Source organism: Agitococcus lubricus (assembly GCF_003051055.1).
GTDB lineage: Bacteria > Pseudomonadota > Gammaproteobacteria > Pseudomonadales > Moraxellaceae > Agitococcus > Agitococcus lubricus.
Genome location: NZ_QAON01000005.1, coordinates 115343 through 230685 on the forward strand (window position 1 = coordinate 115343; position 115343 = coordinate 230685).

118 protein-coding genes, 1 tRNA gene and 1 other RNA gene (2 of these 120 running past the window's edge) are annotated in these 115343 nt (G+C 42.8%); 35 read left to right on the top strand and 85 right to left on the bottom strand.

The window, feature by feature from the left end:
• The 5 genes from C8N29_RS06800 to C8N29_RS06820 all read left to right on the top strand — a co-directional run.
• A protein-coding gene (locus C8N29_RS06800; protein ID WP_420836651.1) for an enoyl-CoA hydratase/isomerase family protein crosses the window boundary here: on the top strand, positions 1 to 530 show its 3' portion. It extends 274 nt beyond the left edge of the window; only the last 530 of its 804 coding nucleotides appear in the window; its start codon lies beyond the left edge, outside the window; its stop codon occupies positions 528 to 530.
• Positions 531 to 542: 12 nt separating this feature from the next.
• A complete protein-coding gene (locus C8N29_RS06805; protein ID WP_107865300.1) occupies positions 543 to 2504 on the top strand; it encodes an acetyl/propionyl/methylcrotonyl-CoA carboxylase subunit alpha in 1962 nt (653 codons plus the stop codon).
• A 162-nt stretch (positions 2505 to 2666) separates the two neighbouring features.
• The gene (locus C8N29_RS06810; protein ID WP_107865301.1) at positions 2667 to 3485 is read left to right on the top strand and encodes an SDR family oxidoreductase; all 819 of its coding nucleotides are present in this window, start codon (positions 2667 to 2669) and stop codon (positions 3483 to 3485) included.
• Between the two features lie 726 nt (positions 3486 to 4211).
• Entirely contained in the window at positions 4212 to 6038 is a 1827-nt protein-coding gene (locus C8N29_RS06815; RefSeq protein ID WP_107865302.1) for a long-chain-acyl-CoA synthetase, read from the top strand.
• Positions 6039 to 6220: 182 nt separating this feature from the next.
• A tRNA-Lys gene (locus C8N29_RS06820) sits at positions 6221 to 6296 on the top strand.
• 104 nt (positions 6297 to 6400) lie between these two features.
• Here C8N29_RS06820 and C8N29_RS06825 read toward each other — a convergent pair.
• The 8 genes from C8N29_RS06825 to C8N29_RS06860 all read right to left on the bottom strand — a co-directional run bounded on the left by C8N29_RS06825 (position 6401) and on the right by C8N29_RS06860 (position 15531).
• Complete coding sequence (locus C8N29_RS06825; protein ID WP_107865303.1) at positions 6401 to 8041, bottom strand: hypothetical protein; 1641 nt, start codon at positions 8039 to 8041, stop codon at positions 6401 to 6403.
• Between the two features lie 43 nt (positions 8042 to 8084).
• Complete coding sequence (locus tag C8N29_RS06830) at positions 8085 to 8495, bottom strand: hypothetical protein (protein WP_107865304.1); 411 nt, start codon at positions 8493 to 8495, stop codon at positions 8085 to 8087.
• A gap of 55 nt (positions 8496 to 8550) precedes the next feature.
• Positions 8551 to 10971 carry a hypothetical protein gene (locus tag C8N29_RS06835; protein WP_146164427.1) on the bottom strand — a complete coding sequence of 807 codons (2421 nt, stop codon included), beginning with the start codon at positions 10969 to 10971 and terminating at the stop codon, positions 8551 to 8553.
• Positions 10971 to 11771: a discoidin domain-containing protein gene (locus tag C8N29_RS06840; protein WP_107865306.1), complete on the bottom strand. Its 801-nt coding sequence runs from the start codon at positions 11769 to 11771 to the stop codon at positions 10971 to 10973. Before C8N29_RS06840 ends, C8N29_RS06835 begins: the two co-directional genes overlap by 1 nt.
• Complete coding sequence (locus tag C8N29_RS06845; RefSeq protein WP_107865307.1) at positions 11768 to 13732, bottom strand: phage tail tape measure protein; 1965 nt, start codon at positions 13730 to 13732, stop codon at positions 11768 to 11770. The genes C8N29_RS06840 and C8N29_RS06845 overlap by 4 nt, the downstream gene beginning before the upstream one ends.
• Positions 13733 to 13784: 52 nt before the next feature.
• Positions 13785 to 14390 carry a hypothetical protein gene (locus C8N29_RS06850; RefSeq protein ID WP_107865308.1) on the bottom strand — a complete coding sequence of 202 codons (606 nt, stop codon included), beginning with the start codon at positions 14388 to 14390 and terminating at the stop codon, positions 13785 to 13787.
• Between the two features lie 58 nt (positions 14391 to 14448).
• Positions 14449 to 14655 (bottom strand): hypothetical protein, encoded by a 207-nt coding sequence (locus C8N29_RS06855; protein ID WP_107865309.1) that lies wholly within the window; start codon positions 14653 to 14655, stop codon positions 14449 to 14451.
• A gap of 204 nt (positions 14656 to 14859) precedes the next feature.
• Positions 14860 to 15531, bottom strand: a complete 672-nt coding sequence (locus C8N29_RS06860; protein WP_107865310.1) for an antA/AntB antirepressor family protein — start codon at positions 15529 to 15531, stop codon at positions 14860 to 14862.
• A gap of 311 nt (positions 15532 to 15842) precedes the next feature.
• On the opposite strand from C8N29_RS06860, the gene C8N29_RS06865 reads away from it, so the two are divergent.
• Positions 15843 to 16805: a hypothetical protein gene (locus C8N29_RS06865; protein ID WP_107865311.1), complete on the top strand. Its 963-nt coding sequence runs from the start codon at positions 15843 to 15845 to the stop codon at positions 16803 to 16805.
• Positions 16806 to 16819: 14 nt separating this feature from the next.
• Here the strand turns inward: C8N29_RS06865 and C8N29_RS06870 are convergent, their stop codons facing one another.
• The 20 genes from C8N29_RS06870 to C8N29_RS06965 form a co-directional block, all read right to left on the bottom strand.
• Positions 16820 to 17110, bottom strand: coding sequence for a phage tail assembly protein T (locus C8N29_RS06870; RefSeq protein ID WP_107865312.1), 291 nt, complete (start codon positions 17108 to 17110; stop codon positions 16820 to 16822).
• Between the two features lie 20 nt (positions 17111 to 17130).
• Positions 17131 to 17487, bottom strand: a complete 357-nt coding sequence (locus tag C8N29_RS06875; RefSeq protein ID WP_107865313.1) for a hypothetical protein — start codon at positions 17485 to 17487, stop codon at positions 17131 to 17133.
• A 14-nt stretch (positions 17488 to 17501) separates the two neighbouring features.
• Positions 17502 to 17942 carry a phage tail tube protein gene (locus tag C8N29_RS06880; RefSeq protein ID WP_107865314.1) on the bottom strand — a complete coding sequence of 147 codons (441 nt, stop codon included), beginning with the start codon at positions 17940 to 17942 and terminating at the stop codon, positions 17502 to 17504.
• A complete protein-coding gene (locus tag C8N29_RS06885) occupies positions 17943 to 18302 on the bottom strand; it encodes a tail completion protein gp17 (protein WP_107865315.1) in 360 nt (119 codons plus the stop codon).
• On the bottom strand, positions 18292 to 18768 hold the full coding sequence (locus C8N29_RS06890) for an HK97-gp10 family putative phage morphogenesis protein (RefSeq protein WP_107865316.1): 477 nt from the start codon (positions 18766 to 18768) through the stop codon (positions 18292 to 18294). The genes C8N29_RS06885 and C8N29_RS06890 overlap by 11 nt, the downstream gene beginning before the upstream one ends.
• A gap of 6 nt (positions 18769 to 18774) precedes the next feature.
• Complete coding sequence (locus C8N29_RS06895; protein WP_170106920.1) at positions 18775 to 19098, bottom strand: phage head closure protein; 324 nt, start codon at positions 19096 to 19098, stop codon at positions 18775 to 18777.
• Between the two features lies 1 nt (position 19099).
• Complete coding sequence (locus C8N29_RS06900; protein WP_107865318.1) at positions 19100 to 19411, bottom strand: head-tail connector protein; 312 nt, start codon at positions 19409 to 19411, stop codon at positions 19100 to 19102.
• A 55-nt stretch (positions 19412 to 19466) separates the two neighbouring features.
• Entirely contained in the window at positions 19467 to 20732 is a 1266-nt protein-coding gene (locus tag C8N29_RS06905) for a phage major capsid protein (RefSeq protein WP_107865319.1), read from the bottom strand.
• A gap of 62 nt (positions 20733 to 20794) precedes the next feature.
• Positions 20795 to 21505, bottom strand: coding sequence for an HK97 family phage prohead protease (locus tag C8N29_RS06910; RefSeq protein WP_107865320.1), 711 nt, complete (start codon positions 21503 to 21505; stop codon positions 20795 to 20797).
• On the bottom strand, positions 21498 to 22721 hold the full coding sequence (locus C8N29_RS06915; RefSeq protein WP_107865321.1) for a phage portal protein: 1224 nt from the start codon (positions 22719 to 22721) through the stop codon (positions 21498 to 21500). Before C8N29_RS06915 ends, C8N29_RS06910 begins: the two co-directional genes overlap by 8 nt.
• Positions 22718 to 24439 (bottom strand): terminase large subunit, encoded by a 1722-nt coding sequence (locus C8N29_RS06920; RefSeq protein WP_107865322.1) that lies wholly within the window; start codon positions 24437 to 24439, stop codon positions 22718 to 22720. The genes C8N29_RS06915 and C8N29_RS06920 overlap by 4 nt, the downstream gene beginning before the upstream one ends.
• Positions 24439 to 24921 carry a P27 family phage terminase small subunit gene (locus C8N29_RS06925; RefSeq protein ID WP_107865323.1) on the bottom strand — a complete coding sequence of 161 codons (483 nt, stop codon included), beginning with the start codon at positions 24919 to 24921 and terminating at the stop codon, positions 24439 to 24441. Before C8N29_RS06925 ends, C8N29_RS06920 begins: the two co-directional genes overlap by 1 nt.
• A gap of 121 nt (positions 24922 to 25042) precedes the next feature.
• The gene (locus tag C8N29_RS06930) at positions 25043 to 25423 is read right to left on the bottom strand and encodes an HNH endonuclease (RefSeq protein ID WP_107865324.1); all 381 of its coding nucleotides are present in this window, start codon (positions 25421 to 25423) and stop codon (positions 25043 to 25045) included.
• Complete coding sequence (locus tag C8N29_RS06935) at positions 25424 to 25864, bottom strand: hypothetical protein (RefSeq protein ID WP_146164428.1); 441 nt, start codon at positions 25862 to 25864, stop codon at positions 25424 to 25426.
• Positions 25865 to 25954: 90 nt separating this feature from the next.
• On the bottom strand, positions 25955 to 26464 hold the full coding sequence (locus C8N29_RS06940) for an N-acetylmuramoyl-L-alanine amidase (protein WP_107865326.1): 510 nt from the start codon (positions 26462 to 26464) through the stop codon (positions 25955 to 25957).
• A gap of 89 nt (positions 26465 to 26553) precedes the next feature.
• A complete protein-coding gene (locus C8N29_RS06945) occupies positions 26554 to 26784 on the bottom strand; it encodes a hypothetical protein (protein ID WP_107865327.1) in 231 nt (76 codons plus the stop codon).
• Between the two features lie 144 nt (positions 26785 to 26928).
• Positions 26929 to 27501 (bottom strand): hypothetical protein, encoded by a 573-nt coding sequence (locus tag C8N29_RS17165; RefSeq protein WP_239986977.1) that lies wholly within the window; start codon positions 27499 to 27501, stop codon positions 26929 to 26931.
• Positions 27502 to 27807: 306 nt separating this feature from the next.
• On the bottom strand, positions 27808 to 29487 hold the full coding sequence (locus C8N29_RS06955; RefSeq protein ID WP_107865329.1) for a DUF5906 domain-containing protein: 1680 nt from the start codon (positions 29485 to 29487) through the stop codon (positions 27808 to 27810).
• The gene (locus C8N29_RS06960) at positions 29484 to 30506 is read right to left on the bottom strand and encodes a PriCT-2 domain-containing protein (RefSeq protein ID WP_107865330.1); all 1023 of its coding nucleotides are present in this window, start codon (positions 30504 to 30506) and stop codon (positions 29484 to 29486) included. Before C8N29_RS06960 ends, C8N29_RS06955 begins: the two co-directional genes overlap by 4 nt.
• 51 nt (positions 30507 to 30557) lie before the next feature.
• Complete coding sequence (locus tag C8N29_RS06965) at positions 30558 to 30782, bottom strand: transcriptional regulator (RefSeq protein WP_107865331.1); 225 nt, start codon at positions 30780 to 30782, stop codon at positions 30558 to 30560.
• A gap of 126 nt (positions 30783 to 30908) precedes the next feature.
• Between C8N29_RS06965 and C8N29_RS06970 the strand changes: the two genes are divergently transcribed.
• Positions 30909 to 31568 carry a LexA family protein gene (locus C8N29_RS06970; RefSeq protein WP_107865332.1) on the top strand — a complete coding sequence of 220 codons (660 nt, stop codon included), beginning with the start codon at positions 30909 to 30911 and terminating at the stop codon, positions 31566 to 31568.
• 33 nt (positions 31569 to 31601) lie between these two features.
• Here C8N29_RS06970 and C8N29_RS06975 read toward each other — a convergent pair whose 3' ends face one another.
• Positions 31602 to 31991 carry a hypothetical protein gene (locus C8N29_RS06975; protein ID WP_107865333.1) on the bottom strand — a complete coding sequence of 130 codons (390 nt, stop codon included), beginning with the start codon at positions 31989 to 31991 and terminating at the stop codon, positions 31602 to 31604.
• Positions 31992 to 32103: 112 nt separating this feature from the next.
• Here C8N29_RS06975 and C8N29_RS06980 point away from each other — a divergent pair, with 112 nt between their 5' ends.
• From C8N29_RS06980 to C8N29_RS07030, 10 genes are all read left to right on the top strand, one after another.
• Positions 32104 to 32469 carry a hypothetical protein gene (locus C8N29_RS06980; RefSeq protein WP_107865334.1) on the top strand — a complete coding sequence of 122 codons (366 nt, stop codon included), beginning with the start codon at positions 32104 to 32106 and terminating at the stop codon, positions 32467 to 32469.
• Positions 32470 to 32540: 71 nt separating this feature from the next.
• Positions 32541 to 33089 (top strand): hypothetical protein, encoded by a 549-nt coding sequence (locus C8N29_RS06985; protein ID WP_107865335.1) that lies wholly within the window; start codon positions 32541 to 32543, stop codon positions 33087 to 33089.
• An 11-nt stretch (positions 33090 to 33100) separates the two neighbouring features.
• On the top strand, positions 33101 to 33325 hold the full coding sequence (locus C8N29_RS06990) for a hypothetical protein (RefSeq protein WP_107865336.1): 225 nt from the start codon (positions 33101 to 33103) through the stop codon (positions 33323 to 33325).
• Positions 33301 to 33519 carry a hypothetical protein gene (locus tag C8N29_RS17045; protein WP_107865337.1) on the top strand — a complete coding sequence of 73 codons (219 nt, stop codon included), beginning with the start codon at positions 33301 to 33303 and terminating at the stop codon, positions 33517 to 33519. The genes C8N29_RS06990 and C8N29_RS17045 overlap by 25 nt, the downstream gene beginning before the upstream one ends.
• Entirely contained in the window at positions 33516 to 33734 is a 219-nt protein-coding gene (locus C8N29_RS07000) for a hypothetical protein (RefSeq protein ID WP_107865338.1), read from the top strand. The genes C8N29_RS17045 and C8N29_RS07000 overlap by 4 nt, the downstream gene beginning before the upstream one ends.
• 2 nt (positions 33735 to 33736) lie before the next feature.
• Positions 33737 to 33973, top strand: coding sequence for a hypothetical protein (locus C8N29_RS07005; RefSeq protein WP_107865339.1), 237 nt, complete (start codon positions 33737 to 33739; stop codon positions 33971 to 33973).
• Between the two features lie 134 nt (positions 33974 to 34107).
• Positions 34108 to 34338 carry a hypothetical protein gene (locus C8N29_RS07010; protein ID WP_107865340.1) on the top strand — a complete coding sequence of 77 codons (231 nt, stop codon included), beginning with the start codon at positions 34108 to 34110 and terminating at the stop codon, positions 34336 to 34338.
• 5 nt (positions 34339 to 34343) lie between these two features.
• On the top strand, positions 34344 to 34580 hold the full coding sequence (locus C8N29_RS07015) for a DUF4224 domain-containing protein (protein ID WP_107865341.1): 237 nt from the start codon (positions 34344 to 34346) through the stop codon (positions 34578 to 34580).
• Positions 34570 to 35631, top strand: coding sequence for a tyrosine-type recombinase/integrase (locus tag C8N29_RS07020; RefSeq protein ID WP_107865342.1), 1062 nt, complete (start codon positions 34570 to 34572; stop codon positions 35629 to 35631). The genes C8N29_RS07015 and C8N29_RS07020 overlap by 11 nt, the downstream gene beginning before the upstream one ends.
• A 364-nt stretch (positions 35632 to 35995) precedes the next feature.
• Positions 35996 to 36655, top strand: a complete 660-nt coding sequence (locus C8N29_RS07030) for an START domain-containing protein (RefSeq protein WP_107865343.1) — start codon at positions 35996 to 35998, stop codon at positions 36653 to 36655.
• An 88-nt stretch (positions 36656 to 36743) separates the two neighbouring features.
• Here C8N29_RS07030 and C8N29_RS07035 read toward each other — a convergent pair whose 3' ends face one another.
• From C8N29_RS07035 to gstA, 5 genes are all read right to left on the bottom strand, one after another.
• On the bottom strand, positions 36744 to 37415 hold the full coding sequence (locus C8N29_RS07035) for a glutathione S-transferase (protein WP_107865344.1): 672 nt from the start codon (positions 37413 to 37415) through the stop codon (positions 36744 to 36746).
• A gap of 8 nt (positions 37416 to 37423) precedes the next feature.
• On the bottom strand, positions 37424 to 37789 hold the full coding sequence (locus tag C8N29_RS07040; protein ID WP_107865345.1) for a tautomerase family protein: 366 nt from the start codon (positions 37787 to 37789) through the stop codon (positions 37424 to 37426).
• A 110-nt stretch (positions 37790 to 37899) separates the two neighbouring features.
• Positions 37900 to 39069 carry a benzoate/H(+) symporter BenE family transporter gene (locus tag C8N29_RS07045; protein WP_107865346.1) on the bottom strand — a complete coding sequence of 390 codons (1170 nt, stop codon included), beginning with the start codon at positions 39067 to 39069 and terminating at the stop codon, positions 37900 to 37902.
• A 48-nt stretch (positions 39070 to 39117) separates the two neighbouring features.
• On the bottom strand, positions 39118 to 39324 hold the full coding sequence (locus C8N29_RS07050) for a tautomerase family protein (RefSeq protein ID WP_107865347.1): 207 nt from the start codon (positions 39322 to 39324) through the stop codon (positions 39118 to 39120).
• A 10-nt stretch (positions 39325 to 39334) separates the two neighbouring features.
• Positions 39335 to 39943 carry a glutathione transferase GstA gene (gstA, locus tag C8N29_RS07055; RefSeq protein WP_107865348.1) on the bottom strand — a complete coding sequence of 203 codons (609 nt, stop codon included), beginning with the start codon at positions 39941 to 39943 and terminating at the stop codon, positions 39335 to 39337.
• A 109-nt stretch (positions 39944 to 40052) separates the two neighbouring features.
• Here gstA and C8N29_RS07060 point away from each other — a divergent pair, with 109 nt between their 5' ends.
• Entirely contained in the window at positions 40053 to 40976 is a 924-nt protein-coding gene (locus C8N29_RS07060; protein ID WP_170106922.1) for a LysR family transcriptional regulator, read from the top strand.
• Positions 40977 to 41063: 87 nt separating this feature from the next.
• Here C8N29_RS07060 and C8N29_RS07065 read toward each other — a convergent pair whose 3' ends face one another.
• From C8N29_RS07065 to C8N29_RS07075, 3 genes are all read right to left on the bottom strand, one after another.
• Positions 41064 to 42518: an aldehyde dehydrogenase family protein gene (locus C8N29_RS07065; RefSeq protein WP_107865350.1), complete on the bottom strand. Its 1455-nt coding sequence runs from the start codon at positions 42516 to 42518 to the stop codon at positions 41064 to 41066.
• 45 nt (positions 42519 to 42563) lie between these two features.
• Complete coding sequence (locus C8N29_RS07070; protein WP_107865351.1) at positions 42564 to 42845, bottom strand: 4a-hydroxytetrahydrobiopterin dehydratase; 282 nt, start codon at positions 42843 to 42845, stop codon at positions 42564 to 42566.
• 118 nt (positions 42846 to 42963) lie between these two features.
• Positions 42964 to 43470 carry a DinB family protein gene (locus C8N29_RS07075; protein WP_107865352.1) on the bottom strand — a complete coding sequence of 169 codons (507 nt, stop codon included), beginning with the start codon at positions 43468 to 43470 and terminating at the stop codon, positions 42964 to 42966.
• A gap of 151 nt (positions 43471 to 43621) precedes the next feature.
• Between C8N29_RS07075 and C8N29_RS07080 the strand changes: the two genes are divergently transcribed.
• Positions 43622 to 46918 (top strand): FAD-binding protein, encoded by a 3297-nt coding sequence (locus tag C8N29_RS07080; RefSeq protein WP_107865353.1) that lies wholly within the window; start codon positions 43622 to 43624, stop codon positions 46916 to 46918.
• A gap of 90 nt (positions 46919 to 47008) precedes the next feature.
• Here C8N29_RS07080 and C8N29_RS07085 read toward each other — a convergent pair whose 3' ends face one another.
• The 8 genes from C8N29_RS07085 to C8N29_RS07120 all read right to left on the bottom strand — a co-directional run bounded on the left by C8N29_RS07085 (position 47009) and on the right by C8N29_RS07120 (position 53142).
• A complete protein-coding gene (locus C8N29_RS07085; protein WP_107865354.1) occupies positions 47009 to 47413 on the bottom strand; it encodes a DUF2721 domain-containing protein in 405 nt (134 codons plus the stop codon).
• Positions 47414 to 47415: 2 nt separating this feature from the next.
• Positions 47416 to 48117 (bottom strand): ABC transporter ATP-binding protein, encoded by a 702-nt coding sequence (locus C8N29_RS07090; RefSeq protein WP_107865355.1) that lies wholly within the window; start codon positions 48115 to 48117, stop codon positions 47416 to 47418.
• Positions 48114 to 48881 carry an ABC transporter ATP-binding protein gene (locus C8N29_RS07095; RefSeq protein ID WP_107865356.1) on the bottom strand — a complete coding sequence of 256 codons (768 nt, stop codon included), beginning with the start codon at positions 48879 to 48881 and terminating at the stop codon, positions 48114 to 48116. The genes C8N29_RS07090 and C8N29_RS07095 overlap by 4 nt, the downstream gene beginning before the upstream one ends.
• Positions 48878 to 49495 (bottom strand): Uma2 family endonuclease, encoded by a 618-nt coding sequence (locus C8N29_RS07100; RefSeq protein ID WP_107865357.1) that lies wholly within the window; start codon positions 49493 to 49495, stop codon positions 48878 to 48880. The genes C8N29_RS07095 and C8N29_RS07100 overlap by 4 nt, the downstream gene beginning before the upstream one ends.
• Positions 49488 to 50528, bottom strand: a complete 1041-nt coding sequence (locus C8N29_RS07105; RefSeq protein WP_107865358.1) for a branched-chain amino acid ABC transporter permease — start codon at positions 50526 to 50528, stop codon at positions 49488 to 49490. Before C8N29_RS07105 ends, C8N29_RS07100 begins: the two co-directional genes overlap by 8 nt.
• Positions 50528 to 51457: a branched-chain amino acid ABC transporter permease gene (locus C8N29_RS07110; protein WP_107865359.1), complete on the bottom strand. Its 930-nt coding sequence runs from the start codon at positions 51455 to 51457 to the stop codon at positions 50528 to 50530. The genes C8N29_RS07105 and C8N29_RS07110 overlap by 1 nt, the downstream gene beginning before the upstream one ends.
• 22 nt (positions 51458 to 51479) lie before the next feature.
• Positions 51480 to 51839 (bottom strand): hypothetical protein, encoded by a 360-nt coding sequence (locus C8N29_RS07115; protein WP_107865360.1) that lies wholly within the window; start codon positions 51837 to 51839, stop codon positions 51480 to 51482.
• A gap of 133 nt (positions 51840 to 51972) precedes the next feature.
• Positions 51973 to 53142: a branched-chain amino acid ABC transporter substrate-binding protein gene (locus C8N29_RS07120; RefSeq protein WP_239986978.1), complete on the bottom strand. Its 1170-nt coding sequence runs from the start codon at positions 53140 to 53142 to the stop codon at positions 51973 to 51975.
• A gap of 417 nt (positions 53143 to 53559) precedes the next feature.
• Here C8N29_RS07120 and dapE point away from each other — a divergent pair, with 417 nt between their 5' ends.
• Positions 53560 to 54690, top strand: a complete 1131-nt coding sequence (gene dapE, locus C8N29_RS07125; protein ID WP_107865362.1) for a succinyl-diaminopimelate desuccinylase — start codon at positions 53560 to 53562, stop codon at positions 54688 to 54690.
• A gap of 218 nt (positions 54691 to 54908) precedes the next feature.
• On the opposite strand, the gene C8N29_RS07130 is transcribed toward dapE, so the two are convergent.
• Positions 54909 to 56114 carry an oxygenase MpaB family protein gene (locus tag C8N29_RS07130; protein WP_170106923.1) on the bottom strand — a complete coding sequence of 402 codons (1206 nt, stop codon included), beginning with the start codon at positions 56112 to 56114 and terminating at the stop codon, positions 54909 to 54911.
• A 93-nt stretch (positions 56115 to 56207) separates the two neighbouring features.
• Here C8N29_RS07130 and C8N29_RS07135 point away from each other — a divergent pair, with 93 nt between their 5' ends.
• The gene (locus C8N29_RS07135; protein WP_107865364.1) at positions 56208 to 56834 is read left to right on the top strand and encodes a TetR/AcrR family transcriptional regulator; all 627 of its coding nucleotides are present in this window, start codon (positions 56208 to 56210) and stop codon (positions 56832 to 56834) included.
• A 128-nt stretch (positions 56835 to 56962) separates the two neighbouring features.
• Here the strand turns inward: C8N29_RS07135 and C8N29_RS07140 are convergent, their stop codons facing one another.
• Together C8N29_RS07140 and C8N29_RS07145 are read right to left on the bottom strand one after the other, a co-directional pair.
• Positions 56963 to 58903 carry a M48 family metalloprotease gene (locus C8N29_RS07140; protein ID WP_107865365.1) on the bottom strand — a complete coding sequence of 647 codons (1941 nt, stop codon included), beginning with the start codon at positions 58901 to 58903 and terminating at the stop codon, positions 56963 to 56965.
• 12 nt (positions 58904 to 58915) lie between these two features.
• Positions 58916 to 59503 carry a LemA family protein gene (locus C8N29_RS07145; protein ID WP_107865366.1) on the bottom strand — a complete coding sequence of 196 codons (588 nt, stop codon included), beginning with the start codon at positions 59501 to 59503 and terminating at the stop codon, positions 58916 to 58918.
• Positions 59504 to 59623: 120 nt separating this feature from the next.
• On the opposite strand from C8N29_RS07145, the gene rimO reads away from it, so the two are divergent.
• Positions 59624 to 60958, top strand: coding sequence for a 30S ribosomal protein S12 methylthiotransferase RimO (gene rimO / locus C8N29_RS07150; RefSeq protein ID WP_107865367.1), 1335 nt, complete (start codon positions 59624 to 59626; stop codon positions 60956 to 60958).
• A 51-nt stretch (positions 60959 to 61009) separates the two neighbouring features.
• Here rimO and C8N29_RS07155 read toward each other — a convergent pair whose 3' ends face one another.
• Positions 61010 to 61549 (bottom strand): cytochrome b, encoded by a 540-nt coding sequence (locus C8N29_RS07155; RefSeq protein ID WP_146164429.1) that lies wholly within the window; start codon positions 61547 to 61549, stop codon positions 61010 to 61012.
• Between the two features lie 218 nt (positions 61550 to 61767).
• Here C8N29_RS07155 and C8N29_RS07160 point away from each other — a divergent pair, with 218 nt between their 5' ends.
• A complete protein-coding gene (locus C8N29_RS07160; RefSeq protein WP_107865369.1) occupies positions 61768 to 62688 on the top strand; it encodes a DUF808 domain-containing protein in 921 nt (306 codons plus the stop codon).
• Between the two features lie 79 nt (positions 62689 to 62767).
• Here the strand turns inward: C8N29_RS07160 and C8N29_RS07165 are convergent, their stop codons facing one another.
• Positions 62768 to 64573, bottom strand: a complete 1806-nt coding sequence (locus tag C8N29_RS07165) for a calcium-binding protein (protein ID WP_107865370.1) — start codon at positions 64571 to 64573, stop codon at positions 62768 to 62770.
• A 279-nt stretch (positions 64574 to 64852) separates the two neighbouring features.
• On the opposite strand from C8N29_RS07165, the gene C8N29_RS07170 reads away from it, so the two are divergent.
• A complete protein-coding gene (locus C8N29_RS07170) occupies positions 64853 to 66175 on the top strand; it encodes a deoxyguanosinetriphosphate triphosphohydrolase (protein WP_107865434.1) in 1323 nt (440 codons plus the stop codon).
• Between the two features lie 183 nt (positions 66176 to 66358).
• On the top strand, positions 66359 to 66724 hold the full coding sequence (locus tag C8N29_RS07175; RefSeq protein WP_107865371.1) for a response regulator: 366 nt from the start codon (positions 66359 to 66361) through the stop codon (positions 66722 to 66724).
• Here C8N29_RS07175 and C8N29_RS07180 read toward each other — a convergent pair.
• Positions 66713 to 67654, bottom strand: coding sequence for a Nudix family hydrolase (locus C8N29_RS07180; protein ID WP_107865372.1), 942 nt, complete (start codon positions 67652 to 67654; stop codon positions 66713 to 66715). The genes C8N29_RS07175 and C8N29_RS07180 overlap by 12 nt on opposite strands.
• A 175-nt stretch (positions 67655 to 67829) precedes the next feature.
• Between C8N29_RS07180 and C8N29_RS07185 the strand changes: the two genes are divergently transcribed.
• Positions 67830 to 68618 carry an outer membrane lipoprotein gene (locus C8N29_RS07185; RefSeq protein ID WP_107865373.1) on the top strand — a complete coding sequence of 263 codons (789 nt, stop codon included), beginning with the start codon at positions 67830 to 67832 and terminating at the stop codon, positions 68616 to 68618.
• A gap of 149 nt (positions 68619 to 68767) precedes the next feature.
• Positions 68768 to 70963: a catalase/peroxidase HPI gene (katG, locus tag C8N29_RS07190; protein WP_107865374.1), complete on the top strand. Its 2196-nt coding sequence runs from the start codon at positions 68768 to 68770 to the stop codon at positions 70961 to 70963.
• A 188-nt stretch (positions 70964 to 71151) separates the two neighbouring features.
• Here the strand turns inward: katG and argJ are convergent, their stop codons facing one another.
• The 3 genes from argJ to C8N29_RS07205 all read right to left on the bottom strand — a co-directional run bounded on the left by argJ (position 71152) and on the right by C8N29_RS07205 (position 76600).
• A complete protein-coding gene (gene argJ, locus C8N29_RS07195) occupies positions 71152 to 72372 on the bottom strand; it encodes a bifunctional glutamate N-acetyltransferase/amino-acid acetyltransferase ArgJ (protein WP_107865375.1) in 1221 nt (406 codons plus the stop codon).
• 118 nt (positions 72373 to 72490) lie between these two features.
• Positions 72491 to 75220, bottom strand: a complete 2730-nt coding sequence (gene secA, locus C8N29_RS07200) for a preprotein translocase subunit SecA (protein ID WP_107865376.1) — start codon at positions 75218 to 75220, stop codon at positions 72491 to 72493.
• Positions 75221 to 75697: 477 nt separating this feature from the next.
• Positions 75698 to 76600: a M23 family metallopeptidase gene (locus tag C8N29_RS07205; protein ID WP_107865377.1), complete on the bottom strand. Its 903-nt coding sequence runs from the start codon at positions 76598 to 76600 to the stop codon at positions 75698 to 75700.
• 332 nt (positions 76601 to 76932) lie between these two features.
• Between C8N29_RS07205 and C8N29_RS07210 the strand changes: the two genes are divergently transcribed.
• Positions 76933 to 77358 carry a DciA family protein gene (locus C8N29_RS07210; RefSeq protein ID WP_107865378.1) on the top strand — a complete coding sequence of 142 codons (426 nt, stop codon included), beginning with the start codon at positions 76933 to 76935 and terminating at the stop codon, positions 77356 to 77358.
• A gap of 66 nt (positions 77359 to 77424) precedes the next feature.
• Here the strand turns inward: C8N29_RS07210 and lpxC are convergent, their stop codons facing one another.
• From lpxC to rsmI, 18 genes are all read right to left on the bottom strand, one after another.
• Positions 77425 to 78345, bottom strand: a complete 921-nt coding sequence (gene lpxC, locus C8N29_RS07215; protein WP_107865379.1) for a UDP-3-O-acyl-N-acetylglucosamine deacetylase — start codon at positions 78343 to 78345, stop codon at positions 77425 to 77427.
• Positions 78346 to 78486: 141 nt separating this feature from the next.
• Positions 78487 to 79029: an outer membrane protein gene (locus tag C8N29_RS07220; RefSeq protein ID WP_170106924.1), complete on the bottom strand. Its 543-nt coding sequence runs from the start codon at positions 79027 to 79029 to the stop codon at positions 78487 to 78489.
• A gap of 277 nt (positions 79030 to 79306) precedes the next feature.
• Entirely contained in the window at positions 79307 to 80503 is a 1197-nt protein-coding gene (ftsZ, locus tag C8N29_RS07225) for a cell division protein FtsZ (RefSeq protein ID WP_107865381.1), read from the bottom strand.
• A gap of 226 nt (positions 80504 to 80729) precedes the next feature.
• The gene (gene ftsA, locus C8N29_RS07230; protein ID WP_204509293.1) at positions 80730 to 81986 is read right to left on the bottom strand and encodes a cell division protein FtsA; all 1257 of its coding nucleotides are present in this window, start codon (positions 81984 to 81986) and stop codon (positions 80730 to 80732) included.
• Positions 81987 to 82128: 142 nt separating this feature from the next.
• On the bottom strand, positions 82129 to 82938 hold the full coding sequence (locus C8N29_RS07235; protein WP_107865382.1) for a cell division protein FtsQ/DivIB: 810 nt from the start codon (positions 82936 to 82938) through the stop codon (positions 82129 to 82131).
• 181 nt (positions 82939 to 83119) lie between these two features.
• Entirely contained in the window at positions 83120 to 84040 is a 921-nt protein-coding gene (locus C8N29_RS07240) for a D-alanine--D-alanine ligase (RefSeq protein ID WP_107865383.1), read from the bottom strand.
• 286 nt (positions 84041 to 84326) lie between these two features.
• A complete protein-coding gene (murC, locus tag C8N29_RS07245) occupies positions 84327 to 85772 on the bottom strand; it encodes a UDP-N-acetylmuramate--L-alanine ligase (protein ID WP_107865384.1) in 1446 nt (481 codons plus the stop codon).
• A 4-nt stretch (positions 85773 to 85776) separates the two neighbouring features.
• Positions 85777 to 86850: an undecaprenyldiphospho-muramoylpentapeptide beta-N-acetylglucosaminyltransferase gene (gene murG / locus C8N29_RS07250; RefSeq protein WP_107865385.1), complete on the bottom strand. Its 1074-nt coding sequence runs from the start codon at positions 86848 to 86850 to the stop codon at positions 85777 to 85779.
• Positions 86847 to 88040, bottom strand: a complete 1194-nt coding sequence (ftsW, locus tag C8N29_RS07255) for a putative lipid II flippase FtsW (RefSeq protein WP_107865386.1) — start codon at positions 88038 to 88040, stop codon at positions 86847 to 86849. The genes murG and ftsW overlap by 4 nt, the downstream gene beginning before the upstream one ends.
• A gap of 11 nt (positions 88041 to 88051) precedes the next feature.
• The gene (gene murD / locus C8N29_RS07260; RefSeq protein ID WP_107865387.1) at positions 88052 to 89407 is read right to left on the bottom strand and encodes a UDP-N-acetylmuramoyl-L-alanine--D-glutamate ligase; all 1356 of its coding nucleotides are present in this window, start codon (positions 89405 to 89407) and stop codon (positions 88052 to 88054) included.
• Between the two features lie 27 nt (positions 89408 to 89434).
• Positions 89435 to 90517: a phospho-N-acetylmuramoyl-pentapeptide-transferase gene (gene mraY / locus C8N29_RS07265; RefSeq protein ID WP_107865388.1), complete on the bottom strand. Its 1083-nt coding sequence runs from the start codon at positions 90515 to 90517 to the stop codon at positions 89435 to 89437.
• A gap of 85 nt (positions 90518 to 90602) precedes the next feature.
• Positions 90603 to 91940, bottom strand: a complete 1338-nt coding sequence (locus C8N29_RS07270) for a UDP-N-acetylmuramoyl-tripeptide--D-alanyl-D-alanine ligase (RefSeq protein ID WP_107865389.1) — start codon at positions 91938 to 91940, stop codon at positions 90603 to 90605.
• Positions 91941 to 91976: 36 nt separating this feature from the next.
• Positions 91977 to 93437, bottom strand: coding sequence for a UDP-N-acetylmuramoyl-L-alanyl-D-glutamate--2,6-diaminopimelate ligase (locus C8N29_RS07275; RefSeq protein WP_107865390.1), 1461 nt, complete (start codon positions 93435 to 93437; stop codon positions 91977 to 91979).
• Entirely contained in the window at positions 93437 to 95275 is a 1839-nt protein-coding gene (locus C8N29_RS07280; RefSeq protein WP_107865391.1) for a peptidoglycan D,D-transpeptidase FtsI family protein, read from the bottom strand. Before C8N29_RS07280 ends, C8N29_RS07275 begins: the two co-directional genes overlap by 1 nt.
• Positions 95272 to 95574, bottom strand: coding sequence for a cell division protein FtsL (ftsL, locus tag C8N29_RS07285; RefSeq protein ID WP_107865392.1), 303 nt, complete (start codon positions 95572 to 95574; stop codon positions 95272 to 95274). The genes C8N29_RS07280 and ftsL overlap by 4 nt, the downstream gene beginning before the upstream one ends.
• Complete coding sequence (rsmH, locus tag C8N29_RS07290) at positions 95571 to 96515, bottom strand: 16S rRNA (cytosine(1402)-N(4))-methyltransferase RsmH (RefSeq protein ID WP_107865393.1); 945 nt, start codon at positions 96513 to 96515, stop codon at positions 95571 to 95573. Before rsmH ends, ftsL begins: the two co-directional genes overlap by 4 nt.
• Positions 96516 to 96675: 160 nt before the next feature.
• Positions 96676 to 97030, bottom strand: an RNA gene (rnpB, locus tag C8N29_RS07295) — RNase P RNA component class A.
• Between the two features lie 61 nt (positions 97031 to 97091).
• Positions 97092 to 97937, bottom strand: coding sequence for a 16S rRNA (cytidine(1402)-2'-O)-methyltransferase (gene rsmI / locus C8N29_RS07300; protein ID WP_107865394.1), 846 nt, complete (start codon positions 97935 to 97937; stop codon positions 97092 to 97094).
• A gap of 16 nt (positions 97938 to 97953) precedes the next feature.
• Between rsmI and C8N29_RS07305 the strand changes: the two genes are divergently transcribed.
• Genes C8N29_RS07305 through C8N29_RS07315 form a run of 3 tightly spaced genes read left to right on the top strand, consistent with a single transcriptional unit; the run spans position 97954 to position 99947 of the window.
• Positions 97954 to 99009 (top strand): penicillin-binding protein activator, encoded by a 1056-nt coding sequence (locus C8N29_RS07305; RefSeq protein ID WP_170106925.1) that lies wholly within the window; start codon positions 97954 to 97956, stop codon positions 99007 to 99009.
• Positions 98963 to 99337, top strand: a complete 375-nt coding sequence (locus C8N29_RS07310) for a YraN family protein (protein WP_107865396.1) — start codon at positions 98963 to 98965, stop codon at positions 99335 to 99337. Before C8N29_RS07305 ends, C8N29_RS07310 begins: the two co-directional genes overlap by 47 nt.
• Before the next feature lie 37 nt (positions 99338 to 99374).
• Entirely contained in the window at positions 99375 to 99947 is a 573-nt protein-coding gene (locus C8N29_RS07315) for a BON domain-containing protein (protein ID WP_170106926.1), read from the top strand.
• 52 nt (positions 99948 to 99999) lie between these two features.
• Here the strand turns inward: C8N29_RS07315 and C8N29_RS07320 are convergent, their stop codons facing one another.
• The 10 genes from C8N29_RS07320 to C8N29_RS07365 all read right to left on the bottom strand — a co-directional run bounded on the left by C8N29_RS07320 (position 100000) and on the right by C8N29_RS07365 (position 107992).
• Positions 100000 to 100458, bottom strand: a complete 459-nt coding sequence (locus tag C8N29_RS07320) for a ClpXP protease specificity-enhancing factor (RefSeq protein ID WP_107865398.1) — start codon at positions 100456 to 100458, stop codon at positions 100000 to 100002.
• Positions 100459 to 100506: 48 nt separating this feature from the next.
• Positions 100507 to 101136: a glutathione S-transferase N-terminal domain-containing protein gene (locus tag C8N29_RS07325; protein ID WP_107865399.1), complete on the bottom strand. Its 630-nt coding sequence runs from the start codon at positions 101134 to 101136 to the stop codon at positions 100507 to 100509.
• Between the two features lie 323 nt (positions 101137 to 101459).
• The gene (locus tag C8N29_RS07330) at positions 101460 to 102128 is read right to left on the bottom strand and encodes a cytochrome c1 (RefSeq protein WP_107865400.1); all 669 of its coding nucleotides are present in this window, start codon (positions 102126 to 102128) and stop codon (positions 101460 to 101462) included.
• The gene (locus tag C8N29_RS07335) at positions 102128 to 103336 is read right to left on the bottom strand and encodes a cytochrome b (protein WP_107865436.1); all 1209 of its coding nucleotides are present in this window, start codon (positions 103334 to 103336) and stop codon (positions 102128 to 102130) included. The genes C8N29_RS07330 and C8N29_RS07335 overlap by 1 nt, the downstream gene beginning before the upstream one ends.
• A 23-nt stretch (positions 103337 to 103359) precedes the next feature.
• Positions 103360 to 103941 carry a ubiquinol-cytochrome c reductase iron-sulfur subunit gene (gene petA, locus C8N29_RS07340; RefSeq protein WP_107865401.1) on the bottom strand — a complete coding sequence of 194 codons (582 nt, stop codon included), beginning with the start codon at positions 103939 to 103941 and terminating at the stop codon, positions 103360 to 103362.
• Positions 103942 to 104162: 221 nt separating this feature from the next.
• Complete coding sequence (gene rpsI / locus C8N29_RS07345; protein ID WP_107865402.1) at positions 104163 to 104555, bottom strand: 30S ribosomal protein S9; 393 nt, start codon at positions 104553 to 104555, stop codon at positions 104163 to 104165.
• A 10-nt stretch (positions 104556 to 104565) separates the two neighbouring features.
• Positions 104566 to 104994 (bottom strand): 50S ribosomal protein L13, encoded by a 429-nt coding sequence (rplM, locus tag C8N29_RS07350; RefSeq protein ID WP_107865403.1) that lies wholly within the window; start codon positions 104992 to 104994, stop codon positions 104566 to 104568.
• Positions 104995 to 105269: 275 nt separating this feature from the next.
• On the bottom strand, positions 105270 to 106091 hold the full coding sequence (locus C8N29_RS07355; protein WP_107865404.1) for an EcsC family protein: 822 nt from the start codon (positions 106089 to 106091) through the stop codon (positions 105270 to 105272).
• Positions 106092 to 106175: 84 nt separating this feature from the next.
• The gene (zapE, locus tag C8N29_RS07360; protein ID WP_107865405.1) at positions 106176 to 107297 is read right to left on the bottom strand and encodes a cell division protein ZapE; all 1122 of its coding nucleotides are present in this window, start codon (positions 107295 to 107297) and stop codon (positions 106176 to 106178) included.
• Between the two features lie 74 nt (positions 107298 to 107371).
• Positions 107372 to 107992, bottom strand: a complete 621-nt coding sequence (locus tag C8N29_RS07365; protein WP_107865406.1) for an alpha/beta hydrolase — start codon at positions 107990 to 107992, stop codon at positions 107372 to 107374.
• 304 nt (positions 107993 to 108296) lie between these two features.
• Here C8N29_RS07365 and C8N29_RS07370 point away from each other — a divergent pair, with 304 nt between their 5' ends.
• Positions 108297 to 108743, top strand: coding sequence for a Z-ring associated ZapG family protein (locus tag C8N29_RS07370; RefSeq protein WP_107865407.1), 447 nt, complete (start codon positions 108297 to 108299; stop codon positions 108741 to 108743).
• A 65-nt stretch (positions 108744 to 108808) separates the two neighbouring features.
• Here the strand turns inward: C8N29_RS07370 and sat are convergent, their stop codons facing one another.
• A complete protein-coding gene (gene sat / locus C8N29_RS07375; protein WP_107865408.1) occupies positions 108809 to 110023 on the bottom strand; it encodes a sulfate adenylyltransferase in 1215 nt (404 codons plus the stop codon).
• Between the two features lie 136 nt (positions 110024 to 110159).
• Here sat and rlmM point away from each other — a divergent pair, with 136 nt between their 5' ends.
• A complete protein-coding gene (gene rlmM, locus C8N29_RS07380; protein WP_107865409.1) occupies positions 110160 to 111209 on the top strand; it encodes a 23S rRNA (cytidine(2498)-2'-O)-methyltransferase RlmM in 1050 nt (349 codons plus the stop codon).
• 99 nt (positions 111210 to 111308) lie between these two features.
• A complete protein-coding gene (locus C8N29_RS07385; protein ID WP_107865410.1) occupies positions 111309 to 112862 on the top strand; it encodes a phosphoethanolamine transferase in 1554 nt (517 codons plus the stop codon).
• Positions 112863 to 112888: 26 nt separating this feature from the next.
• Here C8N29_RS07385 and C8N29_RS07390 read toward each other — a convergent pair whose 3' ends face one another.
• A complete protein-coding gene (locus tag C8N29_RS07390; protein ID WP_107865411.1) occupies positions 112889 to 113647 on the bottom strand; it encodes a Nif3-like dinuclear metal center hexameric protein in 759 nt (252 codons plus the stop codon).
• A 169-nt stretch (positions 113648 to 113816) separates the two neighbouring features.
• On the opposite strand from C8N29_RS07390, the gene C8N29_RS07395 reads away from it, so the two are divergent.
• A complete protein-coding gene (locus C8N29_RS07395; RefSeq protein ID WP_107865412.1) occupies positions 113817 to 114986 on the top strand; it encodes a trypsin-like peptidase domain-containing protein in 1170 nt (389 codons plus the stop codon).
• Between the two features lie 102 nt (positions 114987 to 115088).
• On the opposite strand, the gene hisC is transcribed toward C8N29_RS07395, so the two are convergent.
• Positions 115089 to 115343, bottom strand: partial view of a histidinol-phosphate transaminase gene (gene hisC, locus C8N29_RS07400; RefSeq protein ID WP_239986982.1) — the end only. It continues 807 nt past the right edge of the window; 255 of the gene's 1062 nt are visible here — the last part of the coding sequence; its start codon lies beyond the right edge, outside the window — the gene reads right to left on this strand; the stop codon is at positions 115089 to 115091.

The window sequence follows — 115343 nt, forward strand, 5'->3', positions numbered from 1 at the left end:
GCACCTTTGGTCATTTATTGACACAAGTCAATAGCGCGCCATTCTTAGTCATCACGGTCATTGAAGGTGCAGTCTTAGGTGGTGGTTTTGGTTTGACCTGTGTTAGTGATGTTGCCTTAGCCAAAGCCGATGCACAGTTTGGTATGCCAGAAACACGCTTAGGCATTATTCCTGCTCAAATTGCACCGTTTATTGTTCAACGTTTGGGGCTAACCCAGGCACGACGTTTGGCGTTATTGGGCATGCGTATCAATGGTCAACAAGCCCAAGCGATTGGTTTGGTGCATGAAGTCTATGCCGATAATGACAGCTTAGAAACCGCCCTTGCTCGCACTATTAATGATTTACGTCAGTGTGCACCCAATGCCACACAAGTGACCAAAGCCTTATTACACCAAGTTGGCGAACAGCCTTTAAACCAAGTATTAGACGATGCCGCAGAAGCCTTTGCTTGTGCCATTCAAAGTGCCGAAGGGTTGGAAGGTGGCATGGCTTTTGTGCAAAAACGTGCTGCTAGCTGGGCGCAATAGAGAGAAAACATTATGTCTTTTACCAAAGTATTAATTGCTAACCGTGGCGAAATTGCTTGCCGCGTGATTAGAACCGCCAAACAACTCGGCTATCACACTGTTGCCGTTTACTCGGATGCCGATTGCAACGCCCCTCACACCCAATTAGCTGATGAAGCAATTCATATTGGTGAATCGAACGTCTCTGCATCTTATTTATCTATAGACAAAATTATTGCGGCCGCCAAAACAACAGGGGCAGATGCGATTCACCCTGGTTATGGTTTTTTGTCTGAAAATGAAGACTTTGCTGCCGCTTGCGCCAATAACCAAATTACCTTTATTGGCCCACCTGCTAATGCTATTTATGCGATGGGCAGCAAACGTCAAGCCAAAATCATGATGCTCAAAGCAGGCGTGCCTTGTGTACCAGGTTATGAAGGCGACAATCAAGATGAGCAATTTTTAGCCGCACAAGCCGAAAAAATTGGCTTACCCGTGATGATTAAAGCCTCCGCAGGGGGTGGTGGTCGTGGGATGCGCTGTGTTACCCAAGCCAGCGAATTATTGGCCTCGATTCGTACCGCTCGCTCTGAGGCACAAAATGCTTTTGGTAGTGGTGAGTTAATTTTAGAAAAAGCCGTTATCAACCCACGCCACGTTGAAATACAAGTGTTTGCCGACCAACACGGCAACTGTGTGTATTTGGGTGAACGTGATTGTTCGATTCAACGCCGCCACCAAAAAGTGGTTGAAGAAGCCCCTTGTCCTGTCATGACACCAGAATTACGTCAAGCGATGGGCGAAGCTGCTGTTGCTGCTGCCAAAGCGGTGAATTATGTGGGTGCAGGCACGGTTGAGTTTTTATTAGATAATCAAGGCGAGTTTTATTTCTTAGAAATGAATACCCGCTTACAGGTTGAACATCCTGTCACCGAATTGATTACAGGCCAAGATTTAGTCGCTTGGCAATTACGTGTTGCTGCTGGTGAACCTTTACCGCTTCGCCAAGAACAAATTCTACTCAATGGCCATGCTATTGAAGTGCGTTTGTATGCTGAAGACCCACAATTTAACTACTTGCCACAAACAGGCAAAATCTTACGCTGGCAAGCGGCAACAGGTGCACAAGTAAGGATTGATGATGGTGTGCAAACAGGTGGTGAAGTCAGTCCCTTTTATGACCCAATGATTGCCAAAGTCATTGCATGGGGATCAACACGCCAAGAAGCAGCACGCGTATTGGCTAAAGCAGTTGAAGACAGCGTGTTATTGGGTTTAAGTAACAACAAAGCCTATTTAGCCCAATTATTACGTCATCCTGCTTTTATTGCTGGCGACACCCATACGGGCTTTTTAACCCAACATGAAGCGGATTTAACCACCCTACGCCCTTATCAACCTCAAGCTTTAGATTTTGCCTTAGCTGGTTTAGTGTTGGCACTCAATAGCACGCCTAATCAACGTCTACAAACGGCAACTTTGCCTGCTAAATTTTTGTTATTAACCATTGGTGAACAAAAACAACCTGTGCAAGTCACTGCCCCACTGCATAGCCAACAGCCTTGGTTATTGCAAGTGAATGAGCAACAGTTTGCGATTGATATTTATCAAAATACCGATGGTTTATTGCGTTATGTGATCAATGGTCATCGTCGCCAACTCAACTATGCCTTAGCCAATAACAGCGTTTATTTAGATGTAGGGCAAGGGCAATTAATTGCTCGTGATGACACCCACAGCCCACCACAAACGGCTGATGCGGCAAGTCAAAATAAAATTGCGGCACCCATGGATGGCTTATTGGTTAACAGTTTAGCCAAGGTGGGCGACACAGTCACCGCAGGTCAAACTTTATTGTTACTCGAAGCGATGAAAATTGAACATCCACTCAAAGCACCTTGTGCGGGGGTAGTGAAAGAAATTTTAGTCCACGAAAAACAACAGGTGAAAAAACGTCAATTGTTGTTGGTGATTGAACCGAATGGTGTCTAATTAAATTGCCCTTCGACTCCGCTCAGGGTGCGCCTTTTTCGACTCAGCTCAGAGCGCACTCTTTAATCGCCTAATGAAGCCGTGATAGCTGAGTGTAATCGCGGTGGTTGCGCAAAGTGATGGTTGAGCGAAGTCGAAACCAAACCAAACTTGGAGAATCCTATGTCTTTAAAAAATCAAACCGTCTTTATTACGGGTGCTAGCCGTGGTATTGGTCGCGCCATTGCCTTACGTTGTGCTCGTGAAGGTGCTAATGTGGTAATTGCGGCCAAATCAAACGAGCCACATCCAAAACTGGGTGGTAGCATTCATAGTGTGGCTGATGAAGTGATTGCCGCAGGTGGCAAAGCTTTGGCTATTTTGTTAGATGTTCGTGATGAAGTCGCGGTACAAAAAGCCATGCAACAAGCGGCCGAGCATTTTGGTGGCATTGATATTTTAATTAACAATGCAGGCGCAATTGCCCTAAGCAATGTTGAAAACACACCGTTAAAAAAATACGATTTAATTCAATCCATCAATCATCGTGCAGTGTTTGTTTGTAGCCAAGCGGCTTTGCCCTATCTAAAAAAATCCAGTAACGGCCATATTTTGAGTTTATCGCCACCTATTAACCTCAATCCAAAATGGTTAACGGTGTTTGCACCTTATACCTTATCCAAATATGGCATGACGTTATTATCGATTGGCATGGCACAAGAATTTAAAGACTATGGCATTTGTGTCAACACTTTGTGGCCAGAAACCTATATTGCCACAGCCGCCGTCACTAACAATATTGCCAATGATGAAGCCGTCGATATTTGCCGTAAACCTGACATTATGGCTGATGCCGCCTTTGCCATTATTAGCCACCGCGAAACAGGCCAACATTATTTAGATGAAGGAGTATTGCGTGCTTATGGCGTGACTGACTTTGACCACTATGCCTGCAATCCTGCAACCAAAGACCAAATTCAACGTGATTTCTTTTTAGACTAAATACATGCTTCTCTAGTGCTGTTGCCCGATGATTCGACTTATCTCAAAACAGGCAGCAGCTTTTAATTACTATCCTTTTATTTGTTATTTTAGGCCATATTAGCAGTGATTTTAGGCATTTTTGGGCTATTTTTGCTAAATATGCCTTATAAATTACGTCAAGTCTTGCATGCAATCCAAGTTGCGGTTAAGTTAGGCGCGGCCTATGATGGCAGGCTAATGCTAAGTACTGCGTTTTGTGTCATAACACGGTTATGTTACCCGCAAAACAGCAAACACACGCTGTATGCAGTTGTTTACTCGACTCATCAGACGAACAACTCACAACCGACATCTTTAATGTCAGATTGCAGCATGTGTCTCAGACCTCATGTCGTTAGCTCTACGCCATCAATGGTAATAAATCACCGTGTTAATACTTAGAATTTGGTACGTTAATCCCAATTAGAGTCTTAGCGCGATTGCCGATAAATATCTCTTCTAATTGTTCGTCACAGTTTTCAGAGTATCATTCACTCGGCTATCGGTTAAGTATACAAATACTGAATGTTAATACGGTCAATCTAGCATTTTAGGACTATCACGACTATCGCTAATGGCAGGGTACTCTAGAGACGCATATAACACCGTCTAGAGTAAACCTAATGTCCTGCGATATATCCAAACGTCCCGACTTCATTCGCCCCGTTTTTCGGTTGCGCCGCACGCCAGAGGATTTGTTTTCCCATGAGTACACAAGATATTATTAAACCGATTGATGTCTTACGCAAAGCACCAGCAGTTCTAAAAAAACTCCCTAAAATGGCTTATGGATTAGCCCTTGGCTCAAGTACTAATCCGACCAAAGTAGGCGGCTTAGGTTGGGCTCTAGAAAAAGCAACCAAAGCCAATCCTTATGGCAGTGCACTACTATACAAAGATACTCAGTTAAATTATTTGCAGTTTAATCAATGGGTTAACCGTATTGCCCATTATTTCCTAGCGCAAGGACTGAAAAAAGGGGACGTCGTTGCGATTTTTATAGAAAATCGCCCCGAATTATTGGCCGCCGTGGGTGGTTTAGCCAAAATTGGCGTCACTTGTGCATTATTAAATACCTCACAGACCGGTAAAGTGTTAACGCACAGTTTTAACCTCGTTAAACCGAAAATGGCTATTGTCGGTGATGAATTAGTCAATGCATTTAATGATGTTCGTGCCGACTTAGTCGTAGGTGCAGATAAAACCTATTGGTTTGCTGACACAGATACCTTAAAAGACGCAGGTGCTGCGCCTGCAAATTTTAGAAATTTGGCGCTTGAAATCCAAAACTCTCCCAGCTATAACCCACCTACCACGAGTCAAGTATATTATAGCGATGGCCTATTTTATATTTACACCTCTGGCACCACAGGCATGCCTAAAGCGGCCATTTTCAGTCATGGTCGTTGGATGAAAGCCTACGGGATTTTTGGCTCAGTCATGGACTTAAATCACAGTGACATCATGTATGTCACCCTACCCTTTTACCATGCTACCGCAATGGCCGTTTGTTATGGCGCAATTTTATACGGCGGTGCAGGGGTAGCGATGCGTCGTAAGTTTTCTGCGCGTGAATTTTGGGATGATATTCGTAAATACAATGCTTCCGCGATTGGTTACGTGGGCGAATTATGCCGTTATTTGATGGAAGTCCCTGCCAAACCCGAAGACAAAGCACACCGTGTACGTAAAATGGTGGGGAATGGTATGCGTGCCAATATTTGGACACCATTCAAACAGCGTTTTGGTGTAGAAGAAGTATACGAGCTCTATGGCTCTTCTGAAGGGAATATTGGTTTTAACAACATTTTTAACTTTGATAATACGGTGGGTTTTTGTCCTTTACCCTATGCGATTGTTAAATATGACAAAGAAAACGATAAGCCTGTACGCGATGCCAATGGCTTTATGGTTAAAGCAGCCAAAGGTGAAGCAGGTCTCTTGATTGGCAAAATTACCGAACGTACACCGTTTGATGGTTATACCGACCCTGCCAAAAATGAATCATGTATCTTAAAAGATGTATTCGAAAAAGGTGACCGCTACTTTAATACGGGCGACCTCGTGCGTGACATTGGCTTCCGTCATGCGCAATTTGTTGACCGTTTAGGTGATACTTTCCGCTGGAAAGGCGAAAATGTGTCCACCACCGAAGTGGAAAATCTCATGTGCAGTTATCCTGCCTTGGCAGAAGCGGTGGTTTATGGGGTAGAAATTCCCAATACCAATGGCCGCGCGGGGATGGCTGCGATTACCCCGCACGAAGGCATGACCATTGACTATAGTGGCTTATTAGAACATTTACGCAAAGAAATGCCCGCGTATGCCATTCCCGTCTTTTTGCGCTTACAGCAAAAAATGGAAACGACAGGCACATTCAAATATCAAAAAAACAATCTGAAAAAAGATAGTTTTGATATTAATGCCACACATGGCGAGCCTTTGTTTGTCTGGTTGCCTGGTACTAACAGTTACCAAGCCATCACCCCCGAAATTTGGGAAAACATTCATAAAGGCACGTATCGTTTCTAATCGCTGCTTTGTTTTAAAAGGGCTGGTTCTCCAGCCCTTTTTGTTTAGCAAATAAGCAAAGATACTGATTTTGTTTATTTTATAGTCTTTTGAATGATTTTTTTTGGTAAAAACTATTGCATAGTTTTCAAAAACATTTAATATACGCGGCCTCAGCGATGCTAACGCTGAAACGCAAAGATGGGTTGGTAGCTCAGTCGGTAGAGCAGTTGGCTTTTAACCAATTGGTCGTGGGTTCGAATCCCGCCCAACCCACCATCTTAAATATAAAAAAGCCTGTAATATCAATAATTACAGGCTTTTTTGTTTTTTGTGCTTTTTTATGATTGTCTGATATTTTTTTTAGTGTCTGATAAAACTCTTTAAGAGCTTATAAAATACTCAGACTCCAAAGTCGCAACAACATAATTAGTTTGATTAGAATTAAATCCTAATGGCGGAGTAACAGTTAATACGAGGGGTGTTAGAGCACCTGTAGTTCCTGATGCTGCTACCCCATAGGTAGTACTAACATAATCACTACCGATTGTCGAAGTCCCAATAACCGCCACTGTATCCCCATTTCTTACTTTACGAGTCTTGAATACACGCTCCCCCGACATCATCCAATCACGCCGATTGGGTTGCCCAGAATTGTCAGGTGTTTGATATACTTGAAAAGCTAAACGATGAATAGCTAACGAGTCTTTATCAACAGAAGTCGTTAATGCTAATGGCACCATATTTGCTGTTGTTGCGTTATTACCATCTTGTGTTATCTGAAAAGTATTTGAGGCAGTGTTAGAACCACGTAGGTTAGTCCGAACGCGATAATGCCCTAAAACACTTAAACTACCCTCAATAACGGTGTCACTGAATGTAATAGTTAAGTTACGTGCATTTTTAATATGTACGTTAGAGCCGCTCACTACACAACCTATACAGTTTTCTAAAATAACATTATTCCCTGTAATGTCGTTGCCTGAACCACCGATGTTAATGCTGTCTGCACCCGAAATTGTGATATTTTGCCCGCCTACAGTTCGAGAGCGTAGACCAGTGACGTTGTTGCCATCATTTTGTCCATCAATCGTTTTAAGCGCATTTTCGCGAGCAAGTGTAAAAAAACGATTATCAGCACCTTCATCAATATGATCGGTGTCACTTGCAGTCGCAACAGCCCCTAACCCTAGATTAGCCCGAGCTTGAGCTTTATAAGCTATACTTAGACTTTGAACAATTGAGCCTAAGACAGCTTCTTCAGCGAGTGATTCTGTAGTCGGATAATCGTCTGTGTTTGGTGACACCAAAGTATTAACTTTGTTGTTGGTGTTCTCAGGCGTGAAGCCTAAGTTACCTTCTTGTACAGACCAATCTAAGGCCGACGTTGGTGATGGGTTATCTACACGAGCAAACAGCATATCGCCATTATTGACGACATCACCCGTTAAGGCCAAAGTGTATTGGCCGTTTGTTAAACCTCGAATAACCCAAGCATAGCCTGCTTTAACAGGATTACCATCCAAGGTATCTATTGCTTCGGGGTAATTACCTGTGCCACTTTGGGGGTCATAACTACCCTGAAACTTGAATACCGAGACAACGACAGCATCAGCATAGGCTTTAGCATTATCTTCAGCAGTCTGAGCAGCCGTAGCAATGTCATCTGTTAGCGTTTGTACCGCCATATCAGTGTATTGTGCGGCTTCTGAATATTTCTGGTCTGTATAACTGGCGGCGTCTTCTGCATTCTGCAAAATCTTTTCATCCAGAATACGGCCTTGATTTGCGCTCAATGCAGCATCAGTGCGAGTTGACTCTAAGCTATCAATCACATCAATTGAGTCAGTACCATTTTGAACCTCAACTGTTAAAACACCTCCACTTAAACTTACTTGAACAGCAGCACCCACAAAATTAATTACCTGAGCTTCTCCAAGCAAAATACCTTCATCTTTGTACGCTGTTTTTTCCCCTGTTAAACCAAACACCCCAGGAATGCCTACAGTTACTACTTCACCCATAATTAAATCCTCAAAAGCCTCAAGCAATGAGGCTTAATTATTATTAGCGTGTCACGTTATCAACGATAGCTACACGACCTTCTAAATAACGAGTCACGATTCCAGAAGGTGAAATTAGCTCTAAGTCATAAAGAGCAATTTTACCTTCAGACTCATAAGGTAATTCGCCGATTGGCCCTGGTTCTGTGACCTTGCCTTTGCTATTTAAGCCAGACGTGTCTAATGCAGTGGTAATAGCAGCCGTTACGTTAATAGTAATAACACCATAATCACAAGTAATGCCGCCATTTTCAGTTGTTAAATCCAAAACAACGACTTCGCTTGATACTGCACTACGAACTTGCATACGTGCAGTAAAATCACGAATATCTGCGTCTGGCCCTGCTTTTAAAAATAATTGACGTTGAAAATCTGCACCTTTTTCAATAATAAAATCACGTTTACGTGCTGGCATTTTTATGCTCCAAATAAAAAAGGCTGCACAAGCAGCCTATTGTTGATATTGTTAATTACGTTACAGTACCTAAAATACTGCCCACATTTTGCCAAGTAATAAAACTATTGCCGTGTATTGCATCACCAGCAATACCACCAGCCCCTGGTGTAAATGATGAGGGGTATGATGGACTGCCTCCATCTTCTCCATTTTGTGCCAAATCCCCCCCTTTACCTCCATTTGCTGTATAGCCAAATGGTGAAGGAGTTGATTTACAAAACTTTATACCTGGATTGCCCCCTTGTGTTTTGCTTGCTGTTTTACCTGCTGTTTCAAAATCATTATCTGTAAAATAATACTCAATACCATCTACAAATTGATGTATGTAGCCTCGGTTGCCACCAAATCCAATTGGCGCACCACCACCACCACCACCTGAATACTCAGATGTAATGTCATCACCTAAAAGCATTGCAATACCTGCACCACCACCACCACCACCAGCTGAAATAGTCCCGTTATTATCTATAGTTATTGCGTAATTAGCTAAAATAGCATTACCACCATTTTCACCATTACTACCAAAAACGAAATCAATTTCATCAGGTTTAGGTGGGCTATTTGAGGATTGATAATACCAACACGCATCCGCACCTTTGCCACCACGACCTGCAATTACTCCATTATTAACTAGCAAAAGCGTAACACCAGCAGGCCATCTATCATCAACAACTATTGCATAATCATTAACCGTTGCACTGGTTATTAGCACATTTTCAAAAACGGTAAATGTAATAATGTCACCAGCTTCTGGAATACCCCAAATACTGACAAATCTATCGTATAAATTAACTCCAGCTACTTCATCAATAGAAAATGGAACAGGTTTTTGATTGCCGATTGGTATCGCTGTACTAACTTGTTGCGCTTTATATTTAATATCATCCCTATCAGTTGGCTGTGCAAAAATAACTTCCATCGGTACACTTGCCAACTCACCAGTCACACTTTGAATTTTGCGTGTTTGAGCATAAAACAAGTCACCCACTTTTAGCTGCAAGGCAGGCGTTAAATTAAACTCAATAATTTGTGGTGGGTCTCGATACGTTTTTAACAACGCATCCGCTAAAGCATTAGCTCTACCCAAACTATTTTTATTAAACCAACGACTAAAAATTTTTTTAACGATATTTGAGCCATATTCAAAGTCGCTAATCGCTTCTAAATTAGGCGTAGCAACACGCAATTCATAGTTTTTTAAGTCGTCTAACTTTTCTGTCGGCTTTTTTTGTGCTAAATAAATTAAAACTGTACTAATACGTTGGTTTGTATCTGTTTTTACATCAATACTTTTTGTTAAAAAATGACTTTCATCACTTAAAACAGGCAATGTATTAGGCAATGGTTTAATGGCTCTAAATCGTATCTGTTGATCTAATTCGTCCCACCAAACGCGACACGTACCTTGTTCAGTTAATTCACCAATAAGCGTATTTATGCCAGTTGGTTCGGGTATATCGGCACTCCAAACACCTGCTAAATAAGCAGTTGCCTCAGCGTCCCACGCTGGCTTGTCAATGTAACTGGTACTTATTCCGCTATACGTGGTTAAAAGCTCATAAATAACGTCTTGGATTTTTTGAGTAACAAAAATACCCACTTCTTGAACGGTATCATCTGCTTTATGATCTTCTGCTTTAGTATTACTTACACCACGAACCACAGTAAATGTATCACCTGAGCGCGTGTAGCTCATCATCTCGCCGCTAATCGCTAATTTACCACTGGTTTTATACTGGCTACCTACTCCACTAGGGGTAATAGTAAAACTGGTTTGAATTGCGTCAATATTGGCACTTAAACGACCGTTTGACGGCTTTGGAAACAAGGCTTTTTTATCATCTGCCAGTTTTAGAATATCTTTAGCGACAATTTTAACGCTGTCGTCTTTGGCTATACCTTGTAATTGCTCAATAACATAAACGCTATTAACAAAGTTAGCCCAATCAAAACCATTTTTGATTAAATAACCACGTCTGACACGTAAAACACGGTTTTCATAAAACGGATTACGTGCTTTAAACTTGCCCCAAAATGTGCCTTGGTTAGTCCGTTCGCTAAAATAAGGGTCTATTTCGGTGTCTGGCCACGGCGCATCAATAAAGCTAATAGACACACTACCACGTACGCCTAAACCTTTGTTGGGCGTTATTTCTTGGCTTGCAAAACTGACTGATTTTAGAAGCGGTATAGCCGATAACCCCACAGGTAAATCCGCGTTTTGCTCACAAAATCGGTAAGTCTTGGTTATTTTGTTAAAGTTGGCTTTGTCTTGGCACGTTGCATACGTGTTATAGCATTTACTTGTACCAGTTACGCCAATACTGGCAGTACAAGGAGCTATGCCATAAGTATTGGCGCAAAAGTCCATGTCTAATTCAACAAATACGGTGGGTATGCGTCCGTATTTTTTAGACTCACTAATATATGACATTATGTAATACCACTTAATAAACACATAACAGGCAAGCTAATATCGTGAAAACGGTTTTCATTAATAGCCAGTGATGGTATTTCGCCATCGGTTACGCAAAAACAGGCATCTTGTGGGTAAAATTCGTGATTCCAGCTAAACAAAAACGGCAACATTTCAGCATGAAGCACAAACGCTTCCCAGTAATCACGCACCCACATTTGAGGTACTGTTTTAAAAGTTATGTTTGAGCGTGCGCCTTTTGATACTTTGATGCGCCCTACAAACTGCCCACCCTCAGTAGTTTGATTGATTATTTCGTTTTTGCGTCCGTGTCGTGGCACAACAAAGCCACCCACCATGCCACGGTATAAGGGCAATTTGCGGCCAAACATCACCACGCCAATGTAAAAAGGCGTTGCAGTGTACAAGTTAAACACCACGCGCCAATGCGTAGCTGTTACCGCATTAAACAAGTTAATTTTTAATTCGTTGTTAATAGCACTGGTGATGGTTGTAGTCGCTAACTGCCATGTGCTGCCACTATCTAAGCTGTACTCTAAATAAAAAGTACCGCCTACATCGCCTAAGTTATGCTTGTATATTGCCAAATAGTCAGCAGTAACAGGGCTTGTAAATGTGGCGGTAAAATAGTGATAACCTACGCTTGGTGTAGGCGACCAGTAGCTTGTGGTTTGCCAGTCATAGCAATTTTGCACGCTATAGCCTGCTTGTTGGCTAGTTGCAGCAATACTTAATAACTTTGATGACGCAAGCAAATTGTCATAACAAATGATTGCTTTGTTTGCTGTTGTCGTCATGCTGGTATAAACCGTAAATTGTTTAATTGCTTACCATCGCCCATTGCTTCATCAATAAAATCAAGCATTTTTCGGCCTGTTAAGATGGCATCTTCAGGAATACGAACATAAGTAGTTAGTGTAGGTTGCTCGGCTCGTTGTTCGGCTTGGCTAGTTGGCGATGATGATGCAGGTAATGCAGGAGGCGCACCACCTGCTACACTAGGGCTTCCCCCACCACTTAACACACCTTGAGCCATCGAACCACCAAAAGCAATTGCAGCCGCCGCCGCCGCAACGCCTAACGCTGGCCCTACAAATGGTATTGGTGCTAAAGCTGAGTATGCACCCATAGCAGCACGATAAGTATTTACACCAATTTCATAGAGTGCTTGTGCTTTTTGAATAGCTTGTGCAGCTTTTGCCGCTTTACCTTGGCCTTGTGCCATTTGCGCCAAGCCTTGGTTAAAAAATCCTACAGTGGCTTGCATTTGGGCTTTTCGGGCTTCTAGTTCTTTATCGCCGTTAGTGACTACCGCATTGACACGGTCTAAGTCACCTTGTATAAAGGCGGCAACAAAATCATTTTGAGCATTGAGTTTGTAAACATTAGCCGCATCCATTGCGACCATCTCACTATCTATAAACTCTTGCCATTGAGCATCAGCAATAACTTGTGCGGCATCTAATTCAACTAGCATACTGTCAATCATGTCGCCAAACTGAGCGGCTGCTACTTCTTCTTGTGCGTTAAAATCAAAAATAGATAAGTTTTCGGCATTAACTATGCCTTGATATTCGTCTTGAGCCAGTTGTAATCCGCCATACTGAAAATTATCTTTGCTTTTTTCGCCTTTTTGACCGCCTTGCGCGGCTCTTAAAGCTGCTAATTGTTGCTCAATTTTGAGTGTATTAGCCGCTTTTTCGGCTGCTGCTGCTTGCTCTTCGGCTGATATACTTGCTTTTTTAGCTGTGTCTTGCCAAATATTGCCTAATGCTAACAATTTATTTGTTGCTTTAATATTTCCTGTATTATCGTTCCAAATTTCTTTGGCTTTAGCAAAATCACCTTGAGCTGCCATAGCAGCCATTGCTGATATTTTCCCAATCACATCACCAAAATATTCAAGTTCAATTACACTGGCTTTAAATCCTGTGTACATCACTTTTATTGCTGTTGATATGGCCCATGCTGCACTTTCCATAATTTTTGTATCTTGTGCGCCTTTGAGCATATTTTCACTAATTGCACCTAATACTGGTGATAATTGCGTGGCCATTACTCGCCATGTGCCAGTCGCCGCAAAACTTAACTTATCTAAAGAGTCATTTATTTGGCCTGCCGCATTCGATGCGTCTGTACTGACAACAAGGTTAAATTTTTCGGCTTCGGCTGTAAGTTCTTTGATTGCTTCACTGCCTTGGCTAAGGTGTGGCAATAATGCAGGGCCCGCACTTTTACCCAACAAATCCATTGCTAATGCTGTTTTTGTTGCGCCATCATTCATGCCTGCCAACACATCACTAATATCAAGCATGACATCTGCTGCATTACGCATTTGGCCATCTTGTTCGCGTAATTTAATTCCAAGCGTGTCAAATAATTCTGCTTGTGCTTTGCTTCCTTGTGCGGCTGCATCCATGTTTAATGCTAATTTTTGCAAGCCACCTGTGTAGTCTTCTAAAGTAGCATCGTTAAAATGCAAAGCGTATTCCATTGCGCTAAGTGCTTCGGCTGTTGAGTTTGCACGGGCTGCAATATCAGCTAAGCCATCCGCATAATCAATTTGCTCTTTAATGCGTGTTTTTATTTCGTCAACAACAAATAAGCCAGCCAAAACCCCTGCTAACTTTTTGGCATTGTCACCAATGCTTGACATGGCTTCATCAGCAGTCTCTTGTGCTTGCTGCATATTTTGGTCAAAAGCAGCACTATCCGCACTCAAGCTAACGTGCAATGCACCAATTTGAACGCCTGCCATAAATCACCCATAAAAAAACCCGCATTAAGCGGGTCTGTGTTTTTAAATTTTATTAAGTACCTGCCAAATCGTCGCCCGCACTAGGCGAATGCACGATAGATCGAACCTCATAAACTGCAGGCTTATGATCGTCTGGATACTGAATATCGGGATTATCTTTGTAAACTAATTGCTCAAAAAACACAGCCAATAGCTTGAAGTGCGTTGGAGCCGTTATCTGAGCTTCATTAGGGCTGCTTAATGTATCAAGAATATCCATGTAAGAATGATTTGACAGCGAAATACGACGAATACCCGTAAAAACCTTGCCATCACTGCGATTGATTTTGGCACGACTCAATACACGGATAGCAATATCAAAGGCGATTAAGGCATTGATATTCACTTTGGCCAATTCAGTCCCCACTTCGACGGCTAATAATTCTGACTTAATGGGTTTATGCTGAATGAACAACGCTACAAAATAGGCTACCTTCTTGAAAACACTGGCTTTTTCCAAGCCATATTTGCATGGAAAACCTGTTCTCATTTTGTAGCATACATATTCCAGATCTTTACTACTAATATCGACTTGCCCAACACCAAGCTCATCGCAAACAAACGCAATTCGGCGCAATATCGCCGACTTGTCCTGCTCTTCTGTCTGTTGATAAATCATCAAATCCTCGCAATAAAAAAAGGCTCTCTGTGGAGCCTTTTATAAAATTCGTGTCAGATTACATAAATGCAGCTTTCAGGCGGCGTGCAAAATCACGTGCATCCGCTTCAATTTCTGCATCTGTCCATACCTCAAAATCGCCTTGTGCGTTGGGCGCACCAAAGGGTTGGGCTGGAATTTCAATGGTGACGGCTTTACCAAAATTTTTCTCTCTTGCCGCCTCAACCAAATTGGGGAAGGTATGTACCTTCGGTTGTGTTATCATGAGGGGACTCCGCTATCCTTTTATCACTAAAAAATCGCATTTTTCTTTGTTTGATAAAAAATGCGCATAAGAAAGGCCGCGTAAAAAGCAGCCATCCCGTGACTACAATTTAAGACAATGACTAATAACAGTCAATAGAAATGCTTCAAATTTCATCAAAATCTGATTGAAATTAATTCTTAAGAATAAATCTCAATTTGTTTTTTACTTTAACTGGTCTAACAAAGCCTGCATCTCGACAGGAACTAAATTGACATTTTGTCTAAAAAATGCGGTTTCGGTTTCGTGCATCATTTGTTTGTACTCTACACATTTTGAGTGAAGTTCTTGAAGTTTTTGTTGAGCAACCTCAAAACACTGTTTAGGTATTTTTCGGGAAGTTGTTGCCCCTGTTAAACTCTTTAATTCTGCCCACAACCACCAAGATGCTTTTAAACGATAGTGAAACATACCACCAATACTAGACACTATTTTGGCCAGTTCTTCATATTGTTGATGAGTAATGTATTCAACAACAGGCTCAATCATAGCCGCTAATGCCTTTTTTTCCATTGCAATAAAATAACGGCGAGCTTCGCGGCCTTTGTCGTTATTTTCGACCATTGATAATTCTTTGGCCATATCAAGAGCAAGTAAATAATCTTTCTGTATAACATTTGAACGGATTCCAGTTTTGGAAACCGTTACCGTGAAGTCTTCATTTTCAACAAATTCATATTTTCCAATGCGTTCTTGAATCCAAGCGGCAAACACTTTGCCCACTTGCAAAAAACTATGCAAGTCACGCGCATTCACCACCAGTTGACGCACCGAGCCAATAACGCCTTCAAAAACATTGACTAAATTAGGTTGTTCAGAGATAGCTTGAGTAGCCATGATTTAATACCTTCTATAACGGACTTAAAACCGTCACCAAGAAGACCAAATCAGTGGTGACGGACTGTACAGGGTTGGTCTACCAGCTAGAAGGCACTGGCCAGCCTTTCGGCTGCCCTATACAGTCCATCATAACGCGGACGTACAGAAAAAACGCAATAAAAAACCGCTTAACGCGGTATATGCGCCTTCTAAATTCAGGAGACCAATCCTGACCGCGCAATGTGGCGCGGTAGGTGTACTATGCCCTATTTACAATTTAATATCAATAGTGAGATATTTCACTATCACAACATCTAAGGACGCTCATAATGAAAACAATCAGTTTACTTATTTTTGCGTTAATTTTTTCATCCACTATTTATGCAAAACCCACTCAAAAACAAAAACAAGCATTTGAAGATAAATATAGCAAACTAGCTTTTGACCCTAAAACAACCAAAATTGATAATAACTTCTTAGGAAATTATTATCCAAAAGTTACAGAAGCGGCTATGAATGCCCCTGTTAAAGATGAATACGAAACAACGCAAGATTTTAAAAACCGTCTTAATAAATGGCAAAAAACACCTTTTGTAGGTTCTCTAGCACCTAATAACCTAATGGCTATTGAGATAAATAAAGATTCACTAATCACTGCTTATGATGCTGACAAAATATTAATGAGTATTTATCCACCACAAACAATTAACGTCTTAAAACAGATAAAAACAGGTAAAACTCAAAAAGCAGTTACCCGAATGAATATTCCTTTTACTTACTCTACTGAATTTATTAGAGAAGCTGTCATAGAAAATAAATGTTCTTTATTTACATATAGCCACTGCCCATACTCAGCTTTAACATTCAATGTAGAGTCTAATGAGGCGAAACAGCAAAAATGGCGTTTTTTTGCTATTGGTCATTTAACAGAACCTTTTTACTCTAATCCTAAAACAATACATGAGCCAAGACTTGATGAACCCTATTTAACCATCACCGAAACTTATAAATTACACATGGAAATTTATCAGCTTTGGATTTATAGTCTTACTCAACAAGAAGTTATTGCAAAACTAGAGATAGTTAAAAATACTGATTTACCATATGAGATTTATAATCTCTTTTATACAAATACAATCGAAACACCATCTATAGCTCCTCAACCACAAGGACAAGTCGAGGAAACTATAACAGAACCATCACTATGCACCCCTGAAAAAAGAGAACTTCAACGAAATGGACAAATTCCTTGGCCTTTACCATGCACAGATAGAGAAATGGATTCCCTTTAAGCGGCTTAGGCCGCTTACTCCAAACCACCAAACACCGCATCAATCTTACCTTCCAAATCATCATCACTCAGCTCACGCCGTCTAACCTTATAAGCCATAAAATCATCAGACGTTTTAGCGGTTTGTTTTGGCGAACGATTGACATTAAATGTCATTGCTAATAACTCAGCATTACGTCTATCAGCTCTTAACTCGCCAAAGTGCGTTTCTTCAAAGTACATACGCCATTCAATTAACTCGTTATAACTAAGCGTATGCTCTAACTCTGCAACGGTGCGTCCTAACCTTAACGCAAGTAAAAACAAAAACTGGCGGTCAGGACGCTCTAAGAGTTTTTTTCGTGAGCCTCAACATCATCTTTAAGCATTTTATTTAAGCGCAAAGCCACATCCGATAAACGCACCACGGCTAAACTATTAAGCTGCTTAATTTGTTCAACATCGTCAACACTAAATACAGCTTGGCCATTTTCGTCTTTAACGGTAAACACTAATAACAACGGACGAAAGTTAATAGCGCGTTCACTTTCTTTAATCAAACGATAGGCTTCATCAAAGTTGGCACGTTCGGCAACGGTCATCACACTGACTTTTAACTCTAAACCCATACCAAACTCAGGCACAGCAACAGCTTCGGCAATGGCCGCACCAATTGTTGCAAAAATAGCAGCTTTAAGATTCATGTTATAACCACTCATTAAACAGGAAAGGTACGAACAGGTTTACCGCTAACTTTAATGCCTAAAGTTTGGCGGTGAATGTCATCCATACCATGTGTCGGGGTCATTTCTTTAAGTACACCAAAGAAAGTCCACATTCCACCATCACGATAAACAATACGATATTCAACAGGGTTAGCTGCTTCAATATCAGCTTCTAAAAGACGCTGATTATCCAAAGCATCAGGATTAAAAATAGTATCTAAAGAAACACTACCACCATCAATCAAACCACCCACATAGGTTTTATGAGGGTCAGGTTCACTACCATCATATTGGTCAATAGTAGTTGTTTCAATTTCGGTACGAGTTTTGGCAGGTGGCGTAATATCTTTGATTTGGCTAATATCTTGCCACTCTACCCCACTATTACGCTGAAAACGTGTGCCTTGCGCGTGCAAAACATTTTTATTGGCCATTTAATTACACTCCCACATAGAAAATTCAATCACAATTAAATGTGATTGTGTTTGATCTTCAAATTGATATTGGTCACTGATTGCTAAACAGCTTGGTAAATCTGTTTGCTCAGTCATTATTTTGATAACTTTATCTCTTAATGTTTCAACTTCTTCAAATTCTTTAGCAAAAACATACATTTGAACCCGACATTTAGCGTGTTCTAAATAGCCACAATCTACAGTATTTAGTAATTGTCGATCAGCAATAACATAAATAGCCATCGGATATTCAACATCTTGTGGCGCGGCATTTGGCCAAACACCACGATCACCTAAAAGCGGTGTAAGATTTTTATAAATGGCTTCACTAACGCGCATTGGCGGACTCTCTTGCAGCTTTTTCGACTTCTTCGCCTAAGCGTTTGCCTAGTTGATCCAGTGCTTCTTCTTTTTTGGCTTGCCAAGCTGGTGCTAAAAACCGTTGTGGAGCAATGTAGCGTCCGCTTTTTGTTTTCCATCCCCATTCTTGAAACTTGCCATAAAATGCACGGCCATCGAGGGGAATGATTGACTGAATGTTACCCATGCTTGCACGTTGGCCACGGTAAACACGCTGTTTTAAAGATTTACGCAAGTTACCGGGTTTAACCGTAATAACCGCGCCTTTTTCTTTAAATTTATGGGGAACAATACCCAGTGGCGCACGTACTTTTGCTTCTTCTAAGACGACTTTAGTACCACTTTTAACCGCAATTTCGACAGCCTTCTTAGCAACCTTACCGTTTAACTGGCTTATGGTTTGCTCAAGCTCTTTTAAGCCTGTGACTGTGACTGTTTGGCTCATAGTTTTTTACTCAATAACACCTTCGCTAACCATAAGTTTTAGCTCTTTGTGGCGTAACTCAGGGTCAATAACTGCATGAATAGTGTAGATTTTTCCTTCATACATAGCGCGTAACTCGGCATTAATGTCTTTTCGATAGCGTAAATCTATTGTGCCTGTGACTTCGCTATGATTTTGTTGAGCTGCAAATAAGTATTTACCAGATAACGAACTAACACGCGCCCAAACCCTACACACGTCAACCCATTCTTGTTTTTCACCACCAGATAAACCACGCGATTTTGTGAGGCGTTGAAAGGTAACGCGGTGTCTTAACTTACCTGCTTGCACGTTACACGCCCCACTTACGATAAGGATTCATCAAGTTTTGACACGTTATATTGATATTAAGTGTCATGGTTTGTTGTGCTTCTCGGTTTTCGTACAAGTCGCCAAGTATCAATAAAGCGGCGTAACGCAAAGGTGGTGCAAGTTTTGTTTCGTCTTCATCATCTTTGCAAACATCATCAGTAAAAGGACGATCAATGTAATCTTTAACAGCGCGTAAAGCTGTTTTAATCAGCATTTCAATATAAGCATCTTCTTCACCGCTATCTTCTTGTAACCGCAGGTGTTGTTTGGCTTCTGCTAAAGAAATACTCATTAAAAAAACCTCAATAAAAAAGCCCCGATTAAGGGGCTTCATTTAACAAACTAAATTAAGGAGCTGGAGGAGCTACTAAGTCACCAGTCACCATTGCATCAGGAATGGCTACACCAAAACCTGCACGCATTTCGGCACGTAAAGTAACTAAGTTTTTACGGAAGTTGTCGCCATCTTCTGTTGATGCCTCTACCATTACTTCTTGACGAACATAACCAGTGACACCCAGCGTTAGATTACCTAACCAAAACTTACCTTCGGTTTGAGCAGCAGATAAAATAACAGGCAACCCCCACAACACAGGCTGAACAATCGCACCGGGTGAACCATAAATATAATGACCATCGTCTGTTTTTTCGCGTTCAATTTTGCCCCAGTCAACAGGGTTTAATAAAACTGCTTCGGGGGTGACACCACTATCCCAAACTTGATATTTTGCTGAGTTGATTGTATCGATTGCTAATGCTTCAGGTGTTGCAGTTAAGCTATTACCAGCTTTCATTAAACCATCAAAACTCGTTGTATTGCCGTTAATAACTTTAGCTTCTAATTTTAAGCGTACGCCATAGGCTAAACGACCTTCAATGTAAGATGCTAAAGCAGGCATATCATCTAAGAGCTGCTTAGTAATACGGATCCAGTGTGCAACAACACTAATAGTAATATTAACCACACCAAACTCTAAGTCAGATTCAGGCTTATCATCACCTTCATCAACTTCATCAGCCATAATGTCATAAGCAGATTCACGCAACAAAGGCACTAAATCAGTAGTGACAGGCATCCATGTGATCAAATCAAGTAAAGCTAATTTTTGCTCTTGAGTACGTTGTAAATCCATTGTTGCCAATGAAGCATTGGTACCAATACCACTAATAGAGACAATATTACGCGCTTCAATACCTTCAATATTTACACGACCTTTACGAGCTTTAATTGCATCAATTTGTTTACGCAATTCAGTGTTACGCGCAAGAACAGAGCCAACAGTATTAGGGTCTGCTTGACGTTGTTGTACTTGGTCAACGAGTTTTTGCTCAATTTCGCTAAAACGTGCGGCTAATTCAGAAACCACCTTAGCATCAGCTTCCATTTTTGAACGAATTTCGTCAGGTAACTTACCATCACCCAAAACGTCTTGATATTTTTTGACCATATCATCAAGCGTTTTCATGCGCTCATTTAGTTTTTTGGCAATGTTGGTTAAGTCATCAGGTGTTTCACGGCGGTGAACTTTGCGAACACCAAAAACGTGCTTTTCTTCTACAGCTAAAGCAGAACCAATAGCGGCAATAATGTGTTTGTTTTGAGCATTACTCATGGTTTTTCTCTCAAAAAAGGCATAAAAAAAGCCGCATTTAGCGGCCACTGTTAAAGTTGGTATTAAAAATCCAGTACATCTAATACCGATTGAAGCTGATTAACGCGATTAGGAACGTGTAAAACATCATATAAACGCGCTAATAATAAATTGGCATCATCCTTAGACAATCCCATGCTAACTAATAAATTATTGGCATCATCCGCACTACGAACAGCATCAATTGCCTCAGTTGTTGGCGCAATACGTGCGGTTTGGTCACTTGGTTCATCAACTACGCTGATCTCGTACAAATCAACACGTTTAATGACTCTTGCACCAGTGTTGTCTTGGTAAACGTCAATTGGATTAGGCTCATAAAACGCGATTGACAAACCATCAACCGTACCATGTGCCAACATAGCAGCCACATCGTTTGATTGAGACATATTTGGGGTTAGCTCACCTTTGACTAACAAACCTGTATCATCTTCAACCAATTCAACCCATTTACCAATCCGTTTAGCACTGTTGCCAGTTAACCAGTCCATATACGCATGGTTATAGTACATATGCACTCGTTTACCACTGGCAATCAAGTCAGCAAATGCGCCTTTTTCAAAGCGTTCGCCGTGGCTATTAATATTTGCCCATGTCACTGCATAGCCTTCAAACTTATATGGCTGGCCATCTTGAGCTGGAGGCGTAAAACGTAAAGCAATGGTTTGTGGTGCAGCACGGCGATGTTGCACATTTGGAGCTTGTTTACGTTGACGAACTTGCAAATTATTCATTTATATCCCCTTTGCTACGTGCTGGCACGACTGCAAGTATTTTGTCGATAGTAGTCATATTGCTTGGTACAAGTAATTGATCACCGTTTGGTTTAGGTTGACGACCTTCGCTTTTTCGCGCCTCATTCGGAGTCATATAACCAGATAGCACTTGTTTAGAGGTTGCCTCAACACGATCTTTTAAATTAGCGCGTAAAATAGCATCAGCATCAAACTCTAATTCGTAAGATTCCCACTCGGTACGCGGCAATAAATTGACAACCATTGATATTTCTAATTTTTCTAAGTAAGTTCGCAAAACAAACTTATAAAAACCGCTAATAATTGAATCAATACCACTACCCCAAACAGTCGAAGCAGATAAATCATTAACTAAAACACTTGGCACGCCAAACGCACGGCATATTTCTTCTAGGCTAAAACGTCTAGTTGCCAATAACTCTAAATCTTCAGGTGTTAAACTCATGGCCTCAAACTTCATGCCACCACCTAAAACTGCTAACTCTGTTTGGTCACCGTTAATTAGCCCGTTCATCTCAGTACGCAAAGCATCACGCTGTTCTTTTGTTGGCCAATTTGTAGCCAATAATGTCCCCGTTGGTTTAGCACCGTTCGACATTAAGTGAGTAATCTTTTCATCACCAGCTAACGCTACACCAATTGCTTTTTTGGCATGAGACAACGGCGATAAACCCACTAAGCCACTACCAAATAGACGGACGTGCCACACTTCGGCTTCGGTAAGTCTTTTGCGTGTGCCATCAGATTGTGTCCAGTGATAAACTAAATCACCATTTGCCAACAACTCAGGCTCAATGCTGCCACTGTTAATGACTTGCAAACTAACCAAACGCTTACCGACATACCCAAGCAATACATAGGCATTGCCACTTGATACAAGGTTGAGCATTAACTGTTCAAAAAACTCAATGCGTGTTTGACGGCGATTAGGACGATGCTTGAGTAACTTGATTAACTCATGTTTTGTTTCAAGCGTTCGATTACCTTCGGCATCCAGTTTGTACATATTGAGTGGCAAACTAGAAACGGTTTCAGCTAACAAACGAATACAAGCAAACACCGCGCTAACCGTCATTGCAGTATCAAAAGTGACTGGCTTTGCCGTGGCTCCACCAGAACTAGCATACTGTCGGCCACGCTTTGGCTCGGCTGGAGCAAGGCCAAACCATGAAGCAATTGAAGTCCAAACTGTCATCGTCTGCTTACTCTCACAAAATCGCGTAAATAGTCATCCATAGCCGCATCACTGCTAGTGTCTAGGCTGCCTACTTCGTCAAAATGAATTGCTCTAGCCATTGCGTTAATTAACGCAACAGCAGGGTCTATTTTGTTTTCAGGAGCGTCTTTACGTGGAAATATATTGTCATTGGCATCAGGTTTAACAGTCACATTAGAGACAGCCCACGACAAAACAGGATCACCATTATGATGCAATCGACCAGAACGAACTAAAACCTCTATCCACTTCATAGGCTCACTTAAAAAACGTGTCTGTTGTGGTATTTCAACGACCTGAATACCTGCCGCCTGTAATCTTTGAGCAATATAAACCGCATTAAATGGGTCAAAACCGACTTCTTTTAGCTCAAAATTGGTAAAATCTTCTAAAATATCTTGCTCAATTTGGGCAAAGTCAGTGACATTTCCATCGGTTAATGTCAAATATCCTTGTCTAGCCCATGCCAAATATTGTTTATTTGTAGGTAATTCGGCTGTTTCTTCGTTGATATATTGATCACTAAAGACATAAAAATGCTGTTCTTCGCCTTGTGGACGCATGAAAACGCGCACTTTTCCAGCCAAATCACTCTTACTAGCAAGGTCTAAACCAATAAATAAAGGACACCCAGCAAATTGTTCTGGTGATAAGTGCTTATCGGCACAAGCAGCCCATAGCTGCATATCCATCCATGACGACCGCGCATTCACCCAGACGCATAAATGCTTAGTTAAAAAGTTTGTTTGAGCCGTAGGCTGTAATTTTGCTTTTTCACACGCGGCTGCTAATGCGTCTTCACTCACTGACACGCCATAATTAGGATTAGCCTTGCGCCATGTGTCGGGGCTAGTCCAATCATCACCGTCATCAATCGTATAGATGATTCCAAAGTAACGGTCATGGCCTACCTTATCCGCCAATATATCAATCACTGTCTGACGTTCACGATAACACACGCCATGCAAGTCAAAGCCTGCTGTAGTAATCATAATCACAACAGGCTGTTCACGCGCTCCAGTAGCAGACTCTAAAACGTCTAGCATCTCACTAGACTTATGCGCGTGAAGCTCATCAACCAATGCACAGTGAACATTTAAACCGTCTTGATTACCGCCTTGGTCACGCGATAATGCTTTAAAAGAGCTAGCTGTATTAGTGCTAAAAATAGAATGTTGCCCTGCTTTAACATCAAAAGCAGATTGTAGCTTTGGCAACCTATTAACCATACGTTGTGCTTCTTCCCACACAATACGTGCCTGATCTCGTGTTGTTGCAGCACTGTAAACTTGCGCCCCTTGCTCACCTTCAATAAATGCACAGTACAAACCAACGGCGGCTAACAGTGTTGACTTGCCATTTTTGCGCGGCATCTCAACATAACCATACCGATAACGGCGGCGACCACTACCATCAACCCAGCCGAAGATATTAGCAACAATAAAAACCTGAAACGGCTCAAGAACTATGCGCTGGCGAGCAGTTGCCCACTTGCCTTGAGTATGAGGCAATAACTCAATAAATCGGCATACATGGTCAACTTTGTTTTTATCAAAATGCCACTGCCAATCTGTTTTTTCTAAGTCATTCAGGTATCGTTTAACGGCCTGCTTAACATATAAACAAGCAGATATTTTTTCACTATTCACATCAAGTGCATATTGATGACAAATAGCTGAAAAGTCTTTTTGATTCATTAGTGAACCTTCAGCTCTTCAAATTCGTTTTCGACTTTTTCACCAAACAAAGTCATTTGTCTTTTTTCAACGCGCATACCAGAACGCGCCGAAGGTGTTAAACCAAACTCTCGACCAGTCTTAATAATTTGCTCTTGTAAACGACTACGAATTTGCATCCATGCTGATTGCATCTCAAAGCCATTGGGTGTGTTTTGCACCCATTTTGCCAAATCACCTAACTTTTCTTGTAGCTCACCATACTTTGCTACATTGTCACAATGAAGCGCAAAAATATCGCCATCAATTGCCGACAATAAACCCAATGCCACCAATTGAGTGCCTAAAGTTTCCCAGTGCTTTTTACCTGATTTGCATAGCCAAACAGGAGGGCTAGGCAGATTTAAGGGTACTTCGGGGCCGTGTGTATCTCTGTCATCACGAACGCGCCCACCCTCCAACACTTTTTGTTGTGTAGGCTTTCTAGGACGACCTGCTGACATTTTTTTGTACCTATAACAATTTAAGGAGGATATACCCCCCCTTTTAATTTTGACCACGTATGAAAATGAGTAAGGCGCGGTCTCTAGGGGCTAAAGTGCTTTTACTTTTTACCCCCTACCCTTATTTATTTTTTGTGGTTGTTGGCATCCAATAACCGCCATCTTCACTAGCTGTTTTGCGGTTGTGACAAGTTACACATAGAGCTTGCCAGTTGCTTCTACGCCAAAATAGCTTGTCATCGCCTTTATGTGGGATGATATGGTCAACAACCTTAGCAGCTTCAATACGACCATTCTCTTTGCACTTGACGCATAAAGGATTTTGCTCCAAGTAGGCTAGACGTTCTTTACGCCATTTATGGCCATAGCCTCGTTCATTGGCACTACCGCGCTGTTTATCGGTATCTCGTTTGACTGTTTGATGTTTGTCGCAATAACCATTAAGTGTTGCGAACTCAGGACACCCTGCTTTATAACAAGGTTTTTTAGCAGCCGTTGGCACTCAAAACCACTTCTTAATTTTTTTAATATCACGACCAATTGAGTCAACAGGTGACTTAGCATCACGATACTTGCTTAACTGATTAGCAATAATGCGAGCAACTAACCATGCTGGAGCTGCTACCATAAAACAAATACCTAGTTGAGCTGTCATAGATAAATTGACTAGCTCATAGTATTCAATAACCAGTGGCCCACCAAAACAACTACTAGCAACAGCCATGCTTAACATCCCTGCAAACTCTAAACGAGTACGCGGTGGAGTTAATGACATCATCACCAGTGCAGCTAAAATACCAACAAAAAGCAAAAGCAATATAATCACAATAGAGCTAGTCATCACGATTGCACTACCCAATGTAGCTACTCCATTTGACTGTGCTGTCAATGTTGCAGTGCTAATTGTTGATGACATTACAAACCCCTGATTATTATTGTTCATGATTTACGCCCACCGTACATTTAACTGTAAGTTGTGGTGTTGTGGCACAGGCACTTAATGCAGCACACAACATTAATAAAATTATTGTTTTCATTTGGCTGCTAAGAACTCTGCAACATCAAAACATGGGCATTCTTTCATCCATTCATTGCTAGTTATCTTGCCATCAAAGTTAAGGTCTTTGCTAAAGTCACGATGCCCCTGCACCTTTGCAACTTGATATGTTTTTTTAAGTTCTGCTACTAAATCACGTAAAGATGCAAACTGAGATTGCGTAAAATTGTTTTCGCCTTTGCCTTTAGCGTTTAAGCCACCAACCATACAGATACCAATTGATACACTGTTATAGCCTTCAACATGCGCGCCCACCGTATTGACTGGACGACCACGCTCAATTGTTCCATTACGTCTAATGACATAGTGATAACCAACACAGGCAAAACCACGTTGTTTGTGCATTTGATCAATTTCGACAACACCAATATCTTGAGTGGCTTTAGTAGCTGAACAATGCACTGCAATAAACTGTGTCAGCTTGGCACGCGCTTGAAGTTTGTTAAGAGGTAAAAGAATCGGACAATTTTTAATTTCTACAGTCATGATACTTACCTCAAAAACAACAAAACACAATATCTTGTGTCGCAGCGTGGCCACAACAATACAATATATTGTGTTTTTAAATTATTTACTTATTCTGATTTTGGTGATTTTTGTGGCCACATTAACGGATCATCACCAGCCGCCCACTCTTTCATAATATCCATAATACTCATGCTGGCAGGGAATGCTTTAAAATGCCAACCATGAACACCAATCAAACCATCATTACTCATATTATTAATAAAGACATAACATTCGGTTATTTCTTTATTACGCACATCAAAACGAACCTCGTCGTAAGCAATAACAGTATTGGCCATTTTAAAATCTTCAACATTTAAAATTAGAGTGAACATCCTTGTTCGGGGGGCTAAACTAAATTTTGGGCATAAAAAAACCGACTGGATTGCTCAAGTCGGTTTTTTACACGATAGAAAAAAGGTACTCTTTTATGCACCTTGCTGTCAAGCACATTCATCAAAATTATTTTGACCAAATAAATGACTAATAACATGATCTAAAACGATGTTGTCTAGGTTAAGCAGCTCACTTGTTGCCAAGAGTTCGATTTGTTTGTATTTGCGCTCATAACATTGACGAGATATATCTAGTTTACCCAGCATCAATTTATCGTCTGTTGATGCACCGTGGTAGCCACGGCCATTGCACAACTCACAATCAACCAACTTACATTTAACAGAGATAACACCGAGTCCGTGGCATTGCTTACAAGTACGCGATTTAATGATGTATTGATAAATTGTGATAAATGCCAATGACTCAGCTAAGTTAGCTGCTTTTGAGTGGATGTTATGGATAACTAGGTAATTAGTGATCCAGTCTGTTAGCCAAGTCTTTAACGCACGTGCGCTTATGTTGTCGGCTTGGTAAATTGCCAAGGCGAAATCATAAGCTACTTTAGGAAGCCCTGCCAACGCCGCACTAACATCTTCCCAGCTCAAAGCTGCTTTACCTGTACCACGCATTTCCAAACTCATGGTACGCAAGTTTAATTTGTTTAATAACTCCAAACTCATGATTTAACCCTCTAAACAATCTTGGTTAAGGGTATGGTTAAGGGTTATTTTAAACCCTTAACCATCAAACCCCTTGAGGCTGTAGGCTTGGTTAAATGGTTAAGGGTATTAAGGGTTATTTCCTCGCGTGTAAGAAAAAATTTTTATTTACCATTTTTTATTCTTTGGTAATTTTTATTTTTTTATACGTGCGCGTGCGCGTGTAAACCCTTAACCCCTTAACTAAAACCTTTGTATCCCTTGAGCCTCAATGCTTACACATGGTTAAGGGTTTGGTTTAAACCCTTAACCAAACCTTTAACACCCTTAACCATTGTTGGAATTAAGAGCGCGTTGAAACTCATCAATACTGTCAGTTAACCACTTAATTTCGGTGGTATCTTTAGGATTCTCACCAATAAAAAAGATAGTTGATTGCTTTCTTACTTGTCCCTGCATATACCAACCCAGTGCTTTTTTTTCTCTAACACTGATTAAGGTATTAAACTTAGTCATTGTTAATGACTTTTCACCTGATCTATTGCAGTAGCGGCGGTACGCATCATATAAATCTTGACTACGACAGGATACATATGGATAAGGCAAACGCCCTGCTTTCCAATCACGATAAAATACCTCCCATGCTGGCAAACCATATTCAATAAGTCTTTGTTTTGCCTCGGTCATGGGTGGATAGCTATGAGCATGAAATACTTGTTCATCACCCTTGCTATCAGTCCAAGTCATGCGTAACTGCAATAAAAACGCATACCATGCTCTTATGCCGTCATTATCACTAGCATTAAGATTATCTAAGGCATGAGCCAATATATCGGCAGGAATTTGTTGCTTTGGCCAGCAAATCAAAAAGCGGCGGTCATTAGGCTCAATAGGCAAAGGCTGCATCTCGTTACTCAAAAATACGGCATTGCTGTAATTAGCCTCTTCCCAGCCACTAACAAATTTTTTCTCTATACGTTGAGTCTTGTTAGTAATTTGGCCTTTAACTAAACCCATATTTTGATATTTACCAGAGCTACTAAAAATCTCTTCAAACACTGAATATAAGTTATTTGATTTCCAATCAGAGTACTGTGATTCTAATTGGTGTTGATTTAACGTAGCACTGTACTTACCGTACAACATACGATGGATGTCGCTAAAGAATAATGATTTACCTGCACCTTGAATTTCGCCATGAAACATAATTGCTGTAGCGAGTTTGGTACCGGGTTTTTGTAATGGCAATGCAAGCCACCGTAATATCCATTGGTAGACATCATCACTTTCACACATAAAACGTAATAGACGTTGAATGCCATACGATTTATTAAAACATTCAGAATTATCATTAGGTGTTAAAGGAAAACCGTCAAACGTATTAATGCACTCATCACCAACTTGCATTGTCGGATCAAAAACAATCTGATCTGGCATGACCATTTTTCGCTTAGTTGGATTTTTAAGCCATAAATCATATTCATTTGGCCAAGCCAGTTTAAGTGTTTCAGCAGGCAATCTTGCGCGTGTTTGTTTGTCCCAGACATCTTTAGTGCCATAAATAAGCACGTAACGTCTTAGCATCTCTTCTACCCCTGCAACCCCTACACTAGACGCAGAGGCTTCTGCTTGAGCAGATTTAACGTTTTCTATACTAATCGTCTTTTTATTATCGTGTTCCAGCCATTGATTAGCTAAGCCCTTACCTACTAAGTCCTTAAAGGCTTGTTTTTTCATGGCCATTTTAAGCCAACTATCCCAAACCTTTGTTTCGCCAATAACTAATGCAAATCTTTGCAGCATCATTTCGATAGAAAATAGTTGATTATTATCAGGCTTTTCTTGCTGCAAACCTTCACTTTTTGGCTCTTGCTCCGCAGGATTAGGGGGCGTGGGGGATTTTGATTGATAATGTTTAAGAGCGGCCATTAGCTGCTCTCTCACCAATGGCAATCCGCCTAAAACGTGTAAGTCATTAAAGTCATTAGGTGGTTTTGGAGTAGTCATTTATTAATTGTTCCAAAATCAGGAATGACGACATCTGCACCAATTAACATAGCGGCTTCTAATGCTTTAGCTTGGCCTGCTCCATTGTCATCATTATCGCCACACATTAAAATTTTAGCGTCAGGTGCTTGCTGTCTAATAAATGGCGCAACATTAACCATGTTGCCACAATCAAAAGAAACAACGACAGGCCATTCTGTCGCCATATGTATTGATGCAGCAGTGGCATAACCTTCGGCTTGAGCAATTACTTTTGCATCTTTTAAATAACCAATGACATGAAATAATCCAACTTTTCGCCCAAACTTCGGGAACAATTTAACCCCAGTTGAGCTAATATATTGCAATGACCATATCTTGCCTTCGGTATCACGTAACGGGACAGCAATAGAGCCTTTTTTAAACATTAAAAAATGAAGATTTTCTGGTTTAGGTTTAGGTAATTTTTTGAAGAACTCAAAAACTTTTGCACCACTAATTACACCTACCTTTTCTTCTAGGTCATCAATCCAAAGTAAAACTGTTTGATGAAAGTAGCGTATACCTAATGCTGTTATCTGTTTGTGCTTTAAATAACCCGAATGTCCAAATTCAATACCGTAATTTTCCCAAACCTTTTGGCAGCCTTTAGCAACAACTTTTTGCATAATTTCTTTTTTAGCTTGATCTGCTTCAATTTCAGCTTCACGAGCTGCTCTACGTGCTTCTTGTTCTTCTTTGATTTTGCGTTTTTGCTCTGGTGTTAAATCTTGTTTTTCAGGCTTCCATCCAGTTTGTTGAGCCAAATAAATAATTGTACCCATTGTATTTTTGCCAATACTTAACGAGTCCCAAACTGATTTAGCATCTCTTTTGACGTATGATTTAGACGTACTACTCCAATCATCCCAATAGCTAAATGCTTGTTCACCAAATTCAGTTTTTAAAGCATTACCAACTTTGAACCATGTATCACGGTCTTCATTGTTGATATGAAGTAGTAATTTAGGTACGTCAGATAAATTAATTGCTAGAGACATTGCCCTACTTCCCTACAGTTTTTAGTCGTTTTAGTAATTTTTTGGTTATGGTTAAGCGACTTGATTATTATTTTCCAAAGGATACAAATCGCTTCTTAATTCATGGCGAGAAACACCAGTAGCCTTTTCAATAGTCAAAACAAATTCAGCAGGAACTTTTTTATCACGGTTCATCCAGTTCCAAATTCTAGGCTGACTGGTTTGGCAGATTTTTGCTAAAGCGTGTTGACCACCTGCAATATCAATAGCTTTTTGTAACGATTCTAAATTAGTCATGGCAAAACACCTGTTATTAACAAGCATATAAAAACATATGTTATTAAAAAGGTCAATAACTTATGTTGTTTGTATTTTGATAACATTTGTTATAGGCTGCAAAGCAGCCTACTAATTGAGGTAATCATGGCGCTAGGACATAGAGTAAAACAGGCAAGAGAACAAAAAGGTTTATCACAAGGTCAGTTAGCTGAAAAAACAGGAATGTCACAAACAGCTATACACTTGCTCGAAAAAAGAGACAGTGAAAGTAGTAAATTTTTGCATGAGTTATCTATTGCTTTAGACGTTTCAACAGAATGGTTAAAAACAGGCTATCCATCAATTAAAGAAAATAGTGCGACTTATAATGTTAAGCTAATAGATAAAGAATTATTAGAAAAAAGAAAAGACGTACCTTTATTAACATGGGTGTCGGCTGGTGCATGGCTAAATAATCAAGGAAGTTTTACTGAAGGCGATGCAGAACGCTGGATTCCATGTCCTGTTGCACATAGTAAAATGACATTTGTATTAAAAGTAGAAGGGGACAGTATGACTAGCCCCTACCCTAACGACAAATCATACCCACATGGTTCTTTAATTTATGTTGACCCAGAAAGAACTATCACCAATGGCTGTAGAGTTGTTGCTTTATTAAAAAATCAACAGGCTTATACATTTAAGCGTTATGTTGAAGATGCTGGACGTAAATACTTAAAACCACTCAACCCAACTTATGAAAGCATTTTGATTACTGATGATATAGAAATTATTGGTGTTGTTATTGGTGCTTTTATTGATTGATACTACGAACCGCATAAACAAAACAAAGCCGCACTAAGCGGCTTTTTCTATGACTTCATAATACTCTCTAAAATGCGTATATAGCATATCTATAAAATAAAATGACGTTTTTGGCATGTATCTATTCCCATGCCACCTCTCTATAACCTGATTTCTAACATCAATAGGCATACATCTAACAATTTTTCTAGCCAGTCGCCAACGATCTGCTATCAATTTTCTACGCTCAATTTCATGTTTAATGATTTGTTCATCTTTAGACAAGATATAACTCTCAATTTCTGGCTGCTGTTCTTCTATCTCAAGAGCAAACAAAGGCAACCGTTCTTGCTCTTTTTTAAATTTACGCTTAGTTGCTGCTAAACGTTGACTTGTCACGCCTCTAGGCTGATACCGTGCTTCACGCTGAAATTTTATAAACATTTTTGCCTCCAGTTTGTTTCTATCACAAGCAATATAAAAACATATGTTATTGACATTTTCAATAACATATGTTTTTATTATTTGAGTTAAAAACAAACAATGGACGCAAAAAATGTCACAAGCCCCACTCTGGTACACAGAACTTTGCAAAGTACTTTTAGAGGTACGTCATGCAGCAACCCAGCATTGCTTATCTAACAAATGCTCAAAAGTAATCGGCTTTATTAAAGCTCTTAGCGCGTTAAACGTAATCACCAATAGCGAACGCGAACTTATTCAACAATTGCTTAGAAATGCCAGTGTTTATGCAAATTTAGATATTTCTAACCGCGAAAACTATTTTAACCGTCACTACCAAGACGGCTGTGATGCGTATTTTGACAAAAAAAGCCAAAGCGAAAACCCTCACCCAGTTGATTCAAAAGCCTATCAACTATGGGATAGTGGCTACAAATACGCCCGATTATTACCGTTTTAAAGTTAAAAACAGTATTGATTAATCAAGTCAATACTCTTTTTGGTTTTACCCACAACAACGAGAGAAGAGCCATGACGAAAGCATTAAATCCACCTATCACTAATGACAGCTTTTTAAACTTGCTTGACGAGTTAAGAGACGAACTCGAAGCGATTAACACAGAGAATGTTAAGCCTATCAATCAAGATATTGATAATGCCGTTACCAATATTGAAAACATTGTTAATACGATTGCTGCTGATTTAGTTGCTAAGCAAGAACATAAAAATTCTGGCTATACCAACATTTTAGAAGCCTTACCAGTTAACACGTTGAATAATGATGTTTTATACATTGGCATCAATGCGAATGGTACGGCTTGCATCTTCAATTACATTGAAAAATTGCCGCATACCAAGCCAGAACACATCGAATGTTGGTACAAAAACTATGGTGATGACACCAAACTTATGACTGGCCTACGGTGGTGGAAAATCTTAGAACGCCCTACTACTACTGACTTCTTTGAAGAAGGCGAACGTGCCTTTGATTTAGACCCAAATAACCCATATCCATCGGGAACCGCTGAGGCTGAATCATGGGCATTAGGATTTAATGGAATGTCGCTATTACCATTTTAAAGGAGTTAATCATGGAAATTTTATCTGTTGCATTAGTCTTTATTTTTATTATTTATCAGCATATTAGAAATAAAGATTTATCTACACACAATCATATTTTGCTTTTAGAAAATTCTGAATTATTTTCTCAAAAAAATAAATTAGAAACTGAAAAAGAGCATTTGAAAACAGAGTTAAATTTAATTAAAGCCGAATATGGATTAATTAGAAAATGCAAATTCACTGGCGAAAAATAAATGATAACTTAATACAAAGTGATTGCTCGAATTATCGAATTAAAAAATTAGATAGGGGCAATCAGGTTTTGTATGCAGCGGAAATCAAAGTCAGCGAACTTTGTTATGTGGCAAATTGGTATAAGTTATCAGCAACAGAAGCCAAACAAATTTGTTTAGATGACAAAATTAAGCAGCAGGAGCAAGCCCAATGAACGTCGGTATTCAATGCGCGATGTGTGGCAAAACCAGTGATTTTGACGCATTTTGTTTTAGCACCATGGGTTTGCCATTGCCTAAATTTCATTATCAATGCCCTAGCTGCAATCATGCCTTTCAATTAGTTAAAACATCACAACCAACCATTAACAAACATGGGCAAATTTTGCCGCCTAAGTTGGCTGTTGTTGGTGGTCAAGCGAGTTTGTAATTATGTCAGCAATTACCGAACGCGATTTAAAAAAAGCTGCAAAAATTTGGAGCTATTGTGTAATTGTTCATATCGACCATCAAGAAGATTGGGCTGAACATACATATGCAATTAAAGTTTTAGCAGTTGAGTATGCTGAAAATCAACTCAAAAAATTAGGTGTTAATTATCCATATCAAATTCAAAGCGAAACACAAGCCCTTAAATTTGTGTTACGCCAAAAGAGATTTACAAAATGATCTGCCTTCGCTGTCATCACCGTAAATTTGAATATGGCCATCATGAAAGATTTGGCAATTGCTGCTTGTGTGCCAAATGCCAAAGATATGTTGTGCTGTCAAATGTTTCACCTAGCGAAATTTGTGATTTATACATGGGCTTAATTGCTGCTGAAGTAAAGATTAAAGGTACTCAGCCATACCAACTAATAAACGATTATTGGCCGTTCCCTGTCAAAAACATGAATTATTCAAGAATGTGGAATCTTTGGAAAGATAAAGCTGTTAAAAAGTTTGGTAGTGAAGCGATTAAGCAACCAAAACTACAAAACGAACTAAAACAGCAATATCAGCCAACAGAATATCAATTAGATATTTTTGAGTAGCGAATATGAATAGCACTTTTTTAACTTTTGAAGAAGTCCAAGAGCTTACAGATTACTCTAGACCAAAAGAACAAATTCAATGGTTATCACAACATGGTTGGACATTTGAAATAAGCAGTCAAGGCAAACCAAAGATTTTGCGTCAATATATGCAGCAAAGACTTGGCATTGCCCAAGATAAAAAAACAGTATCAAACAAACCTAACCGCAAGGCACTTGAGGCACTAATAAATGGGACGTAAGCGCACAATCGACAGACATTTGCCTGAGCGTGTTTATTTTAAACATGGTGCTTATTATTATCATGCTAGAGATGAAGAAGCAGCAAGAATAGGGAAAAAATGGACAAGGTTAGGGACTACTATTAGTGAAATGTATGCCAGCTTAAGTAAACTTCACCAAGACTCAGAATTATTAAAAACCAAACCTATAACCATGCGCGAACTATTCGACCGTTATGCGCGTGATGTCATTACGACTAAAAAGCCAGCCACACAACGTAGTAACTTAAATAGTCTAAAGTTTTTACGTGCATTTTTTGATGAAATGAATATTACAGAAGTAGAAAGCCATCACTGCTTTGAATACAGAGACATAAGAAGCAAAAAAGCTGTCATTGGTGCCAATCGTGATATTGAAATTCTGAGTCATGCTTTTAGTAAAGCCATAGAATGGGGTTGTTTGCGTAATGAGGCACATCCAACTCGCGGACTAATCATAAAAAATACTCCAAATATTCGGGATAGATATGTTGAAGATGATGAATTAAATGCTTTCAAACAATGTATTAGTCAGTTTTTACAAGTTTATATTGATTTAAAAATACTGACTGGATTATCAAAATCAGATTTATTGAGCCTTAAATTATCTGATTTAAAAAATGATGGCATACATTATCAACGCATTAAAACTACTGGACGTGGAGCAAAGCGCAAAGTGATTATGTGGACAACCGAGTTGGTTGATGCTGTTAATGCTGCAAAAGAACTACGCAGGCGCATAGGTACTGATTATTTGTTTTGTACCAAGGATGGTGAGGCTTACATAAAAGAAGACGGTACTACAAGCGGTTTTGATTCAATTTGGCAACGTGCAATGACTAAAGCATTAAGTCTTGGTGTTATCGCTGAACGTTTTACTGAGCATGATTTAAGAGCAAAAACTGGCAGTGATATTGAGACATTAGAAGAAGCACAAACACTGCTTGATCACACCAACTCAGCAATAACAAACCGTGTTTATAGAAGAAAAATCGTTAAAGTTATGCCTTTGCAAAAAGTAAAAAAACACTAAAAAACTGTCTGATATTAACTTTTATAAGCATTGATTTTTAAGGAAAAAAACAAGGTTAAAATATGAGTTTATCAGACAATGAAAAACAATAAAAACATCATATAATCATTATGTTATTGTTGCTTTATATGATTGGCTTTTAACCAATTGGTCGTGGGTTCGAATCCCGCCCAACCCACCATCTACGCAAAACATCTCGTACATCCCCTCTGTTAAAAAACACTCAAATACCTAAACCAAAAGTCTTTAACTATAATGGTTTTACTTTAGTCATACAAAACATTTCTTCAATTGTCATATTGGCGACAGACCTTTTTGGGCTCATATATCAGACTATCGTTTTCTCTTGTTGTAATTCAGGTGCATGATGAAGCCTATCGTCTCCAAAATGATGCCACGTCTGCTGTTTTTATGTTGTGCGAGTTTTTTTAGCCATGCACTTGCGCAGGCAGATGCTCACCTCCCCATGACTAAGCTCGCTATTGATAAACAAGGGATAAAAGTCTGGACGTACAAAGTCAAAAATAACCCCGTTTTTAGCTATAAAGCGGCAACGTCAATATATAGCTCTATCACCAATGTATCGGCACTGCTCTTAAACCCTAATGAAGCCCCCAAATGGGCACCTTATGTACGTCGCATAGACGTATTAAGCCCTACCAATGCGGCGGGTATTGCCATTTACCGTATGGAACTAGACCTACCTTTTCCATTAACTGACCGCGATGTCGTGATTAAATCACAATTAAGCTATTTAGCCGATGGCTCTATTTTATTATTTAATGAAGCCACACAAGACCAGCGTGCACCTATTCAAGACAATATGGTACGTGTCGCACGTTATCAAGGCAGTTGGCTCTTAAAGCCTAATACGCAGGGTTATGTGGAGATAACCACCTCAGGTTATGCGGACTTAGGGGGTGCTATTCCAGCAAGTTTTGCTAATTTATTTGTAGAGCAACAGCCCTACCAAATGCTGCAAAGTATGCGCTCTTATTTACGGGATAATCGTCTGCAAAGCTAGGTCTTAACACGACAAACAGAGCCAACCGTTTGTTGGCGATTAGACTGACTTTAGTCAACACCAAAGTCAGTCTGAACTGTCGGTCAACTTAAGATAACAAACTATAGTCCCCGCCCTGCTCTAAAGCACGCTGATAAGCAGGACGGGCGTGGATGTTAGCTAAAAAAGCACTGAGCTTAGGGTATTTTTTATCTAGCCCCCCTCTTGCACTGGCAGCCTCCAGAGGAAAACTCATTTGAATATCGGCAGCGGTAAACTGTTCACCTGCAAACCACGGGTATTTATTCAGTTCACTTTCCATGTAATCTAAATGCAACTTAATTTGTGGGTCGACAAAGCTAGATAACACTTTGTTGGCAATACCTTTAGCAACGGGTTTAACCACAAAGGGCATAGGGCTTGTTTTAACACGATTAAACACCAGCTTTAATAATAAGGGCGTCATTGCCGAGCCTTCGGCATAATGTAACCAATACCGATAACGCAAACGGGCTGGGCTACCTGCGTTGGGTATTAAACGGCCAGCACCATAGGTTTCGACTAAATACTCCATAATTGCGCCTGACTCAGCAATCGTCAGTTCACCGTCTGTAATCACAGGGGACTTACCCAAAGGATGAATGGCCTTGAGGCTTGCAGGAGCTAGCATGGTGTTGGGGTCACGTTCATAACGCTTCAGAGTGTACGGAATTTCCAACTCTTCCAGTAACCATAATACGCGCTGTGAACGGGAGTTATTGAGATGGTGGACAGTAATCATAAGGTTTCCTAAACAACAAATTGAGCAACACCGTCCCGAAATGACCAGTCTATGTCGTGGTTTTCGGTAATCGTAATCATGACATTCGTAGGGTCTATACCCACGGCTTGCTGTAAATTGCAGACAACTTTGGCATAAAAAGCCTGTTTGGCCTTATTTGAGCGTCCCGCACGCATAACTAATGACATAATAATACGGTCACCTGTGCGGGTTTGTAATTGTAAACAGTCGGGTTCGTATTCGTTAATTAATTGATAACGGTCGTCGTCAGGAAAATTCATGGTTTCAATGACAGCTGCATTCACCGCATCGGCAACTGCTTTTTTATATTCGGCACTTTTACCTTTTAAGATTGCGATAGTCACTAAAGGCATAAGGACTCCTAAAATTCACATGTTATAGGGGATAGATAGGTAATAATCATTCTCTGACACTAACAGACGGCGTCTATTCTTGCTATGGCTATTATGCCGATTATGGATACTCATCGGCCTACTGTTAGCTTTTGTATAGCCAAGACCAGTACCCCTGCGCAAATACCCCAAAATGCCGCACTGATACCCCATAAACTCAAGCCCGACGCTGTCACCAAAAATGTCATTAGTGCTGCCTCCCGTTGCGTTTCTTGCACTAAGGCAGCGGCTAGACTATTGCCTATCGTCGACAATAAGGCAATACCCGCTAATGCCACGACCAAGTCCTTGGGTAAAGTACTAAATACATAAGTTATTGTGTCGGCAAAAATCGCCATCAGTAAATAAAACAAGCCCGCACATATTGCTGCAACATAGCGTTTGTGCTTTTGTTCATGCGCCTCGCCACTCAAACAAATGGCTGCGGTAATTGCCGCTAAACTGATGGCAAATGCACCAAATGGCGCAAACATCATGGTTGCAATACCTGTCCAACCAATAATGGATGCTAATGGCGGATGAAAACCAAAACTACGCATTGCTGCAACCCCAGCCATATTTTGCGATGCCATCGTGACAATAAATAAAGGAATCGCAACCCCCAAGATGGCTGACCACGAAAAGACAGGCATCACCGCAACAGGCTGAGTCAACGTCAATGAGACAGTCTGCCAATGTAAGGTTTGTTGGCTTTGCGCCACACAAATACCCACGACTAAAGCAGCCAATACGCCATAACGCGCTTGCCATTGACGACAACAGAGATAAGCCGCCAACATGGCTAACACTAAAAACGTATTTGTTTGGATGGCGGCAAAAGCATTAAGGCTAAATCGCAATAAAATACCCGCTAACATCGCAGACGCTAATGCCAGAGGAATTTTATTCATCACACGGCTAAATACCCCCGAAAAGCCCGTCATAGCAATTAATGCGCCCGACACCATAAAACAACCGATGGCTTCGGCAAGACTAAGACGTTGTGCACTATCAATCAACATCACCGCGCCTGCGGTAGACCATGCGGTGACAATCGGGATGCGATAATAGAGGGAAAGCACGATACTGGTTAAGGCCATGCCGACACCAAGCGCCCATAACCAAGAACTTGTTTGTGCTGCATTTGCGCCCAGTGCTTGTGCCGCTTGAAAAACAATGACACCTGAGCTGGTAAAGCCAACCAATACTGTGACAAAACCTGCTACCACTGCCGAGATAGACAGGTCTTTTATAATCGACATGAGCAATTCCTACCCCAAAAATAGGGTGGTGCACACCACCCCGTTAACTTAACTTGACTGTTGCTGTCGTAACTGTGTCACTGATTGACCTGCAATCCCCCAATTATCCAAATCCACTTCATCTATCACCACAAAGGTGGTTGCAGGATTCTTATTTAACACCGTCACCAGTAACTCAGTGACACCTGCTATCAGTGCTGCCTTTTGTTCGGCGGTGGCTCCCTCACGGGTAATTTTAATATTGACGTATGGCATGATATGTTCCTTATTTGATTAAGCCTTCTGCTTTGAGTGCAGCCTGTACCGCAGGACGACTGGCGACACGCTGTAAAAAGGCATGTAATGGTGCTAAATCACTCACATCTAAAGCGACAAACTGACTCCAATTAGCCACCACAAACAGATAGGCATCGGCAATCGTAAAGTGTTCACCTGTTAAATAGGGACGGTTTGCTAACTGTGCAGACACCCATGTCAATTTAGCTTTTAACTGCTGTGCAAACAGTGCTTTAGTCTCTGCGGATGCTTTGGGGTTAAATAGTGGTGAAAAAGACTTATGTAACTCTGAGCTAATATAATTTTGCCACTCTTGTACCCGATAACGCGCCATAGAACCAACAGGAGGCAATAGTTGCGTATTGGCCACACTATCCGCTAAATATTGGCAAATGACTGACCCTTCACTTAAAGACTCACCATTCGTCAACACTAAAAAAGGGACACTCCCCTTGGCGTTAAGCTGATAAAAATCTACCCCACTTTCTGTTTTATGACTGGCTAAATCCACTCGTTCTAAGCTCAAAACAATACCCGCTTCTTGGGCAACAATATGGGGCGCTAAAGAACATGCCCCTGCGGCATAATATAATTTCATAACTGACTCCTATAACGGTCAACAAACTCGGTATACATAGCTTAACTATTTATATTTGTGGGATAAACAAGCTATTATTGGATAATAAATGCCACTTTTTGGGATAATCATGGATAAATTAGAAGCCATGCGCGTGTTTTGCACTGTTGTTGAAGCTGGCAGTTTTGCCAATGCTGCCGACAAACTTGCCCAATCAACATCCGCTGTTTCACGCTGGGTGGCGCAATTAGAAAGTCATCTGAATGTCAGACTATTGAATCGGACGACACGACGTATTAGCTTAACCGAAAGTGGCCATGCCTATTATGAGCGCTGCGTACAATGGCTGCTAGAGTTGGACGCCTTAGAATCGTCTGTGAGTGAACAGTCACAGTCGGCACAAGGCACACTCAGAATCACGACATCGCTCGGTTTTGGTTTAAGTTATCTTGCACCTGCTATTCGCGCCTGTCAGGCACAATTCCCGCAATTACAATTTCATGTCTCGCTCTCGGGACATATGGTTGATTTGGTCGAAGAAGGTTTTGATTTGGCTTTGCGTATTGGCTCGGTAGGTCAACAACATGTCGTGGCTAAGGCAATGGGTTATACCCAATTATTATATGCTGCCTCGCCCCGTTATTTGGCTAAACAGCCACGGCTCGTGCATCCCAGTGATTTGGCACAACATAACTGTCTGATTTACCAACATCATTTATCACACCAAAAGGTATGGACTTTTTTGGATGCACAACAGCAGCAATACGATATGACAGTCGATGGCTTAATTGGCAGTGATAACAGTAGTTTTTTGGTGGAATTAGCGGCGCAAGACATGGGTATTTGTTGTGCCCCCTGTTTTATTATCACGCCTTACCTCAATACGGGTAGATTAGTACGTATTTTACCAAACTATCACACACCCGTTAGCACGATATATGCGGTATATCCACACCGCAAACATTTATCGGCTAAGGTGCGCTTATTTATTGGTTTTTTTAGCCAATGGTTACAGTCTCAACAAGAAATTACTCCCTATCAAACAGAGAGTTGATACAGCACTGAAAACGGCTTATTCAGCGCTCATGGCTAAACGGCATTCGTAAAGAACCAACGCCGTCAGTCAGCAAAATCTTGCTATTTATAACATCGGCAACTTCATCGAATCGACAATCATACGGATAATTTTACGGCGTTTATCATCATACGGCGGAAAGAATAATCCAACCAACATTAATTTAGAGGCTTTGACAATCGCTCGCTCATGCGAAAACGCCTTAAAACCAAAATAACCGTGTGAATTACCAATGCCTGAGTTATTGACCCCACCAAATGGCAAATTACCATGCACAAACTGCATTAAACAGTGATTGATACATGCGCCACCCGAACTGGTGCTCGTCAGTACTTTATCAATCGTGGCTTGATGCTGACTCCAAATGTACAGTGCTAGCGGTTTAGGTTGACGGTTAATATCATCTATCACCGTTTGAATATCGTCATAAGCAATCAATGGCAATACGGGGCCAAAAATCTCTTCGGACATAATGTGTGCATCGGCGGGTACATCGGTTAATAAGGTGGGCGCCACATAACATTGCTCAATATCCGTGTCGCCCCCCATCATCACTGTCGCGCCGCGTGCCGTTGCGTCTGACACCAAATTGGCAATGCGCTGGGTATGTCGCGTATTGACAATACGGGTTAAATCGGGGCTGTGTTTTTGTTCACTGGGCGTTGTGCCATAACGCTGTTGTAGGACTTGGCGACATTCATCAATAAAAGCCGCTTTCACCGTGTAATGCACATAAATATGGTCAGGCGCAACACAGGTTTGCCCGCCATTCAAAAACTTACCCCACATTAGGGTTTCTGCCGCCACACGCAAATTAGCCGTTTGGTCAACAATAGTAGGCGACTTACCGCCTAACTCTAAGGTGACGCTGGTGAGATGTTTTGCTGCCGCCGTCATCACCACCTTACCAATCGCAGGTGAACCTGTAAAAAAGATATGGTCAAAGGGCAAGGCCAATAAGGTTTCTGAAGTCGCCAATCCGCCCTCAAACAAGGCAACTTCATGAATAGAAAAAACCTCAGCAATAATTTTTGCCATTAAAGCCGATACCGAGGGCATCATTTCCGAGGGTTTAATAATGGCGGTATTGCCTGCTGCTAACGCGGATACTAAGGGACCAAAACACAAGTTAAGCGGATAGTTCCACGGCGCAATAATTAACACACGGCCACGTGGTTGATATTGAATCCATGCGCTGGTGGTTAACATTAAACTCGTCGGTTGCACTTTTTGGGGTTTCATCCACTGTTTGAGCTTACCCAAAGCATGACGAATCTCATCTAACACAGGCATTAATTCGGTCACTTCCACCTCAGCCGCAGGTTTGCGGTAATCTTTTGCAAATGCGCGATAAAAATCTTCTCGATGGGCTAAGACCGCTTCTTTCAGTCGTTTTAGTCTGCCAATACGCTCATCTGCGGTAGACTCACGCCAACGAATCGCCGTTTCTTGCTGTGCCGTAAACGCGGCATGAATAATTTGTGGGTCGGATTCTGGACTTAATTTTAATAGGGTTGTCATTTGGCGTCTCTCAAGAGCAAAAAACTCTTTTTATAGTAGCTGAAATTATAATTTATGCTGCCATAACTGTTCTATGGCCACAGCAAGGCTGATGTCTTTACCTGTGACGCTTTGCGCATCATGGGTTATCAAATCGATGATGACACGATTATAACTATTTGACCAATCAGGGTGATGATTCATACGCTCTGATAACATAGCCACTTGTGTCATAAAGGCAAAAGCGTGATTAAAGTCCTTAAAACAATATTCACGGTGCAACTTGCCTGCACGCATACGCCAATCAGGATGACCTTGAAAAAAGGGTTCTAAGCTCAGATGGTTCATTATAATGATGCCTAATTTGCCAACATGGGGTAAAAAATGGTCAATTTTTGATGCTAACAAAATTTAAGCCGTTGGCATAGGATTAGCCCATCCGTCACAGCCATCTATGAGGGATGGCTTATGTCCCCATAAAATACGGCATCATGGGTAAATCGGTCACGCCGATATCTATATTGCGTTGGGATAGTAAGGTGGTAATTTGACCACGATGATGGGTTTGATGATTAAAAAACTGCATCACTGCCGCAAATAAGGGCATGACCATTTGCTTTTGATACGTCACGCTATAAAAACCTAACGGCTCATCTTCATAGCATGCGGGCAGTGCTTGCGCCCACCTCACAATCTGCTCATCCAGTTGCTCACGCGTTTGCTGCAACAACACAAAGTCATCATGGACAATGTCTCGTGGTGATTTCATGGTGACAGGCTGCCCCTGAAAACGTTGTAGCCATGCTTGGTCGGCTAACAACAAATGATTTAAGGTGTGATGAATAGAGCCAAAAAATGCCCCGCAGTCTTGTTTACGCTGCGCATCCGTTAAAGTAGCCACTAATTGATATAAACGCTGATTCATCCATTGATTATAGTTTGCCATGATAATGGCATATTGTTGGCAGTTCATATCTATCCTCCTCAACCAGCATATTATGTATGTAATAACTGCAAAATATGACCCTGTTTCAAATAATAAAAATAAAAACCTTTGATTTATAAGTACTTTTTATTGGCACGATTATCGCTAAAAGCCATCTACGATTGATGGAGTGATAACAATGATAAGGTTTAGCCAAAACAAACAACGCCTCTATAGCTTAATCTTCTTAATCAGTAGTCTGATAACGATTGACCAAAGCGATGCCGCGACAGTCAATGATATTAGTCAACTGAATCCAATTACAGTAGAACAAATCGTTGAAGCGACTTCTACGAGTCAAATTCAAGCCTTAGTCAAAAATCATCAAGGAAAAATCGCCATTGCAGGCGGCCGCAATAGTATGGGAGGACAAACTGCTAGCGAAAATGCACTTGTGCTTGATATGCACACTTTTAAGCAAGTGCTTCGTTTTGTCCCCAGTGAAAAAGAAATTACCGTTCAGGCTGGCATCACATGGCGTGATATTCAGGACGTGATTGACCCACATAACTTATCGCTACAAATTATGCAAAGCTATGCTAATTTTACGGTGGGTGGCTCGTTAAGTGTCAATGTACATGGTCGTTATATTCATCATGGCGCCATTATTAAATCGGTCAAAGCTATTAAACTGGTATTGGCTAATGGTGAACTAGTCACGGCGAGTCGTACGGAAAATCCTGAATTATTTACAGCGGCCATTGGAGGTTATGGGGGGATTGGTGTCATTGTGGAAGCAACGTTGCAATTAGATGATAATGTCAAAGTTGAGCGTCTTGAACAAAAAATGGCTTTTGCAGATTATGCTCATTTTTTTGATGAGCATATTAAAAACCAATCCGAAATTATTTTTCATAATGCCGATTTATATCCTCCCACGTATCAACAAGTGCGTGCCATTTCTTACCAACAAACCGATAAAGCCTTGACCATTAAACAGCGTTTAGTGCCACGTCATCAACGGTATCCCGCCGAACACAGTGCCTTATCTTTAGTTGCTAAAGGCAATGTAGGTAAAAAAATCCGCGAATATGTGATTGACCCTGTGCTCTATCAAGGTCAACGTGTCACATGGCGTAACTATGAAGCCAGTTATGATATTCACGAGTTAGAACCTAAATCACGTACTAAGCACACTTATGTTTTACAAGAGTATTTTGTACCCACCCATAAACTCAATCATTTTGTGCCAGTGATGGCCGAGATTTTGAATCGTCATCAGGTGAATGTGTTGAATGTGTCTATACGTTTTGCACATCAAGATAATGAATCATTGTTATCTTGGTCAAAAACCGATGTTTTTGCCTTAGTTTTGTATTATCAACAAGAGACAAATGCAGCCGAGAAAACAGCTGTGGGTATATGGACTCGAGAGCTGATTGAAGCGGCACTGAGTGAAGGTGGCTCTTATTATTTACCCTATCAAACACATGCGACTATGAGCCAATTTCAACGCGCCTACCCACAGGCTGATAACTTTTTTGCTATCAAACAAAAAGTCGACCCAAGTCATAAATTCACCAATAAATTATGGGATAAATATGGCTTACCTGCTGCTAAGTCAGACACACAAACCAATAGATTAGCTGAACATTCGCGCTTTAAAACCGTTCTCGCATCGACACAACATCAAGATAATTTGTTTTTATTTTTGCAAAATGTTTATGGTTTATACCCTACTGCGGATTTCTTTCAACTTATTCTAGAGCAAACGGCACAACATCACTCAGACAAAGCCATTTATCAGGGGATTCAAAAAGGGCTTCCCAACGTGACACCAACGACTTGGTCGCTCAGCTATGCACTCCCTGCCTTAGCCAAACAAAAAGCGGTGCTTAGTGAACAAACCAAGCAGCTTTTAGGTGAGCAACACACCATCAACGGTTATTTAGAAATTGGCTCTACGGGTCGTTATGTGGCAGGCATCAAACATCATTTCAAACTGAATAAACCGATTTTTTTGATGAATGATGAATATCCATCCTATTCACCTAATGAAATTGCTGAGCGCGGCCAATTACGAAAAATAGGCAAATTTTTAGATATAAACCAATATGACCCGATTCCACGCAACCAGATTGCCGATGAAAGTTTAGACCTTGTCACTATTTATATTGGCTTACATCATATTCCTAGAGAAAAGCTCGACCCTTTTTTAGCCTCGGTTTGGCGGGTGCTACGTCCTCATGGCAAGCTAATTATTCGCGACCATGATGTCGACTCCAATGATTTTCATGAATTTGTCTCATTAATTCACGATGCGTTTTATTCGGGACTGGATAAAGACTGGGATTATGTCAGCCAAGAGCCACGCTTTTTTTGCTCTGCGCAACAACTGGTTAGCTTAGTCGAACAGCAAGGTTTTAAGGCCGATGTTCGTCGACTCGTCCAAGACCATGACCCAAGCAAAAACACCTTAATTTTATTTCATAAACAGCCCTCAAACCAACAAGCTGAACTCAACATTCATCAGCAACTCGATGCTAAAGCCAACTATCAACGTGACGAAGGACAAACTTACTTAACATTACCCGAATGGTTTTTAGTCTATAACCCTGATGAATATGGGCAGTATCTCAATCAGCACAGTGCGACTAACTTTCCTTACTTTCAATCTATTGGTCAATTTTGGCAATATTATTATCACGTGAATCAAACCATGGGCGAACGCTATGATTTTAATGGTGGCTATCACTTAATGGTGTCGGTTTTAGGTGTCAGCTATACCGTCGAAAATACCCTTAAAGGGATTTATGAAAACTCTATCGGGCGACTTAGTGAGGTGTTAAGCACTCAAAGTCTTAGCGATGAAGACAAGCTCGCTGCGCAAGTTGCCAACGATTATGTTGATTTTATTGAAGTACGTCCGTGGTACGAATACTCTTTTAGCAAACAACTTAAACGCTTATGGTTTGATACCCCGCTTATTGGCAAAAATCCCTTACGCAAATTAGAACGTCGCGTGATTTTAAGTACTGAATATCTTGAGAAGGCTCTGTATGCAACGTTTATTACGGGTGCAACTCGACTCATTTATGGTGTCGCTGACGACCATGTATTAGCACGTGTCAAAAACCTTAATGCAGAGTTTTTTCAACAACATAGCGATATTCAATTGATAGAAAACTATACAGATGGTTCTTTGTTGATTAGTTTGCCTCGTTATTTAGCGTTTAGAGAGGCCGTTTTCGCCATTACCGAAGCCAACGGCCAATTTATCGAAATTGCTGGCAATCAGTATATTTTTATGACGGGTTTAGTCCATAAAGACTGGCAGCAAGAGATTGCCTATAGCAAAGCGAATTTTTCTTTACCCATTGCTACCAATCAACAAGAAAAACGTATTGCACTCACACTCGAAATTGGACACTTACATGAAAGTCTTAAACAATTAAAACAAACGGGTGTCCATATTGAGCATTTATATGATTATTAAAGAGTTTTAGGGGCTTTTTTATTTGTGCGCTGTCTTGCAAACGAAACAGCGTACAGATATACATCGGTTCGATGCAGTCAAAGGTGATGGTTAATCCTCTTTGTCAAAATCTAAATCGGACAACTCAATTTCTAAGGCATCTAAGGAAATACGAATTTCGACGACCGACATCGCTAAAGACACCATTAAACAGACTAAACTACCTGCAAAAACCCAACGCCCTGCTTGCTCGTTGCCAAAAAATAAGCACAACATAGACACCACACAAAAGAAAAAACTAATACCACCAAAGGTTTGCATACGCCGAATTAAACGTAAGCGTTTACGTAAATTGGCGAGTTGCCCTCGGTAACGGGGGTCATGTTTCTTTTGTTCGTGGTGAGCGTGTAAGCTACGAATTAAACTGGCCAGCGCCAAAAAACGATTGGTATATGCCAACATGAGCAAAGAAATAGCAGGAAATAAGATGGCTGGCGTTGTCACGCTCATTTCCATGATTACTCTCCCAAATATGCAGCGCGTACACGCGAATCCGCAGCCAACTCTTTAGCATCCCCTTCTAAGGTAATTTTGCCACTTTCCATCACATAAGCACGCTGTGCCAAGGCTAAAGCGGCTTTGGCATTTTGTTCAACGAGCAGCACCGCCACGCCCTCTTTGGTGACTTCGCTAATGGTAGAAAAAATCTTTTCGACCATAATCGGGGCTAAGCCCATTGAGGGTTCATCGAGTAACAATAATTTGGGTTTGCTCAGTAAAGCGCGCACAATGGCCAACATTTGTTGTTCGCCACCTGATAACGTGCCTGCTAATTGCTCTTTACGTTCATGTAGACGAGGAAAGCGTTGATAGGCTTGTTCTAGTTCATCTTTAGCTAATTGCCGATGATACGCGCCCATGCGTAAGTTTTCGGCAACAGTTAGTTTAGAAAAGATGCCTCGTCCTTCGGGCACTAAGGCTAAACCATGTTTAACTCGGTCATGCGTAGGAATGGTTAATAAGTTTTGTCCTTGATAACTAATCTCCCCTGATGCAGGCTTTAGCAATCCACCCAAACAATTGAGGGTTGAGGTTTTGCCTGCACCGTTAGCACCAATTAAGCTCACCAACTCGCCTTGTTTAATCTCAAAACTAATGCCTTTAACCGCTTGAATGCCACCATAAGCAATTTGTAAGTTTTTGACGGTTAATAAGCTCATACACTACCTCCCAAATAGGCAGCAATGACTTTGGGGTCTTTTTGCACATCAGCAGGCATACCTTCGGCAATCAATTGACCGAAATCCAACACCGCCACCCGATGACACAACCCCATAACCAATTTCACATCATGCTCAATTAACAACACATTCGTGCCATCATCATAAATACGCTGAATTAATTTGGCCAAGTCTGCCGTTTCTGTTGGGTTCATACCTGCGGCTGGCTCGTCTAAAGTCAGTAGCTTCGGCTCAGTTGCCAAGGCACGCGCAATTTCTAAACGACGTTGGTCGCCATAGGATAAAGTTTTAGCAATACGTTCAGCCGCTTGTTCTAAACCCACATAAGCCAGTAATGCCATACTTTTATCTTTAATGGCTTTTTCTTCGGCTTTTACTTTGGCTGTGCGTAAAATCGCCCCCAACACTCCTGCTTTACTTTTGCTATGGCGTGCCACCATGACATTTTCTAACACGGTCATATCTTGAAAAAGACGAATATTTTGAAAAGTACGGGCAATGCCTCTCTGCAAGATTTCATGTGGCTTTAGGCTTAACGGTAACGGTTTATCTAAAAAAATGCGTTCACCACTGTCGGCTTCATACAAGCCAGTAATCACATTAAACAAGGTGGTTTTGCCTGCGCCATTTGGGCCAATTAAACCATAAATACACGATTGGGGAATGGCTAATGACACGTCTTTGAGGGCGTGAATACCCCCAAAACGTTTTTCGATATGGGAGAGTTGAAGTAATGCAGTCATGGATTTATTAACTTCGATTCAGAGCTTGCTTCGGCTTGTAACTGCCGCCACTCAACTAATTCAGGATTATTCACCCGAGCATAAATATCTTCGACAGTCAAAGTCAAAGCAATAGACTCAAAAGTCAGACTATCACCTAAATAAAAATGCTCGGACTGCCAACCTGTACGACGACGGATAATTTCTATATCGACAAAATCTTGCTCAATCAGCACATACTCTAATAGGCTGTCGATTTGGGTATAAGCAATACGTTTAGTGGTTTCATCCATGCGCCGTGTGCTTTTAGATAACACTTCGACAATAAGTGTCGGCTTTTCTGTGACATGACTATCATCCGCCAAACCTGAACAATCAACCAACACATCAGGGTAGAAATACTTTGTACCGACTTTTACCTTCATGTCAGACATATAAGGTTGGCATGGTTTAGCTTCTAAATGATTACCAAATTTACGTGCCACATTTAACGATATACGGTTATGGCTGGCACTTGCACCAGCCATGGCAAAGATTTCACCATCTATATATTCATGTTTAGTTTCGGCAATTTTTTCACCTGCCAAATACTCAGCCTCACTGATAAATGCCGTTTTAGTGACTCGATTAGCCATGTTTTAGCTCCTCTTGTCTTCTGGGTGATGGCCATAACCCTGCGGGCTTGACTAACATGACAATAATTAACGCCAAACCAAACAACAACATGCGTAAATTTTCGGGGTCAACAATCATTCGGCCAAACAGTTCACGCTGTAGTGGGTTGATGACTTCTCGCAACACTTCGGGGGTTAAGGTTAATAAAATTGCACCTAAAATCACGCCACCAATATGTCCCATACCGCCCAATACCACCATACACAGCACCATGACTGATTCCATTAAGCTAAAACTTTCGGGGCTAATAAACCCCTGAAAGCTGGCAAATAAGCCCCCTGCAACACCCCCAAAACTTGCCCCCATAGCAAAGGCTAAGAGTTTGATATTGCGCGTGTTAATGCCCATCGCTTTAGCGGCTAACTCATCTTCACGAATCGCCATCCATGCCCGACCAATACGCGAATCTTCTAAACGAATACAAATAAAAATGGTTAATAACGCTAACACTAAAAATAAATAATAATAGCTATAGGCCGAACCAAACGAGTGCCCTGCAATATCAAAGCCTTGACCAAAATCATAACCACCGATTTTGACATTATCGACCATATTAATGCCTTGAGGCCCATTGGTAATATTGACAGGACGGTCGAGGTTATTCATAAATAAACGGACAATTTCACCAAAACCTAGAGTGACAATGGCTAAATAATCGCCTTTGAGACGTAAGGTAGGCGCACCTAATAATACCCCTGCAATACAGGCCAAAAACGCGCCTAACGGCAATAACATCCATGCCGAATAATGTAACTCTAAATGCGGAGACGCTAAAATCGCCATCACATACGCACCCACCGCATAAAAGGCGATATAACCTAAATCTAATAAACCTGCATAACCGACGACAATATTTAGCCCCAAGGCCAACATAATGTATAACAGGCAAAAATCTAACAGCCGTACCCACGATGCACCAAAAGAGCCAACCAAAAACGGCGCAAACACTAAACCTAATGCGAGCAAGCCATAACCTAACCAAACCTTCTTCATTAGGGTCGCTCCGCCATTTTTTCGCCCATCAAACCTGATGGCCTAAACACTAAGACTAAAATCAATACCAAAAAGGCAAAAATATCTTGGTATTGGCTGCCTAAAAAGTTATTGGTTAAATCACCTAAATAACCTGCACCCACACTTTCAATAATGCCCAACAAAATACCGCCAATCACTGCCCCTGCAATATTACCAATACCCCCTAATACCGCGGCACAGAAGGCTTTTAGACCCAATAAAAAGCCCATATAGGCATGGGCTTGTCCGTAGTTTGCAGCAACCATAATACCCGCCACCGCACCTAAGCAAGAACCTAAAATAAAGGTCATGGCAATCACTTGGTTGACATTAACGCCCATCAACGAAGCGACTTGTGGACTTTGAGCAGTGGCACGCATTGCACGACCCAATTTAGTTTTTTGCACCAATAACCATAATGCGCCCATCATGACTGTCGCTAACACAATAATGCTAATTTGTAATGAGGTAATGGATGCACCAAACACTTGATGTGGCGCATTTTCAAAAATGGCAGGGAACGGCACATATTGTCTACCCCAAATAATCATCGCCATATTTTGCAACACGATAGATACGCCAATTGCGGTAATTAATGGTGCTAAACGAGGAGCTTTGCGTAATGGCCGATACGCCACTCGCTCAATGCTGTAGCCTAAAGCGGCACACACAGGAATGGCCATTAATACGCTGGCAAACACTAATAATAACGGGGAACTGTCACCTGCATGACCAAGTAATAAATTGAGACAGGTAATACATACCATTGCGCCAATCATGACAATTTCGCCATGCGCAAAGTTAATCAAGCCTAAAATACCGTAGACCATGGTATAACCAAGCGCGATTAACGCATAAATACTGCCTAAAATCAGGCCATTAATTAACTGTTGGGCTAAAATGTCCAATCTATCACTCTCTCTTTACTGACTAACCGCGTTGATAATTAATAATCACCGCAGCAGCACTTTCATCAAATAAGTTTGCCATTTTAGCTAATTTAACAGGCGATAATTCTTCGACCAAATAACGGGCATTATCAAAAATAGACTGTTGTACATTCAAGCCTTCGTCGATGTCTGCCGTTAAGGTCAAACTGTTGGTGATGACCTTGTTATCAAAAGAGTAATGGTCTTTATCGGTGACCGTGTATTCCAACAGTAATTGCCCATCTTTGGCGAGTAATTTGGCACTGACTAAATCACGACGTAATAACAAGCCATAACGCTCTTTTAAGTTAGGTAACAGTTCTAAGCTATGTGCGCGAAAAGTATCAAATAGTTGTTTCATGGTTTTTCTCTTTGTTATAAATCTAAATTCGTTACCCTTCGACTCCGCTCAGGGAACGCCCTTTTCGACTCCGCTCAGGGTGCGGAGTCAGAAGGTAGCTGAACCAAGTCAAGGTAGCTGAGCGCAGTCGAAGCTATTGTCCCGTCACCGTTTTTAGGACTTGCCAATCGCCTTTAACCACACGATAGACGGTGATTGCTCCCCCTTGTAAATCGCCTTTGCTATCAAACTTAATATTGGCAGTGACACCGCTATAATTGGTTTTGGCGATTTCGGGTAAATATTTGGCTGGTTCAGTGGAGTTAGCACGTTGCATCGCTTCGGCCATCACCATCATCGCATCATAACAATAGGGTGCGTATAACTGGATTTTGCCGTATTTGCCTTCAAACTTTTGTTTAAAGTCTGCACCATGTGGCATTTGCTCTAACGGGACACCGGGTAAAGAAGCGGTCACGCCCTCAGCAGCAGCACCCGCTAACTTCATAAATTCTGCGGTATGAATACCATCACCCCCCAAAAATTGGGCTTTTAAGCCCAAGGTTTGCATTTGTTTGACCATGGGTGCGCCTTGACCATCCATGCCACCATAAAACACTAAATCAGGGGCGACTCCCTTAATTTTGGTTAAAATCGCAGTAAAGTCAGAGGCTTTGTCGTTGGTAAATTCGTGCATAACGATATTACCGCCAGCCGCTTTAGCCGCTTTTTCAAATTCATCGGCTAAACCTTGGCCATAGGCAGTACGGTCATCAATGATGGCGATTTTTTTAGCCCCCATGTCTTTAACCGCAAATTCGCCTAAGACTTTACCCTGTTGTACATCATTGGCCATCACGCGGAATGCGCCTTTGTAACCTTGTTGGGTATATTTGGGATTGGTTGCCGAAGGCGAAATTTGCACTAAACCTGCATCATTATAAATGCGTGAAGAAGGAATGGTGGTGCCTGAGTTTAAGTGGCCAATAATGCCACTGACTTTATCATCGACAAATTTTTGCGCTACAGTAGTGGCAATACGCGGGTCGGCTTGGTCGTCTTCGGACTCTAATTCAAACTGAACTTTTTGCCCGCCAATCGTGAGGCCTTTGGCATTTAATTCTTCAATCGCCATCCGCACGCCATTTTCGTTATCTTTACCCAAATGTGCTTGAGGGCCTGTTAAGGGTGAAGCATGGCCAATTTTTACCACGACCGCACCCGACGACGCCGTGGCCTGACTGGTTTGCTCTTCGGGCTTTTTGCTGCACGCACTCAAGGCAACTGCGGCGGCTAATACAGTCAACGGGATAATTTTTTTCACCTTGTTTTGCTCCTTCATAAACCAATAGGGACAGATAGAGTCATCACCTGTGCATCAACAATATCATCGGATGCAAGTGGATAGACTGACTGATGGATACCCATTATCAATCAGCGATTCTAGCAAGGTTCTTGCCAAGATGGGCAATTTGTTGAACTACAAAAAGTGGAAATTACGTTAAAATGAATTATGACTTACGCATTTCACCGAAATGCTTGAGTTGAGCGAAGTCGAAACAAGCGCGTAAGTCACAAGATACAAGCTCTCTGCTAATTAATGACCGTCAGTTAAGGGAAAATTGCCCCTTAAAAGTAACCCTTCGACTACGCTCAGGGTGCATTTTTCGTTGGTTGAGCGGAGTCGAAACCAACAAAAAATGCTTAACTGACTGGCATTGCTCTGCTAACTGGAAATATTATGTCTGCTACTTTAGATTTAACTTTAGACCTGATTCGTTGCCCTTCCGTCACGCCTGTTGATGCCAATTGCCAAGAATTAATGATAAAGCGTTTAGAAAAAATTGGCTTTCACATCGAGCGTTTACGCTTTGGTGAGGTGGATAATTTTTGGGCGCGTCGGGGCAACTCTGCGCCTGTCTTTGCCTTTGCTGGCCATACCGATGTTGTCCCCACAGGCACATTAACTGCTTGGCACAACGACCCTTTTCAACCCGAAATTCGTGATGGTGTGTTATATGGTCGTGGTGCAGCCGATATGAAAGGTTCGTTGGCCGCGATGGTGGTTGCTTGCGAAAATTTTGTTGCCCAACATCCTAATCATCAAGGGTCTATTGCCTTTTTGATTACCAGTGATGAAGAAGGTGTAGCCAAAGATGGCACAGTAAAAGTGGTTGAACATTTAGAAGCACGCCAAGAAAAAATCACATGGTGTTTGGTGGGTGAACCTTCGAGCAGCAAAACTTTGGGTGATGTGATTAAAAATGGTCGTCGTGGTTCATTAAATGGCATTCTTAAAGTGATTGGCATTCAAGGTCATGTCGCTTACCCCCAGTTAGCCGATAATCCGATTCATAAAGCCGCCCCTGCCTTAGCCGAATTAGCGGCTGAAGTCTGGGACAATGGCAATGCGTTTTTTCCTGCGACCAGTTTTCAAATTTCCAATATTCATGCAGGAACAGGTGCAAACAATGTCATTCCTGCCGATATTGACGTGGTGTTTAATTTCCGCTTTTCTACCGAAGTGACTGCCGAACAACTCAAGGCGCGTACTGAGGCCATTTTAGCCAAACACGGCTTAAAATATGACTTAGCATGGAGTTTGAGTGGTCATCCGTTTTTAACGGCTAAGGGTGAATTGGTTGCGGCCAGTGTTGAAGCAATTAAAGAAGTAGCAGGCATTGATAGCGAGTTATCCACCAGTGGTGGCACATCCGATGGTCGTTTTATTGCCCCAACAGGCGCACAAGTGTTGGAGTTAGGGCCGATTAACGCCACGATTCATAAAATTAATGAGTGTGTGAATGTCGCTGATTTGGATGCCTTGGCTAAGATGTATGAAGGCATTTTGGTTAGATTGTTGGCAAAGTAATGTGTGGTTTGTATCCCATGTAAAGTGCAATATAACATGGGATACATATAAGCATGGTAATGTGGGTTGAGGCACGAAACCCATCGCATTGATTTGGTTAATAAATTGTGGGTTTCCTTCGTCAACCCACGCTACGCCACTGATTACTTCTTAAAAAATTAACCCTGTATTTCGCTACGCGACATACAGGCTACTTGCTAAACCATAACACCAATATATTACCCCAACCTCATTCCCAACTCCTGCAAATTACTCACCTGCTCTGCTCTACCCTGTTGTATAAAACGTTGTTGATACATAGGCAACAAATGATACAACACCGACTTACTCAAATTCACCCCAAACACTAAAGGCGGATACCACGGCAAAATAGTGGTTGGTAACCCTAAGTCTTGCATACCACGTTTACCCAAAAAATAACGGGTGACACTCAAATGTTTGCTATACGCTAAACGCTGCCGCCATTGAAAGCGCGAAGGTATTCCCCGTTGTAATGGCTCTTTTGCGAGTGCTCCTGCCAGCTCGTGCGTTGTCCAATCTGGCGGCGCTTGTGTCAATAAACATTGAAATAGCAACAAAGCACCTTCTTTTTCTGTATTCACCAACCATTGCTCATCAACCCCCATCAGCCAGCACGTATAACGCCAAAAATGCATAATGCTTTTAGATTCTTGTGGGCTAATCATCACCCCCAAGCCCCTCAGCCCCCATAAAAATACCACACAAAACCCTAAATACGTGGCGGCCATATCCACTTGGCAAATAGGCAACCCCCATGTTTGGCTATCCCATTTTTCATTAGTTTGTAAATGACGACGGACAACCGCATGAATAAAACGTACCTGTATGGTGCTCTTAAACCCTACTTCAAAACGAGACATACCATTCTCTTGTGTACAGTCCGACCACCACTGTCCTGTTTCGGAAGTACGTTTATCCGCTCCTTTGGTTAATGCCCCTGTTAAGACTAAAGTTTGATTAAAACCCGACATTTTGTACCCCCCCATCAACGCTAAATCCCTTAACACGATATTAGCGGGAGTGCCCATACGCTGCATCGCCAGCGCACCTTGCCTCACTAAGTCTTCATCCAACCACTTAGGTGGCTCAATCGCAGCAAATAAGGAGGCTAAGGGGGCTGGACACTCTTTTATCTGATGAATCCCTTCCACCAGCGCGCGCTCAAATTGTTGTTTAATATGACGAATATTATCTTGGGCAAACATCCACGAGACAAAATCGTCCATGACCTTATCGCCCTGCCACAAACCTGCAATTAATTGCTGGCGACGTGCGTCTGGTAATATCCAATCCACATAACGATGAATGAGTTTTGCTCGCCAAGAAGGTCGAGGACTATGCGTTTCTAACCATAATTGTTTGGCTCGTTGCGGCGTTTGAGTCATAAAAGCAGGCGTGGTCATAATATTTATCTCGCACAACAGAATGAGGGTTGACGACACCCTGTTAATAATACGAATATGTACTCGCATTCAATTCGCATTTAGGGAATTATTATGAAAAAAAAGCCCGTCCAGCAACGCTCTCAGGCGATGGTGGCTAATATCGTTAATGCGACATACGAGGCGGTAACACGCTATGGCATTGAGGGATTGACGACGGCAAAAGTAGCCGAATTAGCAGACGTCAGTATTGGCTCGTTATATCAATACTTTAGAAATAAACAGGAGTTAATTGCAGCCTTAATTGAACATAACACCGAACAAATGATTCATGACCTACAACAGATTGTCACCGCCAATCCACATGCGAGTTTAGACGATATTCTCAACCGCGCATTACGGCATGGTTTTCAACTGTTCAGGGAAGATAAAGTCTGTTTTGAGATTGTCAAAAATTGGCTGAGTTTGCCCGTACAAGAGGCCATTGATTTAATTTACGATGCAGGCACAGAGTTTGGCCGTATCTTTTTTTTGCAACATGCCCAAGACTACCCGCTGACCGATTTACACGTAAAGTCGTTTATTATCATTAACAGTACCTTATTTACTATGATTCGTTACATGAATAATCGGCACAAACTCATCAGCGAAGAACAAATGATAGACGGCTTACAACAGATGATTATTAGCTATATCCAATCGTCTGCTCAACAATCCATGGATATAGCCAAACAGCCGTAGCATACGGCGCGTTCTTGGCACGCTGTCTATCGATACATTTCCCGTGACTTATAGGTTAGTAGTCACCCTAGTGTCTATTGATGTTTGGTAGATGCACCGTATTGCTAAGCCTTGACGTTGTCATCTGTTTAATTTTTTATACCGCCTTGTAGCAATGGCATAGGGCATCCTAATACTGCCGCCAATACTCTCACTAACTCATATTCTGAACGGTGTAATACACCGTCGGTTTGAATCGTTTGTGCAGCAAGATTTATCAACTGTTTTTTGGCTTCTGCATTGAGATAGCAAAATTGCAGAAACACTTTATCTAAGGTTTGTAAGGTGCACTGTGTTGGCATAGGTGGCACGTCTAAGAATAAGGGGGCGAGTAATTGCTGATAATACTGCTCATATGCTGTGCTTGGATGAGCGCCATGCTGCAATAAGACGACAACAAGTTGAGCGCACTGCGGTGAGAAATGACTGAGGGCTTGCTGCCTAAAAATGACCTTCGGAGGATGAATGGCCTGTTCAATTAATTTTATTAATGCAAATTCAAAGACAGATAATCGCTGATTGAGCCATGCAAATGAACGTAACTCAACCAAAAACTGTTGTTGCTCCTGAACGGGCAATTGATATAAGCGAGGTATCGCCAACTCAACGATAGGCAACGCGAGACGATGGTCGCTACGCGTTAGCTGCATTTGTAAACGCCGAACAGAGAAAGCCATTCCTATTTGCTGCTTAAAAAAATCCTCTAGCACAGATACCGAACATTGTTGCTCCTGAGCCAATAAAGCAAATAACACCATTTTTGCCCCTGTTGTCGTTTGTAAAGCTCGGGAGATGTCTATAGGTAAATTACGATATAAATACTGAGCCGATAGCAAATCTGCCCACTGTAAGTCCCCTACCGCTTGGCTTAAAGGCACATCAAAATGAAAGACCACCTTATCTTGAGTGTTTATTGTTCTCTGGTCTACCGATTGAGGCAGGGGGCTATATGAGGTGGTTGGCGCAAAACTCAGGTGATGACTGTGGGTGGAAGATTGTGAGCTTGGCACACAAGCAGCCTCTTGCATGGTCTGAGTTTGCCGCGTTTGATATTTCATTCGGGTTAAAAAACTCGGTGCAATCGTGTTAATACGCTGCTCTAACGGCGGATGGCTCGCTAGCCACTGACTTATCTTGACACTATTAGCAAAACACATATGGCTCACTTGTTCGGCATGCCAAGTGTGTAAGTAAGAGCCAAACTGACCAATTTTATACAAAGCCCCTGCCAATGCGTCGGGCTGGCGGGTAAACTGTACACTACTGGCATCCGCTAAATTTTCACGCTCTCGCGAAATAGCGGCTTTAATTAAACGACCAAGTAGCAAACCCACATAACCCACTAACCATAAGCCCCAGCCCAGTGGCCAAAATGGCGTATACGTTCTTTGCTGGCGGTGCGAGGTGGTGGGTGGACACATCAGAAACTCCCCCATCTGACCGACGGCGGACAAACCCGCTAGCAATGACACCATATACGTATTTAAGCGCATATCGTCATTCAAGATATGGCTATATTCATGGCCTACGACAGCTTGTAATTCCTCTCGAGATAACTGTGTTAATGCACCTTGAGTCAGCACCAACACACTGTTTTGTGCGCTATAGCCAGCCACAAACGCGTTAATCGTATGTTGTGCAGGCAACACATATAGACGCGGCATGGGCACACCTGAGGCGATGGCCATTTCTTCACAGACATTGATAAACTGCTGCTCAAGAGGGCTTGCCGTGGCAAAATCCAGCGACTTCGCACCTAATAACGTCGCAATCGCTTGCCCTCCTTCGCGCAATAAAAACCACTCTACCGCACTCCCGCCCACAACTAACAGTAAAGCCCCTAATAGCGCTTGTTCAGACCAAGCATGCCATAATACTGTACCTTGACCTGTATCGTAGGTGCTAAGGACTGCGGCGATATACAATACAGCATTCACCCCCAAAAAAATAATTGCAACGGCTACTATAAAATAAATAACTAAGTGTGCACTCGCACGTTTGGCAGCCGATTGACGGCTAAAAAAATCCACTACAGTGAACTCTTAATTAAAACTAATTTTAATGGGCTCTTTGGCGGCTATATTAGGAATTTCTAGCATTTGAGCCTGTTGAAATTGGGTGAAATTGGCCACGATATTGTTCGGAAATTTTTCACGCTCAATGTTATACACCATCACGGCATCATTAAAGGCTTGGCGGGCAAAACTGACTCTATTTTCGGTGCTTTTTAACTCTTCCATTAAGTGTTGAATGGTGCTGTTGGCTTTAATATCGGGATAGGACTCGGACAATACCATTAACTTGCCCAAAGCAGCGCTCAACACACCTTCTGCCTGTGCCAATTGTGTCATTGCAGCCGTATTATCCACTTGTTTTGCAACCAACTGCTCGGCACTTGCCGCTTGATTTCTGGCGTTAATGACCTGCGTTAAGGTCTCTTTTTCGTGGCTTAAGTAGGCTTTTACTGCCTCTACTAAATTTGGAATCAACTCATAACGACGTTGTAACTGTACATCAATTTGTGCAAAGGCATTTTTAAAGTGATTACGCAGGGTAATCAGACTGTTATACACCGCTACCGCATAAAACCCCATCACCGCTAAAAATAGCAAAAAAATAATCGTCGGCATCTTATTACTCCTTAAAGATACGCCACCTGTTGCCTTTTTTCATTCACGTTTAAGCACAATAACAGGTACAATATACCCCGTTTTTGCTGCTTTTATGAAAAATTCTTTTGGAGTGCGCTCATGTCTGTTCAACAACCCAAAGTAGGTTTTGTGTCTTTAGGTTGCCCTAAAAACTTGGTCGATTCTGAGCGCATTTTGACGCAATTACGTGCCGAAGGTTATCAAATTTCGCCCGATTATAACGGCGCGGATTTAGTTGTCGTCAATACCTGTGGCTTTATTGAGTCCGCGGTACAAGAGTCCTTAGATGCGATTGGTGAAGCCTTAGCCGAAAACGGTAAAGTGATTGTTACAGGCTGTTTAGGCATCAAAGAAGGCCAAATTCGTGACGTGCATCCCAGCGTGTTAAAAGTGACTGGCCCACACGCCTATGAAGAAGTGATGGACAGTGTGCATCACTATTTACCACCCAAAAAAGACCATCATCCGTTTATTGATTTAGTGCCTGCACAAGGCATCAAACTCACCCCTAAGCATTATGCGTATGTCAAAATTTCTGAAGGCTGCAACCATCGTTGTACCTTCTGTATTATTCCGTCCATGCGTGGTGATTTAGTATCTCGCCCGATTGGTTCAGTCATGGCCGAAGCCCAAAATTTAGTTAAATCAGGCGTAAAAGAATTATTAGTGATTTCACAAGATACCTCGGCTTATGGTGTGGACTTAAAATACAAACTCGACTTTTGGAATGGCCAACCGTTAAAAACACGTATGCAAGAATTGTGTGAAGCCATGTCTACCTTGGGTGCTTGGGTACGTTTGCATTATGTTTATCCATATCCGCACGTTGATAACGTCATTCCGTTAATGGCTGAAGGCAAAATTTTGCCCTATTTGGATATTCCCTTCCAACACGCCAGCCCACGTATTCTTAAATTAATGAAACGTCCTGCTCACAGCGAAAACACTCTCGAACGCATTAAACAATGGCGCGAAATTTGCCCAGACTTAGTATTACGTTCTACCTTTATTGTGGGTTTCCCTAGTGAAACCGAAGAAGAGTTTGAAGAGTTATTAAACTGGTTACGCGAAGCACAACTCGACCGTGTGGGCTGCTTTAAGTATTCACCTGTTGACGGTGCAGCGGCTAATGAATTGCCAGACCCCATTCCAGAAGACGTTAAAGAAGCACGCTGGCAACGTTTTATGGAAGTTCAACAAGAAATTTCTGCTCAACGTTTGCAATTAAAAATTGGCAAAACCATTCAAGTGTTAATTGATGACATTGACGAAGAAGAAGGGGTTGCTATTGCTCGTTCAGCAGCAGATGCGCCCGAAATTGATGGCAATGTGTATATTGAAGGCGAAGGCGCAGCTGATTTAAAAATTGGAGCTTTTGCGACGGTGACTATTGTTGATGCCGATGATTACGATTTGTATGCCGAATTAGCCTAAGCTAACGGCTATTTGCCCTCTACCTTGCGTAGAGGACAAATCAACCTGTAATCACAGCATCCGTTGAATTAAACCATCTTTGACTATTTTTTGATGGTAAATGGCAGCCCCAATATGTGCCATGGTTAACAACACTAACAATGGCCAAAACACGTCTTCATGCAACTCTTTAATATCTCCCGCCAACTCTTTATTCACAGTCAGCCACTGGGGCAGCTCAAAAAAACCAAACAAACTAATCGGTTTACCTGCCAACTGAGACATCACCATACCCGTCACAGGCATTGCCAATAACGCTAAATACAACCCTCCATGTACATAAGAGGCAACCATTTGTTGCCATGCAGGCGCAGCCAGAGGCCGCGGCGTGACATTAATCAATCGCCATGTTAAACGTGCCAACATTAACGTCCCCAAAGATACACCTAAGGCTTTATGTAGCATAATCGATTGTATATACGCCTCGCTGTCTTTAGGACTGGCTTCATGCCATGCCACCATGCCCCAAACAGCAAGCAACATCACCACACTTAACCAATGAAATAGTTTAGCCAACTGTCCCCATGTATCATGGGTATTTTGTATAGACATCGCTTGCCCCTTCTGCTCATTACATACTGTTTGTGCTGGCTGATAGCCATTAAACACCCTTATTGTAGCTACAGGATACAAACCCGAGCTTAAGAGTTACTTAATCGCGTATATAACCTGCCTGATAAATTGCTGTAAAAATCACAAACGATATGAAAAAATAGCGTTAATCTGCACAAGCAGCCTCTCACACGCAATACAAATAGGAATGGATTAGCATGGCAAGTAGCTTATTGGCACTGATAGATGATATTGCCACTATTTTAGATGATGTGGCGGTCATGACTAAAGTCGCCGCCAAAAAAACGGCTGGGGTACTCGGTGATGATTTAGCACTCAATGCCCAACAAGTGACGGGCGTACAAGCCGACCGTGAATTACCTGTTGTATGGGCGGTAGCCAAAGGCTCGCTCATCAATAAAGCCATTTTAGTGCCTGCTGCGCTGCTGATTAGTGCATTTGCACCGTGGGCAGTTGTTCCTCTATTAATGATTGGCGGCGCATTTTTATGTTTTGAAGGGTTTGAAAAACTCGCGCATAAACTTTTACATAAACATGAAGAAGACGAACGACATCATCAAGCATTAGTCCATGCAATCAATGACCCACAAACGGATATGGTGAGTTTTGAACAAGAAAAAATTAAAGGTGCCGTCAGAACCGATTTTATTTTATCGGCTGAAATTATTGCGATTACCTTAGGAACAGTCGCGGCCGCTCCTTTTATGCAACAGGTCACCGTATTAACCAGTATTGCACTGATTATGACCATTGGGGTGTATGGTTTAGTCGCTGGTATTGTCAAGTTAGATGATGCAGGTCTCTATTTAAGCCAACAAGCTAGCCATACCCGCCAACAGTTTGGACGTCTATTATTAACGACCGCACCTTACCTAATGAAAGCCCTATCCGTGTTAGGGACAGCCGCCATGTTTATGGTCGGTGGCGGTATTTTGACGCATGGTTTTAGCCCCGCACATGAGGCCATTGAGCACCTTGCTCACAGTGTGAGTCATCTGCCTGCAGGTGCGTTGTTGAGTGTACTCATTCCAACGCTTTTGGATGCTATTGTTGGCATCATCGCAGGGGCGGTTGTATTAGCCAGTGTAAATGGTATCCAAAAAGTCATGGGGCGTTAGACAACAACGCACTCTGCCTTAGGCAAATAAGAGATGGTGCTAAAGCGACGTATTAAACAACGGCGCTTTAGCAATAGAATTATACTACTGACCAATTTGCCGCGATAACAGCATCATATTGTGCGTGTTCTGCCGCATTAAACTCGGTTTGTCCCAATGGAGGAGGTGTCATACCTGCCATTGCATTGACCAAATTTTGCACATTTAGATTCGTTAACATACGACCATCACTCGCTTGGAATTGCTCAACTTGATGATGGGTACTGACATACCAGTTTTTGATGATGACACTATCATTTGTCCCAATGACACTCACTTTTAAGTCCTGACCTACCTGACTAAACCATAACTGGTCGGCGTCTATAGCTCCTGCAAAACCAGGCTCAAAATTCAGTGTATCAACATTCTCCGCGATATCATTTTCCCAGATAACATCGCGGCTTCCTCCGCGTGCAAAGAAGTAGGCATCTGCACCTATTCCTCCATACAACACATCATTTCCCGCACCACCATCCAACCAGTCACTGCCTGCACCACCGAGTAAAGTATCGTTACCTATATCACCAAATATATAATTATCACCGATATTGCCAGTAATCTTGTTGTTCAAATCATTAGCTAATACATAAGTACTTCCAGTGCCATCGCTACGGAGCGTTTCGACGTTAGCGGACATTGAATAAAAGCTATTAAAGACTGATAGAATAACTAAGTCTGAACCACTGTTATAGTCCTCTAAGACTATATCTGTATTATTATCAACATAATAGATGTCATTACCTTGACCACCTTGCATAGTATCCGCACCTACAAGACCATTGAGAATATTATTCTCATTATTTCCAATTAATACATTATCTAAGCTATTTCCTTTAGCACGAATAGCTAAATCTGTTAACTGTAAATACTCGATATTAGCGGCAAGGCTATAATCAATACTACTATAGACTTTATCAAAACCTGCATTATAACGCTCAATAATGCTATCACCTAGAGTGTTCACATAATAGGTATCATGACCAAGACCTCCCGCCATTTTATCAGTACCTATACCACCATCAAGAATATTGTCTCCCGCATTACCTACTAATGTATTGGCAAGGTCATTACCTGTTGCATTTAGGTTGGCATTACCTTGCAGTCTCAATATTTCAATATTATCACTATAATCACTCAGGTTAAGCGTTATGGTACTATAAATAGTGTCAACACCTTCATTCAAAAACTCTCGTGTAATATCAGTGACTCGGTCTACATAATAAACATCATTGCCAGTACCACCGAGCATCCAATCACCACCTTGTCCTCCATCTAAGGTATCATTACCCGAACCACCAACCAAATAATCGGTCTCTGCACCTGCTATTAAATAGTCATTGCCTGCACCACCATTTAGATAGGCATTATTTAAACTCACATTACGTATAGTCACTGAATTAAGCGTATCATTTTGCTCTGTTCCCAAACTGACTATCGTGGAAACGGCAGCAAGCACTTGTGAGCCAAAATAATCATCAGATACTTTAAATAAAAAAGGGGTATTATCAGCCGTAACCCACTGAATACCTTCATCATCACTGCGTGTCATATGTCCCGTTAATTGGCCAATATTATTTTCCATTTGTAAACTAACAGCCAAACTATCAGCGACATTGTTGCTATTGTTATTACCAACGTCGGCACTGGAGAATGTCATACGTAATATATAATTGGAAGCACCTGTGAATAGCACTTTATCCATGCCCGAACCTAAATTAATCAGGTCTGCCCCATCGGTTGCATAGTTATAGGATAAGATGTCATCACCCGCTAGACCATCAATTTGGTCATCACTTGCTAGACTAATCAGATTATCATTCCCGTTTGTACCTGTAATAAAAGCCATATCTTATATTCCACTCAGTTATTCTTCGTACATAAAACACTCAATAAAACATAGCATAAGATGGCTATTTGAGCCATATCCGCCTCCTGCTTTTTGATAAGGCTCAAACGCTATCTGCATGATGCTCACTACTATAAAAATACATCATTTAGGATGTTTACCATTAACCACGCAATCCAGCGACATATTCCGTCTTTGTTAAGCTAAATTGTCTTGCTATTGTCATCATTTATTTCAATACTGACTTCTCCCCCTAAACTAGGATGTTTTCTTATGATGATGTCATGGCCTAAACTCCTGAATCCTGCACGTTTAGGCAGTCGCAAAGCACACGATGAAACCGCACGTAGCCCTTTTCATAAAGACTATGACCGTATTGTATTTTCGGGTGGATTTAGACGGCTCAATCGTAAAACTCAGGTTCACCCACTCGCCCAACACGATGCCGTTCATACCCGCCTGACTCACAGTTTAGAAGTTTCTTGTGTGGGGCGTAGCTTAGGGATGTTAGCGGCGGATAAAATTATTGACCAACTTCCACATTGGGTATCACCTGCCGATGTTGGGGCGATTATTCAAGCCGCATGTTTAGCCCATGATATTGGCAATCCTCCTTTTGGCCATGCGGGCGAATACGCCATTCGAGATTGGTTTTTACAACCTGCACAAGCACATTTAATTGCCCTTTTAGCCCCTGCACAAGCAGCCGATTTATGTCAGTTTGAAGGCAACGCGCAAGGCTTACGTATTTTAAGCCAATTAGAATATCACCCCAATGAAGGCGGTATGCGACTGACCTATGCCACGCTGGGCGCGTACTTAAAATATCCGTGGTTATCGCAGCCTTTGTCGGGTGGGGTGGCCAGCCATAAACGTGCCAAATTTGGTTGTTATCATACCGAAAAACACCTTTTAGCCACGATTGCCGAACAACTGGGTTTAGTGCAACAAGGCGATTTTCGTTGGTGTCGCCATCCCCTCGCCTATTTACTGGAGGCGGCTGATGATATTTGTTATACCTTGATTGATTTAGAAGATGGCTTGGCGTTGGGTATGCTCAGATATGAAGAAATTGAACCCTTATTTCTACAATTATTAGATGATTTACCGCCACCACCCGAGTTACGTCAGACTGTACCCGCCCCACAAAAAATTGCGGCTTTACGCGGTAAAGCCATTGAAAAATTAGTAAATGCGGTCAGTGAAGCCTTTGCCCAACAACAAGAGGCGTTATTAACTGGTCAATTAACGGGTAGCTTATTAAATCACTGCTCTGCTACCTTATCTGAGGGTATTGACGCCGCCAAAGCATTGGCACGAGAGCGTATTTTTAATCACCCGCAAAAAGCACAGCTCGAACTAGCAGCTTATGCCAGTTTACATACCTTACTCAATGCGTTTGCCGAGATGACAGCCTGTAGTTATAAACAACAAGCCCTGACGTTTAAGCAGCAACGATTACAACAGTTATTGGGTGGCCAAATTATTGATAGTACAGATAATTTATATTTAGGACTGATGCAAATGCTCGACTTTATTGCCAGTTTATCCGACCATCATGCCTTGTCTTTAGCGCAAAGTTTACAGGGTATTCAGCATTAGCGAGGATTGACGCAACTAAGCAATTTTTTGGTCATGAATCGCGTTATACTCAGCACTATCAAGGCATTAGAAATAAATGCCCAGTAGGTCTAGATATTTGCTACGATTCTTATATAGTTAGAACATAAATTCAGCCTGTCATCGACAGACACTTTTGGAACAAAAACAAGCCTAGAGGCATGTATGGCGCATATTTTGATTATTGATGATTCCCCCACAGAACAAGCTGGTCTTAGTCAGATGTTGCATAAATATGGACATATTTGTTCATTTGCAAACACTGGTGAAATTGGCGTTGCAACGGCCAAAAAAAGCAAACCCGACCTCATTCTGATGGATGTCGTAATGCCCGAAACCAATGGTTTTCAGGCAACACGCAAGATTTCCAAAGACCCAGAAACTGCTCATATCCCCATTATTATGGTTAGCACCAAAAATCAGGCCACTGACCGTTTATGGGGCTTACGTCAGGGTGCCAGTGAATACCTCACCAAACCTGTGACTGAAGCATCCTTAATTGCAGCCGTCGATAAACTATTAGCTAAATAAACCACGTATCCCCGCAATGCCTTGCCCCCCATAATGTTGGGCAAGGTGTGTATCCTGCATCAACATACCACCCAAAGCATAAACAGGCAGTTTTGCTTGCTGCACACACGCCACAAAATATGGCCACCCTAATCCCGTTTGTTCGGGATGAGAAACTGTGTTTTTGATTGGCGACAAAGTCGCTGCATCTGCCCCTAAACACCAAGCCTGATTCAGTTCTGTGATATTGTGTGCCGACACCCACAGATAATGCTGTGCGGCTAAACCTAAGTCTTGGCGACTCTGTACACTATGCAGTTGCTGTGCGGTGAGATGCAAGCCTGCCGCCAACGGCACGTCTACCAATAAATCGACATGATAATGCAATATCAATGCAGCCTGCCGTTGTTGACATATCACAGCGACCTGTTGTGCCAACGTCAAATAATCTGCTTTAGCTAAGGTTTTGGCACGTAAACACACAAACATTCCCTGCGTGATACGCGGTGTTAACCAAGCAACTAGGTCACCGCCAACCTCATGTGGTTCTGGCGTGATGTGGTATTTTTCGGGTAATAAAGCGGCTTTAATAATAGGACCATTAGCCGCAGGGAAGGCATAGTCAGCGAATTGTGCAGGCGTTATCCATAACACAGGCTGCCCTTCAGCACCGTGTGCTTCGCCCGTAAAACGAGTCACTCTAAATACCTGTAAACGTACCGATTTATCGGGATAATGATGCTCTACTGTCAATAAGCGTCGATATTCCGTTGCTTGAATACCTAATTCTTCCTGTAACTCTCTGACTAATGCCTGTTCGGGTGTTTCATCAGCATCCACCTTCCCCCCTGCAAACTCCCACAACCCCCCTTGATGTTTATGTAGCGGACGCTGGGCAATCAATAATTGGCCTTGTGGATTATGAATCACGGCTGCAACCACGTTTAACATTATCTTATCCGTATCTAAAACGACGAGTTTATCGAATTTTTTACTCAGCGTTTAGCTCATCGCCTCTCAATATGTTGACAAACTGATACGTTTTTTACCGTTTCATAACGAAATATGCTGATTTTTTAAGCTATCTTTAATCATAATTATTTGAAAAATTTTGGAAACCACAACCATGAATCACTCGTCTCCAACACCCAGCCTACACCCTTTAGTGGCAACGGCTTCTATTAGTGTTATTTTATTTAGCGGTGTGGGTATTGCTTATATGACAGGCTTATTGCCTCAAACGTCTTCTGCCCTCGCACCGCATCTGACTGCAACGCCTTCTCAACCTGCAACACCAACAGTGCTGACACCCCCCGTCTCCTCGCCCACGCCAGTGCTTGCGTTAACGACTGCTCAAAGCACACACACAGAAAAACAGGCTACGCCAAGTGTACAGACGCCCCCTGTTATCGCACCACACCCCCCCAAGGTAGACAAAACAGCCGCTAGTCATAAACACAGCAACGTATATAAAACTGCTAGCCAAGAACCTGAATATGTCTTAACTAAACCCAAAACAACAAGTATCAAAAACACCAATGACGTGGCAACCACACCTAAAAAAATGGAAAGCAAAATCTGTGATAATTGTGGCACTATCGTGGCCATTCGCCATTCGGTGTCAGAAACTCAGCCTAGTGGTTTAGGGGCAATGAGTGGCGCGATTATTGGTGGTGTCATGGGTCATCAATTTGGCAAAGGTGACGGCAAACGCGCTATGACGGCTATTGGGGCGCTGGGTGGTGCAATGGCAGGTAATCAGTTAGAACAGCAAGGGCGACGTATTGATGGCTATCATATCACCGTACAAATGGATAACGGCGGTTCGCGTCAATTTAGTTTTGCTTACGACCCCAAGTTTTATGTCGGTGAAAATGTCCATGTCAACGGTGGCTCTCTTCAACATACTTACTAAATAAAGATGAGCGAGTGATTGCGTCTGCTTCGGGATGTGCATAGTTAAAAACTATTGAAATCATAGAATTATATCATTGGCGCAAATCATCTCCCTTGTCTACCCTTGTTTATACCAACCCAAACATAAATCAACCGAGGGAAGCGATGATGTCTACTCCATCTAAATGTCCGTTTGCCACCATGCACAATCAAACTACAACGGCTGGCGCACGTTCTAACCGTGACTGGTGGCCAAAACAATTAAACCTTAACATTTTACATCAACACAGTCCTGCCTCTAACCCAATGGACGCAGACTTTAATTATGCCGACGCCTTCAAAAAAATTGACTACTCTGCTCTAAAACAAGACCTTACAAACCTGATGACCGACTCCCAAGACTGGTGGCCAGCCGATTGGGGACATTATGGTGGTTTGTTTATTCGTATGGCGTGGCACAGCGCCGGCACGTATCGCACCGCTGATGGTCGTGGTGGTGGCGGTACAGGCAATCAACGTTTTGCGCCTGTGAATAGTTGGCCTGACAATGGCAATTTAGACAAAGCTCGCCGTTTATTGTGGCCGATTAAACAAAAATATGGCAACAGCATTTCTTGGGCAGATTTAATGATTTTGGCAGGTAATGTCGCCTTAGAATCGATGGGCTTTAAGACCTTTGGTTTTGGCGGTGGCCGTGTGGATATTTGGCAACCCGAAGAAGATATTTATTGGGGTAATGAAGACACGTGGTTAGGTGATAAACGCTACACAGGCGAACGCGAATTAGATAATCCTTTAGCTGCGGTACAAATGGGCTTAATTTATGTCAACCCCGAAGGGCCAAATGGTAATCCAGACCCTGTCGCCTCTGGCCGAGATGTGCGCGAGACGTTTGCCCGTATGGCGATGAATGATGAAGAAACAGTGGCATTGGTAGCAGGTGGTCACACCTTTGGTAAAGCGCATGGTGCAGGCGACCCGAAATTAGTCGGTGCAGAACCCGAAGGGGCAGCGATTGAAGAACAGGGTTTGGGTTGGATAAATAAATTGGGTACAGGCAAGGGCGTACACACAACAACCAGTGGTATTGAAGGCGCGTGGAAACCCAATCCAACCACATGGGATAACGGCTATTTTGAGATGTTGTTTGGCTATGAGTGGGAATTGACCAAAAGTCCCGCAGGCGCACATCAATGGGTGGCCAAAGATTGTAAGCCTGAACATTTGATTCCCGATGCCCATGACCCGAGCAAAAAACATCCACCGATGATGACCACAGCCGATTTATCCTTACGTTTTGACCCTGCTTATGAAAAAATTTCGCGGCGTTTTTTGCAAGACCCACAAGCCTTTGCCGATGCCTTTGCGCGTGCATGGTTTAAGTTAACCCATCGTGATATGGGGCCAAAAGCCTTGTATTTGGGTAGTGAAGTGCCTGCCGAAGACTTGATTTGGCAAGACCCGATTCCTGCCGTTGATCATGCACTGATTGATGAACAAGACATTGCTAACTTAAAAGCCATGATTTTAGCTTCAGGTTTAACAGTGTCCGAATTAGTGTCTACCGCTTGGGCATCCGCATCAACTTTCCGTGGTTCAGATAAACGGGGTGGTGCTAATGGTGCGCGTATTCGTTTAGCGCCACAAAAAGATTGGGCAGTGAATCAGCCTGCACAACTCGCTAAAGTATTAGCCGTTTATGAAGCTATTCAGCAGCAATTTAATCAGGTACAAACGACGGGTAAAAAAGTCTCGTTGGCAGATTTGATTGTATTGGGTGGTAATGCCGCCATCGAACACGCCGCAAAGGCCGCAGGTCATACCGTGACAGTGCCGTTTAATGCAGGCCGCACCGATGCCAGCCAAGCACAAACCGATGTTGAGTCTTTTGCCGTATTAGAACCCCAAGCCGATGGTTTTAGAAATTATCAAGCCAAAACCTTTAGTGTCGGTGTTGAGGAATTATTGATTGATAAAGCGCAATTATTAACCCTGAGTGCGCCCGAAATGACGGTATTGATTGGTGGTTTGCGTGTTTTGGGGGCAAATTATAATGGCTCGGCAATGGGTGTGTTTAGTGCGCGGCAAGGTCTATTAACCAATGACTTTTTTGTCAATTTGTTGGATATGGCTACGGTTTGGCGACCCACATCCGAACAAGCCGATGTGTTTGAAGGACGCGACCGCAAAACTGGTCAGGTTAAGTATTTAGGCTCACGTGTGGATTTGATTTTTGGTTCAAATTCGCAATTACGCGCCATTGCGGAGGTGTATGCCCAACAAGATAATCAAACTAAGTTTGTCAAAGATTTTGTCGCGGCATGGACTAAAGTGATGAATTTAGACCGATTTGATATGGCCTAAGTTGAACGGATTCAGGGCTTAGGCGCTTTATGACACTGAATATGTTTTACCAGTATAAAGGCATCAAAAATGTCTAAAATACGAGTAAAAATAAACGCCTATGTCCTGTCAGTATGTCATTACTACACAGACCATGCAGCCCTGCATCTTGGTAGAGGGAACATTGCTTCCCCCTACCAGCCCTTTTCTTAAGACCGATAATCGGCATTGATTTTCACATAATCATAGGAAAAATCACATGTCCATACGGTATCGTTAGCCTCGCCACGATTTAAGACAATACGAATGGTAATTTCGGGTTGTTTCATCACGGCTGCGCCCAATTCTTCACGATAACTGACGGCTGCACCACCATTTTCACAAATACAGACATCGTCCAAATAGACATTGATTTTACTGACATCTAAGTTCGGCACACCGCTACGACCAATCGCCGCTAAAATACGTCCCCAGTTAGGGTCAGAAGCAAAAAACGCGGTTTTAATCAGTGGCGAATGTGCTACGGCATAAGCGACATCACAGCACTCCTGCGTATTTGCACCACCTTCCACTTTGACCGTCATAAACTTGGTTGCGCCTTCACCATCTCTCACAATTAATTGTGCCAAACGCAAAAAGCTACGTTGTAAGGCAGCAAAAAAGGCCTCATATAACGCACCGTTACGCTCAGTCATCAGGGGATTCCCTGCGGCACCTGTCGCTACTAACACACACGCATCATTGGTAGAGGTATCGCCATCAATGGTAATACGGTTGAAAGATTGCTCGGTTACTTCGGCTAATAGACTTTGCAACAAGCCGCGCTCTACCGCCACATCGGTTGCCACAAAACCTAACATCGTCGCCATATTCGGGCGAATCATGCCTGCGCCTTTAGAAATACCCGTGATGGTATACGTCACACCGTCAACCGTAAATTGTTCACTTGCCCCTTTAGGTAAGGTGTCGGTGGTCATAATGCCTGTTGCTGCTGCCGACCAATTATCCTCTTGTAATGCGGCTAAGGCGGCGGGTAATCCTGCTTCTAATTTAGCAATCGGTAATTGTTCACCAATCACGCCAGTCGAAAAAGGCAATACCGCTTCTGCTTGAATATGCGCCAATTCTGCTAAGGCAGCACAGCTACGCAACGCATTGGTCATGCCTGTGGTGCCTGTCCCTGCATTCGCATTACCCGTATTAATAATTAAATAACGGCTATTGGCTTGAGCTAAATTGGCTTTGGCTACTTGTACAGGCGCAGCACAAAAGGCATTGGTGGTAAATACTGCGGCGGTGTTGGCAGACGCTGCCAATTCAAAGACCACTAAATCTTTACGATTTTTATATCGAATATATGCTTCCGCGATTCCAATACGTACACCCTTAACAGGATGCATAATAGGCATAGATAAATCACCAACAGCCATTATTGTTTCCTTTTTTATCAGAAGGACAATATGAATGAGCAATAACCGTGAGCGCAGCTATTACCCGTTTAGTAAAAAAGGGCTACTGATAGCCCTTTTTTTCAGTACTACAAGCGTATTACGCAAGTTGACCATGACAATGTTTATATTTTTTGCCTGAGCCACAAGGACAGGGATCATTACGACCAATGTGTTGCCCCGCAAAAGGATTCGCATGGCTCGTGGTAGGTTCTTCAACCGTCACCGAAATGTTACCTTCGGCATCAGGCAAACCATCAACTTGTGCATGTTCAAACTGCATTTGCATAGCGGCCGCTTCGGCGGCTTGTTGTGCTTCCATTGCAGCAACTTCGTCGGCACTGGGCACATGAATACGGGCATAAGTTTGTACGACTTCGAGTTTGACCGCACCTAATAATTGTTGGAACAGTTGGAACGCTTCACGTTTGTATTCTTGCTCAGGATTCTTTTGCGCATAACCTCGTAAGTGAATGCCTTGACGCAGGTAATCCATTGCCGCTAAATGTTCCTTCCAATGACGGTCTAAAATCTGCAACATGATTTGTTTTTCAATCATATTGGCAACATCGTCACCCATTTTACTGCGTTGCTGACGATAGGCAGCACGCGCAGATTCGGCAATACGCTTACGTAAGCCAGTTTCGTCTAAGCGGTTATCTTCATCTAACCATTGCTGAATCGGTAACTCGATACCAAAGTCGGCCTGCAACCCTTTTTCTAAACTTGCAATGTCCCATTGGTCTTCAATGCTTTGTGGCGGTATAAACTCAGTGACAACAGTGGCAATCACATCATCGTACATATTTTCAAAGCTATCGGCCAAGCTACTCGCTGCCAAGACATCATCACGTTGACCATAAATGGCACGGCGTTGTTCGTTGGCGACATCATCGTATTTTAAGAGGTTTTTACGCATATCAAAGTTACGCGCCTCTACTTTACGTTGCGCCCCTTCAATCGAACGAGTGACCCAACGGTGCTCAATCGCTTCGCCTTTTTGCATACCTAAAGACCGCATCATATTCCGTACACGGTCGCTGGCAAAAATACGCATTAAATCGTCTTCTAAAGACAAATAAAAGCGACTTAAACCAGGGTCGCCTTGACGACCTGCACGACCGCGCAACTGATTGTCAATACGGCGTGATTCGTGACGTTCTGTACCAATAATATGCAAGCCACCCGATGCTAACACGGCGGCGTTATCTTGTTCCCACTGTGCTTTTAGGGCATCAATTTGTGCGGGCGTTGGATTTTGAATTTGTGCTAATTGCGCTTTCCAGTTCCCCCCCAACACAATATCTGTACCACGACCCGCCATATTGGTTGCAATCGTCACCGTACGTGGGCGACCTGCTTGGGCAATAATATCGGCTTCTTGGGCGTGGAATTTGGCATTTAAGACTTGATGCGGAATTTTTTCTTTGTGCAATAAACGGGATAAATATTCACTGGTTTCAATGGTCGCCGTCCCCACAAGTACGGGCGCACCTTTTTCCATGCACTCTTTAATATCACGAATAATTGCTTCGAACTTTTCATCTTTACTGAGATAAATCAGGTCTTCAAGGTCTTTACGTACCATTGGCTTATGAGTAGGAATAACGACCACATCTAAACCATAAATTTGTAAAAACTCAGGTGCTTCCGTATCGGCAGTACCCGTCATACCCGACAATTTTTGATAAAGACGGAAGTAGTTTTGGAAAGTCGTTGTCGCTAAGGTTTGATTTTCGTTTTGAATATCAACGTGCTCTTTGGCTTCGATGGCTTGATGCAACCCTTCAGACCAACGACGGCCCGCCATTGTACGGCCTGTATGTTCATCAACAATGATAATTTCATTATCTTGGACAATATAATGCACATCACGTTGGAAGAGTACGTGTGCTTTTAAGGCTGCTAAAACATGATGCAACAAACCGAGTTTGCTGGGCGCGTATAAACTTTCGCCTTCAGCCAATAAGCCTAATTGGGCTAATAATTGTTCTACATAGTCATAACCCACTTCTGTGAGTTCAATTTGACGTTGTTTTTCATCTACCCAGTAATGGCCACCGTCTGGCTTACCCTCTTCTTTTTGAGCAACTAACTGCGGCGGAATAACATTCACCTGCTCATACAAACGAGAAGAGCCTTCCATTGCACCCGAAATAATGAGTGGCGTACGCGCTTCATCAATCAAAATCGAGTCAACTTCGTCGATGATGGCAAAAATCAAGCCGCGCTGATGTTTATCCTCTAAGCGAAAGGCCATGTTATCGCGCAGATAATCAAAGCCAAACTCGTTATTGGTACCGTAAGTGATGTCTGCAATATAGGCTTCATGTTTTTCTTGGGCAGGCTGCATAGAACGAATAATACCCACCTTCATGCCCAAAAACTCAAAGAGCGGACGATTTAACTCAGCATCACGACGCGCCAAATAATCGTTCACTGTCACCACATGTACACCATGACCACTGAGCGCATTTAAGTAAGAGGCTAAGGTCGCCATGAGAGTTTTACCTTCACCTGTACGCATTTCTGCAATACGGCCTTCGTGCAGGGTCATACCACCAATTAGCTGTACATCGTAGTGACGCATACCCATCACACGTTTAGCGGCTTCACGACAGACGGCAAAGGCTTCGGGCAATAATTGGTCTAGCGTTTCGCCTTTAGTATAGCGATTGCGGAATTCTTCTGTTTTTGCCTGTAATGCAGCATCATCAAGGCTTTGAATACTGGGTTCTAAGGCATTGATTGTTTCAACAATCTTTTGCATCCGTTTTAATTCGCGTTCGTTTTTTGTTCCAAAAATTCCGCTAATGAGGCGTGCTAACATAAAAGCCACTCTTTATTACATGATTTCGACTTCAACCGCATTGGCTCTGGGGTCTGTTGACGTTGTGATTGTGGTTACGAAAGAGACTATTTTGGATTAACGGCTTATGTGTACACACTCAGCTCTCATAGTGCGACTGCATGACCCAATAAGCGTTATTCTGTCAATCTTCAGATGATACCAATTGACCAAAGATGGGGACAGTAAAAGCAGAAGACAAGCGAGATGTGGCGATTTTATCTAAAATAGTACATGGTATACACAATTAGAGGGCTACAATCTACGTTCGGACTTCAGTTGATGGGTCTGTTATCCATTTGGCCAACCAAAAACGGCCACATTCTACCTTGAATTCTGTCTATCAATAAAGGCAGAACCACCATTTTAGATGAAAAAAGGAGAAGCTCTAGCCTCTCCTTTTACACATTTACAGGCAGAGCACACTCAGGCTTTTAAGCCTAAGCCCCCACGGATAAACTATTTTTTTAACGCAACCGCCACATAACTGGCAGGGTCAATTTGTTTGCCATTGAGTAACACTTCATAGTGTAAATGAGTGCCTGTCGAGCGGCCTGTAGACCCCATATAGGCAATCAGTTGGTCTTTAGCCACTAAGTCCCCTGCTTTGGCGACAATACTTTGAGCATGGGCATAACGTGTGGTGTAACCATTCCCGTGATTCACTTCGACGACATTACCATAACCTGCTTTAACACCAGCAAAACTCACCACGCCTGATGCAACACTATAAATATCAGCGCCTTGTGCCCCTGAGAAATCAATACCCCCATGAAACGCGGCACGTCCTGTAAAAGGGTCTGTACGATAACCAAAGGTTGAGGTGATTGCCGCATTACGAACAGGCAAATTAGCCAAATAGGATTGATTATTTTGCAAACGCTTATTAAATAACACGCTGTCTAATGCTTGTAATTGCGTTTCTTTTTGTGCCAAACGCTGCGATAACTCTTGCAAACGTAAGTCGATATTATGCTCACCTAAGACGCTTAAATCTTGGGTCAAGGGTCCACCCTTAGAATCTTTAGCGGGTGCGGAAGAAAACTCTTGTACAGAAATATGTGCACTTTCGGCCACATGCTGACTCAGTGCATCTAAACGTAATAACTGTGCTTGCATTTCTGCAACACGCGCTTGCATGGCTCTAAGCTGTTGAGCTTCTGCTGTATCGATATTGCTATTAACCACAATAGGTGCGGCGGTATTTTTTTGTACCGTAGTTTTAGCACCGACCGCATACCCAATTGCCCCCCCTGCTACCGCTAACAAACTCACCGAGCCAACAAACGTGGCAATCGTGGTGGGTGTCAGACGTAACATCAAGGGTTTAACCGCATAACGTCGCCATGCTGATACTTTCATGCTTTCTCTCCCATACGTGGATTTTAGAGAAAGCGTGTTGGTTTATACCGAATCGACTGACAGTTGTCGTGTCTGATTCGTTAACGGTGATAAAAACAATCACTATAAACAAACACACTCTCACTTGTCGGCCACACATGCCTGTTATCACAGAACACACTCGCCATCGTGAGTACACAATAGGCAGGCTGACAAGCAAATCCAGATTTTGCTAGTTGGCTGACATGGGTAAGTATCACAAATAAGGATACAAACGCTTGTCAACAAGGCGCAGAATACGTAATTTACGTCTATATGACGAACTGATTACTTATTCCGCCTAGGGGCTTGTTATGGCAATTTCTCTTCAGCGCAGTCGTGACCTCAAAGGTTCACCCCTGCTTCTGCAATTACAACAACAAGCACTCTATTTAGCCAAACTCAACGCCATCGTTGCTGAGCAGTTAACGGCTATCAAAGACCATTGTCGGGTTGCCTCCTATAAAGATGGCATTTTAACCCTACAAACGACCAATAACGCCCTGAGTGGGCAGTTACGTTATCTTCACAATCATTACTTGCAAAAGTTGCGCCAACATACAGTATTTAGCGGCATACTTCGTATTCAAATTTTGTTAGCTGCGTCTATTGACGTGAATCGTGCGCAGTCTGAGGCGGTGACACCTCTCTCGCCACAAACGCGTTCATTACTTTTAGAAACAGCGAGTCATATTGAGGATGCAGAGCTTAGCGAAGCCTTACGTAGTTTGGCAAGATAATCGTCTAACAAGCCGACAGACTGACGAATAGCCAACAAACTCAGAAAAACTCGCTAAGTGCTTGATTTAATGGATATCTATGGGGGGATGTGCCTTTACATAAGAAATAGGGGCTAATTCTTCGTCATCAAATGTCACAATTTCCCATGTATCAGGCTGTTCTAGCATAGCACGTAACAACTGATTATTGAGTGCATGACCCGATTTGTAACCTTGAAACTCACCGATAATGCCATAGCCTAAGATGTATAAATCGCCAATAGCATCTAACATTTTATGGCGTACAAACTCATCTTCATAACGCAAACCATCGGCATTCATCACGCCCTCGTCATTTAAGACAATGGCATTTTCTAAACTACCGCCTTTGGCTAAGTTGAGGGAGCGCAGATATTCAATATCACGCATAAAACCAAAAGTACGCGCCCGACTGACCTCTCTCACATAAGCAGTTGTCGAAAAATCAACAACGGCACTTTTATGGTCGTCTAAAAAGGCAGGATGGTCAAAATCAATGGTAAACGCGACACGAAAGCCGTCATAAGGAATAAACGCAGCAATTTTATCGCCAGCTCTAACTTCAATGGGCTTTTTAATACGCACTAATTTTTTAGGGGCATTTTGTTCAATAATACCTGCGGCTTGCAACAAAAATACAAACGGACCTGCACTACCATCCATAATCGGGATTTCTGGCGAGCTGACCTCGATAATTGCATTATCAATCCCTAAACCTGCCAATGCAGACATTAAATGTTCGACTGTGCCCACTTTTACCCCGTCTTTAATGAGGTTAGAGGACATGGTCGTTTCATTAACGAGTAAGGCATTTGCAGGAATATCGACGGGCGTAGGCAGGTCTGTACGACGAAAAACAATACCGCTATCGATCGCGCTGGGTTTTAGCGTGAGATAGACCTTTTGGCCACTGTGTAAACCAATACCAGAGGCACGAATCGTATTTTTGAGGGTTCGTTGGCGCAGCATTGTGACAAAATGTTTCAAACTTAGACGGGCATAGTAACACTTTTTCACATTTGTGCAAGTTTTGTCTAATAATTCGTCGTGATTGATTAAGTAGCTTAATCTATATAGGGGGCTACATCACATATCATCAGCCCCCTCACCTTAGAAATGAAAATTTATACCCATTGTCACCAACTCATTTTTGTGTGTGGCCTGTCCCTGCACTTCTGTATCAGGTAAACGGGTATAGCCTATTTCTATACTCGCGGTATCTACTAATTTAAGACCTGCACCTAAGCCATAGGCAATACCACTGGTATGTGTCTTGCTCTGAGTAAACAATCCCGTTTGTTCATAATTGACTCTAGCGACACCTATACGACTATTCACATACACAGGTGTTGGTGTTTGTAGTTTGGCATAAGCTGCTAAAGTCTCTGTGGCTAAGGTTGAACCTAATCCCAAATCATAATCTTCTAAACTGGTGGAGTATTGCGCTTCTAATCCGATGGCTGGCAATATATTTGCCCCTACAACCAATCCAAGATGATTGAGCTTCAGCGTTTGTTGATTGGGCATCTGAATATCTTCAGTCTGAAGTTGTCCGTACTGTATGCCTAAATATGGACGCTCTTCAGCAACACTCAGGCCTGCTGTCCCTATACCTAAAACTGCAACAACGGCATATTTAGTTGAAGTTTTCATGATCATTTCCTCGCTATAAACACATGTGCCCGTCAATCGGGCAGTTTGATAAGAGCGTATTGGTATTTGCTCTACCTGCGAGAAACGTTATAACAAGGCCATGTACGATTTTTTGCACCTGTTGTGTTGTGCAAAACGGAGAGTTAGTTTGCGAGTATGGCGAATGGGTAAGATTTTTCGGAGAAATGTGAGTGAGCGCTAGACTCTTGTAATATTTAGTAACACTTTGAACCGACCTTCAAGCCAGAATATGGCTTGAAGGCCAGTGGTTTAGTGCTTATTCGCTTTGTTGGCGACGCAAAAAGGACGGGATATTTAATAAGTCCGACTTAGACTCTGCGGGTTTTTGTGCAGGTGCAGGCGCAGCTTGCTGCTTTTTCAAAACAGATGGCGTGTCAAAATCTTCATAACCACGACTTGGTGCAGCAGGCATTCCCCCTAAAGGTGCACGTGGGCGAGCCGCCGCGGTTGCTGTCGCTTGTACCCCTGCCGTCGCAGCTTGTGCTTTGGTTAAACCCGTTGCGACCACGGTAACACGAATATCGTCGCCAATATCGGGGTCAACAATCATGCCAATTTTAATGGCAATGCCTTGTGCCGCCAAAGGCTCTACAATTTCGCCCACGGTGGTATATTCTTCTAAGCCGAGGTCTTCATTACCCGCAATAGAGACTAACAAACCCGTTGCACCTTCTAATTTAATATCATCTAACAGTGGACTGTTAATTGCTTTTAAGGTGGCTTCACGTGCACGGTCTGTTCCAGAGGCAATGCCTGTTCCCATCATCGCCAAGCCACGGTCACGCATCGCATTACGTACGTCAGCAAAGTCAAGGTTAATCATACCAGGACGGGTAATCATGTCAGAAATACCACGCACTGCTTCAAACAAGACGTTATTTGCTTTTTTGAAGGCTTCAATGAGGGAGATTTTATTACCATATACTTTTAAGAGTTTGGCATTTGGAATGGTAATTAAGGAATCGACATGTTGAGATAATTCTTCAATACCTTGGTCTGCCAAATGGTCGCGACGCTCAAACGGGAATGGACGAGTCACAACGCCTACGGTCAGGATTCCCATTTCACGCGCCACTTCGGCAATCACAGGGGCTGCACCTGTTCCTGTACCACCCCCCATACCTGCGGTAATAAAGGCCATATCAGCGCCTTTTAAGGATTCAATAATTTGCTCACGGGTTTCTAAAGCTGCTTGACGCCCTACTTCTGGATTCGTGCCCGCTCCCAAACCGCGGGTTAATTCAGCACCTAATTGTACGGCATTGGGGGAACTCATTTTGGTCAATGCTTGCATATCTGTGTTTGCACAGATGAAATCTACCCCATATAAATGGCTTTGCACCATGTGCTCTACAGCATTACTACCGCCACCACCGACACCAAAGACCTTGATGACAGGACCCTGTAATTTTTGATGACTTTGTTGATCATCTGCGATTTTGAAAATACCCATGTGATTTCTCCTGCCAAAGAATAATCATACTGCTACTGTTAACTAATACCTAATCTTTACACGGTATATCAGTTAAGGCCTCAGGACTTATACATTATCGCTGATAAGCTCAGAGAATGTGCATATTTTTGCAAGGTATAAGCCCTACTCTGTAAATTTGTCTATGAATTGGGACTAATTTAGTAATTACAACCAATTCATAGGCTTAAATCTGTGTTGGCTTCTGTTAGAAATGTTCTTCTAACCAAGCACGTAAACGTTGCACGATACCATCTGCCGCAACCAATGTTTTACGACGCGGTGGCTGCGTGGCTCGTAACTCAAGTACTTTGTCTCTACCCGCCATCAATAAACCCACACTGGTGGCGTAAACAGGATTTCTGACAATTTGTCCATTGCCTTCGGGGCGTAAATTAGGTACACCAATGCGTACTTGCATACCAAAAATCGATTCTGCCAACGCTGCTGCGCCTTCAATACGCGCAGCACCACCTGTCAACACAATCCCTGCACTTAAATATTCGGCTAATCCTGTGTGTTGTAACTGGTCACGAATATATTCGAACAATTCCACATAACGCGCTTCAACAATAGACGCTAAGACATGGCGCTCTAGTTTACGGTGCGCACGGTCACCTGTGCTAGGCACATTGATATATTCTTCGCGCTTGACTGAAATAGACTGTGCACAGGCTTGTTTTATTTTTAATTGTTCTGCTTCTTGTAACGGGGTACGCAAGACATGGGCAATATCATTGGTCACATGGTCGCCACCGACGGCCACAATTTCTGTATATCGCAATGCCCCGTGTGTATACACTGCAAGGTCTGTTGTCCCTGCACCAATATCAATTAAGCAGACCCCCAAGGTTTTTTCGTCTTCAGTGAGTACCGCATTAGCGGCCGCATAGGGTTCTAAAATAATATCATCAATATTGATACATGCGCCGTGTACACATTTTTCTAAATTTTGCAGTGCACTCAAACCACAGGTGACGAGATGATAATGTCCTTCTAGTCGTACGCCCGACATACCCATCGGATTACGAATATCATATTGGCCATCAACACTAAACTCTTGTGACACCAGATGTAATACTTTTTGTTCGGGTAAGATAGCACCTGTTTTCGCATTATCCAAGACAGCATCCATATCTATTTCTGTGACTTCGCCACTACGAATATGCACCACACCTTGTAAATTACGACTATGGATATGATTGCCCGCTATGCCCACAAAAGCAGAGTGTACACTACAATTGGCCATATTTTCGGCTTCTTTAATCGCCGTTTGAATCGCACGGGTGGTTTCATCAATATCCACCACCATACCGCGCTTTAAGCCTGTACACGGACTTTTGCCCACACCTACTACTTCCAAATCTTTGTCAGCAGTAATTTGTGCAATTAAAACAATAATTTTAGACGTACCAACGTCTAAAGCAACAATCAAGTTATCGGCATCTACCATACCATCACCCATGTGATTTTAGGCTCAGTCAACATTACCAACAGGTAATGATTACAATTTTTGTGTCGTGATTGATTAGAACATCAAGTCTGTTAATGTCTAAAAAATCACCTAAATACTGTTCACAATACGCGTTAGATTCACCCTGCTACCATTACATTGCAGGCAAACGCTGTAATTGGTTATGCGTTACAGGCACCGCAAGGCCTTCTTTCCATGCTACTGCGAGTCCATTACGATAACGTAAATCTATGGTGGCAATACGGTCAGCATAAGGGGTTAATTCACGCTGATAGAGTTTGGTAAATCGTTGCAGTTTTTCATTGATAAAGTTTTGGTCTAGTACCACTTGAATGCCATTATCAAAACGAATAAACCATGTTCTACGCTCGGTTAAGTGCAATTCCACCACGCGCAATTTTAACTCACGAAAACGCTCATTAAAGCTACGATATTGGTCCATCACATACGCTGTTTTGCCCACGGGGCCAAATAATAACGGTAAATCGGTGTTTTGTTGGCTCACTTTAGGTTGAAACACTTCACCTTTTGCACTCAAATACCCTTTACTTCCCCAACGCGCAACCGCCTTCTTTTCTACCACGATGACACGAATACCATCAGGCCAACGACGTTGTACAGACATGCTTTCTACCCACGGTGAGGCCAAAACGGCATCTCGAATCGCCACTAAGTCTGTACTAAAATAACTGCCTTGTACGACGGGTTTTAGCCGCGCAGATAGTTCTTCTCGGTCGGCCACACTGATGTCACCTTCTACTTGAACCAGCGCTAAGGGGGCTTTACGTTGCAATTCATGCACCAAACCCATTAATCCCCAACCTAATAAGGCAAACGCAGCGAGCAACCACAAAAAGCTCAGCACACGCCAAACAGTACGCAAATGGCGTTGCGTGCCAGTCAGCACGAGCGGGGCTTGATTGCTTGACGCATGTGACGGCATAACCAAAAATCTCACGACTAAAAAATTAGGGTCTCAATACCCACCCGAATCAACGCACATTAGGTGACCTTAGCACAGGCAAAGGTCGTCATTCTTAACGCAGATATTTATCCCTTGCGTGTTTCAACAAATACTTGGCAAAGTCTACAATGATACTACTGTATTCGGGTTGGATTCGAGTTTATTTCACGGTTTGCGACAAAATACTGAGCACTAAGTCTTGAAAACTGATCCCTGCGGCTCGTGCGGCCATCGGAACTAAGGAGTGGTCAGTCATACCAGGTACCGTATTCACCTCTAATAACCAGAAGTTACCTTGCTCATCTTGCATGGCGTCAATACGTCCCCATCCTTGTGCCCCCACCTTTTCAAATGCTTCGAGCGCGATGGCTTGTAATGTCGCCTCATCATCAGGGCTCAAGCCACAAGGACACAAATATTGCGTATCGTTGGCTTTATATTTTGCGTCAAAATCATAAAAACCATGACTTTGATGCGGTTGTAAACGAATAACAGGCAAGGCTTTACCTGCCAAAATAACCACCGTATATTCACGACCCGTTACCCATGACTCTGCAATAATTTCGCTGTCATATTGTGCAGCAAAGGCATACGCGGGTTGTAAGTCTTCGGCTTTTTCTACTTTACGCATACCGATACTAGAGCCTTCGTGAGCAGGCTTCACCATTAAAGGCAAACCTAATTGAGCAACCACCTGCGCAAAATCGGTATCAGCACGTAATTGGGCATAGGCAGGTGTTGGGAGTCCACAGCCTAACCACAATTGTTTGGTGCGTGCTTTGTCCATCCCCAAGGCTGACGCAAGTACGCCACTGCCTGTATAGGGAATATGCAGTAGCTCTAAAGCACCTTGCATGGTGCCGTCTTCACCACCACGTCCATGTAAGACGATAAAAGCACGGTCAAATTGCAGGATATCGGCAATGGCTTGTTGTGCGGGGTCAAAAGCATGGGCATCAACACCCGCGGCTTGTAAAGCTGACAATACCGCCTGACCACTAATCAAAGAAATTTCACGTTCTGCCGATGTTCCGCCTAATAACACAGCGACACGACCAAATTGTTGTACTGCACTACTCATGTTCTTACTCAAAGAAAGTAAAGTCTATTGGATAGTTGGCTATTGGTGAACCAAGGTGTGTTTTGGAAGGGATAAGTCGCCTAAGCTACATGATTGCTTGTTTCAATCACACAACACCGTAGCAAAAACATCCATTTTGAGCTTGATGATAACGGAACATGCATCACGGTTAACCCATCATTTACTTCACCCACCCAAGACCAATAGCCCTGATGATTTAGCTTAAAACGACACACCTTTGACTAGGAGAAACAGCACAAACAGTGCCAACCTCCTATCATGGACGTTATATTTTGCTTAAATATAAACCGTGTTGGGCTAATTCTAAGGCAATTGCCCCCACAGTGCCCGCACCTTGGGTTAACAATACGTCATTCGCTTGTAACACGGACGGTAATAAGGTAGGTAATTCCTCTATTTTTTCAATAAAAATCGGTTCAACTAAACCGCGTGCTCGGATACTACGCGCCAAGGTACGACCATCTGCGCCTGCAATCGGTTTTTCGCCTGCCGAATAAACATCTAACAATAATAAAACATCCACCTGTGATAAAACCTGTACAAAATCTTCAAAGCAATCACGGGTACGGGTATAACGGTGCGGTTGAAACATCAAGACCAAACGACGGTCAGGAAAACTTTGTCTTGCTGCTTTTAATGTCGCTTCTACTTCTCTGGGATGATGACCATAATCATCCACTAAACGTACGGTCTGACCTTGTGTGGTCGCAAACTCACCGTATTGTTGAAAACGTCGACCCACGCCTTGAAAGTTGGCTAGAGCCGTTTGAATGGCTTGCTCATCTACGCCTTCATCGCTTGCGATAGCAATCGCGGCTAAGGCATTTAAGACATTGTGTAAACCTGGCAAATTAAGGCTAACGGCCAACGGTGGATGGTGAGGACGCAAAACCGTAAATCGTGTTTGCATACCGTCTTGGCAAATATCCACTGCACGCACATCATTAGCTTCTGCAAAACCGTAGGTCACTGTTGGCCGTGCAATACGAGGTAGCAACTCCCGAATGACGGGGTCATCGCCACAAACCACCGCCAAGCCATAAAAGGGTAAATTATGTAAGAATTCGATAAAGGTATCTTTTAGCTTTTCAAAAGACCCGCCATAGGTATCCATATGGTCAGCATCAATATTGGTAACAACGGCAGCCATAGGTTGCAAATGTAAAAAAGAAGCATCACTTTCATCCGCTTCCGCTACCAAATAACGGCTACCGCCCAATTTGGCGTTTGTACCTGCACTATTTAACAAACCACCAATCACAAAGGTCGGGTCAAAGCCGCCTTCGGCTAAAATCGAGGTGACCAGACTCGTCGTCGTCGTTTTACCGTGTGTGCCCGCAATCGCAATGCCGTGACGATAGCGCATTAACTCGCCAAGCATTTCTGCACGACGGACGATAGGCAGACGTTGCTCACGCGCTGCAACCACTTCAGGATTCGTGCTGTCAATGGCCGTTGATACAACCACAACATCCGAACCTTGAATATTTTCTGCGGCATGGCCAATAAAAATATCTGCCCCTAAATCTTGAAGACGAGCCGTCGTTTTACTGGCTTTGGCATCTGAACCTGCAATCCGATAGCCTTGATTAAGTAGCACTTCGGCAATACCACACATGCCCGCGCCACCAATACCGATAAAATGAATACGACGGATACGGCGCATCTCAGGAATTTCGATGAGTCGCGTACGGGAGCTTTGATTTATCATAAAATTACTCAGCACGAAGACAATAATTAGCAACCGTTGCCGTTGCTTCTGGTTGTGCAAGTTTACGAGCAATCACTGCCATTTGCAGTAATGTTGCCCGCGACAATAGGGGTTTCAGACGGTCGGCTAAACTCTCTGGGGTCAAACTTTGTTGTGGGCACAACAATGCGGCCCCCGCATCACTCAAATAACGGCCATTGGCTGTTTGATGGTCATCGACAGCAAAAGGGTATGGGACTAAAACAGAAGCCACACCTGCGGCAGCAATTTCACTGACCGTTAAAGCGCCCGAGCGACAAATGACTAAGTCTGCCCACGCATAAGCCTCCGCCATATCGGCAATAAAGGGCTGTACATCTGCGGTAACAGCCAAGCCCTGATAACGTGCCAACGTCGCTTCGGCACGATTTTTACCCGATTGATGGCGAATAGTTAAGGCATAGTCTTTAGTCAATAACGCTAAGGCTTGTGGAACTAAGTCATTAAGAGCCACCGCTCCTTGGCTACCGCCTAAAATTAAGATATTTAACGCTCCCTCTCGCTCAGCATAACGCTGTTCAGGTGACGCTAATTGGGCAATGACAGGACGCACAGGGTTGCCTGTGGTTTTGACTTTAGGACTTGCGGCAAAGGCTTGAGGAAAGGCTTGTAGCACCGTGGTTGCCAAATGCGATAACTGCTTATTAGTAAACCCCGCAATGGCATTTTGCTCATGGATAATCAACGGCTTTGCTAACAAACGGGCGGCAACACCACCAGGCCCCGTCACATAACCCCCTAAACCAATGACACAATCTGCCTTCACCGCTTTTAAGACACGCATGGCAGCCAATATAGCCGCCAAAATTTTGAAGGGGGCTAGCAATAGCCGCGCTATCCCCTGCCCTCTGACACCTTTGACATCTAAATAGCTAATTGGGAAACCGTTCTTAGGTACAATATCTGCCTCAATACCGTTTGCGGTACCCAACCAATGAATTGCAATACCTTGCTGTGCTAAATGTTGTGCTACCGCAAGTGCAGGAAAAACGTGCCCCCCTGTACCACCCGCCATGACAACCACAGACTTAACCGTCATGGTGTGCCTCCTTGTTTTGCTATTGTCGTTTCTGCATCTATTCGTAATAAAATACCTAACATGGTAAACACAACCACCAAACTACTACCACCATAACTAATAAAAGGTAAGGTTAACCCTTTGGTTGGAAACAACCCTGTACACACCGAGATATTGATAATGGCTTGCATCAGCATTAAAAAAATCATGCCATAGGCCAAATAAGACTCTTGTAATTTACCAACTGCAGCTGCGTTTCGACCAATACGCACACCTGCTTGAACCAACATAAAAAAAGCGATTAGCAATACAAATACACCAACAAGCCCAAACTCTTCGGCATAAATGGCAAACACGAAGTCAGTATGTGCCTCGGGCAAATAGAACAACTTTTGTACACTATGACCCAACCCAACACCAAACCAATCCCCACGACCAAAGGCAATCAAACTTTGGGATAATTGATAATCTGTACCATAGGCATCATCCCAAGGTTCCCAAAAGGACATTAAGCGTTTGACCCGATAATCCGCCGAAAAAGCCAGCGCAATCGCACCACCAACTACACCCGCAAACAACAACCCAAATTGTGCTAAGGGAGCGCCGCCTAAAAACAACATGCCTAAGATGGCACTCATCAAAACCAAACTGGCACCAAAGTCAGGTTCAGCCATAAACAAGGCAATCGTCAACCCAATAATAATGCCTGCACGTAGTAAGCCCGTAAAATAGGTGGTACGTACGGCTTCTTGACGACGGACGAGATAACCCGACATAAATAAGACGACAGCAAATTTGCCAATTTCAGAGGGTTGTATGGTAATGCCAGCAGCACCTAGCCAGCGTGCACTGCCGTTAATGCGACGGCCAATGCCTGGTATCAACACTAAAATCAACAACACAAACGAAATAATTAAAATATACCAACTCCAACGCTGCCAAAAATGCATTGGAATTTGCGCCGCAACGGTGGCCGCGGTCACGCCCATCAGGACGTAAATTAAATGCCGAATAAAAAAATAAAAGGGATTATTAAAATCTGCCGAGGCAATACCCATTGACGCAGAAGCGACCATAATAACGCCTATCGACGCCAAAATCGCGGCTGCCAACATCAATAATCGGCGGACTGTAAACTCCTGCTGCCAGTTAGGAACTAACCAGTGACGAGGAATCTGTGTTAAAGAAGGCCTCTTAAGTGCTAACTTCATACCATTTATCACTACAAGGAATACAGGGCATTAACCGCTGCCACAAACTGATGGCCACGGTCTTCATAATGTTTGAACATATCAAAACTGGCACAAGCAGGCGATAATAGAACCGCATCACCTGCGCAAGCCAACTGATGGGCTTGTTGTACGGCGTCAACTAAGGTCGAGGCATAGTATTTGACGAGTTGCGGACTGAGTGCAGCGTCAATTTTTTGGGCATCTTCACCAATTAAAACCACAGCTTTACTATATTGCACTAAGGCAGGCGACAAGGGTCGAAAATCTTGTCCTTTACCCACTCCCCCTGCAATCAAAATCACTTGGCCACTAATACTCGCACCTAAGCCATTAATAGCGGCTAAGGTAGCACCGACATTCGTCCCTTTGGAGTCGTTATACCATGCAACCTGCTGTTGTTTGGTCACTAACTGACAACGATGCGGTAGTCCCGTAAAATGACGCAAGGTCGTCAACATCGCGGTCATGGGGATATTGACGGCCTCACCCAGTGCTAAGGCGGCTAAGGCATTCGCGACATTGTGCTCACCAAAAATGCCCATTTCTTGCGTTGGCATCAATTTTTGCGCACCTTTGGCTAAATAACTCACACCTTGCTCTTTAATGACGCCGTATTGATGCAAATCGGGTGGATTCAGGCCAAAACTGGTATTGGGGATATGTTCTGGCAATAACGGCACTGTCAGTAAATCTTGGCGGTTGGTGACATAATAGTGACAGTTACGATAGATACGTTGTTTGGCCGCATGATACTCCTGCATATTGGCATAACGGTCCATGTGGTCTTCGCTAATATTCAGAATGGTGGCGGCAGCGGCTTGCAAACTAAATGTTGTCTCTAGCTGAAAACTGGATAGCTCAAGCACATATAAATCGGCAGGTTGTGCGAGTAATTCTAAAACAGGCGTCCCTAAATTCCCGCCTACACCGACAACAATACCTGCGGCTTCTGCCATCAATCCCACTAAGGTAGTGACCGTACTTTTGGCATTAGACCCTGTAATCGCGACAATGGGGGTTGTTGTGGCTCGGCAAAATAACTCTATATCCCCAATCACTTGAATCCCGTGTTGTCTGGCAGCAGCGAGTGCAGGTTCATTAATTGATATACCTGGACTACACACAATCTCTTGGGCACTGAGCAATAACTCTGCGTCTAAGTGCCCTAAACTAACGACAACATCGGGATATTCGGTACGTAACTCGGCTAAATTAGGTGGATTTTCACGTGTGTCATTCACGGCTACTGTGTAACCCATTTGTTTTAAGTAACGGACACAAGAAAGTCCCGTTTTACCTAAACCAACCACTACTTTGAGTCCTGCACGCTGGATTAAACCCGCCATAATTGCCTCTATGATTAGAACCGTGAGTTAACGAATTTTAAGCGTTGTCAAACCCAGTAATACCAGCATAAAGCTGATAATCCAAAAGCGAACGACGACTTTGGTTTCTGGCCAGCCTTTTAATTCATAATGATGATGAATGGGTGCCATACGGAAGATACGTTTACCTGTTAATTTATATGAACTGACTTGTAACATCACAGAGACGGTTTCCATCACAAACACCCCGCCCATGATAAATAAGACAATTTCTTGGCGCACAATCACGGCAATTACCCCTAGGACTGCACCTAAGGCCAATGCCCCCACATCCCCCATAAACACTTGTGCAGGATAGGCGTTAAACCATAAAAAACCCAAACCTGCGCCAATAATAGAACCACAAATGACAATTAACTCACCCGAGCCCGCAACATAAGGAATGTGTAAGTATTGGGCAAATTTGATATTGCCTGATAAATACGCAAAAATCGCCAATGCGCCTGCCACCATCACAGTTGGCATAATCGCTAAGCCATCTAAGCCGTCGGTTAAATTCACCGCGTTACTACTGCCAACAATCACTAAATAGGTCAGCAAAATATAAAAAATACCCAAAGGTAAGACGAGGTCTTTGAAAAAGGGAAAAATTAAGGTTGTTTCAACGGGGGTTTTAGCCAAGTAATATAAAGCACCTGCGGCAGCAATACCGCCCACCGACTGCCAAAAATATTTCCATTTAGCGGGTAGGCCGCGTGAGTTTTTCTCGACTACTTTACGGTAGTCGTCAACCCAACCCACTGCACCAAACACCGTCATGACGCCTAATACAATCCAAATATAGGGATTACTCAAATTTGCCCACAGCAAGGTGCTGATAGCAATTGCCACTAAAATCAATGCCCCACCCATCGTAGGTGTGCCTGATTTAACTAAATGTGTTTGTGGGCCGTCGGTACGTACCGCTTGACCAAACTTTAGTTTGCGTAAATATTCAATCATCCACGGGCCAAACCACAAGGCAATCCCTAAAGCCGTTAAAATACTTAACATGGCTCTTAGCGTTAAATAATTAAAAACATGAAAGCCTTTATAATATTGGGCTAAAAAATCTGCTAACCACAGCAACATAGACGTTGCTCCTTTTGACAATCTTTACTTAAACAGGGATATCGCCACCCTAAAGAGGCGTGCTTATCTTGAGCACGGTTAGGTTCTAAACAGCCACAAAGGCTTGCACTACAGATTCCATACGTGCGCTACGTGAGCCTTTGACTAAAACTGTGACCGCCTGCGCCAATTCTGACTTCAATGCGTCAATGAGCGGCGCATGCTCGATAAATACCTGTGCGTTATCCCCAAATCCTGTGGCAAGCTCATGAGCATAAGCACCAACAGCATACAAAGCATCAATCTGTTTGGCACGCGCATACGCCCCCACCTCTTGATGAAGAGCAGCTGCATCTGCCCCCAATTCTCCCATCGCCCCCAAGACCACGATTTTACGCCCAACACATAACGCCAACTCATCTATTGCGGCTTTCACAGAGTTGGGATTTGCATTGTAAGTGTCATCAATCAGGGTAAATGGCTGGCAACGATGTAACACCATACGGCCTGCCGCACCCTGTGCCTGATTTAAGCCCTGTTGGATATGGACTAACGATAAACCACAGGCCCACGCCAAACAGGCAGCCGCCAACGCATTAGCGACATTATGTTGCCCGATAAGTTGTAGTTGAATGGGGATAGATTGTTGGGCAATATGCAAATTAAATTGATATGCCCCACCTGCGCCACGTTTAATGTCAGTTGCAAAGACATCTGCCTGTTTATTAACAGAAAAATTGATTATTTTACGGCCTGCACATAATTGGCGATGGTAATCGGCATACTCATCATCGGCATTGATAACAGCCGTTCCACCTTCCACTAAGCCCGAAAAAATCTCACCTTTGGCTTTAGCAATCCCTGCTCGACCACCAAACCCTTCTAAATGTGCCGTGCCAATATTGTTAATCAGTGCCGCATGCGGTTGAACCAGCCCTGACGTGTAGGCAATTTCACCTTGATGATTCGCTCCTAACTCAAATACGCCATATTGATGTTCAGCCTGTAGGCGTAATAAGGTTAATGGCACGCCAATATCATTATTTTTATTGCCCAAGGTGGCTAAGGTTGTGCCTGCTTGTCTAAAGATACTTGCAGTCAACTCTTTAGTCGTTGTTTTGCCACTGCTTCCCGTAATCGCAACACGCACTAAATCAAATTGCTCACGCCATGCTTGTGCTAATTGACCTAAGGCTTGATGGCTATTGGTGACCACAATTTGCGGAATCGCCAATGCAGGTTGATGACGTGTGACAATTGCCGCAACAGCCCCTGCCGCCACGGCTTGCTCAACAAAGTCGTTGGCATCAAACTTTGCCCCACTGAGCGCAATAAATACATCGTTTGCTTGAATAGCACGTGTATCGGTAGAAAACTGGTAGACATCCAAGTCGTGACCAATGAGCTGTCCTTGTGTTTTTTGGGCAATGACACTTAATTTCATAACGTTCTCATCGATAAAAAAGCTGACACCTGAAGGCTAAACGGCAGATATTTTTAATAGTTGCTCTACTATCTGCGCATCATCAAAGGGATAACGCACCCCTTGTATTTCTTGATAATCTTCGTGACCTTTACCTGCCACTAAGACCAAATCCCCCGCCTGTGCATGGCTCAGGGCATAACGAATCGCTTGCTCACGGTCAGCGATAATCACCATCTGATGCGGTTGATTAATACCCGTCACAATATCGGCAATAATGGCATCTACCGCTTCACTACGCGGATTATCGGCGGTAATAATCACTTTATCCGCTAAACGACTGGCAATTTCACCCATAATGGGCCGTTTGCCACGGTCTCGGTCTCCACCACAGCCAAACACACACCACAGATGCTGATGTGTATGCTCACGTAATGTGGATAACACTTTTTCCAAAGCGTCGGGCGTATGTGCATAGTCTACGACAACGGTGATATCTGCATTGGTTAAACATTGCATACGTCCACGCACAGGTTGTACATGGCTAAGGGCGTCAACGGCTTGTGTTAAGGGTATCGAAAAACTTAACAAGCCTGCTAATACCGCCAAGATATTACTGACATTAAAACGCCCCAATAGACGTGTTTGTAATTCAACCTGTCCCATCGGAGTTTTAATCGTTAAGCACAAGCCTTGTAACGAAGGTTGAACGGATAACGCAACAAAATCAGCATCACGTTGGGCATGTTGACTATATGTCCAACAACGGACATTCGGTGCTAATCCCACCATAAATACCTGACTCGCAGGGTCATCGGCATTAAAAATGGCGGTCTGTAAGGTTGGCCACCGAAATAACAAGGCTTTGGCTTGCTGATAGGCTTCCATCGTCCCATGATAATCCAAATGGTCGCGCGTTAAATTGGTAAAAATCGCTGTTTGTATACAGGTTGCATTTAAGCGACCTTGTTCTAAACCGTGCGAACTGGCTTCTAAGGCAACCACTTGTACGCCTGCTGCTTTGAAGTCAGCCAGTTTTTTTTGTAGCTGTAAGGCATCTAAGGTGGTGTGTGTGGATGGCTGAATTGCTCCGATGACCCCATTCCCTAATGTACCTAAGACGGCCGATTTTAGTGCGAGAAAATCACACGCATGGGCAAATAATTGGGCACAACTGGTTTTACCATTCGTGCCTGTGACGGCTAATACACTTAGGTCTTGACTAGGCGACTGGTAAAAGCGCGCCGCAATTTGCCCTAAATATTGAGGCAAATCGGCAATACAAATCACGGGTACTTGTGCAATCGCATAATCGGTTTCTTCACTGTGGGCTAAGACCGCGACTGCTCCTTGTGCAATGGCTTGGGGAATATACTGCCGTGCATCATGCTTGAGTCCCCGTAAGGCAATAAAAACATCGCCCGCTTGCACGGCCTGACTGTTGGCAGTTAAGCCAGAAACCAAAATCTGCTGATAAACAGGTGGCGTATTTGGCCATAATGCAGCTAAGGCGGGCATTAAGTCTCTCCATCATCCATTGGCGCAGGAACATCCAGTGCGGCTGGAGGTGTTGTTGTTTTAATTGCTTTCATGGGGACAGGCGCTTCTAAAGGCTTGTCTAACGGAACGTTCATTAAACGTAAGGCCTCACCCATCACGGTTGAGAATACAGGAGCGGAGACCGCGCCGCCATAGTAACCTTCATTACGCGTACTAGGCTCATCAATGACGACTGCCATCGCAATTCTGGGCTGACTCATGGGCGCAAAGCCAACAAACAGAGCTTTATATTTACCTGGCTCATAACCGCGACCGTTTTCTTTGGGTTTACGCGCTGTACCTGTCTTACCGCCAACCCGATAGCCTGGTACGGCTGCTTTAATCGCCGTACCGTCACTTGATACCACTGACTCCATCATCGGAAAGAGTTGGTCGGCAATTTGTTGGCTAATTAAACGTGTGCCTTGGGGGGGATGGGTAATTTTCGTAAAACTAATGGGTAATTGAACGCCATGGTTGGCAATCGTGGCATAGGCTCGAATCAATTGTAAAACCGTTACCGCTACCCCATTACCATACGACATCGTAGATAACTGCACAGGCTTCCATTCACTACGTGCTTGGATACGGCCTCTAGATTCACCCGGAAAACCACTGCCCGTCACTTGGCCAAACCCAAAACGCTGGAAGAAGGTAGGCAAGGCTTCTGGGGGTAAAGATAAGACAATCTGTGTCGTACCGACGTTACTCGACTTAGTGATAATAGTACCCAAATCAATGACACCATAATTATGGTGGTCACGTACGGTATGATTTAACACGCGCATCGAGCCTGGATTGGTATTGAATTTACTTTCGGGCGTATATTTGCCACTTTCTAAAGCTAAGGCAACTGTCATCACCTTCATGGTTGAGCCAGGCTCAAACATGTCAATCACCGCGCTATTACGTAACTGCTTTAAGGTAACGCCCTGACGGTTATTGGGGTTATAGCTGGGCTGATTCACCATCGCCAACACTTCGCCTGTTTGTACATCTAGGGCAATTAAATAACCTGCTTTGGCTTCACTTTTAGCAACCGCTTCCGCCAGTGCACGATTTGCAACATATTGAATACGCGCATCAAAACTCAAAAAAATATCTTGCCCTGCTTTGGCGGGCTTTAACTGGGCAATATCTTTGACTTTATGGCCTTTACGGTCACGAATCACTTGCTGCTGACCTGACTCACCACGCAATACTTTGTCGTACTGTAATTCAATACCTTCTTTACCGTGGTCATCTAAATCGGTAAAACCAATCACATGCGCGGTAGACTCTCCTTCAGGATAATAACGACGGTATTCGGTAATACCATAAACTGCAGGAAAATCCCGCTCTAATACCACTTGCGCTACATCAGGTGCCATGTGCCGTTTTAAGTATAAAAATTCTTTTTTGGGATTTTTATAAATACGATTTGCAAGGTCAACAGGGTCTAAACCAATTGCCGAAGCCAACGCATTCACGTCTAAAATGACAGGTTTTTTGGGGTGTTTTTCTTGGGGGTCTGGATGCGCCAACTCATAGATTTCTTTGGGGTTAATCCATAATGAGGTGACGGGCGTACTGACGGCCAAGGGCGTACCATTTCGGTCCATAATCATGCCACGGTGGGCATTGATTGTTTCCACACGTACCATACGTGCGTCACCTTGGCGACGTAAAAAATCCTTATCAATAATATGCAAATACGTTGCACGTGCTGCCATCGTGGCAAAAATCAATACCAAAATGACTTGTAGTAATAAGTGACGCCCCGAAAAATCTTGGTTATCTTTTTGCAGAGTGGGCAACTTAGGTAAACGCCATTTCATGGTTGAACCATCACAATATCATGTAAATTTGCAGGCTGCATTTGTAATTGGCTTTTCGCAATTTGGTCAACATTGCCATAAGCCCCCCATGAATGTTGTTCTAATAGCAATTGTCCCCATTCTACGTCTAAGGCCTTACGTTGCTCTCTTAGCTCTTGTAACTCCTGTAAGGCTTCTCGCGTATGATGCACACTAAACGCAACGGCTATCGCAGAGCCTATCACGGCAATCACTAAAATGATGGCAACTATCGCATCAAAACTGGGATGAAAACTTTTTTTTAACCACGACCACATCATGATTCATACACCGCTAATTTTTGAGCAACCCGCAGATGGGCACTACGCGCACGCGGATTTTCTTTCACTTCTTCGGGGCTTGCCGCCACTTTTGCTAATATTTTCACGTGTTTTTTCAGCTCAGAGGCGCGGACAGGTAGTCCACGTGGCAAATCATCGCCTTTCGCTTGTTTTTGCAGAAACTGTTTCACTAAACGGTCTTCTAAAGAGTGAAAGCTAATCACGGCTAATTTACCCAGTGGCTTTAAGGCTAACAAACTCTGTGGCAAAAAGCCTTGAATATCGTCAAGCTCTTGATTAATGGCAATACGAATCGCTTGAAAACTGCGAGTGGCAGGATGCTTATGCCGCTCCCATGCAGGATGAGCAGCCGCTACAATCTCCGCCAATTGTTTGGTACTGTGAATCGTTTGCTGAGTTAAGGCATGCTTAATCGCTTTGGCAATACGACGACTATAACGCTCTTCCCCGTATTGGAACAAAACATCGGCCAATTGAGTCTCACTGACTTGCAGTAGCCATTCTGCGGCACTGATACCACGTGTTGTATCCATACGCATATCGAGCGGGCCATCGTTCATAAAACTAAAACCACGGCTTGCATCGTCTAACTGTGGTGAAGACACCCCTAAATCGGCCATCACACCATCAATCAGGCCAACTAACTGCATCGCTTCCAAGCGCGATACTAATTCTGCAAAACTGGCATGAATAATCTGAAAACGGCTATCTTCTTGCATCAGCTGCTGACCTACCGCAATCGCGGCTGGGTCTTTGTCAAAGGCAATCACCGTGGCTTCTGCGCCTAAACGGGCTAATAACGCTCGGCTATGGCCTCCACGACCAAAGGTTGCATCAACATAAATACCATTTTCTGTCCCAAGAATGGCATCGATTGTTTCATGCAATAACACAGATTGATGCACAAAAGGACTATTCATAAAAATTAAGACATGGATAGAGGGGATAATGGGGATTAGGCTATTGCCATACAGTTTATTTTTAGCACTTAAATCGTTGATAAAGATAGGATAAAACGATACAGCCTAAACCGAAAACTATAGGGAGCACTTGAGTAGACGTCAAGTAGGTAAAGAAAAAAATGAGAGTCAGCCGATAAGCTGGGTTCTGTCGAGGACGGTCATTCCTCTAGGCGTATAGTCACCTATACGCTCAAGCAACCTACCCGCATCCAGCGCGGGCCACGCCAAAGGATGCCTATTTGGTCTTGCTTCAAGTGGGGTTTACCCTGCCGCTCCTGTTGCCAGTTGCGCGGTGCGCTCTTACCGCACCTTTTCACCCTTACCTGCTTGGTGTTTGCACACCAAACATCGGCGGTTCAGCTCTCTGTTGCACTTGCCGTCAGCTCACGCTGCCTAGGCGTTACCTAGCACTTTGCCCTACGAAGCCCAGACTTTCCTCCCCCTTTGCAGGCGGCGACCGTCTGGCCGACTCTCAGGCGCGCAAGGATAACAGGCTTTATCGGATAGACAAGTGATTTCCACGCTTTTTACATATTATTCGGCTTTTGTCTGTAAGACTAAGGCTCTATCATACAAAGCGTTCTTTTTATGGCCTGTTAACTCTGCCGCTAATTGCGCACAGGCTTTAATCGGTAAATACTTTAATAACTTTAACAGTAAGGCATCTAATTCTTTTTGTGCCATCAAGGTGGAATCTTCGGGTGCGCCTTCAACGACTAAGACAATTTCTCCCCGTTGCTGATTGGTATCCGACGCCACAAATACGCATAATTCAGCTAATGTGCTTTGTTTAATGGTTTCAAAGGTTTTGGTTAATTCTCTGGCCAACACCACACGCCTATCTGCCCCAAAAATTGCTGCCATATCTTGCACACACTCCAAAATACGATGTGGTGCTTCATAAAAAATCAAGGTTCGGCTTTCATTGGCTAAGGCTTTTAATTGTGTTTGCCGTTGACTGGCTTTAGCTGCCAAAAATCCTTCAAAACTAAAACGGTCACTGGGTAAACCTGCTGCCGATAAGGCAGCAATCGCTGCACACGCTCCCACCACAGGCACGACTTGAATATGAGCGTGATGGGCTGCCGCGACCAAACGATAACCAGGGTCACTAATCAGTGGTGTGCCCGCATCTGAAATTAAGGCGATGTGCTCACCCGCTAATAACTGCTGTATCAAACGTTGTACTTGATTGGCCTCATTATGGTCATGTACCGAGACAAGTGGCGTATTGATACCTAAAAACTGTAAAAGTCGGCTGGAATGTCGTGTATCCTCGGCAGCAATCACCGCCACCTGTGCTAATACGTGTGTGGCTCGTTTCGTTATATCATCTAGGTTGCCGATTGGGGTAGCAACCACATACAGTATGCCTGTCATCATTAGGAACTCGATTATGTCTTGGATTCGCGCATTGGGCCTTAGTCTAGCTCTACAGAGTAGCCTCTGTGTTGCAGGAGAAATTAGCGTATTATTGCCATTATCGGGCGCAACGGCTAAAGCAGCAGAAAGCATACGCAGTGGGTTATTAGCCGCCTATTATCAATCGCTTAGCCAACAAAAAACCAGTGATAATCTCGTTTTTTATGATACCTCCGCTTATAACGACATTACCCCACTGCTCGAAAAACTGCGTAATACCGACACCAAACTGATTATTGGCCCCTTGTTAAAAGAGCATGTGGCACAAACGCTCTCTAATCCACCCTTAGTCCCTACACTGGCACTCAACCGCGTCACGCAGGCCAATGGAGCGTATATTTGGCAGTTTGCTCTCGCACCTGAAGAGGAGTTTGCGCCGTTAATCAACCTTATGCAAAGTCAGCATATTAAAAAAATCAGAATCTTAGCCGCTAACGACAGTAACAGTGAGCGGTTACGTCAAGGTTTTGAACAAGCATGGCAAGCGCAAGGCGGGACATTACTCCCAACGTATGTACTGAATCAAACCGAACAAGATGGTTTAACGCAGAGTATTAAACAACTTATCGCCGAAAGCCAACAACAAAAAACGGAGGCCTTTTATTTGGCCAGTCCCCAACTGGCTGCCTATGTTTTACCCTTGCTCAATTTTTATCAACGCAATCCCTTACCGATTTATAGTTCGTCACAAGCCTATGATGCCGAAAAATCCTTACTCGAGCGTCAAGACCTGAATGGCTTATTTTTTTGTGGTACGCCGTGGGTGATTCAACCTGAGCGTTGGCCAAGTAATCAAAGTTTGAGAGATGAATTTAGCCCCGAAAATAGCAGTTATGACCGTTTAGCGGCATTTGGTGCGGATGCTTGGGTGGTAAGTCAATTACTGAGCTCTGCGCCTAAATCCGCATTACAAGGGCGAACAGGTATACTGGTCTTAAAAGACGGACAAGTCGCACGTACCCCACTCTGTGCGGAGGTTATTAATGGTAAAGCCAAAGCTCAGTCGACAACAACTGGGACAACGCGCTGAACAACTCGCCTGTGATTATTTACGCAGCCAAGGCTGGCAACTGGTGTGCACAAACTATCATTGTACAGGCGGTGAAATCGACTTGGTGATGTCGCAAGGACACATATTAGCGTGTATAGAAGTCCGTTATCGTTCAAGCCGAGCCTATGGTTCAGCACTCGAATCCGTGAGCTTAACGAAACAAAAAAAAGTGCTGATTGCTGCCCAACACTTTTTACATCATCATGTTCAATTTCAATCCTTTGCAGTACGATTTGATGTCATCGCCATACAAGCAGACGCAGACGGGGAAACATTGGATTGGATTCCCCATGCCTTTAGTTGCTGATTAATGGGATTATTTAACCTAAATGAGTACGCATACTATGTTAAAACAGTTAGTTATAACGGTTTTGATTGTTAATTTAACAGGCTGTGCACAAATGCTGGCTGCAGCGTCTGGCTCTCAACCCGTCGGCGCAACAGAAGGCCAACGCACCTTGAGTCAACGGATAGAAGACATCAGCATCGAAAAAACGGCAGCCATTAACTTATACAAGGCCGACCCACAATTCAAAAATGCCCATGTCGTCTTTATGAGTTTTCATAGCAATGTCTTAATTGCGGGGCAAGTTCTTAATGCCAAACAAAAACAAGTCGCCGAAGACACGGTGCGTGCCATTGGCGAAGTCAAACAAATCCATAATGAGCTTAGTATCAGTCCACAAATCAACCCCTACTTAGGCCGCGCGAAAGACAGCATTATCAGTGCCCAAATTAGCACCAGCCTCACTTTTGCCAAAGACTTTCCGAGTAGCCAATGCAAAGTATTAGTTGAGGAAGGCACGGTGTATTTGATGGGGAAGCTGACACGTGCGCAAGCAGAACAGGCTATAGGTTTGATTAAAAACGTTCAAGATATTAAGAAAATTATCAAGATGGTGGACTATTTGGATTAACAAAGCGGTTGATTTCATCGAAATCAACCATGTGGCTTAGGGGCTGTTAACCCTATTTGACGATGGTCAAACTGGGGCGCCCCGTCGATTTAGGACGCTCTGCCTCTACATCGCTCATAGGTGACGTGTCACTGGAGATAGACTCTAAGGTGACCGTTGGTGTGGCTGTTGTCGTTGTACTTTCTGTCACTTCCTCAAACTCTTCATGGCTATCAAAAAACATACCCTGACCATTTTCACGGGCATATACCGCTAATACCGCCACCATCGGAGCATAAATTGCCATAGGGACACCGCCAAAACGTGCCGAAAAACTAATGTCCTCATTACGGACAAAAAAATCTTTGACCGCATGCGGTGCAATATTGAGTACAATTTTGCCATCTTTAATGTGCTGTATAGGCACACGCACTTGAGGATGAGTCGCATCCAACAATAAATATGGGGTGGCATTGTTATCAACAAGCCATTCATACATCGCTCTCACTAAATAAGGGCGGCTGGGAGTCATAATCTATCCTCAAATATATACACAATGTGACATGGGCACATCAAACAATCAGTGACGCATATTGCGTTCTACAGCCGTCAAACTCGTGACAAAGGATTCACGACTAAACAGCCGCTCCATATAACGCAATAAGGGCTTACAGGGTTTTTCGGGTAAATCAATATGCATATAGGCTAAACGCCACAGAATTGGCGCGAGCATGGCATCTGCAATCGAAAATTCATCGTTCATAAAATATGGCTTTTCGGCAAACACAGGCGCTACGCTAATTAAACTGTCACGTAGGGTCTTACGCGCTTGCAGCACGCGCTCATCATTACTGTCATGTAAAATAATGTCCACCAAGCTACACCAATCACGCTCTATTCGATACGCTAACTGACGGGTTAAAGCGCGTGCGGCGGGATACGCAGGTAATAACGGCGGATGCGGAAAACGCTCATCTAAATATTCCATCATGACCTTAGACTCATACAAACATAAGTCTCTATCCACTAAGGTTGGTAAACTATTGTAGGGATTGAGATGAGCCAAGTCTTCGGGTTTATGATGGGGATTGACCGAAATCAATTCCACAACCGCTTCTTTTTCTGCCAGTACAATACGGATACGATGACTATAATGGTCACTGGGGTCAGAATAAAAGGTAATCCCCGCACGTTTAGCCGTCAAGCCCATACTCTACTCCATTCTTTTTACGATTTATTTGAAAAACGATAATTTAGGGTCTGAAATCACATTGATAGTAGGTGCGACGTAGCAACAGCCGCTAAGGTGACACGCCGATATGGTCAACAACCCACACACGCAATTGGCTTATTCTAAACTAAAGCCCTGCGCTTGGCGGAGTTTTTCTCAAATTGTTTAGAGGCTGTTGCGTTTTGGATTGTGGTTGCGAACACGCAAAACGTCAACAGCCCCTAGGCAAGTTTAGGTATTAGCCCAACCATTCCCTAAAAAAAAGGGTGACATTGAGTCACCCTTTTTCAGCGTTAGTCAATTTATTTGACATCTTTCCAGAACTCTTTATTCAAGAGATACACAGGAACAAATAAAATTGCTAAGAAGGCTAAGACCCACCAGCCTAAACGCTCGCGCTCAGTACGGATTGGCTCGGCCATATAGGTCATAAAGTTAACTAAGTCACCAACAGCCACTTTATAATCATCTGGCCCTAACTCTAACTCTAAACTGTCTAACACATGAGGCATCGCCACGTCTTTGAAGACGCGATTATTGACACCCCAAGGACGTTTGTCGTCAGGATAGAAATTAAGCAAATAAGTATAAACCCAATCTGGACTACGCAAACGCGTCTCTAAGCTCAAGTCAGGTGGCGCATTACCAAACCATTTCGCTTGGTCTTTTTTGTTGACCTTCGTATCCATGCCATCACCGATTTTATCAGTGGTAAACATCATATACTCTTGAACTAATTTAGGGTCGATTTCTAAATCGGTCGCCATACGCTCATAACGCAAATATTTGGCACTATGACAGCCTAAACAATAGCTAATAAAAATTTTAGCACCGTTTTGTAAAGACTCTTTGTTGTGCAAATCGACAGGTGCTTTATCACACTTCGCTAAAGTGCCACAAGCACCACCACCACCCGCTAAAGCGAAGGCAGGGCTTAATAACAGGGCGAATAATAAAAAGAACTTTTTCATTAGTGATTACCCCCTGTCACGCGTTTAGGTGGCATCTTGCACGTCTCGATAGATGTATAAATTGGCATCAACAAGAAGAACAAGAAATATAAGATGGTGAATATTTGTGACATCAATGTGCTAACAGGCGTTGCAGGTACTACACCTAAATAACCCAAGCTAATAAAGCTCACCACAAAAATACCCAACCAAACTTTGCTCATCCAACCTTTATAACGCATGGATTTGACAGGGCTCTTATCTAACCACGGCAAGACAAAGAGAATGGCAATCGCTGCCCCCATCGCAATCACACCACCTAATTTAGACGGTACAGCACGCAAGATGGCATAAAATGGGGTGTAATACCAAACAGGTGCAATATGTTCAGGCGTTTTTAAGGGATTTGCTGGGTCATAGTTTGGTTTCTCTAAGAAGTATCCACCACCATCTGGGAAGAAGAAAATCACTAAAGAGAAAATAAATAAGAACACAACGATACCGACCAAATCGTGTACGGTGTAGTAAGGATGGAAAGCAACACCGTCTAAGGGAATGCCATTTTCATCTTTTAACTTTTTGATATCAACGCCATCTGGGTTATTAGAGCCAACATGATGCAAGGCCACTAAATGCATAAACACCAAACCAACGAGAATCAATGGGATAACCGCAACGTGAATCGCAAAGAAACGGTTTAAGGTTGCACCAGATAGCAAGTAATCACCACGCACCCATGTCACTAAAGCATCACCGACGACAGGAATTGCGCCCGCTAAATTAAGAATTACTTGTGCGCCCCAGTAGGACATATTGCCCCACGGCAATAAATAACCAAAGAAACCTTCGGCCATTAAACACAAATAAATGGCCATACCAATTAACCAGACTAATTCACGTGGCTTTTGATATGAACCATAGAGCAAACCACGGAACATGTGTAAATAAACAACCACAAAGAAGGCGGACGCACCCGTGGAATGCATATAACGAATTAACCAGCCATACTCCACGTCACGCATGATATATTCGATAGAGTCGAATGCACCTTCAGCGGTTGGGCTGTACATCATGGTTAACCAAAAACCCGTCAATAGCTGGTTGACTAAAACCACCATTGATAACACACCAAAGAAATACCAGAAGTTGAAGTTCTTTGGCGCATAGTATTTGGACATATGATATTCATAAGTCTCAGTCGCAGGAAAACGCGCATCAACCCATGACATCAAATTAGAGAATAACTTACTCATTATGCCTCCCCAATGAGGACAACACCGTCACTCAGGTATTTATAGGGTGGGACTTCTAAGTTGATTGGTGCAGGAACACCCTTATACACACGACCCGCCATATCATAGGTAGAACCATGACAGGGGCAGAAGAAACCACCACGCCAGTTTTGGCCTAAATCTGCTGGTGCAACCTCAGGACGATAGGTTGGCGAGCAGCCTAAATGGGTACAAATACCCACCAAGATGGCATACTCAGGTTTAATTGAACGATATTCGTTTTTCGCAAAATCTGGTTGCACAGATTCATTGGACTCTGGGTCGCGTAAATCCCCTGCGACTTTCTTCAAATCAGCCAAGGCTTCTGGGGTACGACGTACCACCCACACTGGCTTACCACGCCACTCCACCACCATTTGCTGGCCTGGCTCTAATTTACTTAAGTCAGCCGTTACCGGTGCACCCGCAGCTTTTGCTTTGGCACTTGGATTCCACGACTTCACAAACGGAGTAACTACAAAGCCTGCACCCACTGCACCCATCGCAGCCGTTGCACCTAGTAGTATCCGTCGGCGACTTTGATTTACGCCGTCAGTACTCATTCACGTACTCCCACAAGCAAGCACAAATAGGCCGTGTAGCTCATCACTACAAAGCCCACCAAAAAACCCCGCAAGTCTAAAGAATTTAACGTATTGTTACAAGAAAAAACCACAAAGAAGAAGGGGATTTGGTGTGCTTTTGAGTTTATAACAATTTTATAAGACTTAAAAATAACAATCCCCAGACAAGCCGGGGATTGTAAACAATATCGCGGAGCGGATTAACGCTTGGAGTATTGTGGACGTTTGCGAGCTTTGCGTAAACCCAATTTTTTACGCTCAACTTCACGAGAGTCACGCGTAACAAAGCCAGCTTGACGCAAGGAGGCCTTTAAGGTCTCGTCGTATTCGACTAATGCACGTGTAATACCGTGACGAATGGCACCCGCTTGACCACCCATACCACCGCCAGCGACAGTGACATTGATATCAAACTTATCAGCACCTTCGATTAACTCTAAAGGCTGACGTACAATCATACGTGCAGTTTCACGCGCAAAATAGATATCTAAGCTACGACCGTTTACAGTAATGTTGCCTGTACCTGCTTTTAAGAACACACGGGCAGTAGCAGTTTTACGACGGCCTGTGCCGTAGTTTGTTGTTGCTGTCATAGGTCACCCATTAGATGTCTAAAGCTAAAGGTTGTTGGGCAGCATGTGGATGCTCAGCACCACCATACACTTTTAATTTGCTGAACATGGCATAACCCAAAGGACCTTTAGGTAACATGCCTTTCACTGCATTTTCTAACACGAGTTCGGGCTTTTTAGCGATTAACTTGTTGAAAGTTACGCCTTTGATACCACCTGGGAACTCGGTGTGACGCCAATACATTTTTTGCTCGCCTTTGTTGCCAGTAACTACCAAGCCACCTGCATTCACGACGATGATGTAATCCCCTGTATCAACATGAGGAGTATATTCTGGTTTATGTTTGCCACGCAGACGGCTGGCGATTTCGGAAGCTAAACGACCGAGAGTCTTGCCAGAAGCGTCAACGACATACCAGTCACGCTTAACCGTTTCCGGCTTCGCACTGAACGTTTTCATTGCTACAACGCCTTTTAAAGTTCAAATAATGGACAGGACTTAGGCATAACAAGGGAGCCAGTGGGATTAGCCGCGTAAGCCCTACAACGTAAATACTCGCAGTTTGTGTTAGCTAGTCTGCTATCTACAGTTAAAAATACTGAATTTAGTCTAATGAACAAAAAACCAGCAAATTACTGACAAAATGCGAGCGGTAAAAATAGAACGCGGATATTACTCAAGCTACAGTCATTTGACAACATAAAACTGTGTTTTATTGGCGAAAAAGTCTACTTTTACGATGGCTGATAGCTAATTGCCAACGGCTGATGGCCATGTTGTAGCAACCACATTTCTTGGAAAGTATGACGAGCTGCCCAGCCCACATCTTTTAGAAAGCTGGCATTGATAGCCGCGCCAATTGCTGCCCCCACAATTGGGACAATATTTAAGGCTTTTCGCTTGGTCAGGTTAATCCCAAGTTGTCCTGCTAAATCTTTTAAGGCAATGACTAAAGCCTCTTTGCCCATTGAGCTAAATGCTGCCTGCTGAATTTGTGCCCATGTTTGCTGATGTAACATTTGTTTAATTGCCACCAAACTGACGAGAGCTGCTTCTTTTTCTTTGAAGGAATTGGCACTCGCCAAACTAAAGACGCGTAAAGCCACTGCCCGTCCTTCTTCACCTTTCAATTCAAAACCATAACATAAAGCGGTTTGATAAATGGTGCGCAATGCTAAGGTGGTGAGGGTAGGAATATCTAGTGCTACTCCCACGAGGCCTGTCGCACCTGTCACACCGCCTTCAGCGGCAGCCATCGCAATGGCATAATCGTGTGTCGTGTTGGCTAATTGGTCACACACCCGTAGGTCAACATGAAACAACTGGCCAATATGGTCGATATGTGCTTGCTTCAAAATCGCGTCTGGATTAGCCAATTTTTCGCCCGCACTACAGGCCATTTCTAAAGCCGCCTGTAAGGCCGAATCAGGAATAATACTGCCGACTAATTTTGCAGCAGGCGTGACCGCAAAACCCAGTAAATTTGCCGCTACCGTTGGTTTTTGTTGTTGCCAACGGTATATGGTTTGAAGTTGTTGCTGTTCGTAGGACATCATCAATACCTCACTGGGCTTCGACTTAGCTCAACCACAAAGGGTTTACTGAGCGGCGTCGAAGGAAAAACTAAACATCAACAGGCACTATGGCAAATGCGGTAGCTCTAAATATTCCTGCGACTGCATTTCTTGTAAACGACTGCGCGTACGCTTGATTTCAAAATTCAATTTACCCTGACTATATATCTGTTCAATACTGGCTTCTGCCGTGATGATTAATTTCACCTGACGGTCATATAACTCATCAATCAAATTGATAAAACGCCGTGTTGCATCATCGTTTTTTTCCCCCATTATCGGGACGTTACTCAGTAATACCGTGTGATACTCTTTGGCAATTTCAATATAATCTGAGGCACTACGCGGCTTTTCACACAACTCGGCAAAATCGCACCACAATACATCCTCCGTACGGGCGCGCACATTCACGATGCGCTCATTGATGATGACGTCATCTAAGTGAGTAGTCGTACCTTGCGCTAACTCGGTAAAACTTTGCTGCATCACACGTGCTGCTGCTTCGTCTAGTGGATGATGATATAACTCCACATGCGTTAACACACGCAAACGGTAATCAATACCTGAGTCTACATTTAATACCTGACAATAGGTTTTAACTAACTCAATAGCAGGCAAAAAACGTTCCCGTTGTAAGCCATTTTCATAAAGCCTATCAGGAATGATGTTACTGGTCGCAACAAGGGTCACACCACGAGCAAACAATTGCTCAAACAACCCTTTTAATAACATGGCATCGGTAATATCGGTGACAAAAAACTCATCAAAACAAATCACCACGGCATCGGCTTGAATACGGTCAGCGACTTTTTCTAAGGGATTTTTCTCACCTTTTAACTCATTTAACTCTTTGTGTACCCGTTGCATAAAACGGTGAAAGTGCATACGCAATTTACGTCTAAACGGTAGCGCCTCACAAAATAAATCCATTAAATAGGTTTTACCACGCCCCACGCCCCCCCATAAATATAGACCATGAACGGGCTGTTGCATTTCTTTAGCTAATTTTCTACGTCCTAAACCTTTACGCGTTTGTGATGCTTGATAACGCTGCGTCAATACGTCATAAATTCGTTGAAGCTCGTTGACTGCCGCTAATTGCGCCGCATCAGGCTGAAATGTGCCACTGGCCAAGTCTTGTTGATAACGGGCTAAAGGGCTTAAAGGTATCGTGTCCGCAGTACTCATACTCAATACAAATCCACATAAAGGTTAAAAAGCCATGTCATATAAAACGCAATTGACGATTTTAGAACAGGCCGCTACGGGGTATGCTGGCTAATAATTTGGCGTAACGCCACTAAATGGCCATGAAAAAAATGACTACACGCAGGGAGACGAATCGTGGTCAGTTGATGTGCCGCTGACCATGCCAATACATCGGCGACAGGCACGACTTCATCCGCTTCACCTTGAATCACGCGTATTTTTTGCGACTCTGCATTGAGATTGGGAAATTGATAATGATGGACAGGTGGCGCTAATAACCAAAGCTGCTGTAATTCTATAGAACTTGGTAGTTGTTGACTTGCCATCGCGGCAATAAATGAACCAAAAGAAAAACCAGCCAATATCAATGTCTTGGCTTGCGTTTGCTCTATCGCCCATGCAGTCACAGCTAAGGCATCATCGACTTCACCCCGCCCATAATCATGCTGTCCCTCACTGTCCCCGACTCCCCTAAAGTTAAAAATAACCGTCGTGATACCGTGGTCTAACAATGCCTTAGCCACGGTTGTCACCACTTTATTGGTCATCGTACCGCCATATAAGGGATGCGGATGGCAAATGACTGCGACTTGCCCCGTACGTGGAGTTGATGGTACTGTGAGACGTGTTTCAATGCGGCCAGCGCGGCCTTGTACATAGCTTGTTGCAGTCATAGTGATGATTAACAATCAATTGGACGTTAAATGTTATAGACTAGTTGTCTAAACGCCAAGATTTAATACGTTATTTTCAGCGCTTGCTTGAGGTTTGATAGACAATACAACCCTTATCAAACAGTTTATAAGACTGCAAAGACATCGCACATAGGACAAGTACAGACAACGTCGCATGTTAGCTATCGTCACTCGACATGCAACGTATGGCGTTGTGAGGACTTTGACCACAGACAGCCACGCTGAATCGTGCTAATGTGTCTCGAAAGTCTAGCTGAGCAAGCACTAGCAAAGGGGGAATTTTATGGGTTGGTTGTTGTATGTCCTAGTTTTTGCGGCTGGTCTAGCCATCGGCTATTTTTTACCGTTTTATCGCAATAACGATAGTCGTGTCCGTGAGCTAGAAGACCACTTAAAAACCTTACAAGCAAAATACGAACATTACCAAGAGACAGTGACCGCCCACTTCTCACACTCTGCACAGTTGGTTAATAACTTAACCAATGCTTACCGCGAAGTGCATGAGCATTTACAAAAAGGCGCACATGAACTTTGTGCTGACAATAAACGGCATACTGCGAGCAATCCTGCCACTGCCTTCCTAAGTCTTGAGTCGCCTAAAGATGCGTATCCTCAGCCCGTCAGTGCGGAAGATGATAAATTCTTGGCCACCATTGAACCACCACGTGACTATGCCACTAAAAGCCCACATGACAAAGGCACCTTAGATGAAGAGTATGGTTTCAAATAAGCGGACTCATTGCAATTAGGGATAAAAAAAGGCGGAAATTTCCGCCTCTTTTCGTCAGTCACCGCTTATTTAGCGGAATGACCTTTTAACTCTACTTTGGCACGGTCTTCTTTAGCAATACCTGCATAATACTTACGCAATACTTCTAATACTTCAGGACGGCTAAAGTTTTCTGGCACTTCTTCGTCTTCCGATAAGGCTTTACGCAACTTAGTACCCGATACTTTAACGTGGTTGTGCTCTTCATGTGGGCAAGTTTTGGTAGAGGCCATCCCACCACACGCATTACACCAGAAAGTCCAGTCAATTTTTAAGGGCTGAGTAATTAAGGCATCTTTGGGCAATTCATCAAAAATGTATTGCGCGTCAAATGGGCCATAATAATCACCCACGCCAGCATGGTCACGACCAACAATTAAGTGTGAGCAGCCATAATTTTGACGGAATAAGGCGTGTAATAAGGCTTCTCGTGGGCCTGCATAACGCATATCTAAAGGATAACCCGATTGAACGACGGTGTCTTTTTTGAAGTAATTATCAATCAACACACCAATCGCTTCTTGACGAACATCGGCAGGAATGTCGCCCGGTTTGAGTGCGCCTAATAACGAGTGAATCATCACGCCATCACAAATCTCAACCGCAATTTTGGCTAAGTATTCGTGTGAACGGTGCATCGGGTTACGGGTTTGGAAAGCGGCAATGGTTTTCCAACCTTTTTCTTCAAACAAAGCGCGTGTTTGTGCAGGCGTCATATACGTATCGGCATACTTAGTCGGGAACTCACCTTGCGATAACACTTTAACCGCACCACCTAAGTTGACGTCTCCTTGCTCCATCACCATTTTAACACCAGGGTGAGCAGCGTCTGTGGTACGGAAAACCTCTTGGCACTCTAAATTCTTGTCAATGCTGTATTTTTCGCTGACCGTCATTGTGCCCATGATTTCGCCAGTTTCACTATCAACAAGCGCAACATCCTCACCCAATGCAATCGTATCAGCCACATCTACGCTTGTAGACAAGGTAATAGGAATTGGCCAAAACAAACCGTTGCTTAACGTCATGTTGGTACAAACACTTTGCCAATCGTCTTTACCCATAAAGCCAGTCAATGGGGTAAAACCACCAATACCGAGCATAATTAAGTCACCGCTTTCACGAGAGCTAATTAAGACCTTTTTTAAGCCTTGTGCGCGAGTTTGCTCGGCAGCTAATGCTTCGCCTTCTAATAACAAAGGTAGGAGAACATCGCTACCATGTGGTTTTACTAATGACATAAAAATTCCTCTAAAACTTGCAGAGCAATAAAAAGGCAGTAATTATACGCGTTTTTAGTGATAACTTAAGTGCTAATCGCTGATTGCTTAAAACAATCCATATTTTCAACAACTCTCAAGATGAGCTAAGGCCAGAATGACTAACGCGTATTTAATCTATTGTCGTGCAGGTTTTGAAAAAGAAGCGACAGCCGAGTTACAACATGTTGCCAGCCAATATGATTGGCAAGGCTATGTAAAAAGCAAAACAGACAGTGCTTTTGTCTTATTTTGCGGTCAAGATTTACCGACAACAGGCAAACAAGCGCCACAATGGCGCGATTTAGTCTTTGCTCGGCAATTATTATTTCTGAAACACAGCGAACCACTAACACTGAATGCCGAAGACCGTATTAGTGCGTTAATTGCTGCCTGTGATGGTATGTTTTATCACGATGTGGTATTTGAAGGCGCAGATACCAATGAGGGCAAAAGTTTAGCGGGCTTTTTTAAGTCCTTTGCACCTGCGTTTACCTCCGTGTTAAAAAAACGAACTTTATTACGCAAAAAAGCCGAACAACGCCTGCATTTGTTTTTTTTAGACTCTACCACCGTCTATATTGCCTATAGTCAAATGAATAATAGTTCACCGTGGCCAATGGGTATACCACGTTTACGTTTTCCTAAAGATGCCCCCAGTCGCTCTACCTTAAAACTTGAAGAAGCCTTTCATTACTATTTAGATTCAGACACACAACAAAATTGGTTACGCGAAGGCATGACGGGCGTTGATTTAGGCGCAGCACCCGGTGGTTGGACATGGCAATTAGTAGACCGTGGATTACAAGTCACTGCTATTGATAATGGAACAATGGATAAAGCCTTAATGCAGTCCGGTCAAGTAGAACACTTAAAAGTCGACGGCTTTAAGTATCGACCTGAACGACCTGTCACTTGGTTGGTGTGCGATATGATTGAAAGCCCTGCCCGTGTTGCCCAAACCATTGCCAGTTGGATTGCCGATGGGGATGCCCAAAAAGCGATTTTTAACTTGAAACTGCCGATGAAAAAACGTTTTGAAGAATTATTACATTGCCAAGCGTTAATGGATGGTATTTTATCTGCCAAAAACGTTGATTACCGTTTAGCCTTTAAGCAGCTTTACCACGATAGAGAAGAAGTGACTGGCTATTTGTATCGTTGTTAAGATTTACAGGCGCAAATTCAAAAAAATGCTCTGTACTATTATGTCAACATCATCAATAGTATATATATCCATGTTTAAAGTACTTGAGTATTGAGTTACATGTTTAAAAACTATATCTTCTACTTTTTTATATTTTTTATACCATCTATTATTTGTGGAGGATTATTAATAATAGCAGGCAATATATCAGATGGTATTAGATTATTTGGATTATGTTTACCTAGTATATTCTTGATATATTTCTATCTAAAAACCTCAAAAAAAGCATTAAAATATTTCATAGTATTATGGACTATCTTTTTTATTTCAGATAGTCTATTACGCTCATCAACTTGGTTTTTATTAAATAGCGATACTGACTCTTATTTTATTATAGAAGCAATAGCAAACACTAACAAAAACGAAACTTTTGAATTTCTCACTACTCATATATATTATATATTTATATACACTTTAATATTAATCTTATTTTTAACAGCTTACTTCTTTATTTTATTTAGCAAAACAAACTTTAAATCATTAAACGAAATCATTAATAGCAAAATAGGCTATAGCTTAAAGTATTTTTGTTATTTATTAATATTATTAGCCTACTCGATTGAACCCTCTCGAAATCTCCATCCTATTATTTATTGGTACGAATATCAGCAAAAAGTTAAAGAGTTCGCCAGTCGAATTGAACGACATCAAGAAGTTCATGAATTGTGGGATAAAACAGCCAAACAGAACTTAGTTATTCAGAACAATCGCAAAAAACAAACACATGTTCTAGTTATTACCGATAGTGTGACCAGTCTCAATTTAGGTATTTGTGGTTATAATAGGAATACCACACCTAATTTAAAAAAACGACTCAGTACATTAAAAGTCTACTGTAATGCTTATTCTGCTGCTGCATCAACTATTCCATCACTAAAAACCAAACTAACAGATACATCTAATTTGAATGCTTTTGATTACTCTTCAAAAAGCCTATTAGCATACGCAAAGAATAGTGGTTTTAAAATATATTGGCTAAGTAATCAAAATGATATTTATATATCTTCTCTATTTGGCAACTATGCCAATACAGCCATTTATAAAAATAATCGTTCAGGTCGAAGCAGTCAATCACTTGACGAGTCTTTATTAGTAGATTACGAAAAAGCTTTAAATGATTCTTATCCTAAGAAGTTGATTATACTTCACTTTATAGGTGCTCATCCTAATTATGAGAAACGTTATCCTAGTAATTTTAATGTATTTAATCATGATACAAATGACAAAATAGAGTTTTTATTAGAGAGTAAAAATATAAACTCATGGATTCAGCATCAAAGGCATCATTATGATAATGCAATTTTATATCAAGACTACTTAATTGATAAAACATTAACACTATTACAATCTCAATCAAATAATAATCAGTTCAGCTCTTTTATTTTTGTATCAGATCATGGCAATGAGGTTGGACATAACCTAAATTATGCTGGGCATAGCCCAGATACTAAAGCAGGCTACTTAGTACCCATCATAATTTGGCATGATAAGCAAAAAAATAAAGGAGTTGATCTCGCTAAAAAGCTTTACACACAAGACCTTGATAATAATATGATGTATTTAATGGGAATTTCTGCCCATCCATCTAGACCAAATCAATATTGGTTTGATTAGTCGTTCATTTTATAACCAATTATGATTCAAACAGGATTTTCGATATCCACAAAAATATGCTCTATACCCAATTTAGCCGCCAAAAAGTCGCCCAAGGCCTGTACGCCATAACGCTCAGTCGCGTGGTGTCCTGCGGCCAGATAATGAATCCCCATTTCACGTGCAATGTGTACTGTTGGTTCGGAAATTTCACCACTGATATAGGCATCACAGCCCATTAACGCCGCTTGTTCAATAAATCCTTGTGCCGCGCCTGTACAAAAGCCGATTCGCCGCAACGCTGTCGCCTGTCCTGCAATATGTAACGGCGTTTGGCCTAATATTTGTTGACAACGGCCAATTAACGCATCCACTGTGATAGCTTGTGCTAATACCGCAATATTACCCACTTGTTTAGGATTATCGGGATATAACGCTTCCGCCATATTCAAACCTAATTTTTGGGCTAACTGCGCGTTATTTCCTAACTCAGCATGCGCATCCAAGGGCAAATGATAAGCCAACACGGATATATCGTGCTTTAACAAGGTTTGTAGACGATTCTTTTTCATGCCTACTACACAAGGGTTTTCATTTTTCCAAAAAAAACCGTGATGTACTAAAATGGCATCTGCGTGCAGCTCAATGGCTTTATCAATCAAGGCTTGGCAAGCGGTAACCCCTGTGACTAAGCGTTTAATATGTGGTCTTCCCTCTACCTGTAAACCGTTTGGACAATAATCATTAAAAAGCTGGGGTTTTAGAGTGCTTTGTAACAATTGCATAATCTCTGTTAAGGAAGCCATTTTTTTCTCTTGAGCTATTCTAAAATGTCTCCAATTATAGCGCATCTCACATTAACAGACGTTTAGTCCGTTTGCTCTTTTGATGAAAAGATGGAGCACGTTTCTTCTGTTCCTTCGTAGCGCCTTAAGTGGCTCGTTTATTTAATCTAGCTTGGTATAGGATACGATTATGTCTACCCCTTATCTGCGTTTAGTGTTGTTGTCTAGTCTCATTGCCCTTTCCGCTTGCCAACCTAAAGAGCAGAGCGATGACGCTAAGTCCCCTGCGGTGCAACTGACACAAGAGCGTCCTGTCACGATTCAAGGAGGAGCTAGCGGTGTCAGCTCCTATGCACCTACCGTTAAGGCCACTGCGCCTGCGGTTGTTAATATTTTCACCACCGAAATTGTCAAACACAGTACACATCCCTTAATGAACGACCCGATGTTTAGGCGTTTTTTTGAGTTTCACGGCATGAACAGAGAAGAATCCGAACCTCGGTCTGGCTTAGGCTCGGGGGTGATTGTCTCTAAAGATGGTTATATTTTAACTAACAACCATGTCGTTGGTAAGGCCAATGAAATTGTGGTTGCACTACAAGACGGACGCAAAGCTAAGGCCAAATTGATTGGCACAGACCCCGACAGTGATTTGGCTGTCATTAAAATTGACTTAAAAGACTTACCCACTATTCCCTTTAAGACCTCGACTAATGAAGTGGGTGATGTGGTCTTAGCGATTGGTAATCCCTTTGGTGTAGGACAAACGGTGACTCAAGGCATTATTTCGGCTTTGGGGCGTAATGGTTTAGGCATCAATACCTTCGAAGACTTTATTCAAACTGATGCCGCCATTAATCCTGGTAATTCGGGGGGTGCCTTGGTGGATGTCGCGGGGAATTTAGTCGGCATCAATACCGCCATTTACTCACGTTCGGGAGGGTCTATGGGCATTGGTTTTGCCATTCCCTCTCAGCTTGCACAATCGGTGATGATGGAGATTATTAGTCATGGGCAAGTCATTCGCGGTTGGTTAGGCGTTGAAATCAAACAAGATAATAGCGGTTTTAATGAAGATGGCTCACTGAATAACAAAAGTAGTGACGGGGTCGCCATTGGCGGTGTGGTACGGGGAGGGCCAGCGTCTGAAGGTGGCATGCGGCCAAATGATGTTATTCTCAGTATCAACAAACAAAAAATGAGTTCAGCCAATCAGCTCATGAATACCATCGCCAAAATTAAGCCCAATACCACCATCGATGTGGTTGTCAAACGCGGCAATCAAGAAGTCGATTTAAGTGTGACGGTGGGTAAACGTCCTAAAACCGAAGAAAGTCAACAGGATGAAGGACAAGAATAATAGCCATTAGCTAAGTACGCGTGTGTCCTGTACTGGCTAAATAAACCCACGATACCCATTGATGTATCGTGGGTTTTTGTTTTGCAAACCGCGCAGTGCTTGCTAACAGATTGCTTGCAATGCCGTGACTAAGGATTGATTGTCTTCCGCTTTACCCACGGTAATTCTGAGAAACTGTTCAATCCTTGGTAGCTTAAAATGGCGAACAATAATCGCTTGCTCGCGCAATTTAAGCGCTAATTGTGCAGCATCTTGTTGCGGATGGCGAGCAAAGACAAAGTTTGCCGCAGAGGGCAAAACGTCAAAGCCCAGTTGCTCTAATTGTGTGGTTAACCATGTGCGATTATTAATAATCGC

Bases quoted from the DNA above. Each gene is read 5' to 3' on its own strand.
- C8N29_RS07180 (WP_107865372.1), bottom strand. From the start codon at position 67,654: ATGTTAAACGTGGTTGCAGCCGTGATTCATAATCCACAAGGCCAATTA.
- C8N29_RS17165 (WP_239986977.1), bottom strand. From the start codon at position 27,501: ATGAGTTTGGAGTTATTAAACAAATTAAACTTGCGTACCATGAGTTTG.
- C8N29_RS07015 (WP_107865341.1), top strand. From the start codon at position 34,344: ATGAATAGCACTTTTTTAACTTTTGAAGAAGTCCAAGAGCTTACAGAT.
- C8N29_RS06975 (WP_107865333.1), bottom strand. From the start codon at position 31,991: ATGTTTATAAAATTTCAGCGTGAAGCACGGTATCAGCCTAGAGGCGTG.
- C8N29_RS06815 (WP_107865302.1), top strand. From the start codon at position 4,212: ATGAGTACACAAGATATTATTAAACCGATTGATGTCTTACGCAAAGCA.
- C8N29_RS07035 (WP_107865344.1), bottom strand. From the start codon at position 37,415: ATGATTACTGTCCACCATCTCAATAACTCCCGTTCACAGCGCGTATTA.
- C8N29_RS07170 (WP_107865434.1), top strand. From the start codon at position 64,853: ATGTCATGGCCTAAACTCCTGAATCCTGCACGTTTAGGCAGTCGCAAA.
- ftsW (WP_107865386.1), bottom strand. From the start codon at position 88,040: ATGAAGTTAGCACTTAAGAGGCCTTCTTTAACACAGATTCCTCGTCAC.
- C8N29_RS06805 (WP_107865300.1), top strand. From the start codon at position 543: ATGTCTTTTACCAAAGTATTAATTGCTAACCGTGGCGAAATTGCTTGC.
- C8N29_RS06825 (WP_107865303.1), bottom strand. From the start codon at position 8,041: ATGGGTGAAGTAGTAACTGTAGGCATTCCTGGGGTGTTTGGTTTAACA.
- rsmI (WP_107865394.1), bottom strand. From the start codon at position 97,937: ATGACAGGCATACTGTATGTGGTTGCTACCCCAATCGGCAACCTAGAT.
- C8N29_RS07050 (WP_107865347.1), bottom strand. From the start codon at position 39,324: ATGCCATACGTCAATATTAAAATTACCCGTGAGGGAGCCACCGCCGAA.
- C8N29_RS06915 (WP_107865321.1), bottom strand. From the start codon at position 22,721: ATGACAGTTTGGACTTCAATTGCTTCATGGTTTGGCCTTGCTCCAGCC.
- mraY (WP_107865388.1), bottom strand. From the start codon at position 90,517: ATGTTGCTGTGGTTAGCAGATTTTTTAGCCCAATATTATAAAGGCTTT.
- C8N29_RS07270 (WP_107865389.1), bottom strand. From the start codon at position 91,940: ATGAAATTAAGTGTCATTGCCCAAAAAACACAAGGACAGCTCATTGGT.
- C8N29_RS06960 (WP_107865330.1), bottom strand. From the start codon at position 30,506: ATGTCTCTAGCAATTAATTTATCTGACGTACCTAAATTACTACTTCAT.
- ftsL (WP_107865392.1), bottom strand. From the start codon at position 95,574: ATGATGTGGTCGTGGTTAAAAAAAAGTTTTCATCCCAGTTTTGATGCG.
- C8N29_RS07085 (WP_107865354.1), bottom strand. From the start codon at position 47,413: ATGGAAATGAGCGTGACAACGCCAGCCATCTTATTTCCTGCTATTTCT.
- C8N29_RS06935 (WP_146164428.1), bottom strand. From the start codon at position 25,864: ATGAACAATAATAATCAGGGGTTTGTAATGTCATCAACAATTAGCACT.
- C8N29_RS06945 (WP_107865327.1), bottom strand. From the start codon at position 26,784: ATGGCCAATACTGTTATTGCTTACGACGAGGTTCGTTTTGATGTGCGT.
- C8N29_RS07235 (WP_107865382.1), bottom strand. From the start codon at position 82,938: ATGCCGTCACATGCGTCAAGCAATCAAGCCCCGCTCGTGCTGACTGGC.
- argJ (WP_107865375.1), bottom strand. From the start codon at position 72,372: ATGGCTGTTGGTGATTTATCTATGCCTATTATGCATCCTGTTAAGGGT.
- C8N29_RS06980 (WP_107865334.1), top strand. From the start codon at position 32,104: ATGTCACAAGCCCCACTCTGGTACACAGAACTTTGCAAAGTACTTTTA.
- lpxC (WP_107865379.1), bottom strand. From the start codon at position 78,345: ATGCTGCGCCAACGAACCCTCAAAAATACGATTCGTGCCTCTGGTATT.
- C8N29_RS07355 (WP_107865404.1), bottom strand. From the start codon at position 106,091: ATGATGTCCTACGAACAGCAACAACTTCAAACCATATACCGTTGGCAA.
- murG (WP_107865385.1), bottom strand. From the start codon at position 86,850: ATGACGGTTAAGTCTGTGGTTGTCATGGCGGGTGGTACAGGGGGGCAC.
- C8N29_RS07090 (WP_107865355.1), bottom strand. From the start codon at position 48,117: ATGAGCTTATTAACCGTCAAAAACTTACAAATTGCTTATGGTGGCATT.
- C8N29_RS07065 (WP_107865350.1), bottom strand. From the start codon at position 42,518: ATGACAACCCTATTAAAATTAAGTCCAGAATCCGACCCACAAATTATT.
- C8N29_RS07370 (WP_107865407.1), top strand. From the start codon at position 108,297: ATGGGTTGGTTGTTGTATGTCCTAGTTTTTGCGGCTGGTCTAGCCATC.
- C8N29_RS07020 (WP_107865342.1), top strand. From the start codon at position 34,570: ATGGGACGTAAGCGCACAATCGACAGACATTTGCCTGAGCGTGTTTAT.
- C8N29_RS06920 (WP_107865322.1), bottom strand. From the start codon at position 24,439: ATGAATCAAAAAGACTTTTCAGCTATTTGTCATCAATATGCACTTGAT.
- zapE (WP_107865405.1), bottom strand. From the start codon at position 107,297: ATGAGTACTGCGGACACGATACCTTTAAGCCCTTTAGCCCGTTATCAA.
- C8N29_RS07075 (WP_107865352.1), bottom strand. From the start codon at position 43,470: ATGAACTGCCAACAATATGCCATTATCATGGCAAACTATAATCAATGG.
- C8N29_RS07160 (WP_107865369.1), top strand. From the start codon at position 61,768: ATGGCAAGTAGCTTATTGGCACTGATAGATGATATTGCCACTATTTTA.
- C8N29_RS07100 (WP_107865357.1), bottom strand. From the start codon at position 49,495: ATGGCTAATCGAGTCACTAAAACGGCATTTATCAGTGAGGCTGAGTAT.
- C8N29_RS07040 (WP_107865345.1), bottom strand. From the start codon at position 37,789: ATGCCTTTAGTGACTATCGCAATCTTAAAAGGTAAAAGTGCCGAATAT.
- C8N29_RS06840 (WP_107865306.1), bottom strand. From the start codon at position 11,771: ATGACGACAACAGCAAACAAAGCAATCATTTGTTATGACAATTTGCTT.
- C8N29_RS07335 (WP_107865436.1), bottom strand. From the start codon at position 103,336: ATGTCATGGGTTGATGCGCGTTTTCCTGCGACTGAGACTTATGAATAT.
- C8N29_RS07000 (WP_107865338.1), top strand. From the start codon at position 33,516: ATGAACGTCGGTATTCAATGCGCGATGTGTGGCAAAACCAGTGATTTT.
- C8N29_RS06830 (WP_107865304.1), bottom strand. From the start codon at position 8,495: ATGCCAGCACGTAAACGTGATTTTATTATTGAAAAAGGTGCAGATTTT.
- C8N29_RS07175 (WP_107865371.1), top strand. From the start codon at position 66,359: ATGGCGCATATTTTGATTATTGATGATTCCCCCACAGAACAAGCTGGT.
- C8N29_RS07145 (WP_107865366.1), bottom strand. From the start codon at position 59,503: ATGCCGACGATTATTTTTTTGCTATTTTTAGCGGTGATGGGGTTTTAT.
- rsmH (WP_107865393.1), bottom strand. From the start codon at position 96,515: ATGAATAGTCCTTTTGTGCATCAATCTGTGTTATTGCATGAAACAATC.
- C8N29_RS07315 (WP_170106926.1), top strand. From the start codon at position 99,375: ATGTTAAAACAGTTAGTTATAACGGTTTTGATTGTTAATTTAACAGGC.
- C8N29_RS06970 (WP_107865332.1), top strand. From the start codon at position 30,909: ATGGCGCTAGGACATAGAGTAAAACAGGCAAGAGAACAAAAAGGTTTA.
- C8N29_RS06925 (WP_107865323.1), bottom strand. From the start codon at position 24,921: ATGTCAGCAGGTCGTCCTAGAAAGCCTACACAACAAAAAGTGTTGGAG.
- C8N29_RS07275 (WP_107865390.1), bottom strand. From the start codon at position 93,437: ATGCCCGCCTTAGCTGCATTATGGCCAAATACGCCACCTGTTTATCAG.
- C8N29_RS07390 (WP_107865411.1), bottom strand. From the start codon at position 113,647: ATGGCTTCCTTAACAGAGATTATGCAATTGTTACAAAGCACTCTAAAA.
- C8N29_RS06965 (WP_107865331.1), bottom strand. From the start codon at position 30,782: ATGACTAATTTAGAATCGTTACAAAAAGCTATTGATATTGCAGGTGGT.
- C8N29_RS06985 (WP_107865335.1), top strand. From the start codon at position 32,541: ATGACGAAAGCATTAAATCCACCTATCACTAATGACAGCTTTTTAAAC.
- C8N29_RS06940 (WP_107865326.1), bottom strand. From the start codon at position 26,464: ATGACTGTAGAAATTAAAAATTGTCCGATTCTTTTACCTCTTAACAAA.
- C8N29_RS07365 (WP_107865406.1), bottom strand. From the start codon at position 107,992: ATGACTGCAACAAGCTATGTACAAGGCCGCGCTGGCCGCATTGAAACA.
- petA (WP_107865401.1), bottom strand. From the start codon at position 103,941: ATGAGTACTGACGGCGTAAATCAAAGTCGCCGACGGATACTACTAGGT.
- C8N29_RS07155 (WP_146164429.1), bottom strand. From the start codon at position 61,549: ATGTCTATACAAAATACCCATGATACATGGGGACAGTTGGCTAAACTA.
- C8N29_RS06865 (WP_107865311.1), top strand. From the start codon at position 15,843: ATGAAAACAATCAGTTTACTTATTTTTGCGTTAATTTTTTCATCCACT.
- C8N29_RS06850 (WP_107865308.1), bottom strand. From the start codon at position 14,390: ATGATTTATCAACAGACAGAAGAGCAGGACAAGTCGGCGATATTGCGC.
- rpsI (WP_107865402.1), bottom strand. From the start codon at position 104,555: ATGACAGCAACAACAAACTACGGCACAGGCCGTCGTAAAACTGCTACT.
- murD (WP_107865387.1), bottom strand. From the start codon at position 89,407: ATGGCGGGTTTAATCCAGCGTGCAGGACTCAAAGTAGTGGTTGGTTTA.
- C8N29_RS07010 (WP_107865340.1), top strand. From the start codon at position 34,108: ATGGGCTTAATTGCTGCTGAAGTAAAGATTAAAGGTACTCAGCCATAC.
- C8N29_RS06845 (WP_107865307.1), bottom strand. From the start codon at position 13,732: ATGGCAGGCGTTCAAATTGGTGCATTGCACGTTAGCTTGAGTGCGGAT.
- rimO (WP_107865367.1), top strand. From the start codon at position 59,624: ATGTCTGTTCAACAACCCAAAGTAGGTTTTGTGTCTTTAGGTTGCCCT.
- C8N29_RS07240 (WP_107865383.1), bottom strand. From the start codon at position 84,040: ATGAGTAGTGCAGTACAACAATTTGGTCGTGTCGCTGTGTTATTAGGC.
- C8N29_RS07395 (WP_107865412.1), top strand. From the start codon at position 113,817: ATGTCTACCCCTTATCTGCGTTTAGTGTTGTTGTCTAGTCTCATTGCC.
- C8N29_RS07030 (WP_107865343.1), top strand. From the start codon at position 35,996: ATGATGAAGCCTATCGTCTCCAAAATGATGCCACGTCTGCTGTTTTTA.
- C8N29_RS06860 (WP_107865310.1), bottom strand. From the start codon at position 15,531: ATGGCTACTCAAGCTATCTCTGAACAACCTAATTTAGTCAATGTTTTT.
- C8N29_RS07130 (WP_170106923.1), bottom strand. From the start codon at position 56,114: ATGACCACGCCTGCTTTTATGACTCAAACGCCGCAACGAGCCAAACAA.
- C8N29_RS07210 (WP_107865378.1), top strand. From the start codon at position 76,933: ATGGCAATTTCTCTTCAGCGCAGTCGTGACCTCAAAGGTTCACCCCTG.
- C8N29_RS06900 (WP_107865318.1), bottom strand. From the start codon at position 19,411: ATGAGTATTTCTTTAGCAGAAGCCAAACAACACCTGCGGTTACAAGAA.
- C8N29_RS07385 (WP_107865410.1), top strand. From the start codon at position 111,309: ATGTTTAAAAACTATATCTTCTACTTTTTTATATTTTTTATACCATCT.
- C8N29_RS07330 (WP_107865400.1), bottom strand. From the start codon at position 102,128: ATGAAAAAGTTCTTTTTATTATTCGCCCTGTTATTAAGCCCTGCCTTC.
- C8N29_RS07105 (WP_107865358.1), bottom strand. From the start codon at position 50,528: ATGAAGAAGGTTTGGTTAGGTTATGGCTTGCTCGCATTAGGTTTAGTG.
- murC (WP_107865384.1), bottom strand. From the start codon at position 85,772: ATGATAAATCAAAGCTCCCGTACGCGACTCATCGAAATTCCTGAGATG.
- C8N29_RS07320 (WP_107865398.1), bottom strand. From the start codon at position 100,458: ATGACTCCCAGCCGCCCTTATTTAGTGAGAGCGATGTATGAATGGCTT.
- C8N29_RS07005 (WP_107865339.1), top strand. From the start codon at position 33,737: ATGTCAGCAATTACCGAACGCGATTTAAAAAAAGCTGCAAAAATTTGG.
- C8N29_RS07070 (WP_107865351.1), bottom strand. From the start codon at position 42,845: ATGAACCATCTGAGCTTAGAACCCTTTTTTCAAGGTCATCCTGATTGG.
- C8N29_RS06990 (WP_107865336.1), top strand. From the start codon at position 33,101: ATGGAAATTTTATCTGTTGCATTAGTCTTTATTTTTATTATTTATCAG.
- C8N29_RS07135 (WP_107865364.1), top strand. From the start codon at position 56,208: ATGAAAAAAAAGCCCGTCCAGCAACGCTCTCAGGCGATGGTGGCTAAT.
- C8N29_RS06835 (WP_146164427.1), bottom strand. From the start codon at position 10,971: ATGTCATATATTAGTGAGTCTAAAAAATACGGACGCATACCCACCGTA.
- C8N29_RS06905 (WP_107865319.1), bottom strand. From the start codon at position 20,732: ATGAGTAATGCTCAAAACAAACACATTATTGCCGCTATTGGTTCTGCT.
- katG (WP_107865374.1), top strand. From the start codon at position 68,768: ATGTCTACTCCATCTAAATGTCCGTTTGCCACCATGCACAATCAAACT.
- C8N29_RS07310 (WP_107865396.1), top strand. From the start codon at position 98,963: ATGGTAAAGCCAAAGCTCAGTCGACAACAACTGGGACAACGCGCTGAA.
- gstA (WP_107865348.1), bottom strand. From the start codon at position 39,943: ATGAAATTATATTATGCCGCAGGGGCATGTTCTTTAGCGCCCCATATT.
- C8N29_RS07080 (WP_107865353.1), top strand. From the start codon at position 43,622: ATGATAAGGTTTAGCCAAAACAAACAACGCCTCTATAGCTTAATCTTC.
- C8N29_RS06875 (WP_107865313.1), bottom strand. From the start codon at position 17,487: ATGAATCTTAAAGCTGCTATTTTTGCAACAATTGGTGCGGCCATTGCC.
- C8N29_RS07205 (WP_107865377.1), bottom strand. From the start codon at position 76,600: ATGAAAGTATCAGCATGGCGACGTTATGCGGTTAAACCCTTGATGTTA.
- rlmM (WP_107865409.1), top strand. From the start codon at position 110,160: ATGACTAACGCGTATTTAATCTATTGTCGTGCAGGTTTTGAAAAAGAA.
- C8N29_RS07165 (WP_107865370.1), bottom strand. From the start codon at position 64,573: ATGGCTTTTATTACAGGTACAAACGGGAATGATAATCTGATTAGTCTA.
- C8N29_RS06880 (WP_107865314.1), bottom strand. From the start codon at position 17,942: ATGGCCAATAAAAATGTTTTGCACGCGCAAGGCACACGTTTTCAGCGT.
- C8N29_RS07185 (WP_107865373.1), top strand. From the start codon at position 67,830: ATGAATCACTCGTCTCCAACACCCAGCCTACACCCTTTAGTGGCAACG.
- C8N29_RS07060 (WP_170106922.1), top strand. From the start codon at position 40,053: ATGGATAAATTAGAAGCCATGCGCGTGTTTTGCACTGTTGTTGAAGCT.
- C8N29_RS06885 (WP_107865315.1), bottom strand. From the start codon at position 18,302: ATGCGCGTTAGTGAAGCCATTTATAAAAATCTTACACCGCTTTTAGGT.
- C8N29_RS07095 (WP_107865356.1), bottom strand. From the start codon at position 48,881: ATGACTGCATTACTTCAACTCTCCCATATCGAAAAACGTTTTGGGGGT.
- C8N29_RS17045 (WP_107865337.1), top strand. From the start codon at position 33,301: ATGCAAATTCACTGGCGAAAAATAAATGATAACTTAATACAAAGTGAT.
- C8N29_RS07325 (WP_107865399.1), bottom strand. From the start codon at position 101,136: ATGGGCTTGACGGCTAAACGTGCGGGGATTACCTTTTATTCTGACCCC.
- C8N29_RS06955 (WP_107865329.1), bottom strand. From the start codon at position 29,487: ATGACTACTCCAAAACCACCTAATGACTTTAATGACTTACACGTTTTA.
- ftsZ (WP_107865381.1), bottom strand. From the start codon at position 80,503: ATGGGTATTTTCAAAATCGCAGATGATCAACAAAGTCATCAAAAATTA.
- C8N29_RS07115 (WP_107865360.1), bottom strand. From the start codon at position 51,839: ATGAAACAACTATTTGATACTTTTCGCGCACATAGCTTAGAACTGTTA.
- secA (WP_107865376.1), bottom strand. From the start codon at position 75,220: ATGTTAGCACGCCTCATTAGCGGAATTTTTGGAACAAAAAACGAACGC.
- rplM (WP_107865403.1), bottom strand. From the start codon at position 104,994: ATGAAAACGTTCAGTGCGAAGCCGGAAACGGTTAAGCGTGACTGGTAT.
- C8N29_RS07045 (WP_107865346.1), bottom strand. From the start codon at position 39,069: ATGTCGATTATAAAAGACCTGTCTATCTCGGCAGTGGTAGCAGGTTTT.
- C8N29_RS07220 (WP_170106924.1), bottom strand. From the start codon at position 79,029: ATGAAAACTTCAACTAAATATGCCGTTGTTGCAGTTTTAGGTATAGGG.
- ftsA (WP_204509293.1), bottom strand. From the start codon at position 81,986: ATGGGTGATGGTATGGTAGATGCCGATAACTTGATTGTTGCTTTAGAC.
- C8N29_RS06810 (WP_107865301.1), top strand. From the start codon at position 2,667: ATGTCTTTAAAAAATCAAACCGTCTTTATTACGGGTGCTAGCCGTGGT.
- dapE (WP_107865362.1), top strand. From the start codon at position 53,560: ATGTCTGCTACTTTAGATTTAACTTTAGACCTGATTCGTTGCCCTTCC.
- sat (WP_107865408.1), bottom strand. From the start codon at position 110,023: ATGTCATTAGTAAAACCACATGGTAGCGATGTTCTCCTACCTTTGTTA.
- C8N29_RS07280 (WP_107865391.1), bottom strand. From the start codon at position 95,275: ATGAAATGGCGTTTACCTAAGTTGCCCACTCTGCAAAAAGATAACCAA.
- C8N29_RS06910 (WP_107865320.1), bottom strand. From the start codon at position 21,505: ATGAATAATTTGCAAGTTCGTCAACGTAAACAAGCTCCAAATGTGCAA.
- C8N29_RS06855 (WP_107865309.1), bottom strand. From the start codon at position 14,655: ATGATAACACAACCGAAGGTACATACCTTCCCCAATTTGGTTGAGGCG.
- C8N29_RS07305 (WP_170106925.1), top strand. From the start codon at position 97,954: ATGTCTTGGATTCGCGCATTGGGCCTTAGTCTAGCTCTACAGAGTAGC.
- C8N29_RS06890 (WP_107865316.1), bottom strand. From the start codon at position 18,768: ATGAGCCAAACAGTCACAGTCACAGGCTTAAAAGAGCTTGAGCAAACC.